The following is a 113629-nucleotide window of genomic DNA, read 5'->3' as shown; positions in this document are numbered from 1 at the left end:
AATTCGATGCGGTACAGCAGTGCGTCGACATCGACCGAACCCGGCTCGCGAATGTCCATGCGCCACTGGCCGTCCTGCTCGGCGAGTCGGGCGCGCAACGCGTCGTGGTGGTCGACGACCGCGGTGACGGTGGCGACGAGTTGTTCGCGGCCGATGCCCTGGGGCAGTTCCAGCACCGCGGTCTGCGCGAATCTGCGGTGGTCGCCGCCGCGTTCGAGCATCCATCGCACGATCGGGGTGAGCGGCAGTTCGCCGACCCCGCCGCCGGGCAGTTCCTCGAGCACGACGCTGTCGCCGCCGGCGGCCGCGAGCGCGGCCAGTGCGGCGACGGTGCGGTGTTCGAAGATCTGCAGCGGGGTGATCTCGATGCCGCGCATCTTGGCGCGCGACACCAGTTGGATGGCGAGGATGCTGTCGCCGCCGAGCGCGAAGAACGAGTCGTGCACGCCGACCCGGTCGCGGCCGAGCAGTTCGGCCACGATCTCGGCGAGGGTGATCTCCAGATCACCACGGGGAGCGCGGTATTCGGTCTCGGCCTCGAAGACCGGCGCGGGCAGTGCACGGCGGTCGAGCTTGCCGACGGCGTTGAGCGGGATGGCGTCGAGCACCACGAACGCCGAGGGCACCATGTAGCCGGGCAGCCGGTCGGCGGCGTGGGCGCGCAGTTCGGCGAGGTCGATCTGCCGTCCGGGTTCGGGCAGCAGGTAGGCGGCGAGCGCGGTGGCCCCGCCGGGTCCGGGTACGCCGAGGGTGACCGCGAATTCGACGCCGTCGCCGGCGGCCAGCGCGGCGTCGATCTCGCCGAGTTCGATGCGTTGTCCGCGCACCTTGACCTGGAAGTCGGTGCGCCCCAGGTATTCCAGCATCGGTTCGTCGAGGTAGCCGGTCCAGCGCACCAGGTCGCCGGTGCGGTAGAGGCGTCCGCCGGGCCGCCCGTAGGGGTCGGCGACGAAGCGGTTGGCGGTGAGGCCCGGGCGGTTGTGGTAGCCGCGCGCCAGGGCCCCTCCGGCCAGGTACAGCTCGCCGGCCACGCCCATCGGGACCGGTCGCAGCCGGTCGTCGAGGACCAGGGCGCCCGCGCCGCGGATCGGTGCGCCGATGGTGACCGGTTGCCCGGCGACCAGTGGCTCGGAAGCCGTTGCCCAGATGGTGAATTCGGTGGGTCCGTACAGGTTGATCAGGGTGCGCCCGGTCGCCCAGCGCGCCACCAGGTCGGGTCCGATGGCCTCGCCCGCCACGGCCAGCACGCGCACGCCGGCCACGGCGTCGGGGTCGAGGGTGGCCAGCGCCGACGGCGTGATCACCAGGTGGGTGACGCCTTGGGTCGTGATGAGTTCGGTCAGGGCCTCCCCGCCGAACACGTCGGGCGGGGCGACCACGGCGGTGCCGCCGGATCCGAAGGCCATGAGCGCCTCGAAGGCCGAGGCGTCGAAACTCGGTGAGGCGACCTGCAATACGCGGCAGTGTTCGCCGAGCGAGAGCAGCTCCCGCTGGGCTCGCACCAGATCGGCGATTCCGCGGTGCGACACCGACACCCCTTTGGGTGTCCCGGTGGATCCGGAGGTGTAGATGAGCCAGGCGGGCTGGTCCGGGTAGCTGCGCATGGCGCGAACTCGCCCGCCCCCGAGAGTGATTCGCACGCTCGACGCGGCCGGATCGTCGAGGACCAGCCAGCCGATGCTGTCGGGCAGATTCGGCCGGTGCGCACCGGTGGTGAGGCCGAGGATCGCGCCGGAGTCGGTGAGCATGTGGTCGATGCGGTCGAGCGGATGGCGGGGATCGATGGGCAGAAACGCCGCCCCCGCCTTGGCGCACGCCCAGATCGCGGTGAGCAGCTCCGCGCCCCGGGACAGTGCCAGCGCCACAACGGTTTCCGATCCGGCGCCGGCGGCCGAGAGCTGCATGGCCAGGCGCTGCGAAGCGGTGTCGAGTTCGCGATAGGACACCGCACGCCCGTCGGCGATGACGGCCGGGCACAGCCGGTGTGCGGTGGCGGCGGCCCGGAAAACCTGGGCGAGGGTGGTGAATCCGCTGTGCCCGGGGCCGCGCACGGGGATCAGTGCGGCGCGTTCGGCCAGGTCGAGCAGTTCGATGTCGGACAGCCGGATGCCGGGGTCGGCGGTGACGGCGGTGAGGACGCGCCGCCACCGGGTGACCAGCCGGGCGGCGGTGGTCTCGTCGAACAGGTCGGTGGCGAAGGTGAGGGTGCCCTCGAGCCCGGCTTCGTCGTCGAGGCCGGGCAGCGGTGCGCGCAGATCGAAGGTCAGGTCGAACTGTGAGGCGTCGCGGACGATGGGTTCGACCTCGACCCGCAGCCCCGGGAATTCCACCGTGGGCGGTTCGAAGTTCTGCAGCGACAGCGACACCTGGAACAGCGGATGCTGCGCGGTGGAGCGTGGCGGATCCAGGACCTGCACCAGTCGTTCGAACGGGACTTCGGCGTGGGCGAAGCCGTCCAGGTCGGTGGCCCGGACCTGCGCCAGGAAGTCCCGGAACCCGAGGGCGGGGTCGACCGGGGTGCGCAGGGCGAGGGTGTTGACGAACATGCCCACCAGATCGTCGAGGGCCGCTTCGCCGCGCCCGGCGACCGCGGTGCCGATCAGGATGTCGGGTGTCCCGGCCAGCCGGGACAGCAGCACCGCCAGTGCGGCGTGCAGCACCATGAACAGGCTGGTGTCGGTGGCGGCCGCCAATTCGGTGAGCGCGCTGTGCAATCCGGCGTCGACCCGGAATTCGAGGTCCTTGCTGTGCAGGCTCTGCACCGCCGGGCGCGGCCGGTCGGTGGGCAGTTCGAGCACGTCGGGCGCGGCCGCGAGCCGTTCCTTCCAGTACCGGACCTGGTGTGCCGCACGGGATTCGGTGTCGTTCTCGTCGCCGAGCAGTTCGCGCTGCCAGATCGAGTAGTCGGCGTACTGCACCGGCAACGGCGGCCGTTCGATCTCCACGCCGGTGGTGCGCGCGAGATACGCGGTGACGAGGTCGGTGGCGAGCGGCGCCATCGAGGACCCGTCCGCGCTGATGTGGTGCACCACCAACACCACCACGTGTTCGGGCTCGGTGCCGCCGACGGCCCGCGGGGTGAGGCGCAGCACGTGGACGCGCAGCGGGGCCTCGCGGGTGAGATCGAAGCCCGTCCCGGTGGTTTCGGCGATGGCGGCGTGCAGGTCGGGGCCGTCGTCGGTGTCGGCGAAGCTGATTTCCGGGGCCGTGGCCTCGGCGGTGAGCACCACTTGGCGGGGGCCGTCGGCATCGGCGGGGTAGATGGTGCGCAGTGATTCGTGGCGGGTCACCACGTCGGCGACCGCCCGGCGCAGCGCCGCGACATCGAGGGCGCCGGTCAGGCGTAGTGCCGCGGTGATGTTGTAGGCGGCCGAGTTCGGGTCCAGCCGGTTGAGCACCCACATGCGCTGCTGGGCCGGGGACAGCGGGATGCGGTCCGGGCGGATGCGCGGGGCCAGGGCCGGCAGGCCGGGAATCTCGGTGCCGGGCAGGATGCGGGCGGACAGTTGTGCGACGGTGGGTGCGTCGAACAGGTCGCGCAGGGCGATGGTCGCGCCGAGGGCGGCGTTCACCCGGGCCACGACCCGGGTCGCGGTCAGCGAGTTGCCGCCCAGGTCGAAGAAGGATCGGTCGATGCTGATCTCGTGGGTGTCGAGCACGTCGGCGAACACCTTGGCCACCGCGGTCTCGATGCCGGTGCGCGGGGCCAGGTAGCGCTGGTCGAGGGTCGCGAAATCCGGTGCGGGCAAGGCGTTCCGGTCCAGCTTGCCGACCGGCGTCAAGGGCACGTCGTCGAGTTCGATGAGGTAGCTGGGCACCATGTAGCCGGGCAGTGCGGCGGCGATGCGGGTGCGCAGCAGTTCGGTGTCGAGCCGCTGTCCCGCCGCGGCGACCACATAGGAGACCAGCACGGTCTGACCGCCGGGTCCCGGGCAGCCGAGGGTGGCGGCGTAGTCGACCTGGTCGTCGGCGGCCAGTACCGCGTCGATCTCGCCCAGTTCGATGCGCAGCCCGCGGATCTTGACCTGGAAGTCGCTGCGCCCCAGGTATTCCAGCTCCAGTTGCGATCCGTCGGTGGTCTTGACTTCGACCCAGCGCACCATGTCGCCGGTGCGGTACATGCGCGCGCCGGGCGCGGTGAACGGGTTGGCGACGAATCGCGCCGCGGTGAGCCCGAAGCGGTTGAAGTAGCCGCGGGCCAGTGCGGGCCCGGCCAGATACAGCTCGCCGGTCACCCCCAGGGGCACCGGCCGCAGCCAGCTGTCGAGGACGAGCGTGAGCGCCCCACGCACCGGCGCGCCGATGGTGATCGGCTCGCCCGGCCGCAGTTCGCCGGGCCCGGTCGCCCACACGCTGAATTCGGTGGGGCCGTACAGGTTCACCATGCGCCGTCCGGCCGACCACTCGGTCACCAGTTCGGGACCGGCCGCTTCGCCGGCCACCGACAGGCAGGTCAGGTCATCGAGCCCGTCGGGGTTCATGGTGGCCAGCACCGACGGGGTGATGACCGCGTGCGTGACGCCCTCGGTGCGCAGCAGTTCCTCGAGCGCGCCGCCGCCGTACACGTCCGGCGGTGAGATGACCAGCCGCCCGCCCGCGCCGTGCGCCATGAGCAGCTCGTGCACCGAGGCGTCGAAGCTGGGCGAGGCGACCTGCAGGGTGCTGGAGGTTTCGTCGAGGTCGAGCAGACTCTGCTGGGAGGCCACCAGATTCGCGAGTCCGCGGTGGCTGAGCAGCACGGCCTTCGGCTTGCCGGTCGACCCGGAGGTGTAGATGAGATACGCCGTCTGCGCGAGGTTGATCGGCCCGCCGCGTTCGTCGTCGGTGATGTGCGCGTCGGAGACGGTCATGACGCGTCGAATGGTGTTGAGGTCGTCGAGCAGCAGCCAGTCGATGCTGCCGGGCAGGGTCTCGCCGACCGAGCACACCGTCACCCCGATCGGGGCGCGGGAGTCGGTGAGGATGTGCTCGATGCGTTCGACCGGATAGTTGGGGTCCAGCGGCAGGAACGCCGCCCCGGTCTTGGCCAGCGCCCACACCGCGACCACCGATTCCACCGACCGGGTCAGCGCCAGCACCACGAAGGTCTCGCGGCCGACGCCGCGCCCCAACAGGATGCGCGCGAACCGGTTGGACCAGGCGTCGAGGTCGCGGTAGGTCATGGACACGGTGCCCGAACTGATCGCGATGCCGTCGGGATTGGCGCGTGCGCCGGCGGCGAGGATGTCGGGCAGCGTGCGCAGGGGAGTGGGCGCGCCGCCGCGGACCGGTGCCAGCCGCGCCCGTTCCAGCGGATCGCAGTGCTGCAGTTGGGCGATGCGCCGGTCGGGGTGCTCGGCGATCTGGTTCAGCAGCAGCATGAACCGGTCGAGCAGTCTGCGCGCGGCCGCTTCGGGCAGTTCGTCGGCCATGAATTTGACGGTGATGCACAGGCTTTCGCTGCCGTCGGCGGCGCGCTGCGGAATCACCATCAGGTTGAGCGGGTACGGGGTGGCGTCGGTGCCGGACACGTCCAGGATCCGCATGCCCGCGATATCCAATGCCCGCGAGAGGGTTTCGCGGTCGATGGGATAGGACTCGAACACGGTGAGGGTGTCGAACAGCTCCGGCAGCCCGACCGCCCGGTGGATGGCGGCCAGCCCGACATGCTGATGATCCAGCAGCCGCGTCTGCTCGTCCTGCACCCGCGCCAGCAGATCGCCCACCCGCTCACCCGGATCCAGCCGCACCCGCACCGGCAGGGTGTTGATGAACAACCCCACCATCTCCTCGACCCCGGACAGCTGCGGCGGCCGCCCGGACACGGTGCCGCCGAACACCACGTCGGTGCGCCCGGTGAGCATGGCCAGCAGCAGCGCCCACCCGGCCTGCACCGCCGTGTTCACCGTGGCCCCGGCGGTGCGCACGGTCTCGGTCAGTTGCGCCAGTTGCGTGGTCGTGAATTCGGCCGACACCATGCCGGATTCGGCCGAGGTGATGCCCGCCAGCGTCGGGATCGCGCGGGTCGGGGAGTCGACCCCGGCCAGCGCCTCGGTCCAGGCGGCCAGGGAGGCGTCGTCGTCCTGTTCGTCCAGCCAGGTCAGGAATTCGCGATAGGAGTGCGCGGGCGGCTGCGGGATCTCGTGCCCGGTGACCGCGGCCAAATACCCGGCCAGCAGCTCGCGCACCACCAGCGGCGTCGACCAGCCGTCCAGGGCCAGATGGTGATTGGTCATCAGCAGCGTGTACGCCTCGGCCTCGGTGCGAATCAGGCTGAACCGCAGCAGCGGCGGCCGGGCCAGGTCGAAGCGGGTGCCGGCGTCGACGGCGATCAGCCGGGCCAGTTCCCGCTGCCGTTCGGCCGGCTCGGTGATGGTGGTGAGATCGATTTCCTGCCAGGGGATCTCGGCATGCCCGAGCACCAGCTGGCGCGGGCCGTCGGCGGTCTCGACGAAAGCGACCCGCAGCACCTCGTGCCGATCCAGTAGCGCGGCCGCCGCGGTACGCAGCCGTCCGGCGTCGACCCGCCCGGCCAGCGTGAGCTGGGTCTGGACGGTGTAGCCGTCGGCGGTGTCGCTGTCGTAGCGGGCATGGAACAACAGTCCGTACTGCAACGGCGAGAGCGGCCACACCTCGGTGAGGCCGGGGTACTCGCGTTCCCAGTCGTCGATCTGCTCCTGGTCCACGGCGACGAGCGGGAAGTCCGAGGGCGTGTGCCCGCCCGCCCCCGCGTGGCGGGCGTGGGCGACGAGCGCGGTGACCGCCAGTCCCCACAGTCGCGCGAAGTCGCTCACCTGCTCGGCCGACAGCAGCCGCGCCGCGTAGGCCCACGTCACCTCGAGGCCGGCGGCGGTGTGGAAGGCGTTGATGTCGATGACGGCCGCCAGCGGTGCGGCATCGTCCTGGGTGGCGGCGAATCGGACCGGCACCCACGGGGTTTCCGCGCCGCCGGGATGTTCGACGCCCGCGCCGGTGCGGCCCAGATAGTTGAAGCTGAGCTGCGGTGCCGGAGCACTCTCGAACTCGGCCGCGGTCGCGGCGTCGAGGTAGCGCAGCATGCCGAAGCCCACGCCCTTGTCGGGGATGGCCCGCAACTGCTCCTTGACCGCCTTGAGCGCCGCGCCCGCCGCCGGTCCGCCGTGGAAGGCGTCGTCGAGATCGAGGTCGCCGAGGTCGAGCGCGACGGGGAAGACGCTGGTGAACCAGCCGATGGTGCGGGAGATGTCCGCGCCCGGCAGCACCGCTTCCTCGCGCCCGTGGCCCTCGACGGTGAGCAGTGTCCGCCGGGTGTCCCGGAACCGCGCCGAGGCCAGGGCCAAGGCCGTGAGCAGGGCGTCGTCGAGGCCGCAGTGGAAGCGCGCGGGAATGAATTCCTGTGCGGCCGTGGCGGTGTCGGGGTCGACAACGGTGCGCACCTGACCCATCGAGGCCACGGTGTCGAGGGCGGGATCCAGCGCCCTCGTGCCCAGGTACGGGTCGGGTGCGGTGAGGATCTCGCGCCACCCCAGGATCTCGCCCGCACGGGCCGGGGTCTGTTCGATCTGGCCGTGCGCCCAGCGGCGGAAGGAGGTGCCGACCGGTGCGAGGGTCCCGCCCGCCCAGGCGGTGGCCAGGTCCGGCAGCAGGATGCGCCAGGAGACGCCGTCGGTGACCAGGTGGTGCAGCACCACCCACAGCAGCGGCAGCGCCGCGCCGCGGTCGATGAACACGAAGCGGGCCACCACGCCGGCGGAGGGATCCAAAAGGTCGGCGGCGCGCTGCAACTCGTCCTCGCCGTCGCTGTCGGGTGCGGCGGTCACCAGGTCGATGAGGGCTCCGGCCTCCACGGTCCCGGGCTCGCTGACCCGCCACACCCAGGGGCGGCCGTCGTCGGAGGGTTCGTGGGTGAGGCTGCTGCGCAGCAGGTCGTGGCGGTCCAGCACGGCCTGCACGGCCCCGGGGAGCCGGGACCGGTCGATGTCGTGGGGCAGTGGAATCAGCACGGCCTGGGCGAAGCGGGGCCACGTCTCGCCCTGGTCGAGCATGGCGTGCACGATCGGGGTGAGCGGTACCGGGCCGACCGCGCCGCCGGGCAGTTCCTCGATCACCGGTGCGGCCGCCGCGGTGGCGACCACGGCCAGTCCGGCGACGGTCTTGTGCTCGAACACATCTCGCGCGCGCAGTCCGAGCCCGGCCGCCTTGGCGCGCGCCACCAGCTGGATGGCCACGATGCTGTCGCCGCCGAGGGCGAAGAAATTGTCGTCCGCCGCAACCGATTCCACGCCCAGCACGGCTTCGAACACCGCGGCCAGGGCGCGTTCGTTGTCGGTGGCGGGTGCGCGCCCGGTGCGCGGCCCCGAGCCGAAGTCGGGGGCGGGCAGGGCGCGGCGGTCCACCTTGCCCGCGGGGGTGAGCGGCAGTGTGTGCAGCACCATCACCACCGAGGGCACCATGTGCGCCGGAAGCTGCTGGGCGACGGTCGTTTTCACGTCCTCGGGCGCGACCACCGAATCGGCGGCCAGCACGTAGGACACCAGCGCGGTGGCCCCGCCCGGCGTGGTCGCGCCCACCGTGACCGCCATCTCGACGCCCGGATGCCGGGCCACCGCGGCGTCCACCTCGCCGAGTTCGATGCGGAAGCCGCGCACCTTCACCTGGGTGTCGCCGCGGCCCAGGTACTCCAGTTCCCAGCGGCCCGCGCGCCGCCGCCAGCGCACCAGGTCACCGGTGCGGTAGATCCGCGCGCCCGGCTCGACGGGGCTGGCCACGAAACGTCCCGCGCTCAGGCCGATGCGCTGGTGGTAGCCGCGCGCCAGGCCCGCACCGCTCAGGTACAGCTCGCCGACCACGCCCGGCGGCACCGGCCGCAGCCAGGGATCGAGCACGATCGCGCCGACCCCGCGGGTCGGCGCGCCGATCGTGATGGGCTCGCCGGGTCTCAGCGGTGTACTGAGCGTCGCGGTGACGGTGGCCTCGGTCGGGCCGTAGCCGTTGATGACGCAGCGCCCGGCCCAGCGGACCGGCAGCTCGGGCGGGCAGGAGTCGCCGCCCACCACCACCGTCCGCAGCCGCGGCAGCGTCTCCGGTTCCAGCGAACCCGCCACGGCCGGAGTGACATTCAGGTGGGTGACCTCCAGGGTGCGCAGCACCCGGGCCAGGTCGTCGCCGGCGTAGGCGTCCGGTGGCACCACGGCCACCGTCGCGCCCACCGCGAACGCGACCAGCAGTTCCTCCACCGAGATGTCGAAACTGGGCGAGACGGCGTGCGCCACCACGGCGTCCGAGCCCACGCCGAACACCGAACCCGACCCGGTGACCAGGTTGGTGAGGCCGCGATGGGTGACCGCGACACCCTTGGGCAGGCCGGTCGAGCCGGAGGTGTAGATCAGGTAGGCGACCTGGTCCAGGTGCACGGGCGCGCGCCGGTCGGCGTCGGTGATCGGCCCGGAATCGCTTGCGGTGATGGTCTGTTCGGTCTCGGGGTCGTCGAGCACCAGCCACCGCACGCGATCGGGCAGCGCGGCCCGCGAGCCGGCTACCGTCACACCCGCGACCACGCCGCTGTCGGTGAGCATGTGCTCGATGCGGTCGATCGGATACCCGGGGTCGACGGGAACGAATGCCGCGCCGGTCGCGGCGACGGCGCACATGGCCAGCACCGACTCGGCCGAACGGGGAATCGAGATCGCCACGGCGCGTTCGGGTCCCGCGCCCGCGGCGATCAGCACCCGGGCCAGCCGGTTGGCGTACTCGGTGACTTCGCGGTAGGTGAAGGCGCTGCCGCCCACCCGCAGGGCGATGGCCGAGGGGGCGCGCTCGGCCCCGGCGGACAGGATCTCGGGCAGGGTGTGCGGGCGGGCGCCATCCCGGCCGCGGGCCGGCGCGAGCACGGCACGCTCCTGATCGGAGACCGCGCTCAGCGCGGTCAGCGGCTGGTCGGCGCCGCCGGCCAGGAAGCGGTGCAGGAACTCCAGGAACCGGGCGTGCAGGGCCGCCAGCTCGGGTTCGTCGTAGCGGTTGGGGTTGGCCTGGAAGTCGATGTGGGTGGGTTCCCCGCCGGTGCCCGGGTAGACGTTGACGAACAGGTCGTCGATCATTCCCGAGGTCAGCACGTGCAGCTGCCCGGTCACCCCACCCAGACGGATGCGGGTGTCGGCCAACATCAGATTGACCGTAGGCCCGAAGCCCGCGACCTCGTCCATGGCCCAGCCCAGGTCCCGGAAGATGTCCTCCTGCCGGTACCGCTGGCGGCGCAGGGCGGCGGTCAGCTCACCCTGGGTGGCGCCCAGTAGGTCGCCGACGGTGGCGGTGGGGGACAGGCGCAGCCGCAGCGGCACCACATTGGCGACCATGCCGCCCGAACGGCGCAGGGTGGCGGTGGTGCGGCCGGACACCGGCAGGCTGAGCACGATCTCGCCCGCCCCGGTCATCGCGCCCACGTAGGCGGCGAAGGCGGCCACCACGACCGGCGCCGGACTGGTGGATCGAGCCGCGGTCAGCGAATCCAGCAGGGCCGCCGTGGATTCCGGCAGCGCGCCGCTGAGCAGCCGCGGGTGAGCGTCCACCGCGCCGGTGCGGCGGCCCAGGTTCGCCGGTTCGGGCAGACCGGTCAGGTGTTCGCGCCAGTAGTCGCGATCGGCTTGCAGCTTGTCCGAATTCCGGTACGCGGCATCGGCTTCCACGATGCGCTGCAACGGCTCGGCCTTGCCCGGCGGGACCTCCTGCCCGGTGACGGTGGCGTTGTAGATCTCGGAGGTGCGCTGCAGCATGGTGAGCGCGCCGACGCCGTCGAGCAGGATGTGATGAAAGCGCGAGTACCAGTACCAGCGGTCCGGGCCCAGGCGCAGCATGGCCATCGTGCACAGGCGGTCGCGGGTCAGGTCCAGGGGTGCGGTGTACTCGGCGCGCATCCAGGTCTGCGCGGCGGCCTCGGGGTCGGGCGCGCCGCTCAGGTCGACGGTCCGGGTCCGGTCGTCGAGGCTGGTGTCGACCAGCTGCCAGGGCAGCTCGTCGATCTCGATCAGGCGTAGATAGCCGGTGCCGAACTCGCGACCGGCGCGGCGGGCCGCGTCGGCCAGCAGGTCCGCGTCGATCGGGCCGGTCAGCTCGACATATTGGGCGATGGAGACGGGGGTGTCGCCGGCCAGCTGCTGGGCGAACCAGATGCCGCGCTGGGCGGCGGAAAGGGCGAATGCCGCCGAATTGTCAGGGGTGGAGGGCAGGGGACTGCTGAAACCCATACTGCTGAGACCTTCTCCAGGACTGCGGCGGCAGCGGAGAGGTCAGGAGGCCTTCCGCGCCAGGTTCAGTTCGGCCTCGCTGAGCGGGGCGTCCGAGCCGGTGAGATATTGCACCAGCGTGTCTCGATCATCGAGCACCAGCCAGCGGCTCGGGTCGGTGACCAGCTCCCGCCCGGCCTTGGTGGTGATGCCGAAATCGGCACGGGCCACACTGGTTTCGGTGGTGAGCGGCACCGGCATCGCGCCGGTCTTTTCAATGGCCAGACGGGAGACCATGGCCTCCAGTCGAGGGGTCTCCGCGATCACGATCCGCGCCCCGGGGTGGGCTCCGAGCCGCAGCAGCATGCGCGCCACTCGATTGCTCCAGCGATCCAGCTCGGTGGGGTTCAGTTCGCAGTCGGCATCGGTCACCGCGATGGCCTGGGGCGATTCGGCAACGGTGGGCGATTCGACCGTCGTGCACATGAACATCATCCTCTCGGAGGGGGCGCTTGGGGTGGCGTTCGGTATGTATCCACTCTCGCCCCCGCACGCCTCCGCCGGTAGCGACCACAGTGCTGCTGGAATCCGCTCCGAGGGTGCACGTTGTCCCACCCTGGGGTGGGTGGAAGATCAGCCGTCCAGGGTGGCCATGGTCTCCGAGATCATGGCGATCGAGTCGCGCGGGCTCAGCGCCATGGCCCGGAGCTGGTCGAACATCACCCCGTAGCGGCGCACCTCGGAATGGCCCTCGATCAACTCGTCGCTGGCGATGCCCTCCACGTAGACCAGTTCCGGGTCGGCGGGGTCGGGGAAGTCGAGCAGGGTGAAGGAGCCCAGCATGCCCGGGTGCGCGCCGGCGTCGAAGGGCAGGATCTGCAGGATCACGTTCCGCTTGTTGGTGTGGTCGAGCAGCTGACTGAACTGTTGGTTCATCACCTCCGGGCCGCCGACCATGCGCCGGATGACGGCCTCGTCGAGCACCACCCACAGCTCCAGCGGATTGTCCTTGGTGAGCACCTTCGAGCGCTCCTGGCGCGCCCGGATCCGTTGCTCGATAACCTGATCCGACACCTTGGGCATGGTGGTCTGGTAGACCGCGCTGGCGTACGCCTCGGTCTGCAGCAGGCCCGGGACGAAGGTGGACTGGAAGAAGCGCGCGGACAGCGCCTCGGCCTCGAAGTTGATGTAGGCGCCGTACACCTCGGACACGGCATCCTCGAAAGACCTTGCCATGCCGGGTCGTAACGCGTCGACCAGCAACTGCAAGGCGTCTGAACGTTGTGGCTCGCCGATGCCGTAGAGGTCCAGCATGGCCGTCAGGGTGCGGCGCTGCGGCCGGGCCTGAGCGGTCTCGATCCGGTACAGCGTGGTGACGTTGATGCCGGTCTTGGCGCTGACCACTTCTTTGCTGAGCTGGGCGCTCTCCCGCATCTCGTGGAGCATCGCGGCCAGCCTCCGCAAACGGACGGTGAGCACGGTGCGCTTGCCTGCCATGACAACCCTTTCGCTTGGCGCACTTGCTAGAACGCAGTATTGCGTTCTTGCATTTGTAAGAGCATGATCCAGCTAGCCTATTCGTGAACAACCGTTCCGATGACCGGTATAGCTGAATCCGGAGACCAATCATGTTGGTGCGATTAGTGATGCAGTCGGGTGCGTATAGGGAGTCGCGATGACCATGTCGATAGCCGGCGTTCTGCCGACCGCTCCGCAATTGCTCTGCGCTTTCCAGGGGAGACGATTTCAAGATCGAGTATTGCTGCGGTCGGCGCACGCGCTGGCCGAACTGCACGAACGGCGTGCCGAGGTAAGGGATCCCATGATGGTCAGCGAGATCGATTGCCGCCGCGGCGAACTCGTTGACGATATCAACGATTGGGTGGAACAGGAACTGCCACAGCACCGCAACGGCGCCACCATGCACACCGAGAGCCTGGGCGCGGTCGTGGACCGCATGGCCCGGAGCTGGGTCGAAGCCAATCAGGTGATCGATCACGAGGGCGCTTCCAGTGATAACACCCATAAACACTGGTACCATCTGGCCGAACTGGTGGACGGCTACACTGATCTCGTATTCGACGTGGCCGGTGGCCGTCGCCGTTTACCAGAACAATGATTCCAAATGCATTGACACAATTGATGTCTTGTCACCGAATCGTTGATCATCAGTGGTGACGTCAGCCGAGTCCTGCTATCGGACCAATAGCTCGCTCGAACCGTAAGACGTCGCCCGCCGAGACGGCGGGCGCAACGGGGCGCCCCGCCCGGCGTGCCGCGTGGTCGACTGGCGCGGCACGCTCGCCCTGAATTCATTGACGGAGCGCCTAGAACCAACCGACCAGTGTTTAATTCGCGTCGTATTTCGTTCACACGACCGCCGATTCACAACACCGCGGATGTAATACGGCGTTTCACAATGATAAGGGGAGGGAGTTCGTCATGAACCCGGGCGAGGGCACCGCCACCGATCTCTACCGCCAGGCCGCCGCCGGCGCCTTCCGCCTGGACGTCGCCACCGCGCGCACCTGCGCCGCGACCTTCCTGCGATTCGCAGCCGCACTGGACCCGCAAATCGCCCGCAGCCACCGTGCCCGAACCCTCACCGGCTTCGGCGATTTCGACTCCGCCCACCAACTCCGCGCGGGCTTCGAACGCAAGGGCCGCGACCTCACCGCGGCCCTCACCACCCTCCAGCGTTCCGCCCTCGACATGGCCGCCGCCTACCTGCTGGCCGCCGGACTGATCCAGACCACCGACGACGCGACCTCGCGTGCTCTGCTGACGGCCGCCGCGCACATCTGATCCCCGCTCGCCTCACCCCGAAAGGGGTTGGCTCAGCGGGGTTTCCAGTAGTTGTCCGGGCCCACCAGTTGCAGCAGGGTCCGGGAGGGGGCGTCGAGGTTGGGGGCCAGCGAGGTGTCCACCGCGAGGCTGATGTAGAGGGAGTACGCCTCGTAGAGGTAGCGGTACTGCTGACGGCCCCAGCTGGAATAGGTGGCGGCCCACAGGGTATCGAGGTTGGACTGGCAGACGCTGGCTCCCACGCCCTGGGTGGGGCACCAGACGTCCCAGGTCTGGTTCTGGCCCTTGAGGCCGTTGTAGATGGCTTCGGCCTCGGTGTTGGAGGGGAAGGCGAACACCTCCAGGGAGGTCAGGATCTTGTCCGACTGGTCGATGTAGGTGCCGGTCACCATCTGCTGACACTTGTTGGTCTGCAGCGCCGTCTTCACGTTCTGGGACATGTTGGCGGCGACGCAGTCCTTCACGCCGGTGGAGCGGCGGGTGAACACGACGCCCTTGCTGTCGGTGAAGCTCTGCGGGAGCATCGCGTCCGCGGTGAACGGGGTCTTGTCGGTGGCCTGCTGGTTGAGCGTCGACTTGTCGAACGCCACCGTGGTCGAGGTGGGCGGGGCGGTGGTGGTGGTCGTCGCCGTGGTGGTGGTCGTCGTGGTTCCGGCGGCCTTGCTCTTGCCGTCGTTCTTGTCGGAGAGCACGACGACGCCGACTCCGATGGCGATCACCAGCACCACCAGCAGGACGCCGAGGATCACCTTCAACGCGGTGTTGGACGAATCAGGTTGTGGTGCGGGCTGATACGACACCAGCGGCTGCGGACCGGACCATCCGGCCGGCGCGGCGGCGCCGTAGACCACCCGCAGGACATCGCCCCACTCCGCCGCGGAAGGCCGTGCGTCCGGCCCGAATCCGCCGTTGCCGAAGGCCCGATCGAACAGCGCCCGCACCCGCGGATCCAGGGAAGCGGGCGCTACGCCGGCTTCCCAGGGCACGCCGGGCGGGCCCGCGGTGTCGGGGAGCAGGGTCCGGTACACCAGCGTCGCAAGGTCGTACCGATCCTTGTATCGGTCGCGGACCCGGTCGGCGGGGGCCAGTCCGGCGGTGTCGATGACGTAGGCCAGCGGCGCGGCCGCCTGCAACAGCACGTTCTTGGGGGTGAGGTCACCGTGGACGAGCTGCCGGTCCTCGAGTGCCCGGATGATGTCGCACAGCCGAATGGCCACTCCCGCACGGAAATACGGGGCGGTCTGCCCGGGCGCGGCCCACAGCTGATCCAGGGTGCGCGGCCGCCCGTCGGGCTGCAGATAGTCGACGGGGATCAGCGGCAGCACCGTGCCGATCAGGCTCGAGTCGTGCTGGATGAGGTCGATCGGCCAATTCACCGCCTCGGCGGCGGCCCCGGTGGAGCCGCCCGCGGCATCGGCGGCCGCCATGGTCTGCCGGCCGAAAAGCATGGCCTGCCTGGCCCATTCGATCGCGTCGGGTGCGGTGACCGGCGTCCGGTAGAGCTTGTAGAGCCGCTGCTGCCCGCGCGGATCCCGGCACAGGTATTGCACGGAGCGGCTGCCCGCGGCATAGAAGGGTTCGCCGTCGACGTCGTAGGACTCGCCGGACAGACCAGTGACGACCACCATCGAACAATCCCCCGCCCGATCAATGACATTCGTCGCGAGTTTACCGGTCGACTGTCCGCCACGCCCGGGCCTCGACGCAAGACACCGCTGACCATCCCCTCATGACCTGGTCAGCGGTGTGGTGCGGCCGCCTCGCCTCAGCGGAGTGCCGCACGTCCTTTCAAGCGGCCCAGGATGATCAGGGCGATGAGGGTGACGAGCACGAGCAGGGTGGTGCTGGCGGCGGCGTCGAACACCGCGCCGCGGTCGGTGGTGGCGAAGATGGTCACCGGGAGGGTCTTCCAGGTGGCCGGGTACACCATGATGGTCGCCCCGAGTTCACCCATCGACAGTGCGATGGCCAGTCCGGCGGCAGCGCCGAGGGCGGGCAGCAGCAGCGGCAGCGTGATCCGCAGCAGCACCCGGACCGGTCCCGCGCCGAGGGATTCGGCGGCCTGCCGGTAGCCGGGGTCGAGGCGGTCCAGCGCCGCGGAGACGCCGCTGAACGCGTACGCCAGCACCAGCACCGTGTGGGCCAGGATCACGATCCATTTGGTGCCGCCCAGCAGCAGCGGCCGCTCATTGAAGGTGATCAGCACCCCGAGCCCGATCGCCACCGACGGCACCGCGACCGGCAGGTGGAACACCGCGTCGGTGACCCGCCGCACCCACGCCGGGGCCGCCGCCGAGGCCAGGGCCGCCCAGGTGCCGAGGATCAGCGAGAACAGTCCAGCCAGCAGCGCGGTCTGCAGGCTCACCGACAGGCTCGCGGCCGCTTCCCCCGACAGCGCCCGATCGAAGTTGGCGAAGCCGAGGTCCGAGGGCAGCGGCCCGGTCCAGTGTCCGGCCAGCGCCGCGGCCACCACGGTCGCGATGGGCGCGACGAACACCACGGCGACGACGATCCCGAAGACCGCGAGCACCACGGCCCGCCCGCGGCGCGTCCACACCAGCATGGTTCAGCTCTCCTTGCGCGCGCCGGTGAGGCGCGCGAACAACAGTCGGTATCCGAGGTACAGGCTCAGCGACAGCAGCACCTGCACCGATGCCAGCACCGCGGCCCCCGGCAGATCGAAGGTGACGATGCCGCGCGTGTAGATCAGCGCGGGCAGCGTGATCACCCCCTTGGCGCCGGTGAACAGCACGATCCCGAACTCGTTGAGCGTCAGCAGCAGTACCAGGCTGCCGCCCGCCGCCAGCGCCGGCCACGCCTCGGGCAGCACCACCTGCCGCAGCACCCGCCACGGCGAGGCCCCGAGACTGGACGCCACATCCAGCTGCTCCCTGGGCAATTGCGCGAACGCCGCCAGCAGCGGCCGCACCACGAACGGCGTGAAGAAGGTGACCTCGGCCAGGATCACACCCCACGGCGTGCTCAGAAAGTCCAGCATCGGCCTTGTCCCCCCGGTGATCCGATTGATCAACGCGTTCACCGCCCCCGCCGTCCCGTACAGGAACGTGAACGCCAGTGTCACCAGGAACGACGGCAACGTCAGCACCGAGTCGATGAGCCGCCCCACCAGCTGCGCCCCCGGAAACGGCACGAACGCCAGCACGATCGCCAGAAACGTCCCGAGCACCACACACCCGACGGTGGAACTCACCGCGATAGTGACGGTGCGCCACAACGCATTCCGAAACGACTCCTCCTCCAGCACCCCCGCCCAAGTCCCGACCCCTCGCCCGGACTTGGTCTTCGTCGACTCCAGCAGCACCCGCACGATCGGATACACCGCGATCAACACCACCACCAGCACCGGCGGCAGCGCCCACACCACCGGCCGCCACGACCAGCCGGTCCGGCGCTCTCCGGGAGCCTCCGCCGCGGAAGGAGTTTCGAGCAGTGCTGTCATGACGCCCTCCGGTCACGGGCCGCCGCCACACCGGCGAAGAGCTGCGACCACAGGTCGGTGGCCATCGCTCGCCGCCGGAAGGAGACTCGTCGTTCCCTGCTCAACGGTGTGGATGCCACTGGGGTGTAGGCAAATTCGCCGGGTGTGCGGTAGGGAAGCGGTGTGGCGGTCATGCGCGCACCTCGGGGCTATCCGCCGCGGCCGCGGTGCCGATGCCCGGGGGGATGAGGACGCCGGCCGGGTCGGCGAAGCGGACGCCGACGTGGTCGCCGGGGGTGATGTCGGTGTGGCCGAGGACGTCGGCGGTGAGTTCCGCGGGGAGGCCGGTGACGTCGAGGTGGAGGCGGGTGGAGGCGCCCTTCCAGACGCTGGTGATCACGGTGGCGCGCAGCGCGTCTCGCTCGGTGAGCGGGACGATGCGGACGGTGTGGGGGCGGACGCAGAGCTGGGCTTCGGCGTTCGGGACCCAGTCGGGGCGGCCGATGCCCGGGGCGGGCGCGTCGGCGCGCAGGGTGTGGTCGCCGGCGGTGACCAGGGCGGCCGTGCCGGAGACGTGTTTGACCTGGCAGGGGAGCAGGTTCGCGCCGCCGAGGAAGGAGGCGGTGAACTCGGTCGCGGGCCGCTGCCACAGGTTGTGGGCGGTGTCGATGTCGACCAGCCGGGCGTCTCGCATCACCGCGATGCGGTCGGCCAGGGCCAGCGCCTCGGACTGGTCGTGGGTGACGTAGAGCATCGCCGTGTCCGGCAAGGCTTTTCGCAGCTGCTGGAGCTCGCCCAGCATGTTCTGGCGCAGCTGCGCGTCGAGGGCGGCGAGCGGCTCGTCGAGCAGCAGCACCTTGGGCCGGATGGCCAGCGCCCGCGCGATCGCGACCCGCTGCTGCTGTCCGCCGGACAGCTCGCGCGGCAGTCGTTCGGCGTAGCCGCCCATGCCGACCATCTCCAGGGCTTCGGTGACGCGCCCCCCGATCTCGTTGCGCGCCACCCGATGTGCCTTCAGCCCGAAGGCCACATTGTCGCGCACCCGCATGTGCGGGAACAGCGCGTAGGACTGCACCACCACCCCGATCCCGCGTTTGGCGGGGGACAGGTCGGTGACGTCGCGGCCGGCCAGCCGCACCGCGCCCGAGGTCGGCCGGATGAACCCGGCCAGCGCCTTGAGCGCGGTGGACTTGCCGGAACCGCTGGGCCCGAGCAGCGCAACCGTTTCCCCCGCGGCGACGCGCAGGTTGAAATCGGCCAGTGCGACAGTCGATTTGCGGCCGCGGCCGTAGGTGACCCCGACCCGGTCGAACACGATGGCCGGTTCGGCGGTGGTGTCGGTGACCGCCGTGGATGTCGTCAACGCGGAGGACATGGCTGCTGCTCCTGTGGGGTGATTTAGCTACCGGTGGCCTTGGTGTAGGCCGCCACGTCGGCGTCGAGCTCGTCGAGCACCTTGGTCCAGTCGGGGTGCACGATCTCGACGTTCTTGACCACCTGCGCCGGCGACACGGCGCCGGCCGCGGACGGCGCGGCGTCCTTCAGGTCCGTCCGGGCCGGCACCGCGTAGGCGTCGGGCAGCGACTTCTGCGCGTCGGCCGACAGCAGGAAGGTCATCAGCTTCTTGCCCGCGTCGGAGTGCGGCGCGCCCTTGGCCAGACCCATCAGGTACGGCAGCGCCACGGTGGACTGCTTGCCGTCGGCGGAGGCGGGGAAGAAGACGTTGAACTTCGAGCCCTTCTCCTTGACGGTGGCCAGGTTCATCTGCACGTCACCGTTGGCGACCACGATCTCGCCCTTGTCGACCTTGGCCTGCAGCTTGCCGGTGGAGGAGGACGGGCCGACATTGTTGGCCTGCAGCTTGCCCAGGTAGTCCAGCGCGCCCTGCTTGCCCATCAGCTGCTGCAGCAGGATCAGCACGGCGGTGCCGTCACCGGCCTGGCCGGGGGTGGAGTACTGCAGCTTGCCCTTGTACTCCGGTTTCAGCAGGTCGTCCCAGGTCAGCTTGGTCGCATCGACCGAGGGGTTGGCGATGAAGCACAGGTAGTTGCCCGCCAGCGTCACCCACTTGCCGTTCGCGTCCTTGTCGGCGGCCGCGACGGCGGCGGTGTCGACGCCGCTGGTCTGCAGCAGACCCGACTTGTCGGCCTTCTGCATGAACGGCGGCAGCGTGACGACCACGTCGGCCTGCGGGTTGGACTGCTCCTTGTCGACGCGGCTGACCACCTCGGCGGACCCGGCCTCGACCAGGTTGACCGCGATGCCGGTCTGGTCCTTGAACTTCGCGAACTGGGTCTTGTACCAGTCGCCGACACCGTCGGCGGAGTAGACGGTGACCGTCTTGCCGTCGCCGGAGTCGCTGGTGCCGGTGCCGCCGCAGGCGGTGAGGCTGAAGGCGACCGCGGTGGCGGAGGTCAGGATCAGGGCGGTCCGGGCGATGGTGCGTGCGAGGCGGTTGTTCGGATTACGCACGGTGACTGCAACTTTCAGTTCAGGGGAGGGTCGGATCGTAGGAACAGGGGGTGGATCCGCGGCCCCGGCGAGGCGCGCCGGGGCCGCGGAATTCTCTAGCCGCGCTCGGCGAGCAGCAGCTGCGCGAACTCGGTGACCGAGGCCAGCACGTGGGTCGCGCCCGCGGCCCGCAACTGCTCCTCGGTGTGCGCGCCGGTCAGCGTGCCCGCGACGATGCGCGCGCCCGCGGCCAGCCCGGTGGCGATGTCGCTGGACGTATCGCCCAGGACCGCAACCCGATCCACGGCGTCGACCTCGAGCCGCAGCAGGGCGGTGAGCACCATGTCCGGATAGGGGCGCCCGCGCCCGGCGTCGGCGGGGACCAGCGCCAGGTCGGCGATGTCGTTCCAGTCCAGCGCGTCGAGCAGCTTGTCCTGGGTCTCGCGGCTGAATCCGGTGGTCAGCGCCACCTTGATCCCGGCGGCCCGCAGCGCCGAAATGGCTTCGACGGCACCGGGAATCGGGCGCACCCCGGCCGCCTCGGCGAGCTCGGTGTAGGCGGCCTCGAAGGCGCGGTTGGCCTGCTGGGCGCGGTCCTCGTCGCCGAGCAGCGTGCGGAAGCACCAGATCTTGGACTGCCCCATGGTGTCCTGGACGAAGGCCCGGGCCGCGTCGCGCTCGGGTCCCTCGGCGGGCACGCCGGCGGCGGTGATCGCCACCTCGAACGCCTGCTCGACCAGTCCGTCGTCGGCCACGGTGGTGCCCGCCATGTCGAGGACGGCGAGTTCGATCTGCTTGTCGCTCACGATGTTTCCTTCGCGGTGTCGGACGGTCAGAGATTGAGGAGGTCGGCGGTCTCTTCGCCGAGCGCGGGGCCGAGGGTCATGCCGCGCCCGCCCGGTCCGGTCACCACCCAGACATTGGTGTCGGCCTGCGCGCGGGTGACGATGGTGCCCGGATCGATGGACTGGCTGTACACGCCCGCCCAGCGCCGCACGATCGGCGGCAACTTGCGGCCCAGCAGTTCCTCCATCACGCCGGTGAGGTGCTCGTAGGGCGCTTCGTCCACGTCGAAGGTGAACGGTTCGTCGTATTCGTGGGTGTCGCCGATGGTGAGCCCGCCGTGCAGGCGTTGCACGGCCAGCAGCTGCATCTTGTGCTGGGCGGCCGTGAACGGCTGCGCCTCTTCACGATTGAGCCGATCCAGTTCCGGTCCGGCGAAGGCCGGGTAGTAGCGGAAGCTGTCGCCGTCGGCGATGGCGGTGGTGAGCGGTTCGCCCAGGGGGGCGGTCTGCATCATCTGCAACCGCACCCGGCGCACCGGGATGTCGCCGACCAGTTCGCGGGTGAGGCCGGTGTGCGCGGCGCCCGGGCAGACCAGCACCAGGTCGGCTTCGTGGCGGCGGCCGCGGTCGTCGACGACGGTGGTGCCGGTGACGGCGCGCGCCTCGGTCCCGGCGAAGAAGCTGTAGCGCCCGGTGGCCTCCATGTAGCGCCGCAATGCGGGCAGCGCCTGTCGGGATTCGACGGCGGCGTCGGTCGAACAGTGCAGTCCGGCCAGGAATTTGCCGCGCAGCGCCGGGTTGAGGGCGCGCACCCGTTCGGGGTCGAGCAGTTCGAAGCCGCGTTCGGCGGCCGACGGCTGGGCCACGGCGGCCTCGGCCACGGCGAGTTCGTTGGCGGAGCGGATCAGGGTGATGGATCCGGCGGGCCGGAAGCCCACGCCGGGCACCTTGCCGCCGATCTCCTCCCACAACTGCCGCGAGCGCAGGGTGAGCTCCAGTTCGCTGCCGCTGCGTCCCGAGACCCACACCAGGCCGAAATTGCGGACGGTAGCGCCGCGCGCCTCGGCCTCGCGTTCCAGCTGCACGACGTCGTGGCCGCGCCCGATCGCGGCGAGGGCGTGGGCGGTGCCGAGGATCCCTCCGCCGATGATGACCAATCGCATGGAAGTCATCGTGGGCAATGGTCTAGACCTACGGGTGTTTCGTGTGGAAACGGTAGGTTAATAATTGGTATAGACCAATCGTGTGTACGCTGGGGGCATGGAGACGAGGGAGGCCGCCGGGGTGGAAGACCAGGCGGGGCCGGGCCGTCCGGCGCCCGGAACAGCCGGTGCGGGAACCGATTCCGCGCCCGCCGGACGCATGCCCAAGTCGTATCGCGTGCGCGCGGAACTGGAAGCGCTGCTGAGCGAACTCTCCGAGGGCGACCCGGTCCCCTCCGAACGCGAACTCGCGCTGCGTTGCGGCGTCGCCCGCGAGACCGTGCGGCAGGCCGTGCGGGAACTGCTGGTGGAGGGGCGGATTCGCCGCCAGGGCCGCGGCACCGTGGTCTCGCGCCCGAAGATGGTGCAGCCCTTGTCCTTACGCTCCTACACCGAGGGCGCGATCAAGTTCGGCCGCAAGCCGGGCCGGCTGCTGGTCGACTGGTCCGACGTCCCCGCCGACCCCGACACCGCCCACGCCCTGGCCGTGAAACCCGGCACCCCGGTCATGCACCTGGAACGCATCCTGCTCGCCGACGGGGAGCGCATCGGCCTGGAGAGCACCTGGATGCCGTTGCACCGCTTCGCCGTACTGCGCGAGTTCTACGACCCGCAGACCTCGCTGTACGTCGCCACCCGCGGCATGGGCGTGGTCTACGCCGTCGCCACCGAGCGCATCGAGACCGTGCTGGCCTCCCCGCGAGAGGCCGCCCTGCTGGAATGCACGACGGCCCTGCCGATGCTCCTGCTGCACCGCCGCAGCGTGGACGGGGAAGGCGTGCCGATCGAACGCGTGCGCTCGCTCTACCGCGGCGACCGGATCGCCTTCCAGGCCAAGCTCACCGACTACTGAATCCGCGATCAGCCCAGCTGCGGAGCCACTTTCGCGCCGAGCAGCTCGATGCTGTGCAGCACCTGCTCGTGCGGCAGCGTGCCGACGCTGGTGTGCAGCATGAACCGATCCAGTCCGAGCGTGTCACGCACGTCGGCGATCTTCTCCGCCACGTAGTCGGGCGTGCCGACGAACAGTGAACCGCTCTGCGAGCGCAGCGCGTCGAACTGCTGGCGGGTCATCGGACCCCAGCCGCGCTCGCGTCCGATTCCGGACATGGCTCGCGCGTAGGAGTCGTAGAAGTCCTCGACCGCCTGCTTGTCGGTGTCGGCGATGTAGCCGTGCGCGTGCACCGCGATCGGCTGCGGTTCGTGCCCGCCCTCGGCGAGGGCCCGGTGGTAGAGGTCCACCAGCGGCTTGAACCGCGCCGGCTGTCCGCCGATGATGGCGATGGCCAGCGGCAGGCCCAGAAGTCCCGCGCGCACAACGGATTCGGGGCTGCCGCCGACGGCGATCCACACCGGCAGCGGCCGATTTTCGGTGCGCGGATAGACGATGGCGTTGTCGAGAGGCGCGCGGAACTTGCCGGACCAGGTGACCGGCTCCTCCTCGCGGATCTTCAGCAGTAGCGCCAGTTTCTCCTCGAAGAGCTCGTCGTAATCGTTGAGGTCGTAGCCGAACAGCGGGAACGACTCGATGAACGATCCGCGCCCGGCCATCAGCTCGGCGCGGCCGTTGGAGAGTCCGTCGAGGGTGGCGAAGTCCTGATACGCCCGCACCGGATCGGCGGAGCTCAGTACGGTGACCGCGCTGGTGAGCTGGATCCGTTCGGTCCGTGAGGCGATGGCGGCCAGCACGACGGCGGGGGAGGAGGCGGCGAAATCCTTGCGGTGGTGCTCGCCGACCCCGTAGACGTCCAGCCCGGCCGCCTCGGTGGCCACGGCCTCCTCGACCACCTGCCGCAGCCGCTCGCCCGCGGTCGGTACCGGCCCGTTGCCGCCGACGGGATGTGTTTCGGCGAATGTCGTGAGTCCCAGTTCCACGGCCGATGCCCCTCTCGAGTCTTGTTGCCAAGTCAACTGTCAGGATAAACGGACCACGGTCCGGAAGAATTCCCGCAGGCATGGACCTGGGAATCCCACCATTCGGACCGGCAGATAGTCTGGTACCCATGTCTGTGCGCACCCGCAAGCCCCTCCAACCCGGCACGCAGTCGCCGATCCGCGAGGTCCCCAAGAACATCGAGCGCCCCGAGTACGTCTGGAAGAAGACCGCCAACGAAGGCCACGAACCCTGGGTGCAGACCGCCGAGACCATCGACAAGATGCGGATCGCGGGCAAGATCGCCGCACAGGCACTGGAAGAAGCCGGCAAGGCCGTCGCGCCCGGCGTCACCACCGACGAACTCGACCGGATCGCCCACGAGTACATGCTCGACCACGGCGCGTACCCGTCGACCCTGGGCTACAAGGGATTTCCCAAATCCTGCTGCACCTCGCTGAACGAGGTCATCTGCCACGGCATCCCCGACTCGACCGTGATCGAGGACGGTGACATCGTCAATATCGACGTCACCGCCTACATCCACGGCGTGCACGGCGACACCAACAAGACCTTCCTCGCCGGTGACGTGGACGAGGAGGTGCGCCTGCTGGTCGAGCGCACCGAGGAAGCCACCAAGCGGGCCATCAAGGCCGTCAAGCCCGGTCGCGCCCTCAATGTCATCGGCCGCGTCATCGAGGCTTACGCCAACCGCTTCGGCTACGGCGTGGTCCGCGACTTCACCGGCCACGGCGTCGGCCCCACCTTCCACTCCGGCCTGGTCATCCTGCACTACGACCAGCCCGCCGTGGAGTCGGTCATCGAACCGGGCATGACCTTCACCATCGAGCCGATGATCAACCTGGGCGGCATCGACTACGAGATCTGGGACGACGGCTGGACCGTGGTCACCAAGGACCGCAAGTGGACCGCCCAGTTCGAGCACACCCTCGTCGTCACCGACGACGGCGCAGAGATCCTGACGCTGCCGTGAAGATCGCCATGCCCCAGCGGGGCGTCACCACGCGCGGCATCGGCTCCCGCGGCCCGCGCCGCAAACCTTCCCGGGTCCTGCCCCCGAACCCCCGCGACGAGGGCCTGGGCGTCATGCGCGCCACCATGCGCCGCCACGTCGAGCTCTCCGCCGGCCGTCCGGTGGAGGACGCCGAGAAGCCGGACGGCGCCGCCGCCGACGGCCGCGACGCGTACGTCAACCGCGACGCGTACACGAGCAGCGGCCGCGACCACTACGTCTACCGCCCCCGAGCGGAGTACAGCACGCGGTGAAAGGTGCGCTGCTGGTTGCCGGCACCACCTCCGATGCGGGTAAGAGCGTCGTCGTAGCGGGCCTGTGCCGCATGCTGGCGCGGCGCGGGGTGCGGGTGGCGCCGTTCAAGGCGCAGAACATGTCCAACAACTCCGTCGTCACCCTCGACGGCGGGGAGATCGGGCGCGCGCAGGCGTTGCAGGCGCGGGCCTGCGGGCTGGAGCCCAGCGTCCGGTTCAATCCGGTGCTGCTCAAGCCCGGCAGTGACCGGCGTTCGCAGCTGGTGGTGCGGGGCAAGGCCGTCGACACGGTCGGGGCCAAGGACTATTTCCGGCATCGGCAGCAGCTGCGGTCCATCGTCGCCGAGGAATTGGCTTCGCTGCGGGCCGAATTCGATGTGGTGATCTGTGAGGGCGCCGGATCGCCGGCCGAAATCAATTTGCGGGCAACCGATCTCGCGAACATGGGTTTGGCGCGGGCGGCCGAGCTGCCGGTCGTGGTGGTCGGCGACATCGATCGCGGGGGCGTGCTGGCCCACCTGTTCGGCACCGTCGCGATTCTGGAGCCCGAAGACCAGCAGCTGATTTCGGGGTTCATCATCAACAAGTTCCGGGGCGACGTGGACCTGCTGCGGCCAGGTCTGGATCAGCTCACCGAGCTGACCGGCCGACCGACGCTCGGCGTCATCCCGTTCGCCGAGGACCTCTGGATCGACGCCGAGGACTCCCTCGGCACTGTCGCCGACGCCCCCGTGGGTCGTTCCCGCCCGCCGCTGGGCGCCGACTGGCTGACCGTCGCCGCCGTCCGCCTGCCGCGCATCTCCAACTCCACCGATGTCGAGGCGCTGGCCTGTGAGCCCGGCGTCTCGGTCCGCTGGGTCAGTGACCCCTCCCGCCTCGCGGGCGCCGACCTGGTGGTGATCCCCGGCAGCAAATCCACCGTCAGCGACCTGGAATGGTTGCGCCGCACCGGAATCGCCGACGCCCTCACCGCCCGTGCGGCCGCCGGCGGACCCATCCTCGGCATCTGCGGCGGCTACCAGATGCTGGCCCGCACCATCGTCGACCGGGTCGAATCCGATGCGGGCACGGTCCCCGGCCTGGGCCTGCTCGACCTCGACATCGAGTTCGCCGACCCCAAGGTGCTGCGCCGCTCCACCGGCCGTGTCCGCGATCATGGCGCGCCCGCCGGTGACGGTGATCTCCCCGTGCACGGCTATGAGATCCACCACGGCCGGGTCACCCGCACCGCGGACCGCCCCTGGTTCGATCTCGACGGCGTGCCGGAAGGCAGTGTGCGCGAATCGATCTGGGGTACACACCTGCACGGGGCATTGGAGTCGGACGAGTTTCGCCGCGCTTGGCTGGGGCAGGTCGCCGCCCGGTCGGGCCGCACCGGTTTCGTTGTCGCCGAGGATGTTTCGGTCGATCAGGTGCGTGTATCGCAGCTCGATCTGCTGGCCGATCTGATGGAGAAGCACCTCGACCAGGCCGCTCTGGAGCGTCTGATCGAGGCGGGCGCCGCCGCTGATCTCCCGACCCTCACCGTCGGAAAGTGACCCCGGTCACAACAATCCGACCGACACGCGTTCGACCCGAACACCGCTGCTGTAGCGTTATCGACCATGGAATCTCGGCGGATCACGGTCGGTGACCGCGAGTGGGCGGTGCGAGTCGGCGGGCCCGACACGCGGCACCATGTCCTGCTGCTACCCGATGCGGGTGACCCGGCCGATGTTTACGACCAGGTCTGCGAACGGTTGCAGACCTCGGACCTGCACACCATCGCCATCGAATCGATCGACGGCCTCGACGCCGCGACGGTGTTCGCCATCCTCGACGAGCTGAAGGTCCCGTGGGCCAACCTGGTCGGCAGCGGTGCGGGCGCCGACCTGGCGTGGGAACTGGCCGCCCGCGGCTTCGGGCGGTTCATGAGCCTCATCGCCGCGGGCGGCGGTCACCCGGCCGCCCCGGCCGCCGACGGCACCGTCCGCGATGCCGCCTGCCCGCCGGTGGAGATCCCCACCACCCTGCTGGCCACCAAGCGGTACCCGCGGGAGGTGGCCGAGGGTTCCAGCCGGTTCGTCTACGGCGAATTCCGGCTGGTCCCCATGGATGTCACCGATGTGGCCGCCGAAGCGGGCCACGAACTGGCCACCGAAGTGGTGCTACGCACCAGCTTCTGGTGATTCGGCCAGCCACTTCAGCCACGAGTCCAATTCCCGCAGGGCCGCGGTGCGCGGCGTCTCCGACGACAGGAACACGTCGTGCCGCGCACCCTCGATCGGCACGATATTGGTGCGCGTACCCAGGCAGCCCGACCAGCGCTGGATCTGCCGCACGTCGAGCACCACGTCCGACACGTCGGCGGCGGGCCCGTACTTGCGCATGAACTTGGTGACCTTCGACCGCAGGATCAACGCGGGCACCCCGATGTCGAGGCCCTTGTGCAGCCGTAGGTGCCCGCGCCGGACGGCGCGCAGCCAGCCCGCGTGAACGGGGAAGCCGCTCAACGGTTTCCAGTCCAGGTTGTAGTCCCACTCACCGGCCACGGTGTGGTGCAGGCTGTCGCCGTAGCTGGTGGACACCCCCAGCGGCAGCTTGGCGAAGGCCCGCAACCGGCCCAGGCCCTCCAGGATCGGCGTTCCCACCGATCGGTAGTAGCCGGGGCCCTGCAGGTCGAACCACGGGCTGTTGAGCATCAGCCCGGTGATGCCCTGCGCGCGCACGCCGCCGGACGCCTCCAGCCGGTTCAGCCACAGCGAGGTCACCAGGCCGCCGGTGGAGTGCGCCATGATCACCACCGGCAGGTCGGTCTCGGTGCGGACGACCTCGAGGGAGCGGTTCAGCTCCTCGTCGTAGAGCTCCAGGTCGCTGACGTAGTGCGGGGTCTGCCCGGCCCGCCGGGAACGCCCGCACTTGCGCAGGTCCAGCGCATAGAAGGCGAACCCCTGCGCGGCCAGGTGCTGGGCCAGGTGTTCCTGGAAGAAGTAATCGGTGAAACCGTGCACGTACAGCACCGCGCGGGTGGCGGCCGGGACGTCGGCGGGGGAGTAGCGGACCAGGGTGGCGACGGCGTCGCCCTCGCCGTCGGGATCGGGGCCCAAGGGGAGGGTGAGCTGCTGGTAGTCGGCGCCCAGGACGTCGGGCTGCCAGGTGGTGGTCGAAGACGTGGTGGATGACGTTTCGCGGGTCACCCGCTCAACATAGACCGCGGTGCGTAGATGTCTATTTGGGAGGGATCTCTCACATTCGGGGATTTCGAAGCGGGATTCGGGAATGGTCAGGGGCAGAATTGAGTCCAAGTGAACGACGGGTAACCTAACCCCCACCTGGTGACCCAAAAAAGACAAGGAAGTCGATCCCCGCCGTGTCGAACGCTGCCACGATTGAAAAGACCGATGTAGTACTCATCGGTGCCGGCATCATGAGTGCCACCCTCGGTGCCCTCCTTCGTCAGGTGCAGCCGGATTGGTCGATCACCATTTTCGAGCGCCTGGAGGCCGCGGCCGCCGAGAGCAGCGACCCGTGGAACAACGCCGGCACGGGCCACTCGGCCCTGTGCGAGCTGAACTACACGCCGCAGAACGCCGACGGCTCGGTGGAGATCGCCAAGGCCATCGACATCAACGAGCGTTTCCAGGTCTCGCGGCAGTTCTGGTCCTACGCGGTCGAGAACGGCGTGCTGGCCAACCCGTCGAACTTCATCAACCCGATCCCGCACGTGAGCTTCACGCACGGCCAGGACGGCGTCGAGTACCTGCGCAAGCGCCACGAGGCGCTGTCGCGGCACCCGCTGTTCGAGGGGATGGAATTCATCGACGACGCCGCCGAATTCGCGCGGCGACTACCGCTGATGGCCAAAGGCCGCGACTTCTCCGACCCGGTCGCCCTGAACTGGACCGACTCCGGTACCGACATCGATTTCGGTGAGCTCACCAAGGAACTGCTGGCCTTCCTGGGCGCGTCCGGCGCGGACATCGCGTTCGGCCACGAGGTGGTCAACCTGTCGAAGCAGTCCGACGGCTCCTGGCTGGTCAAGGTGCGCAACCTGCGCAGCAACAAGGCGCGCGTGATCAACGCCAAGTTCGTGTTCGTCGGCGCGGGCGGCGGCGCGCTGCCGCTGCTGCAGAAGTCGGGCATCAAGGAGATCAGCGGTTTCGGCGGCTTCCCGGTGTCGGGTCTGTTCCTGCGCTGCACCAACCCGGATCTGGTCGCTCAGCACGAGGCCAAGGTGTACGGCCAGGCCTCGGTCGGTGCGCCGCCGATGTCGGTGCCGCACTTGGACACTCGCGTCATCAACGGTGAGAAGGGCCTGCTGTTCGGCCCGTACGCCGGCTGGACGCCGAAGTTCCTCAAGGACGGCAAGCTGACCGACCTGATCAAGTCGGTGAAGCCGAACAACCTGTTCTCCATGCTGGGTGTCGGCGTGACCGAGATGGGCCTGGTCAACTACCTGGTCGGTGAGCTGCTCAAGTCGCAGACCGGTCGGGTCGGCGTCATGGAGGAGTTCATTCCGCGCGCCGACGGCGACGACTGGGAGCTGATCGTCGCCGGTCAGCGCGTGCAGGTCATCCGCCGCAAGGGCGCGGGCGGCGTGCTGGAGCTGGGCACCGCGGTCGTCGCGGCCGAGGACGGCACCATCGCCGGCCTGCTCGGCGCCTCCCCGGGCGCGTCCACCTGTGTGAGCGCCATGCTCGACGTGATGAAGAAGTGCTTCCCGCGCGAATTCTCCACGTGGGAGCCGAAACTGAAGGAAATGGTGCCGTCGCTGGGCACCAAGCTCTCGGAGAACCAGGCCCTGTACCGCGAGGTGTGGGACTGGTCCACCAAGGCCCTGCAGCTGGACGCCGACAACACGCCCATGCACGCAGGTATCGCTTCTCACGCGTAGATGTGATAGCAAGACGCGATGATGTCAACGGTTGCTCTCAAAAGGTCGTGGTCCCAAGACCTGGACACCACGACGCTGTACAAGCTGTTGAAACTTCGCGTAGAGGTTTTCGTCGTCGAGCAGAAGTGCGCCTACCCGGAACTGGACGGTTTCGACCTGTTGCCGGAGACCCGCCACTTCTGGCTCGATGACGAGGGCGAGACGATCTGCACGCTCCGCCTGATGGAGGAGCACGAGGACGGCGTCAAGTCCTTCCGGATCGGCCGCCTCTGTACCACCCCCGAGGCCCGCGGCCACGGCTACACCACTCGTCTCCTGCAGGCCGCCCTGGCCGAAGCGGGTTCGGCGACGGTCCGCCTGAACGCCCAGACCTACCTGCTCGACATGTACACCAAGCACGGCTTCAAGGTCGACGGCCCGGAGTACATCGAAGACGGCATCCCCCACATCCCGATGCGCCGCGGCTGACCCCGCACCCCTTGGAACACACCCCGCGCCCGCTGTGAAACCCACAGCGGGCGCGGCTGTTTCAGCGGCCCGGTCTGATGAGGGGCTGGGTGGGCCGGTCGGGTGCGATGGGGTCGTGGGGGTGGGGGTTGGGGGCGCGCATAGAGTTGGGGCGTGTCTGTTCCTGTGGCTTACTCCGAGAGTGTTCGTACGGCCGGTGATGAGGCCGGGTTTCCGTTCTCCGCGGTGGTGGGGCAGGAGCGGCTGCAGCTGGCGTTGATCTTGTGCGCGGTGCATCCGGGGATCGGTGGGGTGCTGGTGCGCGGGGAGAAGGGGACCGCGAAGTCGACGGTGGTGCGGGCGCTCGCGCAGCTGCTGCCGCCGGTGGTCGACGAGGCGGGGGCGCGGCCCGCGCGGCTGGTCGAGTTGCCGGTGGGCGCGACCGAGGATCGGGTGGTCGGGTCGCTGGATCTGGAGCGGGTGCTGCGCGACGGGGAACAGGCGTTCAAGCCCGGGCTGCTGGCCGCCGCCCATCACGGCGTGCTCTACGTCGACGAAGTGAATCTGCTGCACGACCACCTGGTCGATGTGCTGCTGGACGCGGCCGCCATGGGGCGGGTGCACATCGAACGCGATGGCGTCTCGCACACGCACCCGGCCCGATTCGTGTTGGTGGGCACCATGAATCCCGAGGAAGGCGAGCTGCGGCCGCAGCTGCTGGACCGCTTCGGGCTGACCGTGGACGTCGTCGCCTCGCGCGACGTGGACGTGCGCATGGCGGTGGTGCGCCGCCGCCTGGACTACGAGGCGGATCCCGGCGCGTTCGCCGACCGCTACTCGGCCGCCGATCGTGAAGTGGCCGAACGCATTCTGACCGCGCGCGACCGGCTCGCCGGGGTCGGCCTCGACAATGTGGAGCTGCGCCGCATCGCCGCCCTGTGCGCGACCTTCGACGTCGACGGCATGCGCGCCGACCTCGTCGTGGCCCGCACCGCCACCGCGCACGCCGCGTGGCGTGGCGCGACCGCGGTCACCGAAGCCGATGTCCGCATCGCCGCCGAACTGGCCCTGCCGCACCGGCGTCGCCGCGACCCGTTCGACGAACCCGGCATCAGCGAGGAACAACTCGACGACGCCATGCGCCAGGCCGCCGACGAAGCCGCCCGCGCCGACCGCGACGGAGCTGACAGCCTGGGAAAAGGTGAAGCGGTCCCGCCGAACGACGGCGCGGGACCGCAGGATCCGGCGGACGACGCCGATTCACCTGCCGGGGAACTGAATTCGCGGGACGACGAGTCGTCAGTGGATGGCGGCCAAGGCAATCGCGATGGCGGCCCGGATGCCCTGGACGGCGATCCGAGCCCGCACGACGGCGATCCGGGCTCTCCTGACGCGGATCCGAGGTTCGCTCCGGATTCCCCTGCGGGAAGCCAGAACCCGGGCGACCCACGGCCGGACCGTAACCCTTCCGCCGACCGCCCCTCCGCCGAGGGCCGCATCGCCGCCCCCACCGCCACCCTCCCCAAGCCTCCGCGCTGGGAGGTCCCCGGTGTCGGCGAGGGCGCTCCCGGCCGCCGCTCCCGTGCCCGCACCCGTCAGGGCCGCATCGTCCGCGCCACCGACGACACCTCCACCGGCCTGCACCTGCTGGGCACCATCTTCGCCGCGGCCCCCCACCAGTTCGAGCGTGGCCGCCTGGCGGGCCCGCTGGCTTTCGCCGCCGACGACCTGCGCGGCGCGTATCGGGAAGGCCGCGAAGGCAATCTGGTCGTCTTCGTGGTGGACACCTCCGGCTCGATGGCGGCCCGCGACCGCCTCTCGGCCGTCACCAATGCCGTCGTGGCCCTGCTGCGCGACGCCTACCAGCGTCGCGACAAGGTCGCCGTCATCACCATGCGCGGCGCGGACGCGGAACTGGTCCTGCCCCCGACTTCCTCGGTGGACATCGCGGTCCGCCGTCTGGCCGACCTCCGCACCGGCGGCAAAACCCCACTGGCCCAGGGCCTCCTGAAGGCCCGCGACCTGATCCGCCGCGAACGCACCCGCGACCCCCACCGCCGCCCCCTGCTCGTCCTGCTCACCGACGGCCGAGCCACCGGCGGCGTCGACCCGGTCCTTCGCGCCCGCGCCGCTGCCCGCATGCTCGCCGCCGACTCCGTCACCGCGATGGTCGTCGACTGCGAACGCGGCATGATCCGCCTCGGCCTGGCCCGCGACTTCGCGGCCGAACTGCGCGGCGGCTACCTGCAATTGGGCGACCTCACCGGTGACGCGGTCGCGGGCGTCGTCCGAGCCACCCGCGCCGCGTAGCCTCGCGACCGCCGGAGCGATGACCGGCCGGCGGACGGGCGACCGAGGAGACCGGCACCAACGGGACCCGCACCAACGGGACCCGCACCAATGGGACCGGCACCAAGGGGATCGGCGACCAGTCGCCCACGAGACACTCGAATCCGGCCGCTCGGTCACGGGTGCGGTATCGGCTGGAGCCCGCCGCATTCCGAGGCCTGGTGCATCGGCTCGGCAGCGATTCCGGCCGGGCCGCAGCGACTCCGCCGGGCCGCTGTGCGGCGCGGTGATCGCGGTATGGCACCGTGAACGTCGAGAGCGGTGTGCCTGGCCGCAGCGAAAGGAGCCTCGACCGATGCCGAAGGGTGTTCCCCTCCCGGAATCCATTCCCGACGACGGGTTGACCACCCGGCAGCGGCGCAACCAGCCCGTGCTGGCGGTCCACACCGGACCTGGCAAGGGGAAGTCGACGGCCGCGTTCGGGATGGCGCTGCGGGCGTGGAATCAGGGCTTCGATATCGCGGTGTTCCAGTTCGTGAAGAGCGCGAAGTGGAAGGTGGGGGAGGAAGCGGCCTTCCGGACGCTCGGGCAGCTGCACAACGACACCGGCGCGGGTGGCGCGGTGGAGTGGCACAAGATGGGCGAGGGCTGGTCCTGGACCCGCAAGCAGGGCTCGGACGACGATCACGCCGAGGCGGCCGCCGCCGGTTGGCAGGAGATCAAGCGGCGACTCGAGACCGAACAGCACCGTTTCTATGTGCTGGACGAGTTCACCTACCCGCTCAAGTGGGGCTGGGTCGACGTGGACGAGGTCGTCGAGACCCTGCGCAACCGCCCGGGCAACCAGCACGTGGTGATCACCGGCCGGGACGCCCCGCAGGCTTTGATCGACGCCGCGGACCTGGTCACCGAGATGACGAAGGTGAAGCATCCGATGGACGCCGGCCGCAAGGGCCAACGCGGCATCGAATGGTGAGCACCCCCGCCGTCGTCATCGCCGCGCCCGCGTCGGGCAGCGGAAAGACCACTGTCGCCACCGGATTGATCGGCGCTCTGCGCCGCGCCGGGCACCGGGTCGCGCCGTTCAAGGTGGGCCCGGACTACATCGACCCCGGCTATCACGGCCTGGCCGCCGGTCGCCCCGGCCGGAATCTGGACCCGGTGCTGGTCGGCCCCGAGCGGGTGGCCCCGCTGTACCTGCACGGCAGCCGGGACTGTGACCTCGCGGTGGTCGAGGGCGTCATGGGCTTGTTCGACGGCCGCATCGACGAGAACAACACCGACCCCATCGCGGAGGGCTCGACCGCGCAGATCGCGGCCATGCTCGGCGCACCGGTGATCCTGGTCGTCGACGCCCGCGGGCACAGCCAGAGCCTGGCGGCGCTGCTGCACGGATTCGCGACCTACGACAGCGGTATCCGGCTCGGCGGCGTGATCCTCAACCGGGTGGGCAGCGAGCGCCACGAGCAGGTGCTGCGCGCCGCGTGCGCCCGGGTGGGACTGCCGGTCCTGGGCGCATTGCCGCGCCTGGCCGAATTGGCCGTCCCGTCACGGCATCTCGGGTTGATCCCGGCCGTCGAGCACGGGAACGCGGCGCAGGCGGCCGTGGACGCGATGACGGATCTGGTGACCGCGCACATCGATCTGGGCGCGGTGGCGGCGTTGGCCGGATCGAATGTGCAAGGGCGGGCGTGGGATCCCGCCGAGGAAGTGGCGACGCAGGAATCGGGGCCGGTGGTGGCCATCGCCGGGGGACCGGCTTTCACCTTCGGGTATGCGGAACACCGCGAGCTGCTGGCGGCGGCGGGCGCGGAGGTCCGCGTCTTCGATCCGCTTCGGGACGAATTGCCCACTGGTACAGCTGGATTGGTCATTCCGGGCGGATTCCCGGAGGAGCACGCCGCCGAGCTCGCCGCGAATACGGGACTGCTCGCGACGATCGCCGATCGGGCTCGTCGTGGCATGCCGATTCACGCCGAATGCGCCGGGCTGCTCTACCTGACTCGGACGCTCGACGGTCATCGCATGGCGGGTGTGCTCGACGCCGACGCCGAGTTCGGTCCGCGTTTGACGCTCGGGTATCGAGATGCGGTGGCGCTCACCGATTCTCCGCTCTGGAGTGCGGGCGAACGGGTGCGCGGTCATGAATTCCATCGCACTCGGTTGACCAACGTGGGTTCGGCCGCGCCGGCCTGGGCATGGCGTTCTCCCGCCGGTGAGACTGTTCGGGAGGGTGCGGCTCTGGACCGGGTGCACGCGTCCTACCTGCATACGCATCCGGCTGGGAACCCGGCGGCTGTCGGCCGGTTCGTGTCCGCGGCAGCCGATTTCGCTCGGATCGATGTCGCCGTGTGAGTTGGCGGTCGGTGTCGGGTTGCGGCCCGGAACCGCCGCCGACCTTATTGTCGCGGCCATGCGGGAGGCGCTGGGGGACAGGGTGATCCGTCGATTGGCCACGATCGATCGGCGGGTCGGGGAACCCGGGTTCGTCGAGGCGGCGGCGCGGTTGGGTGCGGAAGCTGTCGGGTTCTCGGCTGTGGAATTGGGGGCTGTGTCGGTTCCCAATCCGTCGGGTCGGGTTTCGGAGGCTTTGGGGGTGGGGAGTGTTGCCGAGGCTGCGGCGGTATTGGCCAGTGGGGGTGGGGATTTGGCTTTCGAGAAGACGGTTGTGTTCGGAATCGTTATTGCGGCTGCCGAACTAGATTTCTAGTTTCGAATTGTGAAAAGGGTTGCGATACTGGACATTTCGGGTTCCCAGGGTGATCGCATGGGCGTAGAATTAGCACATGGATTCGAATGGGGTGACACTCGACGACTGCGGTATCGCTGAACTGGCGGCCGCGGTCTCGACCCTGACTGAATCCGTTCAGAACTCGGCGATGGCCCAGTTCTCCGATGAGGATGTCGTGGCGTTGATGCAGCAGCTCGAAGCCTGCAAAAGGCAGCTCGCGGCGCTGGATACGCGGCTGATCATCGAAGCCGGGGAGCGTTCGCTGCACGCGCGTTCCGGGGCCGGGAAGATGGTGCCGTTCCTGCGGCACACCCTCGGACTTTCGCGGTACGACGCGGCCCTGCGGGTGAAGGTGACCCATCACTGCGGAGAGTTCTTTGAACCGTCGGGGCATTTGCGTCCCGCAGTGCTTCCCGTGATGGCCGAAGCGTTTGCCGCTGGGGAGATTTCGCGGGATCACGTGCGCAACATCATGGACGTGATGGACCACCTTCCCACCGACATTCCCACTGAATCCCGTGCAGAGGCTGAGGAGATCCTCGTCGGCCACTCGCGTGACGGATGGCCGGATGATCTGCCCAAGATCGGGCGCGACATCCTCGCCCGCCTGGATCCCGACGGGAAGGTTGTGTCCGATGCCGACCGTCGGCGTCGCCGCGGGATCACCCTGTGCCGTCCCGGCGTGGATGGCATGTCCCGCATTGAAGGCTGGATCACTCCCGAGCTGCGGGCGTGCTTGGATGCGGTGTTCGCCAAGCTCGCCCGGCCGGGCATGTGCAACGTCGAGGACCCGGAAAGCCCCACCGCGAGTGGTGGGTTCATCGCTGACAGTGTTCTCGATGCTGCCGCGCGCCGGGATCGGCGTGATGCGGGGCAGCGGACCCACGACGCGCTGATGGCTCTCGTGCAGCCGGGCGTGAACATGCGCGCGCTCGGGATGCACCGGGGTCTGCCGGTCGAGGTCGTGCTCACCATGAGCCTCACCGACTTGGCGAACGGGACCGGGGTGGCCACCACCAACACCGGTACCCAGATCTCGATCAACGAGGCGCTGAAGATGGCTGAGGGAACTCACCCGGTGATCGCGGTCCTCGACGGGGACGGGATGCCGCTGTACCTGCAGCGGTCGCGCCGCACCGCCAACCGGGCCCAACGCCTCGCACTCATCGCCCGCGACAGGGGATGCACCCGCCCGGGTTGTGAACAACCCGCCTCGATGTGCGCCGCCCACCACGTCATCGATTGGGCCAAAGGTGGACCCACCGACATCAACAACCTGACCTTGGCGTGCGATCACTGCCACGCGTTGATCAACGATGGCCCGGATGGGTGGAAAACCGTTGTCATGGACAAGGACTCACCTCATCGCGGGCGAACGGGGTGGATTGCGCCGAAGAGTGTTGATCCCACCGGCACGCCACGAGTCAACGATCGCCATCACGTGGGGCAGTCGATCGCGGCTGCGATCGATTCGAGTTGCCGAAAGTGGCGATCACGGGCTGCATGAAACCGAGCTGCTCATGTCCTGCTGGCGTGCGCGAAACTACATAGAGTGTGGTCGCCTCGCGTGCCCTACCGGACCTGGGCTGACGCCGAGTTGAGAGCCGTCAGCCGCCGATCCCGGCTCACGGACTGCACGGATCACCTTCTCGAGACAAAGACCCAAAGACCAAAGACCCGAGACGACCTCGAACCTTCTTCTCTCTCCCCCGTACCTTCACGGTGCTTGTACCTCGACAACTTCAGAGTGCTTGTACCCCCACACCGGGACGATCCACGGCCGAGCCGCAATGAGGCTGGAAGGTGAGCGAGCCTCCCGACCCAGCCAGCCTCTCTCCCTTCTCCAGGCATCTTTTATCTTTTGCGTCTTTAGAAAGCCCTCAGGTCTTTGGTCCAAAGCACTTTGTTCTCTATCTTCTGCCATGTGGCCGACCCCACCCCCACCCCCGACCGCTGGCACACCTTCCTGACCTGGTGGCGCTTCTGGGGCACCCTAGGCTTCTGCGGCTCAGCCTTCCTGACCTTCCTGATCATCAGCGACATGGACGGCATCCCCGCCTACTGCGGCTGGCGCCACCCCTGCCCACCCTGGATCACCCTGACCATCGGCGCCTTCCCGATGTACGTCTGGGCAGCAGGAGGACTAGCCACCTGGCAGCTGGGAAGAATGGCCCGCCGCCGAGGCCGGCGCCCATCCCTCGGAATCCCGATCGGCGCCCTGATCTTCTTCCCCGGCCTGACCCTGAGCCTCTACCTCGTCTACCACTACTGGTGGCCGAACGCCTGAAAACGCCACAGCCCCCGCCGGCTGGTTGGGTACCGGCGAGGGCTGCGACTTCACCCGATCAGGGCGCGACAGACCCCCAATCGGCGAACCCGGTCGGATCGTGCCGACCCAGGCTTCCGTGCTCGAACAACCCCCACCCTTCATCGCCGCCACACCGCGCCTTGCCGACGTGGTCGATGACGCCGAACGGAATCCGCCCGGCCACAGCCGGATCGGTCAGGTCGTAGAGCTTGCTCTCGGACCAGTTGCGTCCCTTCCACTGGCCGTGCAGCCAGTCGGGGTCGCCGCCGTAGCCGCAGCCGGCGTTGAGCGCGATGAAGGTCCCGGCCTCGACCTCGACCTCGAGCGGCTTGCCGTCGGGCGTGGTGAGTTCCAGACGCAGCGCGGTCGGGATGCGGGTGCCCGACTTGTAGGTGAGATGCACTCGCGGCCAACCCAACTGCTCGACGCGCCCGTCGTTCCAGACGCGGGTGGCGTCGTTGAGGGTGCGGTAGCCGTTGGGCTCCTCCTGCACGATCACGATGATCGAGTAGTCGTCGAACTTCAGCGGCACGTACAGCCACCAGAAGCCTTCGGACGGCTCGTCGGCCACGCGTCCGGCCGGGTCGGCTTCGCCGACGGGGCGGATGCCCCAGGACCGGTCCCGGGTGCCGCACCAGACGGACGGGTCGATGCTGAAGTCATCGCCGTCGACATTCAGTGTGCCCGACCAGGTTCCGACCTGGGCGAAGCGCTGAGCGTCGATGATGGGCCGGTGCAGTTTGGTGATGATGGTGTGCGGCTGCTCGGCGACCGCGGGGTGGGCGCCTTCCCAGGTCAGGTCGAACGACAGGTCGTCGTGCTCGCAGATGACGCGCAGCTTCTGCAGCGGCTCGATCACCTCGATGCGGTAGCCGCCGACGGCCAGGTCCAGGCCGCGCTGCTCGAGCGCGTCGGAGAAGCGCACCGCGCGCTGGGTGTCGCCGCGGCGCACGGTGGCGAAGGCGTCGGTCACACCGAGGTTCGGGTACACGCCGAACCCGGTGATGAGCATGGTGTCGCCGCCGGTCTCGATGGCGTTGTAGTAGCTGCGGTCGTAGAAGTTCCGATCGCTGCTCACCACCCGCGCCATGGGAAGCGGGCTCTGATGAATGGGGTATTCGTCCAGCGGACCGATCATGTCGTCGTCTCTCAATCCCAGTCGTACGTGCCGTCGAGCAGTGCTTCGATCAGATCCGCGTGCATGACGAATTCGTCGCGGTTCTCGGGTTCGGTGGTTTCGCCGAAGTGGATCATGCGTCGCCAGATGCGGGCCATCACGACGCCGTGCCGCAGCGCGGCGTAGGTGAGGTACCAGTCCAGGTCCTGCAGGGTGTGGCCGGTGGCCTCGGTGTAGAGCTTCTCGACGTCGGAGCGGCGCATGTAGTCCGGGACGCCGGGCTGGCCGTACTTGGTGGCCATGTCCTGGAAGAAGCGGTGGATGAGCAGCGTCCAGGCGACGTCGAGTTCACGCGGGCCGATGGCCGCCATCTCCCAGTCGAGGACGGCGTTGGGGGTGAGGCCCTCGAACATGATGTTGCCGGGGCGGGCGTCACCCCAGCTGAGCACGTCGGCGGTCGGGTGCTCGGGGAAGTTGTCCTCGAGCCACTGGAAGGCCCGGTCCAGGATCGGGATGTTGTAGCCGTCGTCGGTGAGAGCCCAAGCGTACCAACGCTTCTGGGCGTCGAGGTGGCGGCGCAGCGCGGGGCCTTCGCCGTCCAGGTGCGGGAGGCGCTCGGCCGGGTTCTCGATGGCGTGGATGCGCGCGATCACGTCGACGGTGTTGCGGGTGATCTCGAGCCGCTGTTCGGGGGTGGCGTCGTAGAGCCAGCCGGTGAACACGTACGGCGGATTGTCGGAGGGAGCCTGTCCGCCGACGCGGCGCATCACCAGGAACGGGGAGCCGAGCACGCTGTCGTCGGCCTCGAACCAGCACAGCGGCGGGATCGGCAGGTCGGTGGCCTCGGTGACGGCCGCCATGATGGCGAACTGGCCGCCCAGGTCGTACTTCTCGAAGACCGGGAAGGAGTCGGCTTCCGGTGCGAGCCGGGCGACGAAGGATCCGCCCGCGGGCTGCCCGTTCTCGGTCCACTCGGCGTCGAACAGCAGTGTGGCGCTGGACATGCCGCCGGCCTGCGGGTGGGTGAGCGAGGTGACTCGGGGCGGGGTATCCGACTCGACCTTGCCGGCCAGCCATTGGGTCAGTCTCGTCGCGAGCTCGTCGTCATCGCGGTCGGAGACCGTCAATTCCCATTTCTCATTGAGGTCGTCGGCGGACATTGCCGTCCCTTCTGGCGCACCAGCATCATCAGCGATGTGGTCTGAGTAACACGTGCCAGAAATGTAACGCGTTCTAGATGGGCCTGGGAAGCGATGTTCGTAAATCGTGTAAGCAGTACCGCTGACCGGGATGGTCGTTGGTTGCGGCCCGGGACTCGTGCTGTCCCGTAATCCCTTGGGAGGACTTCCGATTAGGCATATTCCGGGTCGGCTCAGGGTCTTCACCGAGGCGCCGGGCAGGCCCGGCGATCTAGCGTCGAAGTTCCGGATCGATGACGAGGGGACGTGGGATGAGCCTGCTGACAGCCGACAGCGACAGCGATCTGGACGGGAGACCACCCGAGCGGGCCACCGGATGGCGACCCGCCACCCGCATTCTCTTTCGATTCGCCTTTCTGTATTTCGGACTGTTCTGCGTTTTCTATCCGCAGCCGGTCTTCGCATTTCTCGGCGTGATCCAGGAATGGCTGCCCGACAATTCGGTGATCACGGTCGTGAACTCGTACAGCGCACCCGTGGAATGGGTCGGCCGTACAGTTTTCGGAGCCCACGTCGCCTTGAACCTGAACTCGGGCAGTGGTGATCAGGCGTATCTGTGGGTGCTGGTCTTCTGCGTCCTCGTAGTCGCCGTCGCGGGCACCGTCGTCTGGAGTGTCCTGGACCGCCGCCGCACCGAGTACCGCCGCCTCGCCGGCTGGTTCCTGCTGTTCATCCGGCTGTGCCTGGCCGGGCAGATGCTGGGTTACGGCTTCGCCAAACTGGTTCCGACCCAAATGCCGGTCCCGCCGTTGGACGCGTTGATTCAGCCGCTGGGAAATCTCACCCACTCCTCCATGCTGTGGCTGCAGGTGGGCACCTCGCCGGTCTACGAAATGATGCTCGGCGCCGCCGAGGTGCTGGGTGGAATTCTGTTGCTGCTGCCACGCACGACCCTGGCGGGCGTGCTGCTCAGCCTGGTGAGCATGGCGCAGGTGTGGGTGTTGAACATGACCTTCGACATCCCGGTGAAGCTGCTGTCGTTCCATCTGATGCTGCTGTGCCTGGTGCTGCTGGCTCCCGAGGCGCGGCGGTTGACGGCGGTGCTGACGGGTGGCGCGGCCGGGCCGGCGGAGACGCCCGAGCCGGTATCCGGACCCCGGGGCCGCAAGGTCGTCGCGATCGGGCAGGTGGCGATGCTCGTCTGGTTCCTGATCGCGCAGGTGGTGACGAGTGTCCGGGCCTACAACGAATACGGCCCGGGCCGGGAGCGGTCGGAGCTGTACGGCATCTGGACCGTCACCGAGTTCACCCGCGACGGGCAGTCGGTGCCGCCGCTGCTCACCGATGAAACCCGGTGGCGGCGATTGGTGTTCGACAGTCCCGACGCGGCCGCCTTCCAGGGCATGGACGACACGCTGACCCCCGTCGGCGCGAAGATCGACCCGACCGCGCACACCCTGGCGCTGCTGTCTCCCGGCGGGGAGGGTGCCGAGGGTCCGCAACCGTTGGCCACCTTCACCTTCGATCGCCCGGACGCCGATCGGATGACGCTGACCGGTGACATGTCCGGGCATCCGGTGATCGTGAGCTTGCACCGCGTCGACGAGAGCGGCATCAAGTTGCGGCAGGGCGGGATTCACCTCGTCCAGGACATCCCGCGCTTCAGCTGACCGCGGTCACGTCACTGCACTGGTTGTCCCACAGTGGATTCGGCGCGAGGAACTCGCCGCTGCCACGAAGGAACGCCTGCTGGGCCCTCGTGTCGCCCAGCAGGCGGGCGGCCAGCCAGGCGGTGGGGTAGCCGAGGTAGCCCTGCACGCCGGTCGCGCACGGCCAGGCGGCGCCGGTGCAGTCCGGTTGGCCTTGCACGTCATTGTGATTCGGGGTGACCAGGGTGCCCCACGCCTTCGGGATGCCGGCGGGTACCGCGTCGTAGTAGGCGCGCATCGACTCCAGGCCGGAGAGCTGCGGCGGCAGCAGCTGATTCGACGGCGCGACGACGGTGTCGGCGGCGCCGTTGACGAAGAACACCGAGCCGCCCGCCAGGGCGCGGATATCCGGGCACATCGGGCCGAACAGGCACATCAGCTGGATCGGCAGTTCGATCGGCACCGCGGTCTTGATCCGGCCGCCGGAATGCGCCATAGCGTTGAGGGCGCCGGTCGCGCCCTGCGAATGTCCCACCGCCCCGATCGCTTCCGGGTCGAGTTTGCCGTGGAACACGCCGGCCGGGTCCGCCGCCAGGGTCAGGAGTTTGTCGACCGCGCCCGCGATGTCGACGCCGGAGCCGGTGGCGGCGTTCTCGGTGGCGATGACCACGAACCCCCAGGAGGCGAAATGGCGCAGCAGGTAGGCGTATTGGTTCGGGTGGGCGTTGGTGCCGTCGCCCCAGGTGATGATGGGATGCCGGAATCCGTTGGCGCCCAGGTCGGTCGGATACCAGATGTCGTAGGCCGCCCCGGTGGAATCGCAGCAGGTGAAGGCCCGTTGTTCGGTGACCTGCCACGGTCCCGGCTGCGAATATGCCGTCTCCACCGGCGGATCCGCGTGGCCGACCCCCGTGGTGATGCCGAGCGCCAGCAGCGTGGCGAGTAGGAAAGTGCGAAAGACAACGATGACCCCGCGCGTCATAGCTATCAAGCATAAGAACCATCGGGCCGGTTCCGTCGCATGTTGCGGGTTCCAGCGCGCGCCGGGTGCGTGCGCTGTGAACTTCCTATCGATTGCCACACGGACGCCGGGCGATTGTCGTGTGCGGCCGTGCACGCCGTACCCTGAATCCTTGTGCAGAACCCCGTAGCCACCCCCGATGACCAGCCGGTTCCCGACTCCCGGGCCGAGACCGGAGACCCGAACTACCTGGTCGGCCTCGATCTGAACGGCCGCCGCGTGGTCGTCGTCGGCGGCGGCACGGTCGCGCAGCGGCGGCTCGGACTGCTCATCGCCTCCGGCGCCGCGGTGCACGTGATCAGCCGTGAGGTGACCCCGGCGGTCGAGGGTATGGCGAGCATGGGGCAGCTGACCATCGAGCTGCGCGCCTACGCCGACGGCGATCTGGACGGCGCCTGGTACGTCATGGCCTGCACCGACGAGCCCGCCACCAACGCGGCCGTCGTCGAGGAGGCCACCCGCCGCCGCATCTTCTGCGTGCGCGCCGACACCGCCCGCCTCGGCACCGCCGTCACCCCCGCGACCGCCCGCCACGACGGCATGACCCTGGGCGTGCTGGCCGGCGGTCAGCACCGCCGCTCGGCCGCCGTCCGTAACGCGCTGCTCGAGGCCCTGCAATCTGGTGTGGTGACCGATGATTCGGCCCCCGTCACCCCCGGTGTGGCGCTGGTCGGCGGCGGACCCGGCGATCCGGACCTGATCACCGTGCGCGGCCGCCGGCTGCTGGCCCGCGCGAATCTCGTTGTCGCCGACCGGCTCGCGCCGCCGGAGCTGCTCGCCGAGCTCGGCCCGGACGTGGAGGTCATCGACGCGGCCAAGATCCCGTACGGCCGCGCCATGGCCCAGGAGCACATCAATGCCGCGCTCATCGAGGGCGCGAAGGCCGGCAAGTTCGTGGTCCGCCTCAAGGGCGGCGACAACTATGTCTTCGGCCGCGGCTACGAGGAACTCGAGGCCTGCGTGGACGCCGGCATCCCGGTCACCGTGGTGCCCGGCGTCACCAGCGCGATCTCGGTGCCCGCGCTGGCCGGTATTCCGGTCACCCACCGCGGCGTGACCCACGAATTCGTGGTCGTCAGCGGGCATGTGGCCCCCGACCACCCGGACTCGCTGGTCGACTGGCCCGCGCTGGCCCGCCTGCGCGGCACCATCGTGCTGCTGATGGCGGTCGAGCGTATCGAGAAGTTCGCCGACGCCCTGATTTCCGGTGGCCGCGCCACCGATACCCCGGTCACGGTGATCCAGGAGGGCAGTCTGCGCACCCAGCGCATCCTGCGCGCCGACCTGGCCACGGTCGCCGAACGGGTCCGCGCCGAGGGCATCCGGCCGCCCGCGATCATCGTCATCGGCCCGACCGCCGGCTTCACCGCGGGAGCGCCGGACCTGGCCCAGTCCTGACTCGCGCAATGAGGCCGGTTGCCCCGGTCACCGCATCCTCTATTGTGGGCGGGTGCTCGATAACCCCGCTGCGACGATGCAGTATCCGGTGACCAAGCGGGCGTTCGGGCTCGCGATACTCGTCCTCAGCGGGCTACAGCTGATGGTCGTGCTGGACGGCACGGTCATGATCCTGGCGCTGCCCCGACTACAGGAGCAGTTGGGCCTGTCCAACGCGGGCAGTGCGTGGACGGTGACCGCCTACGGTCTGCCGTTCGCCGGACTGATGCTGCTGGGCGGACGGCTCGGTGACTCGTTCGGCCGCAAGCGCATGCTGATCCTGGGCGTCGGATTGTTCACGGTCGCTTCGGCGTTGTGCGGTACCGCGCAGAACGAGGCCTGGCTGATCGCGGCCCGCGCCCTGCAAGGCACAGGTGCGGCGATCGCCGCACCGACCGCGTTCGCCTTGGTGGCGAGCACCTATGCGCCCGGTCCCGCCCGCAATCAGGCGGTGGCGATCTTCGGTTCCATGGTCGGCGTCGGCTCGGTCGGCGGTCTGGTCATCGGCGGTGCGCTGACCCAGGTGGACTGGCGCTGGATCTTCTGGATCAATGTGCCGATCGGCCTGCTCATCGTGTGGGGCGCGGTCACCCAGCTGCGGGACACCGTGCACCAGCGCATGTCCATGGATGTGCGCGGCGCGGTGCTGGGCACGGTGGCGTGTGTGGCGATCGTGTTCGGCGCGACCGAGGGGCCCGAACTGGGCTGGACCAGCCCGGCGATCCTGGGTTCGGTGATCGGCGGCCTGGTGCTGCTGGTGGTGTTCGTGCTGGCCGAGCGCGATGTCGAGAATCCGCTGCTGCCGTGGTCGCTGTTCGACAGCCGCGATCGCGTGATCACCTTCGTCGCCATATTCCTGACCTCCGGGGTGCTCGGCGCGACCACCTTCTTCGTGGCGCAGTTCCTGCAGAACGTGTTGCGCTACAGCCCTTTGCACGCCGGTCTGGCCAGCATCCCGTTCACGCTGGGCGCGGGTGTCGGCACCGCGGTCGCGTCGAAGGCGTGCATGTACGTGAAGGCGCGCTGGCTGCTGCTGGTGGCGGCTGTGGTGCTGTCGGGCGCGCTGTATTTCGGTTCCACCCTGGACAGTTCGGCCGACTACTTCCCGACGCTGCTGGTGATGATGTCGGTCGTCGGCTTCTGTGTCGGCACCGCCATCGTGATCCTGCCGCTGTGTGTGCTGGTCGGCGTGGACATGGCCCATATCGGTCCGCTGTCGGCGGTCGGGCAGATGTTCATGAACATGGGCACCCCGTTCGCGGTCGGCATCCTGAGCCCGGTCGCCCTGTCCCGTACGTTGTCGCTGGACAAGAGCGCGACGGGCAAGGTGAGCGAGATGTCGCAGCATCAGATCTCGGCGCTCGGCAGCGGCTACACCCTGGTGCTGCTGGTGTGCGCGATCGGCACCGCGGTCATGGGCCTGCTGGCGCTGACCCTGCGGTACACCCCGGCGCAGCTGGCCCAGGCCCAGCACGCGCAGGACGAGGCGCAGAAGAACTGACGGCGACCGGGGCCGCTTGGGTGTCAACAGTTGTTGGCCTACACTTGTGGGCATGACTGTGGAGACGGGTCCGCGGCGCTCGGACGCCACCCGCGCGGCGATTCTGGAGGCGGCGCGCCGGCGCTTCGCCGAGGACGGCTACCGGAAGGCGACCATCCGGGCGATCGCCGCCGACGCGGGCATCGATCCCTCGATGGTGATGCGGTACTACGGCAACAAGGACGGATTGTTCGACGCCGCACTCGATGTCGACCTGGCGTTGCCGGATCTCGGTGCGGCCGACCCGGATTCGGTGGGCGGCCTGCTCGCGGCGCGCTTCCTGGAGTTGTGGGAACAGCCGCCGACCAGTGACATCCTGCTCACCCTGATGCGTTCGGCGCTCACCGACGAGGCCGTGGCCGAACGCACCCGCCGCATCTTCGCCCAGCAGCTGATGCCCGCCGTGCTCCGTTTCGGCGACCCGGCCGACGCCCCGCACCGGGCGGGCCTGATCGCCTCCCAGATCCTCGGACTCGCGTTGTGCCGCTACGTCTTGCGGCTGCCACCGGTGGTGGCGCTCACCCAGGAGCAGATCGTGGCCGAGGTCGGCCCGACCGTGCAGCGCTACCTGACCCTCGGCGCGGCCTGAGTGGTGAAAGCCACCGCACTCGAGGGGTTTTCTCCGCGCCGAAGTTTCGGCACACTGCCCGGATGGGGATGAGCCTGGACGCGGAACTGCTGGACCGCTGGACGACATTGGCCGGGCCGCACGCCCACGCGGTGGGGGAGGACCTGGTCCGCCGCTACCGCGAGCCGCACCGCCGCTATCACACCGTCGAACACCTGGCCGCCATGCTCGCGGTCATCGACGATCTCGCCGCCGACGCCACCGACCTGGACGCGGTCCGCTACGCCGCCTTCTTCCACGACGCGGTCTACGCCATGGACGGCACCGACAACGAGGAGGCCAGCGCCCGCCTGGCCGAATCCACCCTGCCCGCACTGGGACTCGACGCCGCCACCGTGGCCGAGGTGGCGCGCCTGGTCCGGCTGACCGGCGGCCACCACCCGGACCCGGCGGACCGCAACGGCGCGGTGCTCTGCGACGCCGACCTCGCGATTCTGGCGGCCGACGAATCCGGTTACGCCGCCTACACCGCGGCCGTCCGCGCCGAATACGCGCATGTGCCCGACGACTTGTTCCGCTCGGGCCGCGCCGCGGTCCTCGCCGCCCTCGCCGAGGGCCCCGCGCTGTTCCGCACCCCGACCGCCCGGGCGCGTTTCGAAGCGCCCGCGCGTGCGAACCTGGCCGCCGAAATCGCCTCGCTCACAGGTGAATAGGCGACAGCCTCAGCGCGTGCCCCACTTGTAGGTCTGCTTGCGGAGTTTCAGGTAGACCATGATCTCCGCGTGCCGCACGCCCGCCAGCGCGCGAATGCGGTTCGACACCAGATCGAGCAGGGCTTCGTCGTCGGGGCAGACCGCTTCGCAGAGGATGTCGTAGCGGCCGGCGCAGATCACCACGTAGTTGATCTCGTCGATGAGGGCCAGCGCGTCGGCGACCGGCTGGACCGAGCCGTCGACGGTGATGGCGAGCATGGCCTGCCGGAACAGTCCGACCTGCAGCGGATCGGTGACGGCGACGATCTGGATGACGCCGGCGTCGGCGAGCTTCTGGACGCGCTGGCGCACGGCCGCCTCGGACAGGCCGACCACCTTGCCGATGGTCGCGTAGGCGCGGCGGCCGTCCTCCTGGAGTTCGGTGATGATCCGTTTGGAGATGTCGTCCAGGTGCGGGGCGCCGCGTCCGGTGGTCTGGTCCGTCACGTGTGATCATCCTTTCCCGAGGGGCGGTGAAATCCAGATACGCGGTACGTTGGAGAGCACGCCTGGTCCGGCGGCATTCGGTCCGACAAGGATGATCTCCCGTGAAGTACGTTCCCCGCGCGGTTCTGTTCCTCTGCGTGCCCGCGCTGCTGTTCCTGCTCCCGTGGTGGCTGCTGGTCTACACCACCCTGTCCGGTCCCGCCTTCTGGCTTGGCACCGCGGTGTTCGCGCTCGGCTACCTGGCGCTGCCCGCGGGCATGCTGCTCGGTCACGGCCCCCGGCAATCGGATGCGGCCGCCCTGGTGGGTGACACGCTGCTCGGGGTGATGTGGGTGGTGTTCACCTGGTCGGCGATCGGCGCGGTGGCCCGCGGCGTCCTTGCGGTCGCCGGGGTCGACGATCCGGGCCGGTCGCGGCTGGTGGCCGCCGCGGTGCTCGCCGTCGCCGTAGTCCTGACCGCGTACGCGATCTACAGCGCCCGCCGGGTGCCGCGGGTGCGGACGGTCGAGGTCGAAATCCCCGGGCTCGGAGCCGGATTGGACGGCCTGCGCATGGCCGTGGTCACCGACACCCACTTCGCCGTCACCGACCGGTTGCGCTGGTCGGAGAAGGTGGTCGCCGAGGTCAACGCGCTGCGCCCCGATATCGCCTGCCACGCGGGTGATCTCGCGGACGGTTCGGTGGCCAAGCGTGCGGCGCAGGTGGATCCGCTGGGCAAGGTCGAGGCCGAGTTCGGCCGGTTCTACATCACCGGCAATCACGAATACTTTGGTGACGCCCCGGGCTGGATCGAGCACATGGCCGGTCTGGGCTGGCGGCCGATGCGCAACGAGCACGAGGTCATCACCCGTAACGGCGACAGCCTGGTGCTGGCCGGCATCGACGACCCCACCGGCACCGGCCTGCCCGGCCACGGTCCCGACCTGACCGCGGCCCTCACCGGCGCGGACCCGGCGCTGCCGGTCGTGCTGCTGGCGCATCAGCCCAGGCAGGTCGCCGACGCGGTGGCTTCCGGTGTGGCGCTGCAGATCTCGGGTCACACCCACGGCGGCCAGATCTGGCCGTTCCACTACCTGGTCCGGCTGGAGCAGCCGGTGGTCGCGGGCCTGAGCCGGCACGGCGATCACACCCAGCTCTACACCAGTCGCGGCACCGGGTTCTGGGGTCCGCAGCTGCGCCTGTTCGCCCCCAGCGAGATCACCCTGCTGGTCCTGCGCTCGCCCCGCTGACCGATCCCGGGCCGCCCGGCCCTACCGATTCCCAGCCGCCAGCTCGCGAATGGTCGCGGCGTAGGCGGCCGGGTGGGTCAGGTTGCCGTTGTGGCCGCCGGGGAATTCGGTGACCTCGACGCCCGTCAGCTGCGACAGTTCGAAGGCGCACAGCCGGTCGAAGACCTGCGCGGGCGTCCGCTGTCCGATGGCGGGCAGGATGCGGGTGGTGGTCCGCGCGAGCCGGGCGACGTCGAGCCGATCCTCGCGGATGGCCGTGAAGTCCTGCTCGATGAAATAGGTGAAATTGCCGGCCCTTTCGGGTGTGATCGGCGGCAGCTGCACGCCTTCCTCGATCTCCTGGTCGGCGGGGTTGATGCCGAGCGTGCGGGCCATCGGGGCCAGCGCGGCCCGCCACCCCTGCGCCCGGCACACCTCCTGGCATTCCTCGAGTTCGCGCTGGTGGTGTGCGCGCTGGGTGGCCGCGAGCAGCCAGGGTGAGACGGGCTCGTGCGCGATCAGGGTGTGCACCTGCTCGGGATGTGTTGCGGCCAGGTGCAATCCGAGCGAGGCCCCCAGGCTGCAGCCCAGCATGAGCACGGGCTGATCGGTCACCGCGGCCAGTAGCCGGTGCACGTCGTCGGCGTGGGCGGCGACGCTGGGCCGGGCGTTCTCGTCGTGAATCCGGCTGCGCGACAGGCCCCGTCGGTCGTAGGTGACGACGGTGAATTCGTTCTCGAGGTTGCGCACCAGGGCTTCGCTGCGTCGCGCGTCCCCCTCGCCGCTCTGGGAGATGAGCAGCATCGGTCCAGTGCCGCGGATCTCGTAGTACAGCTCGGCGCCGGCGACGGGGAGGGTGGCGGTTTCGATCGTGGTCATGACAGCCACTGTAATCCATCATTTCTGATGTATCAAGAGTGATGTATCAGGCTTGATGTATTGTCGCGGTATGAACGGAGTCGAACTGTTCCTGCTGGGCCGCGCCCTGATGAAGATCGGCGAACAAGCCCTGCCCGACACCGGGGCGCACGGCGGCAACCGGGCGGTACTGGTCGTCCTCAGTGACGTCCTCGCGCACTCGGGCACCACTATCAGCGAGGTCGCCGCCCGCACCGGCCTGCCGCAGAGCGCGGTCTCGGGCGCGGTGGCCCGGCTGCGGGAGACCGGTTCGGTGGTGGCCGAGACCGATCCGCACGACCGCCGCCGCTCCCTGCTCGAAGCGGCCCGCGACATCTCCGGGCGGGTGGCCGAGGTCCGGGCGACCACCATCGACGACGCGGTCGCGACGGCCCTCGGCGGCGGCGACGACGGCATCGACGAGGTGATCGCGGCCCTCGATCTGCTGTCGCGTCGCCTGCACATCCGCCCCGACAGCCCGGCCGATCAGCTGTCGAAGCCCAAGCCCGTGTAGTCCAAGGTCTTCAACCACAGGTTGCGTCGCCCCTGACGTGCATCGGCGCGCGCCAGCGACCAGCGGGTGAGGTGAATTCCCGCGGAGCGCAACGGTTCCGGCGGCAACGGCAGCGGCCGGGAGCGGACCATGCGCAGCCGGGTGCGTTCGGTGTCCAGGCCCCACAGCCGGTCGAGCATGACCTCCGCCCCGAACCGGGTCGCGCCGACGCCGAGTCCGGTGTATCCGGCCGCGTAGGCCAGTCGTCCCTTGTAGGCCGAGCCGAAGAAGGCGCAGAACCGGCCGCAGGTGTCGATGACGCCGCCCCAGCGATGGGTGAAGCGCAGGCCGTCGAGCTGCGGGAAGGTCTCGAAGAAGTGCCGGGCCAGGGTCTCGAAGGTGGCCTCGTGGTATTCCAGGGCGGGCGCGATGCGATTGCCGTAGTGGTAGATGGCGTCGTAGCCGCCGAACAGGATGCGGTTGTCGCTGGTCAGCCGGTAGTAGTGGAAGCGGTAGGAGGCATCGCCGAGACCCATCCGGCTGCCCCAGCCGATGCTGTCGAGCTGCTGGTCGGTGAGCGGTTCGGTCATCAGCGCGTAGTCGTAGACCGGCACCACATGCCGCGACACCTTGGGTAGTGGTCCCGCGAAAGCGCTGGTGCACAAGGCGACCCGGGGCGCGCGGACCTCACCGTGCGGGGTGTGCAGGGTCAGCGTGCCGTTGTGCGATTTCGAAAGGCGTTGCACGGGAGTGCCTTCGAAGATGCGCACCCCCGATTCCAGGCAGGCGCGCCGCAATCCCCAGGCCAGCCGGGCCGGGTCCAGCATGGCGACGCCGTCGCGATCCCACCAGCCGCCCAGGTAGGTGGGGGAGTGCACGATGCCGCGTACTTGGTCGGTGTCGAGCAGTTCGGTGCGGTAGCCCAGGGCCGCGGCGGCCTCGTGGCTCTCGCGTAGCCATTCCACTTCGTGGGGCGCGGTGGCGACCTCCATTTCGCCGGTGCGCTGGAAGTCGCAGTCGATGCCGTAGTGCAGGACCGCCTTCTCGATGTCGTCGAGGTTGTCGCGGCCGAGGCGTTCCAGTTGGGCGATCTCGTCGGGGAAGCGTTCCAGCCCGTTGGCCAGGCCGTGGGTGAGGCTGGCCGAGCAGAAGCCGCCGTTGCGGCCCGAGGCCGCGTGCCCGCAGAGGCCGGATTCCACGAGCGCCACCTCGGTGGCGGGATTGCGTTGTTTGGCCAGCAGCGCGGTCCACAGTCCGCTGTATCCGCCGCCGATGACGGCCAGGTCGGCCTCGGTGGCGGTGGTGAGCGGGTCGGTGGGGGCCGGCCGTTCGGGCCGGTCGGTCCAGTACGGCGTCGGTGCTGCGTCACGCAGGGCCGACGCCCACAGTTTGCTTCCTTTGGCCAACATGGCCGATCAACTCCCTCTCCCTCATGCCGGAAATGGCGAATTGCCGCGGGTCACCGAGCTCGGGGTACGAAAAAGCCGCCGAGGGTCCCGGACGGGACCAGTCGGCGGCTCTCGGGAAAGTCAGCTGGTGGCGGCGCGATCCTCGGAGCGGCGGGGCATGCGCACGGTGGACCGTAAAACCTGCGTCGGATGCCGGTCCATTTCCGCCTCCTCCTGATGCTCTGAGGATAGCCCAGAAAACCTATTCGGCGCGGAAGACCACGTCATGCCACGGTTTGTGCGCCACGGCGGTGATATCGCTCATGACGTGTTTGATATTCGTGTATTCCTCGAATGAGTAGGCGGACATGTCTTTTCCGAATCCGGACGCCTGGTACCCGCCGTGCGGCATTTCGCTGACGATCGGAATGTGGTCGTTGATCCACACGCAGCCGGCCCGGATCTCGCGTGCGGCCCGCTGGGTCCGGAAAACACTGCGTGACCAGGCCGAGGCGGCCAGCCCGTAGGCGGTGTCATTGGCCAGCGCGATGCCCTCGTCGTCGGTGTCGAAGGGCAGCGCCACCAGTACCGGGCCGAAGATCTCCCGCTGCACGATCGCCGAGTCCTGGGCGGCGCCGGTGATGAGCGTCGGCTCGTAGTAGGAGCCCGCCGCGGGGGTGTGGTCCGGAATTCGGCCGCCGCGAACGATTTTCGCCCCGGCGCCCCGGGCTTGCTCGACCATGGCGCTGACTTTGTCGCGGTGATCGCGGGAAATCAGCGGCCCCATATCGGTTTCCGCATCCTCCACGGGCCCGAGGGTCACCCGGTCCATGAGATCGGCCACGCGGCCGACGAATTCCTCGAACAGCGGGCGCTGCACGTAGGCGCGGGTGGCGGCGGTGCAGTCCTGGCCCGCGTTGATCAGCGCGCCCGCGACCGCGCCGCGCGCGGCGGCCTCCAGGTCGGCGTCGTCGAACACCACGAACGGGGCTTTGCCGCCGAGTTCGAGGTGGACCCGCTTCACCGCGCCGGCGGCGGTGGCGGCCACCTGCCGGCCGACGGCGGTGGAGCCGGTGAACGACACCATGGCGACCGCGGGGTGCGCCACCAGCGGCTGCCCGGCCTCGACGCCGGTGCCGGTGAGCACATTGATCACCCCCTGCGGCAGTCCCGCCTCGACGGCCGCCTCCGCGAACAGCAGCGACGACAGCGGCGTCAGCTCGGAAGGCTTGAGCACCACCGTGTTTCCGGCGGCGACGGCGGGCAGGATCTTCCAGCCCGCCATCTGCATCGGATAGTTCCACGGCGCGATCGATCCGATCACCCCGAGCGGTTCGCGGCGGATCGCGGAGGTGTGGTCGGCGGAGTACTCGGCCGCCGCCTTGCCTTCCAGCTGCCGGGCGGCCCCGGCGAAGAAGGCGACATTGTCGATGGTGCCGGGCACGTCGAAGCCGGTGGCGAGGCGAATCGGCTTGCCCGCGTTGACGCTTTCGATCGCCGCGAACTCCGCGGCGCGGGCGCGCAGCACCCGTGCCCACTCGTGCATGAGGTCCGAGCGTGCGCCGGGGGTGAGTCCGGCCCAGCCCGGGAAGGCGTCCCGGGCTGCGGCCACGGCGGCTTCGACGTCGGTGGCGTCCGCTCCCGCACCGGTGGCGATCACGGCGCCGGTCGCGGGGGCGATGATCGACAGCGGCGCACCCGATCCGGATCGCCGTGCGCCGCCGATGAATTGCAGGTCCTGCTGAGTCACTGCGCTCCTGAAAGGTCGAGTCTGGATCAGAATCCGCGGTCTCGGATCACACAGTATGGCCGTCGGCCACGGTCAGCGCCTGGTCGAGAATCGCGAGGCCCTCCTTGAACTCGCCCTCGCCGATGGTGCAGGGCGGGACCACGTGCACGCGGTTGTAGTTCACGAACAGCAGCAGCCCCGCGGCCTTGGCGGCGGCGACGGTCTCGGTCATGGCCGGGCTGGTGCCACCATAGGGGGCCAGCGGTTCCCGGGTGGCGCGGTCGCGCACCAGCTCGACCGCCCAGAACACGCCGAGACCGCGGACCTCGCCGACACTGGGGTGCCGGTCGGCCAGTTCGCGCAGGCCGGGCCCGATCACCCGTTCGCCCATGTCGGCGGCGTTCTCGACGATGCGCTCGTCGGTCATTGCGTTGATGGTCGCCACCGCCGCCGCGGTCGCCAGGGGGTGCCCGGAATAGGTGAGCCCGCCCGGATAGGCGCGGTCGTCGAAGGTGGCGGCGATGTGCGGTGCGATGGCGACGCCACCGAGCGGCACATAGCCGGAGTTGACGCCCTTGGCGAAGGTCAGCAGATCCGGAACCACGTCGAAATGATCGATGGCGAACCACTTTCCGGTGCGCCCGAATCCCGCCATCACCTCGTCGGCGATGAACACGATCCCGTACTTGTCGCACAGTGCGCGCACCCCGGCCAGGTAGCCCGGCGGCGGCACCATGATTCCGGCGGTGCCCGGCACCGATTCCAGGATGACGGCCGCGATGGTGCTCGGCCCCTCCAGCGCGATGGTCTGCTCGAGGTGCTGCAGCGCCCGCTCGGTCTCCTCGGCCTCGGTGGTGGCGTGGAACTGCGTGCGGTACAGGAACGGTCCGAAGAAGTGCACGACCCCGGCATTGCCGTGGTCGTTGGGCCAGCGTCGCGGGTCGCCGGTCAGATTGACGGCGGTCTCGGTGCCGCCGTGATAGGACCGGTAGGTCGCGAGCACCTTGTAGCGCCCGGTGTGCAGCCGCGCCATGCGCACCGCGTGCTCGACCGCGTCCGCGCCGCCATTGGTGAAGAAGATCCGGTCCAGGTCACCGGGCGTGCGTTCGGCGATCAGCCGCGCGGCCTCCGAGCGGGCGTCGTTCACATACGCCGGGCCGACGGTGCACAGCGTGGCCGCCTGCTCCTGGATGGCGGCCACCACCTTCGGATGCTGGTGTCCGATATTGGTGTTCACCATCTGCGAGGAGAAGTCCAGCAGCCGGTTGCCGTCGCCGTCCCACACGTAGCAGCCCTGGGCGGCGGTGATCACCATCGGGTGCAGCGACTTCTGTGCCGACCAGGAGTGGAAGACGTGCTTGCGGTCGAGTTCGTAGGCGCGGGCGGCGGTGTCCCGCGCCGCTTCCGGGGTCAAACCATTGGGCAGGGTCATCGCATGTGTCCGTTCAGTGGTTCTGCGGGAAGCCGAGGTTCAAGCCGCCGTGGCTGGGATCGAGCCAGCGGGTGGTGACGGCCTTGGTGCGGGTGAAGAAGTGCACGCCGTCGGTGCCGTGCGCGTGGGAATCGCCGAACAGGGAGTTCTTCCAGCCGCCGAAACTGTAATAGGCCATGGGGACCGGGATGGGGACGTTGATGCCGACCATGCCGACCTCGACCTCGTTGTGGAAGCGCCGGGCCGCGCCGCCGTCATTGGTGAACAGGGCGGTGCCGTTACCGTAGGGGCTGGCGTTGATCAGGGCCAGCGCCTCGTCGTAGCTGTCGACGCGCAGCACCGAGAGCACCGGGCCGAAGATCTCGTCGGTGTAGACGGTCATGTCGGGGGTGACATGGTCGAGCACGGTGGGGCCGAGCCAGAATCCGGCGGCGTCGCCGTCGGCGGTGACGGTCCGGCCGTCGAGCGCCACACTGGCTCCGGCGGATTCGCCCGCGTCGATGTAGGCCGCCACCTTGTCGCGGTGCGCCTGGGTCACCAGCGGACCCATATCGGTGCCGCGGGTGCCGTCGCCGGTGCGAATCGTGCCGGCGCGCTCGGTGATCCGGGCGACCAGGTCATCGGCGATGGGTCCGACCGCCACCAGCGCGCTGATGGCCATACAGCGTTCCCCGGCCGACCCGAAGCCGGCGTTCACCGCCGCGTCGGCGGCCAGGTCCAGATCGGCGTCGGGCAGCACCACCATGTGGTTCTTGGCCCCGCCCAGCGCCTGCACCCGCTTGCCCGCGGCGGTGCCGTGCTCGTAGACGTACCGGGCGATCGGGGTCGAACCGACGAACGAAACCGCCTTGATCGCAGGGTTTTCCAGCAGCTCGTCCACCGCGACCTTGTCGCCCTGGACCACGTTGAACACTCCGTCGGGCAGCCCGGCCTCCTGCCACAGCTCGGCCAGCCACAGCGACGCGGAGGGGTCCTTCTCGCTCGGCTTGAGCACCACCGTGTTCCCGGCGGCGATGGCGACGGGGAAGAACCACATGGGCACCATGGCCGGGAAGTTGAACGGCGAGATGATCGCCACCGGCCCCAGCGGCTGGCGCACCGAGAAGATGTCGACCTTGGTCGACGCGTTCTCGGTGTAGCCGCCCTTGAGTAGATGCGGTATGCCGCAGGCGAATTCGACGACCTCCAGCCCGCGGGTCACCTCACCCAGGGCGTCGGCGAGCACCTTGCCGTGCTCGGCGGTGATGAGCGCGGCCAGCTCCTCCTTGCGCTCGTTGAGCAGCTCCCGGAACCGGAACAGCACCTGGGTGCGCCGGGCCAGGGAGGCGTCGCGCCAGCCCGGGAAGGCGGCCGCGGCGGACTCGATCACCGTGCGCGCATCGGCCGCCGAGGCGAGCGCGACCTGCCCGGTCACCACCCCGGTCGCGGGATTGGTCACCGGCGCGGTCGCGGTGCTGGAACCGGTGAAGGTCTTACCGTCGAGCCAGTGTGCGATGGTCTGCATGTCTCCTCGATTCCGTGGTTGTCCGTCCCTACTCTGCGCCATTACCCGCCGGTTGGCTCCCGACATTTTGTACGCGATTCGCGAGTTCGTATTACGCTTCGTCGGTGCTCCTGCGCGTTGCTGACATCCTGGCCATGCCGGTGGTGCGCGCCGGTCAGCCCGAGGTCGTCGGCGGCGGCGCGCTGGACCGGCCGGTGCGCTGGGTCCATGTGAGCGAGCTGGCCGACGTGGCCACCTTGCTGGTCGGGCGCGAACTGATTCTCACCACCGGGCACGCGCTGGCCGGTAGCGACGCGGCCACCGTCGCCTATCTGGAATCCCTCGCGGCGGCCGGGGTTTCCGGACTGGTCGTCGAACTGGGCACCTACGTGCGGGAACTGCCGTCGATCGTGGCCGAGACCGCGGACCGGCTCGGGTTGCCGGTGGTGGCGCTGCACCGGGTGGTGCGGTTCGTGGAGGTCACCGAGGCGGTGCACCGGGTGATCGTGGCCGACCAGTACGAGGAGCTGGAATTCGCGCGGACCGTGCACGAGACCTTCACCGCGCTCAGTGTGCGGCGGGCGTCGCTGGCCGAGATCGTCAAGACCGCCGCCGGGATGCTGGACGCCTCGGTGGTGCTCGAGGATCTCGCGCATCGGGTGCTCGCCCTGACCGCCCGCCACACCGGCACGTCGGCGGTGCTCGAGCACTGGGAGGCCACCTCCCGCCTGCTGTCCGACCGCGATCCGACCGTCGTTCCGGTGGGTCCGCACACGCAGCGCTGGGGGCGGCTGATCCTGCGGTCGAGCCGGGTGCCCACCGCGCGCGCCCGCATGGTGCTCGAACGCGCCGCCCAGACCCTCACGCTGCACCGGATGATCGAGCGGGACCGGTTCGGGCTGCACCGGCAGGCGCAGACCGGGCTCATCGACGACATGGTCAACGGCCGGCTCTCCGACGAACGCGACGCCGTGGCGCTGGCGGCCGCGCTCGGGCTGGCCCGCCGCGCCCGCTACGTCCCGGTGGCGGTGGACGTGGCGGCGGCGGTGGAAGCGGATCCGGTGGCGCAGCAAAGGCGTACGGCGGCCTTGCTGGACGCGGCCCTGCACGGGGTGGCGTTGACCAAGGCGACCGCGCTGGCCGCGCCCGACCACGGCAATCGGGTCACCATGGTGCTGGCGGTGGCGCGCGGCGGGGACCTCGACACCGTGCTCGGCGCGGTCTGCGCGGCCATGCTGGCCGAGATCCGCCGGGTGCCGGGCGTGCAGCGCGCGGTCATCGGCGTGGGCGGGGAATCGGATTCGCTGCTGGACACCGCCCGCGAACTCGCCCAGGCCGCGCACGTCGCCGAAGTCGCACTGTCGCTGGATTCTTCGACGCCGCGCCCCTTCTACCGCAGCGGCGATGTCCGCCTGCGCGGCCTGCTGTCGCTGATCCGCGACGAGCCCGGTGTGCAGCGCTTCGCCGAGACCGAGCTCAGCGCCCTGCTGCGGCACGACATCCGCAATGCCACCGACCTCACCCGCACCCTGCGCCAATTCCTGGACCTGGCCGGCAACAAGACCGAACTGGCCCGCCGCCTCACCATCAGCCGCCCCACCCTCTACGACCGCCTGGCCCGCATCGAACGCATCCTCGACGTCGACCTCGACGACGGCGAGACCCGCACCTCGCTGCACGCCGCCCTGCTCATCCGGGATCTGGTGGTCACCACCGAAACTCGCTGAGGCGCACCGGATCCGTGGTGGCGGCCGTTCGAACGACTTGCGTGCCATACGATCCGTAAAGCGCTCGGCGCAATTTCCGTTCGACCGTAAGGAAAGTGACCCGCGTCATACCTCCGGTTTCTTCCGGTAACTCCGTTTCATATCCGGGCAACATTCCCATCCGCACAATTCCTCGCAGGTCAGTTGACCGAGAATGAGGAGTTGCACCATGGAACCGAGTTCACCAACCGTCCTTTCGGGGGGATCAGGCACATCCGAACCGGCGGTCGCCCGGCTGAAACCCAATGTGGTGGGTCTGGTCGGGGTGGTGTTCATGGCCGTCGCCACGGCCGCGCCGATCACCGCCATGACCGGCAACGTGCCCTTCATGATGTCGGCGGGCAGTGGAATCGGCACGCCCGCGGCGTTTCTGATCGCCATGGTGGTGCTGGCCGTGTTCAGTGTCGGCTACACCACGATGGCCAAGCACATCACCACGACCGGCGCGTTCTACGGCTTCATCTCCTACGGCCTGGGCCGCACCGCGGGCCTGTCGGCGGGACTGCTGGCCACCTTCGCCTACATGGTCTTCGAGCCGTCGCTGATCGGCATCTTCTCCAGCTTCGCGCACAACACCGTCGCCGACCAGGTGGGCGTGAACATTCCGTGGTGGGTGTTCGCGATCCTCATGCTGGTGATCAACGGACTGGGCACCTGGTTCGGTGTCGCGGTGGCCGAACGGCTGCTCGTCGTCCTGCTGGCCACCGAGGTCACGGTGCTGACCGTGATGGGCGTGTCGGTGCTGCTGCACGGCGGCGGGCCCGACGGCCTGTCGCTGGCTCCGATCAACCCGGTCAACGCCTTCCACGGCGCGTCCGCGGGACTGGGCCTGTTCTTCGCCTTCTGGTCCTGGGTGGGCTTCGAATCCACCGCGATCTACGGTGAGGAATCCAAGGATCCCAAGCGAATCATCCCGCGCGCCACCATGATCGCCGTCCTCGGTGTCGGCGCGTTCTACCTGTTCATCTCCTGGATGACCATCTCCGGCAACGGCCAGGACAAGGCCATGGAGCTGGCGGGCTCCGACAACCCGATGAACCTGTTCTTCGCGCCCACCGAACGCTATGTCGGGCACTGGGCCGTGGACACCATGCAGTGGCTCATGGTCACCGGATCACTGGCCTGCGGGATGGCCTTCCACAACTGCGCCTCCCGCTATCTCTACGCGCTCGGCCGCGAGGACGTGGTGCCCGCGCTGCAGCGCACCATCGGAAAGACGCACCCGCAGAACGGATCCCCCTACCTCGCGGGTCTGGCGCAGACCGTCTTCTCGGCCCTGGTAGTGCTGGCCTTCGGCCTGGCCGGCAAGGATCCCTACGCCGGTCTCTACACCCTGATGGCGGTCCTGGGCACCATGGCGATCCTGATCGTGCAAGCGGTGTGCTCGTTCTCGGTGATCGCCTACTTCCGTGCCAACCACCCCGAAACCCGGCACTGGTTCCGGACTCTGGTCGCCCCGCTCGCCGGCGGCGCGGCCATGATCGGCGTGGTCCTGCTGCTGGTCCTCAATATGGACACCGCCGCCGGAAGCGAGGCCGGATCGATGATCCTGAAGGCGACGCCGTACCTGGTGGCCGCCGTGGCCCTCGCCGGCATCGGCTTCGCCCTCTACCTGAAACGCACCGACCCCGACCGCTACGCACTGCTGGGCCGGACCGTGCTCGAGGAGTCCCACGAGCGCTGAGGGCGGAAACCGCTGCCCGGCACCGGGATTCTCGGGGAGGGTGTCGGGGGTGTCCCGGATGCGCCCCCGCACCCGCGGATGGCAGGCTCGGGACATGACCATCGCCGTGTACACCACCTGGATCTGGCTGGCCCTCGAAATCGGCCTGCGGCTGCGGGATCGCGTCCGCGGCACCGGATCCACCGCGGGCGACGGCGGCACCCGGCTGGCGATCATGCTGCTGGTGGCGGCCGCCATGACCGTCGCCAGCTTCACCGGGATCCTGCTGCCGCTGGACAGTCCGCTGCGGTTCCCCGGACCCGCGGTGGCCTGGCAGGTGGTGGGCATCGCACTGATGTGGCTCGGCCTGGCGGTGCGCGGATGGGCGATCACGGTGCTGGGCAAGCACTTCCGGACCACGGTCGAGGTGGACGTCGATCAGCCGGTGATCAGTCACGGGCCGTACCGGTGGGTGCGGCACCCGTCCTACACCGGCGTTCTGCTCATCACCGTCGGCTTCGGGCTGGCGTCGGGCAACTACCTCGGCCTGCTGCTGACCAGCGTGGTCCCCGTCTACGCGTTCCTGCGCCGCATCCGGCTGGAGGAGCGCACGCTGGTCGAAACCCTCGGCGCCCCTTACGAGAACTACCGGCTGACCACCAGGAAGCTGGTCCCCGGCGTCTGGTGAGTCAGGCCGGATCGGCGCCCATCGGGTTCGGGTAGGGGACCTCGCCGCTGCGGACCACGGCGCGGGCGGCGGGGGTGAGGACCGCGAGGGTTTCCACCATGCCCGGGACGTCGCGGTAGGCGGTCATGGCGAGGGCGTCGGTGCGGGCCTCGATGTGGTCGCGCAGGGCGCGGCCGGCCGCGGTGATGCCGTCGGCGCCGAGCAGGCCGCGGGCGGTGAGCCGTTCGTGCGCTGCCTGCCAATCGTTTTCGGTCCAGCCGCGGTTCTCGCGCCAGATCTGGATGGGAACGCCGTTGGCGGCCGAGAACAGCACGTGCGCCTCGCAGCCGTCGATGCCCTCGCTCAGCAGGCACGCCACATGGCCGTCGCCGCGGTGTTCGCGCAGGGCGGTGACCGCCTGCCAGAGCGCGTGCACCGCGTCACCGGGGGTGGGCAGGTCGCGGTTGGCGGCGAAGAGCGCGCGGCCCGCGGCGGGGGCGGCCTCGATGGCCCGCTGTAAGTGCGGGACGGTGCGGGCGGCCACGGTCGCGATATCGGGCACGACGGTCCGCAGCACGGCCGCGGCCGCGATGGTGCGGGTCGCGATGACCGCCTCGGGGGTGGCGTAGGTCCAGGCGTCGGGGATGGCCCGCCGGACCATGGCCGGATGGAAGCCGTAGAAGGTCGCCTCCACCACCGACGGACCGACCGCGCCGAACGGGGCGGAGCGGGCCGCGAAGTAACCCATCCAATAGCCGCGCAGGCCGACGGCCTTGTTGGCGGCCCGGCAGTCGGCGGCGAAATAGGTGATGGCGTGCAGCGGTTCGAGCACCCGCCACAGGTCGCGGGCGAAGGCGTTGTCCATGACCTCACCCTAGCGGCTGAGTTCAGCGAACTGAAGTCAGGATATTGGTTCGCGTCGGTAACGTCGATTCATCTCGGGGCAACAATCCGGGCCGCACAATTCTGGCAGGTCGGTATACCGATCTCGATCGACCGAACGAGTGGCAGGTGAGAGCAATGACGGACACCGAGGCCCGGCCGGCCTACGGCGATCGCGTGATCGCCGTGGAACCCGGTGGTGACGAGCGCATCCCCGAGGACGCCCGGCACGGTACGCCGCGAGAACTGTTGTGGACGTGGATGTCTCCGAATATGGAGTTCGCCACCGTCTTCGTGGGCGTTCTCGCCGTCACGGCGTACGGCATGAACTTCTGGCAGGCGGGCCTGGGCCTGGCCCTGGGCACCGCCCTGGGCGCGGCGGCCCACTATCTGCTGTCGGCTCGCGGCCCGCTGCACGGGGTGCCGCAAATGGTGCTGGGCCGCTTGGCTTTCGGCCATCGCGGCAATATCCTGCCGGCGACCTTCATGTCGGTGATGTGCGGCGTCGGGTGGTTCGCCACCAACTCCGTCAGCGGCGCGTTCGCGCTCAACACCCTGACCGGACTACCGAAACCGGCCGCACTGCTGGTGATCGTGGTGGCGCAGACCGTCTTCGCGGTCGTCGGGCACAACCTGGTGCAGGCCGTGGAACGCTTCGCCTTCCCGGTACTGGCCATCGTGTTCCTCATCGTCACCGTGGTGATCCTGAGTAAGGCTCACCTCGGCGCGCCCGCACCGGCCGGGGGCCTGGGCGGCGCGGGTGGATTCCTGCTCACCGTGGGCACCGCGTTCGGCTACGCGGCGGGCTGGAATCCCTACGCGGCGGACTACTCCCGCTACCTGCCCGCCACGGCGGCGCGGGCCGCGGTCGGCGGGTACGCGGCGCTGGGCCTGTTCCTGTCCTGCTGCTGGCTGGAGCTGTTGGGCGCGGCTTCCGCGACGGTGACGACCACCGCGCAGGGCAGTCCCACCGACGTCTTCACCGCCGAGCTGCCCACCCCGCTGGCGGACCTGACGCTGCTGGCCATCGCGGTCGGCGCGGTGGCCGCCAACGCGCTCAATATCTATTCGGGGGCAATGGCTTTCGTCACCATGGGCTTCAGGTTCTCGGTGCGTATGCAACGCGCGCTGGTGTCGGTGGTCTTCGGGGTGGTCGGCTTCCTGGTCGCCTGGTGGGCGCTGCCGGACGCGGCCGCCGACTACGAGGGCTTCCTGCTGATCGTGGCCTATTGGATCGGACCGTGGCTCGGGGTGGTGTTCGTCGACGAGTATCTGCGCCGCGGGCGGCGCATCGATCACCTGCTCTACGACCGCGGCTACTCGAATTGGGGTGGGGTGGCTGCCTTCCTGATCGGACTGATCGCGTCCGTGCTGCTGTTCTCCAATCAGCAGAAGTTCGTCGGCGCCGTCGCGAAGGCCTTCCCGCAGCTGGGTGACATCACCTTCTTCATCGGCTTCCTGCTCTCCGGCGCGGCCTACGCCCTCTTCGCGCGCTCCCGGATCTCGCGCGCGGCGGTGGCAGCATGATCGGCATGATCAATGCTGAGCAACTGCTGGCCACCGCCTACGACGAGGCGCAACTCGGCCTGCGGGAGGGCGGGATTCCGATCGGGGCGGCCCTGTTCGACAGCGCCGGAAACCTGCTCGGGCGCGGCCACAACCGCCGCGTGCAGCACGACGACCCCAGCGTGCACGCCGAGACCGACGCCTTCCGCGCCGCGGGCCGCCGCCGCGACTACCGCGACACCATCATGGTCACCACGCTGTCCCCGTGCTGGTACTGCAGCGGCCTGGTGCGCCAGTTCGGCATCGGCGCGGTCATCGTGGGGGAGTCGCGCACCTTCACCGGCGGGCACGATTGGCTTGCCGAACACGGGGTTTCGGTCACCGTGCTCGACGATCCGGCCTGCGTCGACATGATGACCCGCTTCATCGCCGAACGGCCCGAACTCTGGAACGAGGACATAGGAGTGGCGGAATGACCCCCATCGCGACGATCGACCTCGACCGCTGGCGCGAGGGCGGCGAATCCGCGGCGGGCGTGCTGCGCGACGTGGATGCGGGCCTGCAGCGCGCCGGGTTCCTGCTGGTGCGCGGACACGGCGTGCCGCACGGACTTCCGGATCGGCTGCGGGCCGCGGCCCGCAGCTTCTTCGCGCTACCCCCGGAGGTGAAGCAGCGCTACGCGGTGTCGGTCGGCGGCCGCGGCTGGATCGGTCCCGGGATGGAGGCCAACGGCTATGCGGAGGGCACCGTGACGCCGCCGGATCTGAAGGAGACCTTCGCCGTCGGCGCCGACACCCGCACCGGCGACCCGCTCGTGGATCGGGTCTGGTTCCTCGACAATGTCTGGCCCGACGAGGTGGGCGAACTGCGCGAGCTGTTCGTGGCCTACACCGACGCCGTCCGCGTCCTGTCCGACGAGCTGCTCGCCCTGTTCGCAGCGGCGCTCGAGCTGCCGCGCAACCCTTTCGAGCATCTCGCGAGCCGCCCCACCTGGACCTGCAACATCAACCGCTACCCGCCGCTGACCGAGATCGGCCCGCCCGAACCCGGGCAGTTCCGCATCGGCCCGCACACCGACTTCGGCACCGTCACGGTCCTGGACCGCCAGCCCGGGGCGGGCGGGTTGCAGGTCTACACCGACGACGGCGGCTGGGCCGACGCGCCCTACGACCCGGCGGCCGTCACCGTGAACATCGGTGACCTGCTGTCGTATTGGAGCGGCCACCGCTGGCCCGCGGGCCGGCACCGGGTGCTGCCGCCGCAGACCGCCGCGCCCGACGAGGATCTGGTGTCGTTGATCTACTTCTACGAACTCGACCACGACGCCCGGGTGATACCCCTGGACCCGCCGATCGGCCGGGTCGCAGGCCTGGAACCGGTGATCTCCGCCGAGTTCCTGCGCACCAGACTGGACGCCATCACTTTGGGCTGACGACCGACCGGCGGGTTCCCGCGGGCGTCGAGGCTGTGGGAACAACCCCGGCCGGGCCCGCGTTGGGTGCGGTCATGACGACGCTTGGATTGATCGGTAGCGGCAATATCGGCGGCACCCTGGCCCGGCTGGCCGTGGCCGCGGGGATCGATGTGGTGCTGAGCAATTCGCGAGGGCCGGAGACGCTGGCCGAACTGGTCGCGGAACTGGGGGAGCGCGCCCGCGCCGCCACCCCGGCCGAGGCGGCCGCCGCGGGGGACGTCGTGGTCGTGACGGTCCCGCTGAAGGCCTACCGGCAGGTTCCGGCCGAGCAGCTGGTCGGCAAGGTGGTCATCGACACCAACAACTACTACCCCGAGCGCGACGGCGAGATCGCCGACCTGGACGCGGGGGTTGCGACCAGTTCGGAACTGCTGCAGCGGCATCTGCCGCGTGCACGAGTCGTGAAGGCGTTCAACAACATCTACTTCAAGCACCTCGCGGTCCTGGCTCGTCCCGCCGGTGACGAGCGCACCGTCCTCCCGATTGCCGGGGACGACGGTGAGGCGAAAACCACTGTGGCGGAACTGATCGGCGCGCTCGGCTACGACACCCTCGACATCGGCGCGCTCGCCGAGAGCTGGCGCACCCAGCCGGGAACTCCGGTCTACGGCACGCCGTATGCGGCCGGTGAACCGTTCTGGGAGCATGGGGCGGCGCAGGCCGATGCCGACACCGTGCGCAAGGCGGTCGACGCCGCCGAGCGCTGAGGCGTCGTCAGGGCGTCAGCGGTTCTCTTCGGCCGGCGCCCAGCGGTTGGCGGTCAGCGCGTAGCCGGGCAGCTCGCCGGTGAGCATCTTGGACTCGTAGATGCGCTGGTAGCCGGTGGTGGCGATGCGCCACACGCCGTCCTCGCGGCGGTAGGTGTCGTGGTAGTAGGCCGCGCCGCGAATGAGCAGCCCGTAGTCGGCGGCGATCACCGTGTCCTCGAGGCACCAGCTGCCCGAGGCGGTGTCGCCGTCGACGGTGATCTCGGGGTGGTTGGCGACGTGCACGGTGATGATGTTGCCGCCCAGTGCCCCTCGCATGTAGTCCACGATCTGGTCGCGGCTGGTGAACTGCGCGGGCAGTCCGCCCGAGGGGGAGCCGTAGGAGCCGACGATGTCGTGGCACAGCGTGTCCGCGAAGTCGTCCCACTGCTTCAGGTCCAGGGTGCGCAGGTAGCGGTACTTGAGTGCGCGAATCGATTCGAGTGCTGCGAAATCCATACCGCAATGTAGCCGAATCGGACACCGACCTAGCAAGCGTTTGCTACGTTTCGGGACATGATTTCCACCCTGGTCTGGGGCACGGGCAATGTCGGTCGTGCGGCCATCCGGGCCGTCGCGGCGCACCCCGAACTGGAGCTGACCGGCGTCCTGGTCCACAACCCGGCCAAGGTGGGCCGCGACGCGGGCGCACTCGCCGGGCTGGACACCGAACTGGGCATCGCGGCCACCGACGACATCGAGGCCGCGCTCGCCGCCGGACCCCGCGCCGTCGTCTACGCCGCCTCCGGCGACATCCGCCCCGACGACGCGCTCGCCGACATCGAGCGCGCCCTGCGCACCGGAGCCGTCGTGGTCACCCCAGCGCTGTACGCGCTCTACGACCACCGCAGCGCCCCCGCCGAACTGCGCGACCGCGTCACCGCCGCCACCACCGAGGGCGGCGGCACCCTGTTCGTCTCCGGCATCGACCCCGGCTGGGGCAACGACGTCCTGCCGCTGCTGATGAGCGGCCTCGGCAGCACCGTGGACGTGCTGCGCTGCCAGGAGATCTTCGACTACACCACCTACGACCAGCCCGACTCGGTGCGCTACCTGGTCGGCATGGGCCAGCCCATGGACTACCAGCCACCCATGCTCGCGCCCACCATCCCGACCATGGTGTGGGGCGGCCAGATCCGGCTCATCGCGCGCGGACTCGGCGTGGCGCTCACCGACATTCGCGAGGTGGTGGAACGCCGCGCGCTCGAGGAGACCGTCGAGACCGAGCTGATGGGCAAGTTCGACGCCGGCACCCAGGGCGCGGTGCGCTTCGAGGTGCAGGGCATCGTCGACGGCAGCCCGCGCATCGTCATCGAACACGTCACCCGCATTCACGCGAGCTGCGCGCCCGACTGGCCGCAGCCGCACAGCGGCGCGGGCGCGCACCGCGTCATCATCGAGGGCCGCCCCCGCATCGAGATCACCGTGCAGGCCACCGACGAGGACGGCAATCACTCCGCGGGCGGAAACGCCACGGCCGTCGGCAGATTGGTGAACGCCCTGCCCTGGCTGGCGACCGCGGAACCCGGTTTGTACGACGCGCTCGACGTTCCCCTGCCGTTCGGCACCCTGGGCGCGCAGCCCTTCGGAAGCCAGTGACACTTCAAAGGAGCACCGCATGATCATCGACATCCCCGAGGGCAAGGACCCCATCGGCTACGTGTGGGGCGAAATGGTGCCCGGTATCGGTGTCGCCGCCTCCAACTTCTCCCTCGCCGTGTACTCGCACAGCACCCTGGGCCTGCGCGAATTCGAGGCCGCGCGACTGCGGATCGCCCAGATCAACGGCTGCCTGTTCTGCCTGGACTGGCGCACCGATCGCAATGGCGAGAAGGTCGAGGAGTCCTTCGCCGACGACGTCACCAACTGGCGCACCACCGAGAACTTCGACGACCGGGTCCGGCTGGCCGCCGAATACGCCGAGGTGTACACCCTCGACCACCACGCCCTCGACGACGAGTTCTTCGAGCGCATGAAGAAGCAGTACACCGACGCCGAGATCGTCGAACTGTCCATGTGCCTGGGTTCGTGGCTGGCCTTCGGCCGCCTCAACCACGTGCTGGGCCTCGACGCGGTCTGCGTACTGCCGGGTCACTCCGCCCAGTAGTCACAGGCTCCACCCCGCCGAAGCGGCCAGTTTGCGCAGGATGTTCCACTGTTCGAAATCGGCCACGGCGGCTGGGGAGCACGACCCCGGTTTGATCGGCGGGACATTCCATTGCGGCGCATCGAGATTCGGTGCGCCGGTGAAGTCGAGCACCTCGGCGATATTGCGGGCGGCGGCGTCGCGGGGCGTCAGAGACGGTAAACCCCACCGCCATTCGATGGCCTTCAGCACCGAGGTGTGGTCGTACACCTGATGTGCCACATGCCCGCGGCGCGCCCGCGGCGAGATCACCAGGCACGGTACCCGGAAGCCGCGCAGTCCCCAGTCCGGATTGGCGTCGGGTGCGACCTGGGGCGGCACATGGTCGAAGAACCCGCCCCACTCGTCGTAGTTGATGATCAGCAGCGTGCGCGACCACGCCGGGCCCTTGGTGACCGCCTGATACACCTGGTTCAGAAAGGCCTGCCCCGCACGGATGTCGGCGTGCGGATGGTCGTCGGTCGAGGTCCCGGAGTCCTCGCCGAGGAACCCGGGGTCGACGAAGGACACCGCCGGGAGCGTGCCCGCCGCGCAGTCGGTCAGGAAGCTGCCGAAGCGGCGGCTGATGGACAGGTACTTGGCGCCCCACAGCCCGATGAACGGAACGTCGGAGAAGTAGTAGCGACCCGGGATTCCGGCCGCGGCCAGCCGATCCCAGATGGTCGGCAGCGTCGACACGGTCATCGAATTGTGGATCCGGTCGGTTTGCGCGGCATGCTGATAGACACGATTGGGCGTGGTCTCGGCCATGATCGCGGCGAAATAGTTGTCGCACACCGTCCAGGCGGGCGCCGCGTTGCCGTAGAACGCGAGATCGTTCTGCTCGTAATAGCCGATCGGGAACTCGTCATTGTCCCCGGCCCGCAGCCAGCCGTCGCACGCGCCGTTGTTGAGCGCCACGCGCCCGCCCTCGAACGAGTGGTCGGGATCGTTGTACTGGCAGCCCTGGGTGGTGGACAGGTGAAAGGTGCTGCGCGCCTTCCCGTTCCGATCGGTAAAGGTCAGACCGCCCTGCTTGCCGTTCGCACCCGGCAACCAGCCCAGGTAGTGGTCGAACGAACGGTTCTCCATCATCAACACGATGATGTGGTCGATCCCGCACTCCGCGGGGACCGGCAGTCCACCGGCCTGCGCGGCTGGTGTCTCACGGCAGCCCGTCGCCCCGACGGCAGTGCCGAGCGCGAGCGCCCCGACCCCGGCGAGGACGGTCCGGCGGCTGGCGGTGCGGCGGTGGGAAGCTCTCACGAAATAACTATCGCGCCAGCGATTTCCGACCAATAACAAGTCGGCGGAATTCGACGAAGGATTGTGCCGCGTCCGAGTTGGTGTGAGGTACCGAGCTACTGCGTCCCGGTCGAGGCTTCTCGCTCCCTGCGCGCGGTTTCCTCGTAGGCCGCGGTCAGTTCCGCGAGGACCCCGTCGGTCGGCGTCGGCGCGCCGTCCAGGTGAACGGCGCGAAGTTCGGCCATGAATCGCTCCCACAGCGGAGGCCCGCCCGCGGCCAGCAGTTCGGCTCGGATGGTCAGTTCCGGGGTGGTGTTCAGCCAGCGGGCTCCCCACGCTCCGAGATTGGCCAGGACCGGTACGAGCTGGATCGCCGCCTCGGTGAGGTGGTATTCGACCTTCTGCCGATGGCTCGGATCGTCGTCGCGGGTGAGTAGACCGGCGTCCACCAGTTTCGCCAGGCGTGCCGCGAGCATATTGGAGGCGATGCCTTCGATCGATCCGGTGAGCAGCTCACGGAAGTGGGTCGCGCCGCTGAACATGATGTCGCGCAACACGATCAAGCTCCACCGATCTCCGAGCAGCTCGACGGTCATGTTGATCGGACAGCCCGACTTGCCCGGCGGGGTAGTCAACTTGCCCGGTGCAACTGGTTGCGTCACGAGATCAGTCTAGATACTGTCGAAACCGATTGCAGATTGCAACCAGAAGGGGCATTCCATGGCGCAGATGGTCCGGGTTCACAACTTCAACGTCTCCAGCGACGGCTATGGCGCGGGCGAGGGGCAGAGTCTGGAGCGTCCGTTCGGGGACGCCGACGCGACCGCGTTGTTCTCCTGGTCCGGCGCCACCGCGCACGGTCCTACTCGCACCGAGCCGGGCGGTAGCTACGGACTCGACGACTACTGCACCCGTGAGTGGCACCGAAATGTCGGCGCGGAAATCATGGGCCGCAACAAATTCGGCCCCCAGCGTGGACCGTGGGAGAACCTCGAATGGGAGGGTTGGTGGGGTGCGGAGCCGCCCTTCCGCACTCCCGTCTTCGTGCTCACCCACCATGTCCGGCCCTCGATCACCCGGGGCGCCACCACATTCCACTTCCTGAACACCTCGCCCAAGGAGGCGCTGGCGCAGGCGCTGGACGCCGCAGACGGCAAGGACGTCCGGATCGGCGGCGGCGTCGCCACGGTCCGGGCCTTCCTCGAGGCGGACCTCATCGACCAGATGCACGTTGCGGTCGCCCCGGTGGAACTCGGCCGCGGCGAACAACTCTGGACCAGCCCGGACACCCTCACCGACCGCTTCCACCTGGAGCGTATCCCCAGCCCCAGCGGCGTCACCCACCACTTCTTCTGGCGGAAGTGACGGGCGTCAGATGCGGCCGCGCAGGGTGGGCAGGCCCGCGCCGGTGAGTTCGTCGCAGTAGGTTGTCCGGCCCGCCATCGCCATGGTCAAGGCGATCGTCGGGCCGGTCACCACGGGACCGTCTCCGATGGCGAAGGGGCCGTCGGTCGCTTCCAGTCGCAGGCCTTGGATCGATTTGTGGCTGGGGACGGTGAAGTCGCGGCTCGCGAAGAATCGCGCCACCTCGGTGACGGCCTCGATCGACGGCTTGCGCGGCAGACCCAACGGGTGCCGAATGTCCTGGCCGTGCACGATCACCTCACCGAGCCAGGCCGCAGTGTGTCCGGACGGTGCGACCGTGCTGTCGACGACCGCCCGGAATCGCTCCAACGTCTCCTGCGGGGTGGTCGCGCGGTGCGCGGCCAGCTGCCGGTCATTGTGTTTGCCGAAGTCGAAGTGATTGCTCAGCACGCTGAACATCCAGCGGAGCCGCCCGGTACTCGCTCCCGCGGTGAGGTGTGCGACCACCTCTTCCACCGACCAGTCCCCGCACAGCGACCGTTGCGCCCACTGCGCGGCGCTCAGCCCGGCGAGATCATCGGTCAGCGCGGCGCGTTCGGCGTGCACCAGCCCCCACAGCTCGTCACGAGAAACAGTGTTCGACACTCGGGATACCTCCCAGCTCGGTTCGGATTTCCCCTCTGCTGACGATGCCGCCCGCCCGAACTCATCGGTGTCAGGCCCGATACCAGGAAACGGGCGGGTCGCCGGCCGCGTTCTCGGAGCCGAAAGCCTTGCCGACCTCGTACCAGAACGCGAAGAGCAGGGCCAGGAAGAGGAGCAGGCCGATCAGCACGCCGAGCGCCACCGCCGCGACGTCACCCGCCCTCGAAGGCGCATCGCCCTCGTCGTCCTCCCCGAGTGGTTCGCCGTACTGTCCGAAATCAGTTCTACCGCTTCGTACCACCGGATCGACACTATCGGCAGAGTGCGCCGGATCTCGACATAATTGCGCGGAGATGTCGCGTCGTTCCGGCGCCCGGACCGTTCGACCTCAGGCGTCGAACAACGCCAGATACTTTGTCTGGCCGAACATTTCGGCGGCGTCGCGGGCCGACGGGCTGCCCGCGTTCGGGTCGGCGCCGGCGGCGAGCAACGCGCGCACGATCTCGTCGGAGCCCTTGAAAACCGCTCCCGACAACGGGGTTTGGCCCTTGTCGTTGCCGAAGTTGGGGTCGGCCTTGCGGTCCAGGAGGGCGGTCACCGCCTCCGGGTGGGAGTAGTAGGCGGCGAGCATGAGCAGGGTGTCGCCATTGTCGTTGGTGAGGTTCACCGGGACGCCGGCGTCGAGATAGGCGGCCAGGGTGGCGGCGTCGCCGGTGCGTGCGAGGTCGAAGATCTTGCCGGCGAGTTCGAGGACCTCGGGGGACAGCTCGTTGGGTTCCACCCCGCCACTGTATCGAGGTCAGTCGGTGATGATGAGCAGCTCGGTCGGAGACGCGATCTCGGTGCGCAGACCGGCCTTCTCGGAGACGCGGGCCAGCGCGTCGATGGTCGAGGGCTCGGTGCGGGTCAGGACCAGCGCGCGGGCCAGCAGACCCTTGTGGTGTTTGTTGAAGTGGCTCACCACGGTTCGCTTGCCGTCGGGACGCTCGGTGAGCACGGTCGCGGTGATCGCGCCCGGGATGCGGCCCAGGTTCTGATAGGTGCCCGAACGCAGATCCACGACCAGCTGCCCGGCCGCCTCGGCACGCAACGCCTCCGGCAGCACCGACTTCCACAGCGACTGCAGGGTCGGCAGACCCGGCAGTTTGGAACCGCCCGAGAGCCGGTAGGCCGGAATCGAGTCGCCCGCGCGCACCACACCGAACAGCGCCGAACCGATCCCGAGCCGGGCCTCGGCCTTGCCGCGCTGCGCCTTCGTGAAGCCCGCGGCATCCAGGGCGTCGTACAGCACGCCGGTGTACCGATCCAGCGCCGGGCGGGTGGCGGAGGTGCGCAGGGCGGCGTTGCGCGCGATCTCCGCGTCAGCCCCCTTGCCCAGCCCGAGCGCGGCCCGCGAGGCGTCCGCGTCGGCGGCCAACTCGATCAGCTCGGTGACCAGTTTGTCGCGCACCGCCGTGAGCTGCGGCATCGCGAGGGAATCCAGGTCCAGGGGACCGCCCGAACCACCGTCGGACTTGGTTTCTGAGGGAGGCAGCAGCACCAGCACGAGCCAACACGGTAATGCCTTGGGAAGTGTTCGCTAGCAGCGGCTACTGTGTTCATCCGTGATCACCCGCCTCTCCCACCTGTTCCTGCGCACCCTGCGCGACGATCCCGCCGACGCCGAGGTGCCCAGCCACAAGCTGCTGGTGCGTGCCGGATACGTGCGTCGCATCGCGCCCGGCGTCTACTCGTGGCTGCCGCTCGGCCTGCGCACGCTGCGCAAGGTCGAGGACGTGGTCCGGGCGGAGATGAACGCCATCGGCGCGCAGGAGATCTCGCTGCCGGCCCTGCTGCCGCGCGAACCCTACGAGACCACCAACCGCTGGACCGAGTACGGCGACGGCCTGTTCCGGTTGAAGGACCGCAAGGGCCAGGACTACCTGCTCGGCCCCACCCACGAGGAGCTGTTCGCGCTCACCGTGAAGGGTGAGTACAACTCGTACAAGGATCTGCCGGTCACGCTGTACCAGATCCAGACCAAGTACCGCGACGAAGGCCGCCCCCGCGCGGGCATCCTGCGCGGCCGCGAATTCGTCATGAAGGACTCCTACTCCTTCGACCTCGACGAGGACGGGCTCAAGAACAGCTACAACGCCCACCGCGAGGCCTACCAGAAGATCTTCGACCGCCTCGGCGTGAAGTACGTGATCGTGGCCGCCACCTCCGGCGCCATGGGCGGTTCGGCCTCCGAGGAGTTCCTGGCCGACAGCCCCGTCGGCGAGGACACCTACGTCATCTGCCGCGAGTCCGGGTACGCCGCGAACGTGGAGGCCGTGGTCACCGCCGCGCCGCCCGCCATCGCCATCGAGGGCCAGGCCGACGCCGTCGTCCACGACACCCCGGACACCCCCACCATCGCCACCCTGGTGGACTGGGCCAACGGCGCGGGCATCGACAAGGTGCTGGGCCGCGAGGTCACCGCTGCCGACACCCTCAAGAACGTCATGGTCAAGCTGGTCTACCCCGACGGCAAGACCGAACTGCTCGGCATCGGCATCCCCGGTGACCGTGAGGTCGACGAGAAGCGCCTCGAGGCGTCCGTCGAGCCCGCCTCCGTCGAACTGCTCGACGAGGCCGACTTCAAGGCCAACCCCTTCCTGGTGAAGGGCTACATCGGCCCGAAGGCGCTGCTCGCCAACGGCGTCCGCTACCTGGTCGACCCGCGCGTGGTGTCCGGCACCGCCTGGATCACCGGCGCCGACGAGCCCGGCAAGCACTACGTCGGCCTGGTCGCCGGCCGCGACTTCACCGCCGACGGCACCATCGAGGCCGCCGAGGTCCGCAACGGCGACCCCTCGCCCGACGGCCGTGGCGTCCTGGAGGCCGCCCGCGGCATCGAGATCGGCCACATCTTCCAGCTCGGCCAGAAGTACACCGACGCCTTCCAGGTCGACGTGCTGGGCGAGAACGGCAAGCCGGTCCGCCTCACCATGGGCTCCTACGGTGTCGGCGTGTCCCGCATGGTCGCGGTCCTCGCCGAGCAGAAGCACGACGAGAAGGGCCTGCGCTGGCCCCGCGAGGTCGCTCCCTTCGACGTCCACGTCGTCATCGCCAACAAGGACGAGGGCGCCCGCGCCGGCGCCGAACAGGTTGCCGCCGAACTCGATTCCCTCGGCTTCGAGGTCCTCCTCGACGACCGCACCGCCTCCCCGGGCGTCAAGTTCAAGGACGCCGAACTCCTCGGCATGCCCTACATCGTCGTCGTCGGCCGCGGCTGGGCCGAAGGCAAGATCGAACTCCGCGACCGCTTCGCCGGCACCGCCGAAGAACTCCCCGCCGACACCGCCGTCGCCACCGTGGCAGCCAAGATCCGCGGCTGACCACCAACCCGGCCAGTGGCGCACCACCTCCGAGTGGTGCGCCACTTTCGTTTCCCGGCACCGTCGCGTCGGCACGCCCGAATCGGCGCGCAGCGGACAGAATGGGCCTACCGAACCGAGGCGCGCGTCATGCCTGTCGTTGAGGAGGGAATCCGATGTTGCCCGTGATCTATTCGATGAGTGTGTCGCTGGACGGGTTCATCGCAGGCCCCACCGGTGAGATCGGGTGGAGCGCGCCGTTCCCGGAGCAGATGCGCTTCCATCTCGAGCAGACCCGGCACATCGCCGCGTATGTGTGCGGGAGCGGGCTGTACCAGGAGATGCTGGTGTGGGAGAACGCCGAGGAGACCATGGCCGGGGAGGTCGAGGTGGAGTTCGCGCGGGTCTGGCGGGCCCTTCCGAAGGTGGTGTTCTCGCGCACCTTGGAGACGGTGACGGGCAATGCTCGCCTCGCCACCGCCGACCTGGCCACCGAGATCGGCCGACTGCGTGACCGGTTCGACGCGGGAGTGATCGCGGTCGGCGGTGCGGGCCTGGCCGCGACCGCCATCGACGAGAACCTGATCGACGAATACCGCCAGTTCGTCTGCCCGATCATCCTCGGCGAGGGCACCCCGTACTTCCCGCCACTGGCCGCACCCGTCGACCTGCGTCTCCTCGAATCCCAGACCCTGAACTCCCGCACCGTCTACCTGCGCTACGAGCGCACCCGCTGAGCCACGCCCGCGCCGACGTCGGACCGATTCTCGACTCGGACGCGAAGGCGGACAAGGAATTACATTCGGGGTAGTCCGACAGCGAAAGGGGAAATCATGCGGCGGAAGCTCGGCGACGCGGTGTGGGTTCTGCTCGGCGTCGTGATCGGCTGTCTGATCATGTTCATCGCCATCGTGCTGTTCCTGATCGGCCTGACCGACAACGCGGCCGATGTGAACGGGATGACAATGTTCCCCGGCCGGGTGCCGGCGGCCGACGCCGCAATGGCAGGCTGGACCGTAGACAGGGGCAGATGACGAGGAGACAGTCGATGAGTGGACGGACCCCCAGCCAGTGGGAGGAACTCACCGCTGCCGACCCCGCACATTCCACCTGGTACGTGGAACGTTTCCGGACTTTGGCCGCCGAGGGCGCCGACATCGTCGGCGAGGCGCGCATGATCGACGCGATGCTCGCCCGCGGCAGCCGCGTCCTGGACGCGGGCTGCGGACCCGGCCGCGTGGGCGGCTACCTGCACCGAGCCGGGCACACGGTGGTGGGCGTCGACGTCGATCCCGTCCTGATCGCCGCGGCCGAACAGGACCACCCCGGACCCACCTGGCTGGTCGGCGACCTCGCCGAACTGGACCTCCCGTCGCGCGGCGTCGAGGCCGGCTTCGACGTCATCGTCTGCGCGGGCAACGTGGTGACCTTCCTGGCGCCCACCACCCGCGCGGCGGTACTCGCTGGTTTCGCCCGCCACCTGGCCGAGTCCGGTCGCCTGGTCGTGGGATTCGGCGCCGACCGCGGCTACGAATTCTCCGAGTTCCTCGCCGACGCCCAGCGCGCCGGACTCGTCGCGGATGCGCAATTCTCGACCTGGGACCTGCGCCCCTTCACCGGCGAGTCCGACTTCCTGGTGGCGGTGTTCTCCCGTGCGGAGTGACGCAGTCCCGCTGAGCGAATGAATGCCTGTGTGGCCGACGGTCTCTGGCTAGCTTCATGATCATGAGAGCCTCACTCGCCGTCCTCGCCGCTGCTCTGACGGTCGGTCTCGCGGTCCGAGCCCCGGTCGCCCTGGCCGACACCGGTTCCTCCGCCTCGGGTTCCGCCAGTGGTTCGGCGTCCGGATCGAGTGACCTGTGGCCCGTCCCCACCGCCTCCGCCGACCAGTTCACCTTCCTGCTGGCCTACAGCTTCGGCAACCGCATTCCCGCTGGCGCCGACCCCGCCCGCACCGAGGGCGACCCCGGACCGGTGAACGAAGCCCTCGCCGCCGCCGTGGTGGCAGCCCGCGGCACCCGCACCATCCCCGTCTACGCCCAAACCGTCATCGCCGACGTCCTGCGCACCCGCTACGGCATGACCGACGTCATCCCGATCGAGGCGGAGCGCCAACCCGACGGCACCCTGACCTACCTGTCCACCGACGGCGCCGCGAAAAAGGTTGCCGCACTGCGCGGCCCGTCCCGCGACACCGACACCGCCGGCGTCATCGCCTTCCAGGACCACCTGTGGCGCGCCACCTACACCTCCCGCGCCAACGGCTTCCACGCCTACGCCCCGGCCGGCATCACCATGCCCAGCCAATACGACCCCCAGTCCAGCCAACCCTGGACCACCTCCGCCCCCGTCTACCTCCCCGTCGACCTGGCCGGCCGAATCCCACTGCTACTGAACGGCACCGGCAGCAGCCACTGACCCACCACGGTTTTCCGGTCAGGAATTCCGGCGCACACCCCTTGACCTGTACGAACGGCCCGCGAAGCACCCGCACGGCTGATCTTTCAATCCTCCCTCGCTACCGTCGCCCCCGTGACGAACAACCCAGCCGCCACCGAAGCCACGACGCGCCGCGGCCTGCGCTGAACGCGGGTAGGGGAGGGCATCCGGTGGAGGGGACGCGGTTCGGCCGGTACCGGCTGCAGGAGCTGCTCGGTGAGGGCGGCATGGGGCAGGTGTACCGGGCCCACGACGATCAGACGGATCGGACGGTCGCGGTCAAGGTATTGCACTCGCACATGGCGGCCGATCCGGTGTTCCGGGAACGGTTCCAGCGGGAGGCGCGAGCCGCGGCGGGGCTCGGGCATCCGCATGTGGTGCCGATCTTCGACTACGGCGAGATCGAGGACCGGCTGTTCATCTGCATGCAGTTCGTCACCGGCGCCGGAGTGGATTCGCTACTGGCCGAGTCGGGGCCGATGCCGGTGGCGCGGGCGGTCGCGGTGGTGGCGCAGGCGGGTGAGGCGCTCGATGCCGCGCATGCGGTGGGGCTGGTGCATCGGGATGTGAAGCCCTCGAACTTGCTGATCACGGCAGGCGATTTCGTGTACCTGATCGATTTCGGGATCGCCCGGGCGGTGGGGGAGACCGGGCTGACCAGCACCGGTGCGACGATCGGCACCTTCGCCTACATGGCGCCGGAACGGTTCACCACGGGCACCGCCGACGCCCGCAGCGACGTGTACGCGCTGGCCTGCGTGCTGTACCAGTGCCTGACCGGCCGAACTCCTTACCCGGCAACCGCTCTGGAGCAGCAGATCGCCGCGCATCTGACCCAGCCGCCGCCCCGGCCGAGCGTGCTGCGCCCGCAGATCGGAACCGTCCTGGACGACGTCATCACGACCGGCATGGCCAAGGACCCCGACCAGCGCTACCAGACCGCGGGGGAACTGGCCGCAGCCTGCGTCGCGGCCGCCACGGCCGCGACGCCACCGGCCGAGACCGTGATCAATGCGGGGCAGGCGGTCGCGGACCTGCGGCGGAGGATTCCTAAGCCGGCACGGGTAGGAGTGATTGTCGCCGCCATGGTTCTGCTCGGCGCGGCCATCGCGGTCGGTGCGGTGTTCCTGAACGACCAATCCGGAAGCGACACAGCTCTTTCGACGTCCACGACGACACCGAATTCGACGACGGCAACCTCGAGCCCGGTCGCGCAGACCACCACAACCACGACGACCACAACGACGACGACGCAGCAGCCGATTCTGCCCGGCCCTGGAACGCATTGCGGCTCAGTGAATACCACGACCGGTATGGCCATCGATACCATGATCGACGCCGGAACCATTTCCTGCGCGACCGTGAAATCTGTTCTGTCCCAGTACTATCTGGATGTCAAGCTAGGCATGGCCGAGGGCAGTGGCGCGGCTGTCGGCGGAATTCCCGACGCCGGCGGAAGGTGGGACTGCATTTCCGAAACTGCCGCCAAGGGCGGAATGGCGCACTGCAGGCTCGGCTCGATCGAGATCTCCACCACCCGTTGACCGATCGCGGCGGATACGAAAGCGAGCGGGGCGGTGCGGACAGCTCGGCTTCCCGGACGGTGAACGGGCCGAGTACAGTCGCGCCTGGTCTGCTGCGGCGGCCGAGATCGCTGTTGTGAACGTTGTACGGGGTGCGTGTGCGGAAGAACTTGATCGGCTTGATCGTTGCTGGTCTGGCGGTTGGCCTGGTCGGTGGCTGTTCGGGGTCGGAGAGCAAGCCGGCGGGGATGTTCGATCCGTGTCAGGAGTTTTCGAAGAGTGCGCTTCGGAGTGCCGGGTATGACCCGGAGACTCGGAAGGATGTTCCGACCATCGGCGATTATTCGGTGAAGTGTCAGTTCACCTCGTTCAGTGGTCATGAGACTTTGTCGCTGGAGCATCCCAGTGTGGTGGCCCCGGTCCGGAGTTATGAGGCTTATCTGGCCGCGGCTCAGTCGGCTGTCGATCGTCCGGGCGGGCAGGCGCCGACTGTCACCAAAATCAATGGCCGGGACGCCTATGTCGGTCCGGAGACCATTCTGGGTTGTACGGTCAGCCTCCGGACCGCGACCGGGGTGATGACCGTCGAGGTCGCCTACGCCAATGGGAACACCTGCGTCGGCGCGCAAAACGCCGCGACCATTCTCGAACCGGGCATCGGCGCCCGCTGACCGCGACTAGGATTTCCCCAGTTCGTTTCGCCGAGTGAGACCGGAGCCGCACCGACCAGCCGCGAAGGACGATCACGCATGAGCAAACGCATCTTGAACGTCGTCACCAACGTCGGCCACTACGACGACCCGTCCCACCCGACCGGCCTGTGGCTGTCCGAACTCACCCACGCCTGGCACGTCTTCGAACGGCACGGATTCGAGCAGACCCTGGTCAGCCCGGCGGGTGGCCCCGTCCCCCTGGAGCCGCGGTCGCTGAAGTTCCCCAACTACGACCGGACCGCGAAAGCGTGGCGCGCCGACCCGGCCCGGATGGCGCTGCTCGACACCACCGCCGCCCCCGACCGGATCGATTCGGCCGACTACGACGCCATCTACTTCACCGGTGGCCACGCGGTGATGTACGACTTCCCCGACAGCGCGGGCCTGCAGCGCATCACGCGCGAGATCTTCGAACGCGGCGGCATCGTCGCCTCGGTCTGCCACGGCTACTGCGGCCTGCTCAACACCGAACTCTCCGACGGCTCCTACCTGGTCGCGGGCCGCAAACTCACCGGATTCGCCTGGCAGGAGGAAGTTCTCGCCCGCGTCGACGAGCTGGTGCCCTACAACGCCGAGGCGGAGATGAAGAAGCGTGGCGCGCTCTACGAGAAGGCGATGCTCCCGTTCGTCTCCTACGTCGTGGTCGACGGCAACCTGGTGACCGGCCAGAACCCCGGATCGGCCAAGGCGACCGCCCAGAAGATCGCCGCCCTGCTCTGACATCGGGCCCGTGGGTTCAGCCGGCCGTCCAGGGGCGCAGTTTCTCCGGGTTCCGGATCACCCAGATGCGGGTGATCCGGCCGTCGGCGATGTCGAAGGCGTAGACCGAGACGACGGCGCCGTCCACCTCCGCGACCAGGCCGGGCTGGCCGTTGACCGTGCGCTCGATGAGGGTCGTGGGCCCGCCGCGGGCGGCGATCTCCATCCAGGCGTCCGCGATCCGGTCGCGGCCGACGATCGGGTCGAGGAACGCGAGCACCAGACCGCCGCCGTCGGCGGTCGCGATCGCGCGCGGATCGAGCAGCCCGATCAACGCCTCGATATCCTTTGTCTCCCACGCTCGTTTGAAGTCCCGGACGATATCGGCGCGCTCGGTGCTCGACGGTGCCCGCGAGGTGTCGATGCGGCGGCGGGCACTGGAGGCGAGCTGGCGGCACGCCGCGGGGGTGCGCCCGACGATGTCGGCGACCTCGGCGAAGGAATACCGGAACACGTCGTGCAGGACGAACGCCACCCGCTCGGCGGGCGTCATGGAGTCCAGCACGACGAGGAAAGCCATGCTGATCGACTCGTCGAGGGTGACTCGGTCGGCGGGATCCGCGGACACCGGGCCCTCCAGCCAGTCGCCGCGGCCGGGCACCGGCTCCGGAATCCATTCGCCCACATAGCGTTCCCGCCGGGCGCGCGCCGAACCGAGCAGATCCAGGCAGATCCGGCTCGCGACGGTGGTCAGCCATGCGCCCGGCGCCGCGATCTCCTGCCGCTGCCGCTCCGACAGCGCGTACCAGCGCGCGTAGGTCTCCTGCACCACGTCCTCCGCCTCGGCCAGCGACCCCAGCAGCCGGTAGGCGAGGTTGATCAGCTGACGGCGTTCGTTCATCACCGCGGGCAGCTGCGGGTCGGTCATGGTCAGCTCCTTCGGTCTGCGTGCCACTCACCGATATCGACGAATCATCGACACAGAATGTGAGCGACGCGAAGCGTCTCGATCAGGGGTGGTGGTGGGGCGACGGGTGGGCGGAGGCGACCTGACATTCCGGACGGCTGCGTCGTCGGTGCATCCGAGACAGTTCCGGCCAACCAGGAGATCGTGACATGACCAGAATCGGCATCATCCTCGGCAGCACCCGGCCCAACCGCAACGGCGCCCAGGTCGCCCGCTGGGTCCTGGATGCGGCGTCGGCGCGCGGCGACGCCGACTACGAGTTGATCGACCTGCGCGACCACCCGCTCCCGCACTTCGACGAGTCCGTGCCTCCGATGTTCGGCCCCTCGGCGAATGCGCACACCCGCGCCTGGGCGGCCCGCGTCGCCCCCTTCGACGGCTTCGTGATCGTGACCCCGGAGTACAACGGCGGCTACCCGGGCGTCCTGAAGAACGCCCTCGACCACGTCTTCGCCGAATGGAACGACAAGGCGGTCGGATTCGTCTCCTACGGCGTGAACGGCGGCGCGCGGGCGGTCGTGCAGCTGCGCGCGGTCTGCAGCACCCTCGGCCTGGCCGATGTCGGCTACCAGGTCGGGATCTCGGTGCTCACCGATTTCGACAACAACACCTTCACCCCGACCCCGCCGCACACCGCGGCGCTGGGCAAGACCCTCGACCAGGTCCTCGCCTGGAGCGCCGCGCTCGCCCCGTTGCGCGCCGCGAACACCGCTCTCGTCAACTCCTAGGAGCCGATCATGAACGCATTCAACGACCTTCGGCCCACCACCGACCACGCCGCGGCCGAGGAAGCGGCGATCCGCCGACAGCTCGACGCCGTGATCGAGGCTCTGCGCACCGAAGACCTCGAGTCCCTGGGCCGCCTGTACACCACCGACGTCGTGTCCTTCGACGTCGAACCCCCGCTCCAACACGTCGGAACCGCAGCCAAACTCGCGAACTGGACAAAAGTGTTCCAGTTCTTCGAAACCGTGAACTACGAAATCCGCGACCTGACCCTGACCATCGGCGCCGATGTCGCCTACGGCCACGCCTTCGCCCGCCTCTCCGGCACCGCGAGATCCGGCGTCCCCGTCCCCGGCATGTGGGTCCGCGTCACCTACGGCCTGCGCAAACTCGGCGACACCTGGCTGATCGCCCACGACCAGGTCTCGGTCCCCCTCGACATCGCGACCGGCAAGGGCGTGGTCGACCTCCACCCCGACGAACACGCCCGCTGAGCATCGATGAATTCCGACCCCGTAGGCGGTCTACTCGACTATGAGGAAACTGATCTACGGGTTCGGCGTAACCCTGGACGGCTACATCAACGACCGCGACGGCAACATCGACTGGACCGACCCGGACGAGGAACTGCACCAGTTCCACAACGACAGATACCGCGACATCGACATCTCCCTACACGGCCGCCGCCTCTACGAACTGATGGCCGACTACTGGCCGCACGTCCCCGAAGACGCATCCCCCATCCTCCGCGAATTCGGCGCCCTGTGGACGGCCAAACCCAAGTTCGTCTTCTCCCGCACCCTCACCGAAGTCCAGTGGAACAGCACCCTGGTCAGCGCGAACGCAGTCGAGGAGGTCCGCAGACTCAAAACCGAAGGCGACGGCGTAATGGAAGTCGGCGGCGCCAACCTCGCAGCATCCCTGATCCCCCACGGCCTCATCGACGAGTACCAAATGTTCGTCTCACCGGTGGTCCTCGGCGGCGGCACCCCGATGTTCCCTTTGCTGGACAAGCGCATCCACCTCCGACTGGCAGAAACGAGGCACTTCGACACCGCAGTAATGCACCGCTACGTCACCATCTGAGCGTCGGTAGGTCAGGGAGTCGCCTGACTACAGTTGTCGTAAGCGTGTAGGGGGTTGAGGGTGGGGCGGCGGACTCATCGGCGAGGGGACTTCGCGGAGACGGTTGTTGTCTTGGCCGTGATGATGGTTGGGCTACTGGCGGGGGTTTGGATCGGTAAGGCGGTGCAGGCGGGGCACTGGGGGTTGGTCATTCCGCTGGGGGTGGTGGTGCTGGGGTGTGCCTGGGTTGTCGTGCCGCGCGTGCTCGCTGAGGTGTTAGGCAATCTCGCTCTCGCGCTGATGGTATTGACCGTGCCGGCGTTGCTGTTTCGCCGTGGGCGGCGGTGGTGGACACGGACGTGGAACCCGGTTCTGCAGCCTGTTGTCGAGGAAGTTCTGACAGGTGACCGCAGTCGAAAGCGACCTGATCGTGGCCCGAAAGGTGAACGGCCGAGGGCTATTCCGAGCGACCGGCGACGTTCGCTCCTGTCGGATCCCGAGGGTATGGGCCTGATCGTGCGCAGATCCGAGGCTGCCGGAAGGTCCGTGGCTGCCGACGAGTAGCTTTCGCCAATCGTTGGATAATCGCGCGTTCGGCCCCCTGTCCGGAAATCCGGACAGGGGGCCGAAAGTCGTCAGGTCAGTACCGGCTGAGCCCGCCGACCCCCGCCGGATTCCTGGGCTTCGCGGCGCCCTGTTGTCAGGCGCCGCACGCCTGGTGGCTGCTTCTCACACGAGTCTGCCGCCGCCGTCGACGTGCAGGGTGGTTCCGGTGAGGAACGGATTCGTCAGGGCCAGCAGGGCCGCGGCGGAAATGTCGGCGGCGGTCCCGACGCGGCGCGCGGGATTGCGGTCGGCGACGCTTCGGAAGAACGCCGCCTTGCCGGGACCGTCCCACACGCCCGAATCGACGATGCCTGGGGAGATCGCGTTGACGCGCAAGGGGGCCAGTTCTACCGCGAGGGCCTCGGCCAGGGTGGCGGCGGCCGCGTTGGTGGTGGCCATGACCACGCGCCCGGGCGTCGGTCGCCAGGCCGCGACGCCGGAGAACAGCAGCATCGCGCCGCCGGCGCGGAACCGGGGAGCGAAATGCTTGGCGAGCAGGATCGGTCCGATCACCTTGGCGTCGAAGGCGCGGTGCACGGCGTCGCGGTCCAGCTCGGTGATCGGGCCGTTGGCGTGGTCGGCGGCCAGCGATACCAGGAAGTCCAGCTCACCGACCCGCTCGGCCAGCGCCCGCACGGTGTCCTCGTCGGTCAGATCCAGCTCGGGGCGTCCGGCCGAAATCACTTGGGCGCCCTGGGCTGTCGCGTCCTCGGCGATTCGTCGGCCGATGCCGGATCCGGCGCCGATGATGACCATTGTCTTGTCCTGAAGTGTCGTCATGTCTGATTCAGCACCATGCGGGAAGCAGATCATCCCTTCGCTGAATGAATGTTTTCTATCTCTGCCATAGAATTCACGAATGTCTACCTTGCGCGCCCTGGAATGTCTGATCGCAGTCCTGGACGCGGGGTCGATCACCGAAGCCGCCGCGCTGCTGCACATGTCGCAACCGGCCCTGTCGCATCAGCTCGCCGCCCTCGAACGCGAGATCGGCGCACCGGTCGTCGAACGACTGCCGCGCGGGGTGCGCGCCACCGCCATCGGCCGCGCCGTCGAGGCCGACGCCCGCATGGCGTTGACCGCCGCCGCCCGGGTTGTCGACAGCGGTAAGGCGGTGGTCAGGGGAGAAGGCGGCGTATTGCGGCTGGCCTGCGCCGAAAGCCTCACCGCGAGCCTGCTGGCGCCCGTCCTGCGCACCTGGATTCGCCGCCACCCCGAGGTGCGCATTCAGCTCACCGAGACCACCAGCGCCGACGACCTCGTCCACCACCTCGAATCCGGCACCGCCGACCTCGCCCTCGGCCCCCGCCCGACCCGCTGGACCGGCGCATCGGAGCTCATCGGCCCCGAGGAAATCGTCGCCGTCCTCCCCGCCGGCCACCCCCTGTCCCACCGTGATCGCCTCAGCTTCAACGACTTACACGATCAACCCGTAGTCCACTATCACCCCGACAACGGCCTCGCCGGCTGGCTCGACACCGAAGCCGCCCGCCACGGCGTCCCCCTCGAGCCCGTCGTGCGCACCCGGCAAGCAAATACCGCAGCCCAACTCGCCGCATCCGGCCTCGGCATCGCCCTGGTCCCGACCACGGCTCTCGGCCCCGCCCTCCCCGCAACCCTGAAACACCTGCACCCGCCCTTGTCCCGCGACCTGTTCTGCCTGATCAGCACCCCCACCGACCCCCTGCTCCGCCGCTTCGTCTCCGACATCGTCGACCGCGGAGTCCCCCTCACCGCCTCGGTTCGAACAAAACTCGGCTGAACGACGAAGCCCCGCCTCGATGTCGAGGCGGGGCTTCGCGTTGTCGCGTCAGTTGTAGGACTTGGCGACGCCGTCGAGGAGGTGTTCGAGGGTGTCGTAGTCGGGTGGGGTGACCTGGTTGACGAGGTTGGCGTCGACCGGGATCTGGTGGGCGGTGGTGTTGTTGGTGAAGAGGGTGACGTCGGTGGGACGGAAGCCGTGGTCGGCGGCGAGGCGCTGGAGGTCGGGGTCGGTGGTGAGGAGTTTGCCCAGGCGGTCGCCCTTGTCGGTGAGGGGGACAACGGTGTGCTGGGACATGATGGTCGGCTTGGGATACATCAGGACGGTGTCGGGCTTGAGCTGGTTGTGGGCGGCGGCGTCGACGTATTGGGCTTCGTAGATCCAGGCCATGGGGACGGTGCCCATGCCGTTGGCGAGGTAGTCCTTGAAGGGGCCGTCGCTGCTGGATTCGGTGAAGCCCTGCCGGGTGAACAGGCGGGAGACCCGCGATACCGCGTAGTCCTCGGCTTTGGCGCCGCGCACGATGGTGTTGTCATTGGCGACGTAGGCGGTGACCGCCAGGTACATGGCCGCGGAGTTGGAGGTGCGCGGGTCGGTCGTGGAGACCAGGACGTTCTTGGGGACCGGGTAGGTCGAGTTGCCGTCCAGTTGATTCCACTGGACGCCCTTCTCCGCCAGCGACAGGTACTTCTCGACGTCGAAAGTCGTTGTCGCGCCGGGCTGTACGATGCCCGCCTGGGTCAGCAGGTCGGCGATCGGCTTGAAGGTGGCGATCGCCATGGGGGAGGAGAACGGCACATATTTGCCGCTCACGCCGCGCTGCCGCTGGATCCGCTCCGCCGCGGCCGCGCTGGACGGGAACGCGAAGTCGTACTTGCCCAGATCCACCGAGGTGGCGATCTGCCGCGAACCGGCGGGCTCCACCTCCACCCGCAAACCGTGCTTGCGCAGCGCGTCGGCCACCTTCGGATCGTCGAAGAACGCCGACTTCTCCGACCCCACCACCCCGTGCACCGTGGTCAGCGTGGGCGCGGCGGTGCCGCCACCGGACGGCGAATCCGATTGCTGCGCGGCCATCACCACGGCCAGCGCCGTCACCGCGACCACGCCCGCCGCCGCCACGCCCAGCACCCGCTTGTGCTCGACCAGCCGCGCCGGCACGAACCGTCCCGCCACCGCCGCGAACACACTCGAGGTGTCCGCCGGATGACCATCGGGCGAATTCGAGGTGCCGCTCTCGGCGACCGGCCCGGATTTCGCCGGATCGAGCTGCGCCGCACCATTCTTGGACCGCTTCGGATCCAATTCCCGACGCGCAATCCGTTCGACGAGAATCGGAACGAAATCTCGCACCGAATGCCCCTCGAACCGCTTGCGCACCGCACCCACCACAGCCTCGACCCGCTCCGCGGGATGCGCCTCGCCATAGTCGTCGACCAGGCGATTCGTCACCTCGCGTAGCGCCTTCTCCTCCCGCGCAGCCTTTTCTTCCCGCGCAGCACTGACCGCCACAGCATCTCCTGTCGACCTCGCACCGAATTTCGTTGCACGGCAGGAAAAATGCGAAAGGAGCCGCGCCGCACAGACCCTATCGATCCAGGGTTGTGTCCCGTGATCGAGAACGCGAACGGAAAGTGCGGACCCGGCGAATTCCCGGTAACCCTGCGGACCGGTTTCCCGGTATCGGTCAGGCCTGACCAGGGAAGGCGACCGTCACCGGGGCCGCGCCCAGGATGGACTGCCAAGTGGCAAGGCGCACAGCGCATTCGGTGAGCGCGTCGATCCCGGTGCGCCGCAGCCCCGGGTCGCCGGCGCGTTCCACGACCGCGCGCCAGCAGGCCGCGGTATCGGATTCGACGGTCACCGCGAGCTTGGCCGCGGGGATCGGATCGTTCACCGGGAACGGTGCGGTGTAGGCGGCCGCCGGTTCGGGAACCGTTGCGCCGCTTGCCTTCAGCGCGTCGATGGTGGCGTCGCGGCGGGCCCGGTGGGCGGCGGTGAATTCGGCCACCACCTTGTCCCGGTCGTGGTTGGCGTAGGCGGCGATGACGCCGTAGGCGTAGACAGCGGAGTATTCGGCGCTCAGGGCATCGATGAGCGCCTGCTGGTCGGCGGTGGTCATGCGAGAAGGACTCCTGCGTGGGTGGCACAGCAGGCGCTGATCGAGGCGAGCAGGCCGGCGCGGTATCCGGAAAGGGTGGCCGACAGGTCGGCGGACGAGCGCTGCGCCGCGCCGAGCTGGGTGCGCAGCGCAGCCACCGTCACCGGGGTGGTGACCGCGATCGCGGTGGGCGGCGGGGTGCGGCGGCTCGGGGTGGTGCCGTCGCCGTAAACGCCGATGGCGCGGTCGATTTCGGTGCGCAGCGCCTGGGCATGGGCGGTCCGCTGATCGGCGATGGTCTGCAGGACTCCGGCCCGGTCCGGCGCGGTGGCGATGGCCGCTTTCGCGGCGGCCGCGTCGGTCAGGGCGGAGGTCTCCTGGGCCAGCAGCGGGTCCGGCGCGGCCGGGGCTTCGTTCTTGGTGCACGCGGCGGTCGCGCCCACCGCGGCCACCGCCAGTGCGCCCCCACCGGCGAGCCGCAGCGCCGAACGCCGGTTCACCGGGCGGGAAATCCGGGTGGCGGAGGACCCGGTTCGGTCCGGCGGGACCGTGAGACCGACGACATCGGCCGGCTGGCCGCTCTGACTGCTGTGCACGGCATACATGGTGCCAGCCGTCGCGGACAGCTTGCTGCGCCAGGGCCGTCCGATAGGCTGTGAGCAGCAACGACGGGCAACCGTCATGGGCGCGTCGCTTTGGACACGCCGTGAGTGCCGCAGCGCCGACCATGCCGAACTTGGGCGGGTCGGCTGGTCCTTTACACTCTTTTCGCGCGTTACGCTAGATCTTCGGCACGGTAATTCGCCGAAACGACAACTCAACCAGTCACAACTGAACCAGGAGCCGCCCCATATGCCGATGCCGACCGAGGAAAGGGTGAGCCAGCTAGTTGCTGAGCTCGTCGAACGCCGAGGATTCGACCTCGAAGGCGTTGCGATTTCGGCTGCCGGTCCAGCGAGCAAGGTCAAGGTGACCGTCGACAGCGACGGATCCCCCGACCTGGACGCCGTGGCGGAGTTGAGCACCGAGATCTCGCAGACCCTCGATGACGCCGGTGACTTCGGCGAGACCCCGTATCTGCTCGAGATCACCACCCCCGGCATCGACCGGCCCCTCACCACCCTGCGGCACTGGCAGCGCGCGCAGGGTCGCAAGGTGAAGATCACCCTGAACCCCGGCGCCGAATCACCGGAGGAGAAGGGCAAGTCCACGTTCGAGGCCCGCGTCGGCGTCAGTACCGATACCGATGTCGCGCTGGTTCTCGGTGGCAAGCGGAAGCCACACCGGGTGACGGTGCCGCTGGCCGACATCCAATCGGCCGTCGTGCAAGTGGAATTCAGTCCACCGGGCGCGGCCGAGCTGGAGCTCGCGGGGGGAGTAGCGCCGGGCCGTCCCCAGCCCGGTGCCCAGGAGGACACCGACCTCGAAACAACAGAATCCGATTCACCGACCGAAGGGATCGTGGAATGAACATCGAAATCGAAGCCCTGCGCGCGATTGTCGCCGACAAGGGGATCTCGATGGAGACCGTGATCTCCGCGATCGAGTCCGCGCTGCTCACCGCCTACCGGCACACCGAGGGCCACCAGCCCACCGCCCGCATCGACATCAACCAGAAGACCGGTGTGGTGCGCGTGATGGCCCGCGAGGTCGACGCCGACGGCAATGTCATCTCCGAATGGGACGACACCCCCGAAGGTTTCGGCCGCATCGCCGCCACCACCGCCCGCCAGGTCGTGCTGCAGCGGCTGCGCGACGCCGAGAACGAGAAGTCCTTCGGCGAGTTCTCCACGCACGAGGGCGACATCGTCGGCGGTGTGGTGCAGCGCGATGCCCGCATGAACGCCCGCGGCACCATCGTGGTCCGCATCGGCTCCGAGGCGCACGGCGCGGAGGGTGTCATCCCGCCCGCCGAGCAGGTGCCGGGCGAGACCTACGAGCACGGCGACCGCATCAAGTGCTACGTGGTCGGCGTCTCCCGCGGCCCGCGCGGCCCGCAGATCACCCTCTCGCGCACCCACCCGAACCTGGTGCGCCGCCTGTTCGCGCTGGAGGTCCCCGAGATCGCCGACGGCTCGGTCGAGATCGTGGCCGTGGCGCGCGAGGCCGGGCACCGTTCCAAGATCGCGGTCCGGTCCACCGTCCCGGGCGTGAACGCCAAGGGCGCGTGCATCGGCCCGATGGGTCAGCGTGTGCGCAATGTCATGAGCGAGCTGGCCGGCGAGAAGATCGACATCATCGACTACGCCGAGGACCCGGCCGCCTTCGTCGGGAATGCGCTGTCCCCGTCGAAGGTTGTCTCGGTCACCATCGTGGACCCGGACGCGCGTGCCGCACGCGTGGTGGTTCCGGACTTCCAGCTCTCCCTGGCCATCGGCAAGGAGGGCCAGAATGCCCGCCTGGCGGCCCGGCTCACCGGTTGGCGGATCGATATTCGTTCCGACGCCGCGGCCGACACGCAGGGCGGCGCACGTCCCGCGGCGGCGGCCGGCGGTTCCGACTCACACCGGAGCTGACGCCGTCGGCAGCCGGGCTGATCTTGCTCGATCGGTCCGGCCCGGTCGGCCGATGAATTTGTGAAACAGACCCCCGGGATGACAGCTTGGTAACTTCCAAGGGGTACGGATGCGGAGATCGGGACGTGAGAGCGGTAGAGTGGACGCAGGCTCAGCGCGAGTCTTCGACTTCTCCGCGCGCCGAGCGGGTGTCAGCAAGATCGGCACCCGTCCGGACCTGCATCGGATGTCGCAGACGCGAGCTGGCTGTCGATCTGATGCGGGTCGTGGCGCAAGGGTCTGCCGAGAGTGGGCAAACCTTTGCGGTCGTTCCGGATCCGCGGCGCAGACTTCCCGGAAGGGGTGCTTGGTTGCACCCCTCTTCGGTTTGTCTGAGTCAAGCAGTTCGGCGCCGAGCGATCGGCAGAGCACTACGAGTGTCCGGACATCTGGATATCTCAGCCCTGGAGCATTACGTAGAGAACAGGCACGAGCACTCATGAGCACACCGTGAAGTCCCAGAAATGATCGGCCTTCGAAATTAGTCGAGGTCGCGCGGACGCCCCGCTGTAATGCGGGCTGTCACGCTCGGCCTCTGAGTGAGGAGAGCAGTGGCAGGCAAGGCCCGCGTGCACGAGTTGGCTAAAGAACTCGGTGTCACGAGCAAAGAACTACTCGCACGGCTCAAGGAGCAGGGCGAGTTCGTGAAGTCGGCGAGCTCGACGGTGGAAGCACCCGTCGCGCGCCGACTGCGGGAGTCGCTCGCACCCAAGAGCGCCCCCGCCGGTGGATCCGCCAAGCCGGCGGCCCCCAAGCCCAGTGGTGACAGCACCCCGCGTCCGGCTGCCAAGCCGGCGACTCCGGGTGCCGGTCCCCGTCCCGGCCCGCGTCCGACCCCGGCGGCTCCGGCCCCCGCGGCTCCGGCGCCGGCCCCCGCCCCGGCTCCGCAGGTGGCTCCGGCCGCCCGCGCCGAGTCTCCGGCCGCCGCGGCCACCCCGGCCGCTCCTGCAGCGCGTCCGGCCCCGGCTCCGGGTCCCAAGCCCGCCGTTCGTGAAACCCCTGCTCCCGCAGCGGCTTCCGCGCCGGCGACCCCGTCCGCTCCGGCTCCGCAGGCCCCGCGTCAGGATGCTCCGCGTCCGGCGCAGGCGCAGGGTGGCGCTCCGGCGCAGGGCAGTGCCCCGCGTCCGGGTGGCCCGAAGCCGGGTCCGAAGCCGCCGCGCGTCGGTAACAACCCCTTCTCTTCGGCACCGGAACGTCCGGCGCCGCGTCCGGCCCCGCGTCCGGGTCAGGGCGGCCAGGGTCAGGGCGGTCCGCGCCCCGGCCAGGGTGGCCCGCGTCCGGGTCAGCCGCAGGGCGGCCCGCGTCCGGGTCCGGGTCAGGGCGGTCCCCGTCCGGCTCCGGGTCAGGGCGGTCCGCGTCCGGGTCCCGGTCAGGGTGGTCCGCGTCCGGCTGCTGCCGGTCAGGGCGGTCCCCGTCCCGGTGGTCCGCGTCCCAGCCCCGGTTCGATGCCGCCTCGGCCGAACCCGGGTGCCATGCCCGCGCGCGCTCAGCGTCCGGCCGGTCCGGGTGGCGCAGGCCGTCCGGCGCGTCCGGGTGGTCCGGGCGGTGCCGGCGGCGGTCGCCCCGGTGGCGGTGGCGGCGGTTACCGCGGTGGCGGCGCTCCCGGTGCGGGTGGCGGCGCTGGTGCGGGTGCCGGTGCCGGTAACACGGGTGCTCCCGGTGGTTTCCGGGGTCGTCCCGGTGGTGGCGGCGGTGGCCGTCCCGGTTCCGGTGGCGGTCGCGGCGGTGCCGCGGGTGCGTTCGGACGTCCGGGTGGCGCTCCGCGTCGTGGCCGTAAGTCGAAGCGGGCGAAGCGCGCCGAGTACGAGAACCAGCAGGCTCCGATCGCCGGTGGCGTGCGGCTGCCCCGCGGCAACGGCGAGATCGTTCGCCTCGCCCGCGGCGCCTCGCTGTCGGACTTCGCCGAGAAGATCGGCGCCAACCCGGCTTCGCTGGTGCAGGCGTTGTTCAACCTCGGTGAGATGGTCACCGCGACCCAGTCGGTGAACGAGGAGACCCTCGAGCTGCTGGGTTCGGAGATGAACTACGTCGTGCACGTGGTCTCCCCGGAGGACGAGGACCGCGAGCTGCTCGCCAACTTCGACCTCACCTACGGCGAGGACGACGGCGACGAGGAAGACCTGCAGGTCCGTCCGCCGGTCGTGACCGTCATGGGTCACGTCGACCACGGTAAGACCCGACTGCTGGACACCATCCGTAAGGCCAACGTCCGTGAGGGCGAGGCCGGCGGTATCACCCAGCACATCGGCGCCTACCAGGTCGAGGCCGAGGTCAACGGCGAAGAGCGCACCATCACCTTCATCGACACCCCCGGTCACGAGGCGTTCACCGCCATGCGTGCCCGTGGTGCGAAGGCCACCGATATCGCGATCCTCGTGGTCGCGGCCGACGACGGCGTCATGCCGCAGACGGTGGAGGCCATCAACCACGCGCAGGCCGCGGATGTGCCGATCGTGGTGGCGGTCAACAAGATCGATAAGGAAGGCGCGAATCCGCAGAAGATTCGCCAGCAGCTGACCGAATACGGTCTGGTGGCCGAGGAATACGGTGGCGACACCATGTTCGTCGACATCTCCGCCAAGCAGGGCACCAACATCGAGTCGCTGCTCGAGGCCGTGGTCCTGACCGCGGACGCCTCGCTGGATCTGCGGGCGAACCCGGACATGGACGCGCAGGGTGTGGCCATCGAGGCCCACCTCGACCGCGGCCGTGGCCCGGTGGCGACCGTGCTCATCCAGCGCGGCACGCTGCGGGTCGGCGACTCGATCGTGGCGGGTGACGCCTACGGTCGTGTCCGCCGCATGGTCGACGAGCACGGCGACGACGTCGTGGCGGCCATGCCGTCGCGGCCCGTCCAGGTCATCGGTTTCACCTCGGTGCCCGGCGCCGGCGACAACCTGCTCGTGGTCGAGGAAGACCGCATCGCGCGTCAGATCGCCGACCGCCGCAACGCTCGCAAGCGCAACGCTCTGGCCGCGCGCAGCCGCAAGCGGATCTCCCTGGAAGATCTGGATGCCGCTCTGAAGGAGACTTCGGAGCTGAACCTGATCCTCAAGGGCGACAACTCCGGTACCGTCGAGGCCCTCGAAGAGGCGCTGCTCGGTATCGATGTCGGCGACGAGGTGCGTCTGCGCGTCATCGACCGCGGTGTCGGTGGCGTCACCGAGACCAACGTCAACCTGGCGTCGGCCTCCAACGCGATCATCATCGGCTTCAACGTCCGTGCCGAGGGCAAGGCGACCGAGCTGGCGAACCGCGAAGGCGTGGACATCCGCTACTACTCGGTCATCTACCAGGCGATCGACGAGATCGAGAAGGCCCTCAAGGGTCTGCTCAAGCCGATCTACGAGGAGCACGAGCTGGGCCGCGCGGAGATCCGCCAGGTCTTCCGTTCCTCCAAGTTCGGCAACATCGCGGGTTGCTGGGTGCTGTCGGGTTCGGTCAAGCGCAACGCCAAGGCGCGCCTGATCCGCGACAACGTGGTGATCACCGAGACCACCATCCAGTCGCTGCGTCGCGAGAAGGATGACGTGACCGAGGTCCGCGAAGGCTACGAATGTGGTCTGACCGTCGGGTACAACGACATCAAGGAAGGCGACATCGTCGAGGCCTACGAGCTGCGGGAGAAGCCGCGCGACTAGGCAGTAGCAGTACGCGATCCCGCCGGGCCTTCGGGTCCGGCGGGGTTGTGCCCGTGTTTTATGTTATGACCCAGCCTTTCCGGGTAACTGTGCGCGCATTCCCCGGGGCGCGTTCATATGACTGAAAAGATGTTTTTCGGAGCGCTCGAGTTCGATATCTTGCTCGGTGATGTGCATTCACTGAAAGAGAAGCGCTCTGTCATCCGCCCGATCCTCGCGGACCTGAAACGGTTCGACGTGAGTGTGACCGAGGGCGGAGATCATGACCGTTATCGACGGACCTTGCTCGGTGTGGCAATGGCCAGCTACGGCATGAACCACCTGACCGAGGTGCTGGACAAATGTGAACGGCACGTCGCCAACCGTCCGGAGTTAGAGTTGCTGTCGGTACGCCGGCGCATCTTCGGACCCGAAGACTGAAGAAGTGAGGAGCGCTCGTCATGGCTGATCAAGCCCGAGCACGCCGACTCGCGAAGCGCATCTCGTCCATCGTCGCAACGGCGATCGAGTACGAGATCAAGGATCCGCGACTGCGGTTCGTCACCATCACCGACGCCAAGGTGACCGGTGACCTACGCGAGGCGACTGTTTTTTATACCGTCATGGGTGAAACCCTCGACGCCGAACCCGATTACGCGGAGGCCGCGGCCGGTCTGAAGGCCGCCGCCGGCATCCTGCGTTCCAAGGTCGGCGCGGGCACCGGGGTGAAGTTCACCCCCACGCTGGCCTTCAAGCTCGACACCGTGCCCGAGGCGGCGCGGGAGATGGACGAGCTGCTGTCCAAGGCTCGCGCCGTGGACGCCCGGGTGGCCCAGGTAGCCGTCGGCGCCAGCTACGCCGGCGACGAGGACCCGTACAAGAGCGACGAGGACGAAGACGACGACGAAGCCTGACCCGCGGTGACCCCCGTCGATGTCACTCCGGCCGTCGAGATTCTCGACGCCGCGAAATCGGTGACCATCCTGTGCCACATCCAGCCCGATGCCGATACCGTCGGCAGCGGGCTGGCGTTGGCGCAGGTGCTGCGTCGGCGCGGGGTTCCCGTCGTCGTCTGCTTCGCCGAGCCGGACCGCTTGCCGGTCTCCATGCGTTCGCTGCCCGGCACCGAGCTGCTGGTGTCGCCGGATCAGGTTCCGGCCGAGGTGGACGTGCTGGTCACGGTGGACTGCGGCAGCGCCGATCGCCTCGGCGTGCTGCGTGACCGATTGGCCGGGGCCGGGACCACATTGGTGATCGACCATCACCGTTCGAACACTCGCTTCGGCGCGGTGAACGTCGTCGACGAGGCGGCCGAGTCGACCGCGGGTGTCATCGCCCGCATTCTGGATGCCTGGTCCGAGCCGCTCGACCGGAACATCGCGCATTGCCTCTACGCCGGATTGGTCACCGACACAGGCTCTTTCAAATGGGTGCGCCCCGGTTCGCACACCCTCGCCGAGCGTCTGCTGGCCACCGGAATCGACGGTGCGGCCATCACCCGCACCCTGATGGACACGCATCCCTTCGCGTGGCTGCCCATGTTGTCGCGGGTGCTGGGGTCGGCGCAGCTGCTGCCCGACGCCGCCGGCGGCGCGGGCCTGGTCTACGCGGTGGTCCGGCGCGAGGACACCGAGGCCGTCCGGTCCGAGGAGGTGGAGAGTGTCATCGATCTGATCCGCACCGCCGCCGAGGCTCAGGTGGCGGCTGTCTTCAAGGAGTCTCGCACCGAGCCGGGCCGCTGGACGGTGTCGCTGCGTTCGCATGCCAATGCCGACGGCAGCCCCGGTGTCGATGTCGCTCGTGTGGCGGTCGGCCTGGGTGGCGGCGGGCATCGCTATGCGGCCGGGTACAGCGCGATCGGTGATCAGGACGATCTGGTCGAGACGCTGAAAGCGCGTTTGGGTGACTGAGGTCACCGTTCTGGTAACCCGTGAATCGTCGCACCGGCGGCCTCGCCGGGTGCGGTAACCGCGGGCCGCGGATTGCGTTGTGCCCCTGGCTTGTTCGGCTCCTCGCGGGGCTCGGGCCAGCGATCATCGCGGTTTGCTATCAATTTGCGGGGTTGGCAGACTCCGGGGACCACGTCGTCCTCGGTGAATCCCCGGGGAGCAATCCACCCCCGGGAGTCACCCAGTCATGGTTCGAGCCACCCGCCTCGCCCTGGCGCTGGCGGTCACCACCGCGATCGCCGCCTCCACCGCCGCAACCGCCGTCGCCGCCGAACCGGCCGTGCCGAGCGGATCTGCCGGCATCGTCGCGCCCGCCGAAACCGGTGCCGCGCGCGCCCTCACCCCGGCCGAGCACGCCGAACTGGTCGCCCTGTCCGACCCCTCCACCGTCACCGACCTGCACGACGGTCAGCGCCGCATGGAGCGTGTCGCCGAGATCCTGTCCGGCACGCAGGACCGCCGGGGTATCTTCGCGATCTTCTACCGCGATATCCTGCGCGACGCGAACCCCGTTCTGGACCAGGGCGACTTCGACGACCCGGAGTGGGCCCGCGCGGTCAGCGCCGAGTTCTTCCGCATCTACCTGGTGAACCTGCACGCCCACCTGACCGGCGGCACCGTGTCTCCGGAATGGACGCGCTACTACGACCTGGCCGCCGACCCGTCCCGCTCGGCCGGCCGCGTTGCCGCCGCTGCTCTCGACGCGCACCTGCACATCGACTTCCCGGAGGCCATCGCCGCCACCGGCACTCGCGCCGACCACGCCCGCGACTTCTTCGCCCTCGGCGACTCGCTGATCGCGACCACCAACAACATCACCGCCGACCTGGACGCCGTGTACGGCGCGAAGCTGGCCGATTTCTTCCACGCCTACTGCGTGGGCCCGGCCGTCGACTCGGTGCTGGGGGAGAACACCACCAGCTATGTCATGTTCCAGAGCATGCGCGGCATCTCCTTCGCCAATGGCCTGGCGCTCGGTACCCCGGCCCTGCGTGACGCGGCCGCGGTGGAAATAGGCGTCATGTACGACACGGCCGAGACGGTATTCGACGGTCTCGAGGCCGCGAACCTGATCTGACCACGGGCCGTTCCGGATGATGCACGGGCGCAATCGCATTGAGTGATTGCGCCCGTGGTGCGTGATCACCCTGCCGTATACGCAGGTCTGTGGTAACAGTAGATACGACATCAATCCCCCGCCGACGGCGTGCCGGGGGAACCGTCCGGGGGCTCCGCGCGAATACGCTTGATGACAAGGACGTTTCAGCATTCTCGACGTGGGCGAAGGCATGCGCGACCGCGTTCGCGGGACTCCCGATACCCGTGAGGAATTCCCATGGCGTCCACAGTTCTGCCCCGCGTCGCCCGCCGTCTCGGCACCTATCGCTGGGTCATGCACGGATCCGGCACCATTCTCGCGTCCGACCGCCTGGTCCGCCGCGCCACCCGGGGCCGCCACGGCGTCCTCGATATCGCCGGCCTGCCGTCCCTCGAACTGACCGTGGTCGGCCGCAAGACCGGCCTGCCGCGCACCACCTCCCTGCTCTACGTCCCGAACGACGACAGCATCCTGCTGATCGGATCCAATTGGGGCAGTACCGAACACCCGTCCTGGTCGGCGAACCTGCGCTCGGCCGCCACCGCCGTCGTCCACGTCGGCGGCCAGCGTTTCCCGGTCACCGTCACCCAGATCACCGGCGTGGAACGAAAACGCGCCTGGGACACCGCCGTCGAATTCTGGCCCGGCTACGAAATGGAACACGACCTCTCCGGCGGCCGCACCTTCCGCGTCTTCGAACTCCACCCCGTCCACCCGACCCCACCCCGCATGGCCGCCATCCGCGGCACCACCCCATCCCGCCCTCGCTCCCCATACGCTCGTCCCGCGCTCGCGGCAGCCGCCGTCACCGTTGCGGCCTTGTGGTGGCGTTCCCGCCGCGATTGAAACCGCAGCCTCCCCGCCATGTTCCGGGGACCCGCAGCCTGCGGCCTGAGGGGGAGTCCGGCCTCCGGCGGGCGTTGCCACACACGCGACTTCGCGGTGGTGCGCCCGCGAACGACCGGGCACTCGAGTCCTCAGGGCCACGCTGGCGGGCCGTGTCAGTGATTGACCGACGGTCCAGTCCGCATGCTCAAATGCGGACATGCGCATCTAACGTTGGCCACCGGCGCGTCGGCACGCTGTTCGAGGCGCCGCACGTGAGCAAACACCGCCGGGACCAGGGCGTGAGCGGATAGCCGGCGGTTCGCTCGTTGCAGTCGAGCCGACAGTCGATGGGCTCGCGATTCGAACCATATATTTGCCGCTCAGAGCCCTCGGTGGCCGGTTCGGCCACATCCCATATGGGATGGTGGGCGCATGAGCGGTGCGGAGGTCGTGGCAGACGGCGGGGAGGATCCGGGATCTCGGGCAGCGTCGCGAGGGGCGTCGGCGGCGAGCGAGCAAGCGGCCAGGAGTGCGCGGGCTCTGGCGCGGGGTGCGGAGGCGGCGGGTGCGGGGCCGCGGCGGATTCTCGGGATTGCGGTGCCGACGCTGGGGGTGTTGGTCGCCGAGCCGATCTACCTGCTGTTCGACATGGCGGTGGTGGGGCGGTTGGGGGCGTTGGCGCTGGCCGGGCTGGCGGTGGGCGGTTTGATTCTGGCGCAGGTCAGTTCGCAGTTGACGTTTCTGAGTTATGGGACGACGGCGCGGGCGGCGCGGCGGCACGGGGCGGGGGATGAGCGCGGGGCCGTGGTGGAGGGGGTGCAGGCCAGTTGGATCGCGGTGGGGGTGGGGCTGGCGATCGTGGTGGTGGTGCAGGTGTTCGCGGGGCCGATTACTCGGGCCATCGCGGGCGGGTCCGATATTGCCGACAAGGCGGAGTCGTGGGTGCGGATCGCGTTGTTCGGGGTGCCGTTGATCTTGCTGTCGATGGCGGGCAATGGGTGGATGCGCGGGGTGCAGCAGACGCGGCGGCCGTTGCTGTATGTGATTGCGGGGCTGGTGGTTTCGGGAGTGCTGTGCCCGACGCTGGTGCACGGGCTGCTGGGCGCGCCGCGGCTGGAGCTGGAAGGGTCGGCGGTCGCCAACCTGGCGGGGCAGTCGGTGTCGGGCGTGTTGTTCGTGCGGGCGCTGTGGAAGGCGCATGTGCCGGTCGCGCCGCATTTCGAGATCATGAAGGCGCAGCTGGTGCTGGGCCGGGATCTGATCGTGCGCAGCTTGGCGTTCCAGGCGTCGTTCGTGTCGGCGGCGGCGGTGGCCGCGCGGTTCGGGGCGGCGTCGGTGGCGGCGCATCAGCTGGTGCTGCAACTGTGGAACTTTTTGTCCCTGACGCTGGATTCGCTGGCCATTGCCGCGCAGACGCTGGTCGGGGCGGCGCTCGGGGCCGGGAATGCGCGCGGGGCACAGGGGTTGGCGCGCCGGCTCACGGCGTGGTCGACGGTGTTCGCGATGGTGCTGGCCGTGTTCTTCGCGGCCGGTCACTCGGTGATCCCGCGCCTGTTCACCGACGACCCCGCCGTGCTGGATCGCACCAATGTGGTGTGGTGGTTCTTCGTCGCGATCATCCCGATCGGCGGTGTGGTCTTCGCTCTCGATGGCGTTCTGCTGGGCGCGGGTGACGCCGCCTTCCTGCGCAATGCCACCCTCGGCTCGGCCCTGCTGGGCTTCCTCCCGATGATCTGGCTGTCCCTCGAATTCGATTGGGGCATCGGCGGAATCTGGACCGGCCTGGTCGCCTTCCTGATCCTGCGCCTGATCGCGGTGTCGTGGCGGGCGCTGTCCGGCCGCTGGGCCCGAGTCGGGGCCGACGTGCCGGGGCGGATGTCGTAATCCGCCCCGGCCCGGGGTTATTCGGCGCCGTTCGCCTGTGCGGCGGCCTGCTTTTCGAGGTTGCCCGCGACTTCGGCCTGCCAGTTCTCGTTGGCGTGGGTGGTGTCGACTTCGTATTCGAAGCGGCCCGTCATCTCCGGCGTGATATCGGCGACGTCCACATAGAACTGCTCGTACCAGCGGCGATGCTGGTAGACCGGCCCGTCCTCCTGGGTGAGCAGCGGATTGTCGATGCGGGTCTTGTGTTTCCAGATCTCGACGTCCTGCAGGAAGCCGACGCCGAAGCTCTTGCCGAAGGATTTGGCGAGTTTCTCGGATTTCTCCGGCGGCAGGCCCTCGATGCGCTGCACGCTCACGCCCCACTGCAGCATGAAGGAGTTGTGGGTGACGGGGTAGTGGCAGTTGATGAGCGCCACCTCGACGGTGTTGTCGCCGAAGTCGTTGTGCAGGTAGTTGATCATGTAGGACGGCCCGAAATAGGAGGCCTCCGAACGCAGCAGCGACATTTCCTGCGAGTAGTTGGACTTGGCGTTGATGTCCTGACGGCTCTTGGAGTGCAGGAACTGGGTCGCCACATGCCCTTCGAACACATTCTTGAAGTACACCGGGTACGCGAAGTGAATGTAGAAGAAGTGCGCCATGTCGACGTTGTTGTCGATGATCTCGCGGCAATGCGAGCCCTCGATGAGCACCGAATTCCAGTCCCAGTCGCTCCACCGGTCGGTGTCGATGCCCTCGATGTGCGGAATGGCGACTTCGGGCGGCGGGGGATTGCCCTCCGGGTCGTTCCACACGAAGAACTGCCCGTTCTCCTCGCAGGTGATCCAGGATCTGGTGCGGGCCAACGGCGGAACGCGCCGCGCGTAGGGAATGGCGGCGCATTTGCCGTCGCCGCGCCACCTCCAATCGTGGAAGGGGCAGGCGATATTGTCGTCCTTGACGCTGCCGTAGGCGAGGTCCGCGCCCATGTGCCGGCAGTAGCCGTCGAGTGCGTGCAATTCGCCCTTGCTGTCGGACCAGATCACCAGTTTGGTGCCGAAGGCGTTGATCGAGTGTGGTTGTCCGTCCCGGAAGTTTTCGGCGAGCCCGAGGCAATGCCACCCTCGGGCGAACCGTGTCATCGGTTCGCCGACATCGATGCTGCGATACTGCTGCTTCATTTGCGTCCTCCGCGATTGATTATCGGCGCCATCACGTCGGGCAGCAGTCGATTGAGCCCGATGATGATCCGGTTGTAGGCCGGAAAGCTGATGTACTGCTTGTTCTTTGCCACGCCGTGCAGGATCGCGTCGGCGGCGTCGAGGGGTGTCACCTTGGCGAAGGGCAGCTTGTCGATGCCGGCGCGGTAGCTGTAGCCGGGCAGGTTCACGGCATTGTCGAAGATGCCGGTGTCGACCACGCCGGGCAGTACGACGCTGACTTTGATCCCGTGTTCGGCGGCTTCGGCGCGCAGCGAGGTGCTCAGGCCGACCACCGCGTGTTTGGTGGCGGCGTAGGCGGTGGAGCGGGCGACCGGCATGACGCCGGCGCTGCTGGCGGTATTGACGATGTGCCCGCCGCCCTGTTCGAGCATGCGCGCGTAGGCGAGGTGGGTGCCGTGGACGACGCCCCAGAAGTTGATGTCGACGATCTTGCGCCAGGTCGCGTCGGTCATGTTCGCGAAGTCCCCGCCGACCACGATGCCCGCGTTGTTGAACATGTAGTCGAGTCGCCCGTGGTCGGCGATGACGCGCTCCACCACCTCGGCGAGGGACTCGCGCGCGGTGACGTCGACGACCAGGGTGGTGAGCTCCCCGGAACTGCTCGCGGCCAGTGCGTCCAGGCCCGCCGCATCGCGATCGACGGCGTAGACGCGCGCCCCGTGGCCGAGCAGCCTGGTCACGAGCGCGCGCCCGATGCCCGAGGCGGCGCCCGTGACGATCGCGGTGGCCGTGAAATAGGTCATGGACCCGACGTTAAGCGACTTCGCTTAATGGAACAAGTGTCAGTTTTGCTCCGGAATCAGAGCTTGCGATACCGCCGCACAACGACTTTCGCGGGCCGGATCGAGCGATCGCCTATGGTCAGGCCCGGCTGGATGACCGACTCCACCGTCTTGTCCGCCTCCGGGTCGTCGGTCCCGGCGACTTCGGCGGCCTCCATGGTCTCCGGATCGAACGCCGTGCCCCGGAACGGCGTCACCAGCTCGCCGCCGCGTTCGGCCAGCATGCGCTCGACCCGGCGGTTGATGGCCTCGAAGCCTTGCCGGTCCGGCTCGGAATTCGAAGTGGAGACGAAGGTCTGGGCCAAGCCGTGCAGCGCGAACAGGTCGCGGAGCAGGGGTGCGTCGGCCTCGGCGCGCTCCTCGCGGTCCTTGAGTTTGGCCGCGTCGGCTAGTCGCTCGATGGTGGCGGCCTGCCGGGCGATGACGCGGGCGAGGTCGTCGATGCGTTCGGTGATGCGGTCGAGCGGGGTCGCGGGGTCCACCTGGGGAATCGTGGCCGCCGGGGCTGGATCGGTCATGGTGGAACGATAGACCCAGGTGTCGGCGGTGACTGCTACCATCGCCGCCATGGGGGTCTATGGAATCGATCTGGGCACAACGAATTCGGCAATTGCGGCAATTGACGCCGATGGCCGGCCCCAGGTGTTGATCGGTCTCAAGGGTGAACCGACCGTCCCGTCCGTGGTGCTGTTCGCCTCCGCCACCGACCACGTGGTCGGCGAGGGCGCCCGCCGCCAGGCCCGCCTGGATCCCGACAATGTCTGCACCCTGGTGAAACGCCGTATGGGTGACGCGGAATGGCGGTTCGGCGCGCACGGGCAGCTGTGGTCCGCGCCCGCGGTCTCGGCGCTCATCCTGAAAAGCCTTGCCGCCGACGCCGAGTTCTCCGGTGGCGAACCGGTGCGCCGGGCGGTGATCACGGTGCCCGCCTACTTCGGTGACGAGGAGCGCCGCGCCACCATCCAGGCCGGAACCTACGCCGGATTCGACGTGGCGGGCGTGCTCTCGGAGCCGATCGCCGCGGCGCTGTCCTACGGTTTCGGGCGGCTCGACGGCGGCATCGAACTCGACAAGGGTCCCGCGCGCGAAACCGTGCTGGTCTACGACCTCGGCGGCGGCACCTTCGACGCCACCGTCATCGAACTGGCCGACCGCCGCATCTCGGTGCTCGCAGTGGAGGGCGACCATCAGCTCGGCGGCGCGGACTGGGACGAGCGGCTGGCCCTGTACCTGTCCCAGCAGTTCTGCACGGCCAACCCCGATGCCGAAGACCCGCTGGACGATTCGGTCGGCTCCCAGCTGCTGGTGCTGGCCGCCGAACAGGCCAAACAGGAACTCACCGCGGCCGAGACCACCGAGGTGGTGATCGCGCACGACGGCGCGCGAGCGGTGATCGAACTGACCCGGACCGACCTCGAGGCCCTGACCGCCTCGCTCATGCGCCGCACCCTGGACCTGACCAAGGCGGTGCTGGCCGCGGCCGAGCAGCGCGGGGTGCGGCGGGTGGACCGGCTGCTGCTGGTCGGCGGCTCCTCGCGGATGCCGATGGTGGCCGAGCAGCTACAGAAGGAATTCGGGCTCACCGGCGAATTGCGCGACCCGGATCTGTCGGTGGCGCGCGGCGCCGCCCTCTACGGCGAGAAGCTGGAGATGGAGCGCCTCGTCGCCGCGGATCTGGTGACCCGGGGCCGGCTGCGCGACGGCGCCGCGCTCGGCGCCGCCGATCCGGGGGATCTGGAGTCCTCGCTGGCGCGGGTGGCCGAATCCTTCGGGCAGCCGGTGAGTCTGGTGCGGCGCATGATCGAGATCCAGGTGGACACCGTGGTGTCGCGCGGGTTCGGGGTGCTGGCGCTGGATCCGTTCAACGGGCTGGCGGCGAGCTGGCTGGTGCATCGCAATCAGACGCTGCCGATCAAGGTGCGGCGCTCCTACGGCACGGTGCGCGCGGATCAGGAACAGATCGAGCTGACCATCGTCGAGCAGCAGGGCCAGGCGGCGTCGACCCGGCCCGAGGATACGAAAGTGCTGGTGGAGGGGAGGATTCGCGATATTCCGCCGGGATATCCGGAGGGTAGTGAAGTCCGGGTCACCTTCGAGATGGGATTCGACGGTGTGCTGCACGTGACGGCCTACCATGTGGACGCCGATCTGCCGCTGACCCTGTCGGTGCAGACCGGGGCCACCCTGTCGCAGGCGGATGTGGAGCGCGAGCTGGATCAGCTGCAGCGCACCCGCCGCCGTAACTCCTGACCGGTACGCTGTCCGACGAAAAGCCATGCACGCCTTCGATCCCAATGACTATCGCAAACGCGTCCTCGCCGCCGTCGAACGCCGCGGCGGGCTCGCCGAATCCGATGCCTTCGAGCTGTACGACATTCCGCTCGCCGACGCGCCCCGCCTGAGTGACGACGAGGTGGCCGCGCGGGTCGCGGAGGTCTGGGCGTTCTGGCAGAAGCTGCGCGATCACCCCAAGTTCCGGGTGCTCGCGGGGCTGCTGGTGGACGCGCACTCCGACCTGTCGGGTCCGTTGCTGCACACCGGTTCCCGGCTGCACGAGGCCGACCGGGTGCGGCAGTTGCGCGACCGCCGCGACGCCGAACGCTTCGAGATGCTCGATGCCGCCATCGGGCGGCTGGTGCAGCGGCACAACGGGATTCCGGCGGGCAAGATCCCCGGCCTGGAGGACATCGGCCGCCTGGGTGGCCTGACGGTGGCCGAGGTCGCCGAGCGGGTCCGCCGCCACCGCATCATCGACGACGCTCCGGCCCCGCCACCGCCGCCCGCCGCGCCCGCCCTGAGTTCGGATCTGCGCCGCCAGATCCGTTCCCTGCTAGCCGAATTCGAGCGCCTGCGCGACAGCGACCCGGTCCCCACCCTGCTGTCCCTGCTCGACATGGATTTCTCCGCGGCCCACCGCACCACCGAGATCCGCCTGCGCGCCGAGGCCCTGCGCGCCCGTGCCCGAGAACTCCCGCCCGGCCGCATCCGCGTGGTCCTCGACGAGCTCCTGATCCACATCGGCGACCTTCTCGAACCCGGCGGCCCGATGGTCGACGCCTACCTGCTCACCATCACCGAATCGGTCACCGACCAGCTCCGCCCCCAGGTCCGCGCCGCGGTCCTCGTCGAAGACCTCCTGGTAGCACCGGATTTCGACTACCTCCTCGGCGTCGCCATCGCCGGCGGCCTGGACCGAGCCGCCGCCGAACGCATCCTCATCGCCCTCGCCGACGAACTCGGCACCACGGTCGAGGGCCGCGAACACTTGGCGGCCCCGCCCCGCCCGACCGGTTCCGCGCAAACAGGCACTGCCACAACATCGTCGACTTACTCGACCAACCCGCCGCGCACCGGTGCGGCCGGTGGATCTGCGGACCGGGCACGGGGTGGTCATGGTGCGGCGGGAAGTCCTGGACCGCAGCATGATCAGGGCACCGGTGCGGCGGCGGGTCATGCCGCCGCGGCGGGCAGCGCGGCCGCTGGATCGGACTCGGCCGGTGGATCCGGGTCCGGCGCATCTGATGCCCAGAGTCCCGCGAGCGCCCGTGGGCATGACGGTTCCGCGCGCATCGATTTCACCAGACCCTCCCGGTCTGGGGCGGGGACGGGAGGTCCCGGCTCACAGAACGATTCGAGTGCCTCGCGTGAGACGCGGTCCGATGGCGGTTGGGCGGGCGGCCCGGACCGGTCGCGGGCGCCGGAGCCGGAGCAGTGGCAGCGGACGCCGTATGACGCTGGGACGCAGTCGGGTCGGCCGTGGGAGGCCGCGTTGCGGGCGGCGCGGGCGTCGTTGCGGGCTGGGCGACCCAAGGAGGCGGCGGGGTTCGTCGTGGACGCACGCCGGTTGGTGGGGGATGACGCGGTGGCGGCGCGGTCGGTGCGCGCGGTGGGGGAGGACATCGACCGGGTGCTGGCCGAGGCGGTCGTGCATTGGCGCGGTGCCGTGTCCTGTTGTGCGGGGCGGCGGTTCGTGGAGGCGCTGTCACAGCATCTGGATTTCCTGGATCGGCGGGCGGCCGATGTGGCCAACCCGGATCCGCGTGGCGCGAGCCGGGAGTTGCTGATCGGGCGGGCGCGGGCGGCGGTGATCGAGGCGGGGCGTTTGTTCGAGGCGCTGCCCGCGGATCCGGCGCTGCGCATGCAGGCCGTGCTGGCCGTCCTGGACGTGTGCGCCGACCATGCCGAGGCGCGCGCGGCACTGGCCGAATTGCGGGTCGGCGCGCCCGGCCGGGTGACGGCCGCCCGCAAACCGGACGGCACGGTGGTGATCTCCTGGACCTCATCGGCGACCGAACAGGTCGAGTACCGGGTCACCCGGCTACTGGCGGACGGCTCATGGCGGGTGGTGGGCCGCACCCGCGGCACAGCCTTGGAGGACGGTGGCGCGCCTGCCGGACCGATGCCGGTGTATGGCGTGGTGGCGTCGATCTCGGGCAGGGCTTCCGAGGTGACCCGCTCGGACCAGCCATCCACGCCAGGCCAACCCGACGGGACGCCTGCGGCAACCGGAGCCGACGGAACCCCTGGCGCACACGGATCCCGCAGCGCTCCCGCTGCGAACGGACCCGGCAGGACTCCCGGTGCAGACGGCCGCGGTGGGACTCCCACTGCGAACGGACCCGACGGGTTCCCGTCGAATGGCCCCGGCGGGACTCCCGCGGCCGCTGACCTCGAACCCAGTGGTCTGCCGACCGTGCGGGCCTTGTCCGAGCGTGACGGCCTGCTGGTCTTCGACTGGCCGACCGGTATCACCGAGGTGATGGTGGTGGCCCGTCCCGACGCGCCGCCCGTCGACCCGGAGGATCCGCGGGCGCAGCGCTGGAAGGTCACCAATATGCGCTACGAGATCGAGGGCGGGGTGCGGATTCCCGCCGAGATCCCGCGTCCGTGTCATGTGGCGGTGGCGTCGTGTCGTCGTGAGCCGTCCGGAACCCTCACCGTCGCGGCCGGTTTCGGCGCTGCGGCCCGGATTCGCTGGGTGCGGTGAGGGCGGCTCGTCCCCCGCATGGGTAGCGGCTGGCCTCGCATGGGAATCTGGTGGAGGCCGGGATGGTTGCTGCCAGGACGGTCGTGAACAGAGAGGCGGAACCGGGTGACTCCGAAGTTGATGGCGGTGAGCGACATCCATGTCGGTCATCAGGGCAACAAGCCGGTGGTCGAGGCGATCCACGCGGATTCCCCGGAGGACTGGCTGATCCTGGCCGGTGACGTCGGCGAGAAGACCGATGACATCCGCTGGGCCCTGCAGACCCTGCGCGGCCGCTTCGCCAAGGTCATCTGGGTGCCCGGTAATCACGAATTGTGGACCACGGCAAAGGATCCCGTGCAGATGCACGGCGCGGCCCGCTACGACTACCTGGTGTCGCTGTGCCGTGACCTGGATGTCGTCACCCCCGAGGACCCGTTCCCGGTGTGGGAGGGCGCGGGCGCGGAGGAGTTCGGCGGCGCGGTCACCTTGGCCCCGCTGTTCATGCTCTACGACTACTCGTGGCTGCCCGAGGGCGCGAAGACCAAGGCCGAGGGCCTGGCGATCGCCCGCGAACGCAATGTGGTGGCCACCGACGAGTTCCTGCTCTCGGCCGAGCCGTACCTGACCCGCGACGCCTGGTGTCATGCCCGCGTCCAGTACACCCAGCGCCGCCTCGACGCCCTGCCCGCCGAGACCCCGTTGGTCCTGATCAACCACTTCCCGCTGCTGCGCAAGCCGGTCGACATGATGTGGTACCCGGAGTTCGCGCTGTGGTGCGGCACCGACCTCACCGCCGACTGGCACACCAGCTACAACGTGGTCTGCGCGGTCTACGGCCACCTCCACATCCCCCGCACCACCTGGTACGACGGCGTCCGCTTCGAGGAAGTCTCCCTCGGCTACCCCCGCGAATGGCAGCGCCGCGGCCTCCCCGACAAGCTGCTGCGCCAGATCCTGCCGGTCCCCGACTACGGCGACACCCTCAACGAGTGGGGCGGCCACTTCAAGATCACCCCGGAGATGCAGGCCGCCGCCCTGAAGATGAAGGAGCAGGCCGAACGCCGCCGCGGTCTGGTCTGAGGCGACCCGCAGGCCGTGCGCGGCAGCTTCGGCTGCCCGCGCGGTGGTCAACGGTGGCGTCCGCGCTCGCGCCTCCGCTCCGGCCAACCCGATAGCGAGGCGTCGGTGCGGTCCGCCCGGCACGGCGTAGGTTCCGCCAGGCAGACTGGTCGCGAGTCGTCCGCACAGCTGTTGCGCGGTTCTCGGCGAGCGGGCGTTGTCCCGCGGGGAGGTCCGCACCTCGGCTGCCCGGTAGGCTCGATTCGGCAGTTGGTGGTAGCGATCAGGAGGCGGGTCATCGAGGAGCGGGCAGTCGCGGCGACGGAGTCGGCGCGCATTCTCGGCAGGATTCTCCCGAACGGGGTCGCGGCGGCGGAGCTGACGGCCTACCCGGAGGATCTGAAACCGCATCCCGGCGAGGAGCATCTGATCGCCCGTGCCGTGGAGAAGCGGCGGCGTGATTTCATCGGCGCGCGCTATTGCGCCCGGCAGGCGCTGACCCAGCTCGGCGAGCCCGCGGTCGCGATCGGCAAGGGTGGCACCGGCGAGCCGGTGTTCCCGCGCGGCATCGTCGGCAGCCTCACCCACTGCGACGGCTACCGCGCCGCGGCACTGGGCCACAAACTGCGTTTCCGCTCGATCGGCATCGATGCCGAACCGCACGGTCAGCTCCCCGATGGTGTACTGGGTTCGGTGAGCCTCGAGCCCGAACGCGAGTGGCTTTCCGCCGTGCTCCCCGGCACCAGCCTGCACCTGGATCGACTCCTGTTCTGCGCCAAGGAGGCCACCTACAAGGCGTGGTTCCCCCTGACCGGCTTGTGGCTCGGCTTCGAGGACGCGCACATCACTTTCACCGTGGACGAGGAGTCCGCCGCCGGCGGCGCGGGCACCTTCCACTCCGACCTGCTGATCCCCGGCCCCGTCACCGACGGCGGCACCCCGTTGACCTCGTTCGACGGCCGCTGGGTGATCAGTGACGGTCTCATTCTCACCGCGATCGTGGAGGCCTGATGGGTCAGGAATCGACGGCGGTGCAGGCTGGGGTGCCCGCGGAATCCGGTACCGGGATAGCGTCATCCGGCTCGGCGGCGTCCGGCACGGTGGCGAGCGGCGTCGGCTCGGAGGCAGCGGGATCCGAGGCGGCAGGGACCGCTGAGGGAACGGCGGCGCGCGGCGGGAAGCGCCGTGGTCAGCCCGGCCCGAAGCGCGAGAAGCTGCCGCCGCTGGTCGATGCCTTCGGCGGTCTGCTGATCGTCGACAAGGAGGGCGGCTGGACCAGTCACGACGTGGTCGCCAAGAGCCGAAGGCTGTTGCGCACCAAGAAGGTCGGCCACGCCGGCACTCTCGACCCGATGGCGACCGGCGTGCTGGTGCTGGGCGTGGAGCGCGCCACCAAACTGCTGGGCCAGCTCATCCTGACCACCAAGTCGTACACGGCGACCATCCGTTTGGGGCAGTCCACCATCACCGATGACGCCGAGGGCGAGGTCACCGCGACCACCGCTGCGGGCCACCTCGCCGATGCCGACATCGCCGCGCGGGTAGCCGAATTGACCGGCGACATCCAGCAGGTCCCCGCCACCGTCAGCGCCATCAAGGTCAACGGCGAGCGCGCCTACGCCCGCGCCCGCGCCGGTGAGGAAGTGGAGCTCGCCGCCCGTCCGGTGACGGTCAGCCGCTTCGACATCCTGGCCCGCCGCGACATCGACACCGGCGACACCCATTTCGTCGACCTCGACGTGGCGGTGGACTGCTCCTCGGGCACCTACATCCGCGCCCTGGCCCGTGACCTCGGTGAAAAGCTGGGCGTCGGAGGCCATCTCACCGCCCTGCGCCGAACCGCGGTCGGCCCCTTCACTCTCGATCACGCCCGCACCCTCGACCAGGTGGAGGCGGCGGCCGCGGCCGGTGAACCGGTGCTCAACCTGGACATCGACGCGGCCGTCCGCACCGCCTTCGCGGTCCGCGACATCACCGAGACGCAGGCGAACGATCTCCGGAACGGCCGCTGGCTCGAACCGGTCGGTCTCCCCGGCGTTTACGCGGCCCTGGACCCGTCCGGCCACGCCATCGCCCTGCTCCAGGAGTCCGGCAAACGCGCCTCGTCCGTCATGGTCGTCCGACCGGCGAACCTCTGACACTGCCCATCCTCTGAACTGTTGCCGCCCAATCGCTTACCGGCGTGAGCGATCGGGCGGCACCATGGAATGGTCGTGCGGCCGTGCAGAGGAGGCGATCATGCCCACCGACCTCTCCCTCGATTCCATGAAGCAGTTCGTCGCGGACCATTTCGAGGAGTTCGTGAACCGGCGCAATGCCGCCGTCATCCACCGCAATATGACCCCCGATTTCCTCGACCACGACGGGCCCGGGGGTGAACCCACCGACCTGATCGGTGACGAAAAGATGATGCTCGGCCTGTACGAGGCGCTGCCAGGACTGCATGTCACGGTGGTGGAGATGCTCGCCGAGGGCGACAAGGTCATGTGCCGCAACATCTGGCGCTGGACCGACCGGGTGACAGGGCAGCCGATGACGTTCCAGGGTTTCGTGCTGTGGCGTTTCCAAGGTCGCCGGATCGCCGAGCGCTGGGCCACCGTCACCCAGCCCGCACCGCATCCGGGCTGGGCCTAGTTCGTTCCGGCGGTCGAGATGCCGCTCGCCCTGGGTGGAGCGTGCCCCACGGGACTCGGGTGAACGTGTAGCCCCGTTTCGACATCGGCCGTCCGGCGGCCAGGGGTCCGTTCACGGCCCGGCTATCAGGTTGTCCCCGCGACGCTTTCGCCGCCTACAGTTCAGGGGTGGAGTTGCGGCAATTGCGGTATTTCGTGGCGGTGGCCGAAGAGCTGCATTTCCGGCGGGCGGCGGAGCGGTTGTTCATCTCCACTCCGACGCTGAGCCAGCAGATCCGCGCCATCGAGCGCGAGGTGGGCGGGCCGCTGTTGATCCGCGGCAACCACGGGGTCGAGTTGACCGCGGCGGGCGAGGTGCTGTTGAAGACGGCGCGAAATGTGTTGGAGGCCGCCGAGATCGCGCTGCGGGAGACGCGGGCGGTCGCCCAGCCAGGTAACGCGGTGTTCCGGCTCGGCATCGTGAACGGCGCTCCCGCCTGGCTGCCCGGCCGGATCGAGGCGCTGGTGAAGGCGCGGCAGCCGGGTGTGCGGGTCACGCTGACCACCGGCACCAGTGGCGATCAGGCGCGGCTGCTCGATCGGGACGACGTGGATCTGGCAGTCCTGCGGTTGCCGGTCCGCCTGGCCGATCACCTCACCTGCACCCCGATCGCCGACGAGGAGCTCGGCATCGTGATGTCGCGCCAGAACCCGCTGGCCGCAGCGGTTTCGGTGGAGCCGGGTCGCATCGGCGACCAGGAACTCATCATGTTCGCCCGTGACGCCGCCCCGGAGGTGCACGACTCGGTCCTCGCGCAGCTCCGCGAACGCGGCGCATCGGTGGTCTTGAGCGACAGCGCCATGAGCCACGCCCAGATGCTCCAATTTCTGCCCCTGCGCCCCGAGGCGATCGGCGTCGGTTCCGCCCGCACCGCCTCGGTGCCCGGCCTGGTGTGGCGTCCCCTCCGCCCGCGCCCCCTGGTCATCACCTACGCCGCGGCCTGGCGCACCGTCACCCGAAACCCCCTGCTGCACACCATGGCTGACGCCCTAGCCGGCGGTCTGCGCCTGACTTCGGATCGATCGGCTTTCCCGCCGGGAGAGTGACCGTCAGCCGCGGATCGGTGCGCGGCTGCCGAGGGTACTGGAATCGCGGGGATCGGTTCGCGGATTGCTGGCGTACTGGAATCGCGGACATCGGTTCGCAGGTTCCGGGCGGTACTCGATTCGCTGGGACCGGTTCGCCGCTGCCGGCGGCACCTGAACCGCCGTCGATCGGCTCGCACCCCCTGGTCGGTCGGCTGATCCCGTTCCCTTGACTTTTCACGTGATCCGGCTCACACTCCTAACTGTGTTAGGCGAAACTACGCGCGATAGGAAAGCCGAACGCCGTGAGGCGACTCGGCGGGAGATTCTCGACGTCGCGTGGGCGGTGGCCCGCGAGCACGGCCTGGCCCAGCTCACGCTGCGGGAGGTGGCCGATCGGGTCGGGATGCGAGCGCCCTCGCTGTACACGCACTTCGCGTCCAAGAACGCGATCTACGACGCCATGTTCGGCGCGGCCTGGGAGGAGTGCGAGCGGGTCGCCGCGCAGGCGCAGCAGGCGCTGCCGGACACGCCGCGGGCCCGGCTCCGGGCCATGACGCGGACCTTCTTCGAGTTCTCGGTGGCGGACCTGGCGCGCTACCAGTTGATGAATCAGCGCACGATTCCCGGCTTCACTCCGTCGGAGGAGGCGTTCGCGCCCTCGGTGCGGTCGGTGCAGTCGGCGGTCGATCTGCTGGGTGCGGCCGGGGTGACCGACCGCGACGATGTCGAGATCCTCTTCGCCCTGATCGCCGGCCTGGTGGATCAGCAGCTGGCCAATGATCCCGGCGGCGACACTCGCCGCCGCCTGCTGGATCGGGCCGTGGAGATGTGGGCCGACGGCGTGGGCCTGCCGCCGGACCCCGCAATATCGGGGCCCGAACCGCATTAGGGGAAGCCATGCGTGACAACCAGACCACAGAGCGCGGCGCCGTCCAGTCGCCGCTGCAGCCCGGCATCGCCCGCCCGGACGCCATGCGGCTGGCGGCGGACGAGTACGCCCGCGTCGCCGATGCCGTCGCCGCTCTCGCGCCGGGCGACTGGGATCGACCCACCGAATGCACGGAATGGACAGTGCACCAATTGGTCTCGCATGTGGTGGGCATGGCCAGGATGGCCTCCTCGCCCCTCGAGAGCCGCCGCCAGATGCGCATCGCGGCCACGCGGCCCGGAGGGGAGGCCGAGATGGTCGACGCGCTCACCGCCTTGCAGGTCCGCGAATTCAGCAGGTACACACCGGCCGAACTGGTCGTCAAGGTCGCCGATATCGGCCCGAAGGCCGCCAAGGGCCGTCGCCGCACGCCCGGATTCCTGCGCCGCCGCCCGATGGGCGATCAGCAAGTGATCAACGGCGTCGCCGAGACGTGGGCCCTCGGCTTCCTCATCGACGTCATCCTGACCCGCGACCCCTGGATGCACCGCATCGACCTGAGTCGCGCCACCGGCCGCCCCCTGGCCCTGACCGCCGACCACGACGGCCGCATCGTCGACGACGTGGTCCGCGAATGGGCTGCCCGCCACGGCAAGCCGTACCGCCTCACCCTCACCGGCCCCGCCGGCGGCACCTGGGCCACCCCGGGCGGCGACGGCGAAGCCTTCGAACTCGACGCCATCGAGTTCTGCCGCGCCGTCTCGGGACGAGGAACCACCCCCGCCCCGTTCGACACCCAGGTCCCGTTCTGACGGTGCGGCAGTGGGATTCAGCCTCGCCAGATTCCGCTGTCGAGGAAGCGATCCCACTGTTCGCCGGAGAACACCAGGGCCGGGCCGGCCGGATCCTTCGAGTCGCGGACGCCGACCGCGCCGGCGGAGAGATGCGCGATCTCGACGCACGTGTCGGCGTTCGGGCTCTTGGTGGATTTGAACCATCGTGCGGTGGATAGATCGATCACGCCCGGTACTCCTCTGCGATCCTCGAAAACAGTTGCCTGGTATCGCTTTCGCTCAACGCTACCTGCTCGATTCCAGCGATCGCCCGCCGATGCCGGTCGATGACGTCGGCGTGCTCCAGGTACAGGGCACCTTCGTATCCTTCGACGTAGACGACCGGTGGCTCGGTCAGGTTGCGACTCGACAAAGGTGGAAATTCGAGCAGCGTGAACGACTGGACCACCAGCCCCGGGTGATCGTCGGCGTCCAGGGGCACAAGCTGTAGACAGATGTTGGGCCGGGTGGACAGGTCGGCAAGGTAGCGGGCCTGCTCGGCCATGACCTTCCGGCCGCCCGGCTTGTGTCCCAGAACCGCCTCCGACAGTAGGCATTTCATCCTGAGCGCGTCCGCCCGATCGGCGATCATTGTCTGCCTGCGGGCAGCCAGTTCCAGTCGTCGTTCGACATCGACGGCAGATAATGCCGGATCGGCGATCCGGATCATCGCGCGCCGATATTCGGGATGCTGCAACAGCCCGGGGATCAGGGCCAGCTGGAAGATGGTGATGCTGCGGGCGGTGGCCTCCAGCGATAGGTACTGGTCGAAGTGGTACGCGTACTGGTCGGAATAGGCCCGCCACCAACCCGCCGACGTCCCGTTTCGCTTGGCGGCCCGGACTTCCTGTTTGACCTCGTCCCACAAGCCGAGCACTTCGGATCGCTCCGCGCTCGGATTGTCGATTCCATAAAAGTCGAGCAGTGAACCAATCTGGACGGTTGAGATCTTTATTTTCTGACCATCCTCCATTCGTCCGAGGGTCTGCGGAGATATCTCGATGTGCAGACCGGCGGCCAATTGGCTCTTGCCCGAGCCCATTCGGTGCCCCCGCAGCAGCCGTCCGAGTGCTCTGAGCGGGAGAGTTGATCCAGCCATTTCGTTAGCCTCGCTATCCGGGACGCTCCAAACTGATTGCTCCATACTGGGTTACCGATCGAATTAGTCGAATTACTAGTTTCGACGTGCCAATTCTATTGCCGCAGGTGTCTACTGAAGTCTCGAAAGCGAAAAGCCGAGGGGAGCAATCAATGTACACCGATCTGCCGTCGAAGGATCTGCTCCTGGATGCCTGTGCGGGCACTGTCGCCGTGCCGCATCCGCTGTTGCAGGCCGCCTACGAACTGGCCAGTCTTCACGAAGCGCGCCATGTCGCCGACCAGGGGGAGCGGCCCGGAATCGATTGCGCCCGTGTGCGATTGATCCACGATATCGACCGCTGGACCGCGCACGCCCTGCCGCGCCCCTTCGCCGCCGCCTCCCTGCACACCGAAACCCTCGGCATGGTGGTGGACCGGATGGCCGAATTCTCGGTGGCCGCCCGCTCCGCACTGGCTGCCACCGACCCCGAATGCCTGCTGCACCACGCCTGGACCCGCCTGGCCGACCTCTCCCTCGCCTACGCCGACCTCTCCCACGACCTCGCCGCCCGCACCCGCCGCATCCCCGACTCCATCACCCCGCACCCGGGAGACCCGCGATGACCACCCTGTGGCTTGTCTTCCTCCTCGGCTCGACCGCCGGCAGCGCCCTGACCTGGCTGGTCTCCCGTGCTCCCCGTCGCACCCATCGTACTCAGGAACGCTGGACGGTAGCGGCGATCACCGCCCGAATCGAGCACGAACGCACCCAGTTCGGCTCTCCACCATCGATTCTGGCGATTCACAATGCCCGCTGATGAATTGCCTCTGAATAGCTGTTTCAGTTCTGACCAGTTGGTCTCTACCGTTTCCGATGCGAGTGACTCCCCAACTCCGCTCGCATTGCCTCTACTCCGGAGAGGCAATCCGGGTGCCGCCGGTCGCGCGGGCCCGACCCCCGTGGTCGGCGGTACCCATCCCTTCGATGTCCTCCACTGCCGCAAGCTGAATGAGCTCGGCGCGGACACCGGCAGTGAGGCAACCGATCGGCCAGCACCCCAACCGGTTCTGGCCGATCCCACCTCGAGGCCGACACCATTGGGCCGCCGCCGATCTCACCGCCGGCCCCTCGCACTGGCCGGTTCGGTCAGCGCGGTATGCGGCAGTAGCGTGCGTTCAGAGAGCTCGAAGTCATTCCAGCGGGGGA

General features: G+C 69.0%; 104 protein-coding genes (1 of these 104 cut by a window edge). 65 read left to right on the top strand and 39 right to left on the bottom strand.

What is annotated here, in order from left to right; translation table 11 throughout:
• From ACYVKL_RS26115 to ACYVKL_RS26105, 3 genes are all read right to left on the bottom strand, one after another.
• On the bottom strand, positions 1–11198 hold the 5' portion of the coding sequence (locus ACYVKL_RS26115; RefSeq protein WP_379171676.1) for an amino acid adenylation domain-containing protein. It extends 2023 nt beyond the left edge of the window; only the first 11198 of its 13221 coding nucleotides appear in the window; it begins with the start codon at positions 11196–11198; its stop codon lies beyond the left edge, outside the window.
• A gap of 42 nt (positions 11199–11240) precedes the next feature.
• Positions 11241–11663 carry an AMP-binding protein gene (locus ACYVKL_RS26110; RefSeq protein WP_357193815.1) on the bottom strand — a complete coding sequence of 141 codons (423 nt, stop codon included), beginning with the start codon at positions 11661–11663 and terminating at the stop codon, positions 11241–11243.
• Between the two features lie 147 nt (positions 11664–11810).
• A complete protein-coding gene (locus ACYVKL_RS26105) occupies positions 11811–12674 on the bottom strand; it encodes a helix-turn-helix domain-containing protein (RefSeq protein WP_357193818.1) in 864 nt (287 codons plus the stop codon).
• A 262-nt stretch (positions 12675–12936) separates the two neighbouring features.
• On the opposite strand from ACYVKL_RS26105, the gene ACYVKL_RS26100 reads away from it, so the two are divergent.
• Positions 12937–13296 (top strand): DUF4254 domain-containing protein, encoded by a 360-nt coding sequence (locus ACYVKL_RS26100; protein WP_379172059.1) that lies wholly within the window; start codon positions 12937–12939, stop codon positions 13294–13296.
• Between the two features lie 323 nt (positions 13297–13619).
• Positions 13620–13982 (top strand): hypothetical protein, encoded by a 363-nt coding sequence (locus ACYVKL_RS26095; protein WP_379171672.1) that lies wholly within the window; start codon positions 13620–13622, stop codon positions 13980–13982.
• Between the two features lie 32 nt (positions 13983–14014).
• Here ACYVKL_RS26095 and ACYVKL_RS26090 read toward each other — a convergent pair whose 3' ends face one another.
• The 7 genes from ACYVKL_RS26090 to ACYVKL_RS26060 all read right to left on the bottom strand — a co-directional run bounded on the left by ACYVKL_RS26090 (position 14015) and on the right by ACYVKL_RS26060 (position 21820).
• The gene (locus tag ACYVKL_RS26090) at positions 14015–15610 is read right to left on the bottom strand and encodes a hypothetical protein (RefSeq protein ID WP_379171670.1); all 1596 of its coding nucleotides are present in this window, start codon (positions 15608–15610) and stop codon (positions 14015–14017) included.
• 137 nt (positions 15611–15747) lie between these two features.
• Positions 15748–16545: an ABC transporter permease gene (locus ACYVKL_RS26085; RefSeq protein ID WP_379171668.1), complete on the bottom strand. Its 798-nt coding sequence runs from the start codon at positions 16543–16545 to the stop codon at positions 15748–15750.
• Between the two features lie 3 nt (positions 16546–16548).
• Entirely contained in the window at positions 16549–17442 is an 894-nt protein-coding gene (locus tag ACYVKL_RS26080; RefSeq protein ID WP_379171666.1) for a 2-aminoethylphosphonate ABC transporter permease subunit, read from the bottom strand.
• 169 nt (positions 17443–17611) lie between these two features.
• Complete coding sequence (locus tag ACYVKL_RS26075) at positions 17612–18796, bottom strand: ABC transporter ATP-binding protein (RefSeq protein ID WP_379171664.1); 1185 nt, start codon at positions 18794–18796, stop codon at positions 17612–17614.
• Positions 18797–18819: 23 nt separating this feature from the next.
• Entirely contained in the window at positions 18820–19893 is a 1074-nt protein-coding gene (locus tag ACYVKL_RS26070; RefSeq protein WP_379171662.1) for a 2-aminoethylphosphonate ABC transporter substrate-binding protein, read from the bottom strand.
• Positions 19894–19988: 95 nt separating this feature from the next.
• Positions 19989–20642, bottom strand: coding sequence for a phosphonatase-like hydrolase (locus tag ACYVKL_RS26065; protein WP_379172057.1), 654 nt, complete (start codon positions 20640–20642; stop codon positions 19989–19991).
• A 62-nt stretch (positions 20643–20704) separates the two neighbouring features.
• Positions 20705–21820: a TIGR03364 family FAD-dependent oxidoreductase gene (locus ACYVKL_RS26060; RefSeq protein ID WP_379172055.1), complete on the bottom strand. Its 1116-nt coding sequence runs from the start codon at positions 21818–21820 to the stop codon at positions 20705–20707.
• Between the two features lie 199 nt (positions 21821–22019).
• Between ACYVKL_RS26060 and ACYVKL_RS26055 the strand changes: the two genes are divergently transcribed.
• Positions 22020–22712, top strand: coding sequence for a GntR family transcriptional regulator (locus tag ACYVKL_RS26055; protein WP_213561351.1), 693 nt, complete (start codon positions 22020–22022; stop codon positions 22710–22712).
• Between the two features lie 8 nt (positions 22713–22720).
• On the opposite strand, the gene ACYVKL_RS26050 is transcribed toward ACYVKL_RS26055, so the two are convergent.
• Entirely contained in the window at positions 22721–23734 is a 1014-nt protein-coding gene (locus ACYVKL_RS26050; protein WP_379171660.1) for an LLM class flavin-dependent oxidoreductase, read from the bottom strand.
• Between the two features lie 128 nt (positions 23735–23862).
• On the opposite strand from ACYVKL_RS26050, the gene map reads away from it, so the two are divergent.
• From map to ACYVKL_RS26030, 4 genes are all read left to right on the top strand, one after another.
• A complete protein-coding gene (gene map, locus ACYVKL_RS26045) occupies positions 23863–24726 on the top strand; it encodes a type I methionyl aminopeptidase (protein ID WP_357193842.1) in 864 nt (287 codons plus the stop codon).
• Positions 24723–25019, top strand: coding sequence for a hypothetical protein (locus ACYVKL_RS26040; protein WP_379171658.1), 297 nt, complete (start codon positions 24723–24725; stop codon positions 25017–25019). The genes map and ACYVKL_RS26040 overlap by 4 nt, the downstream gene beginning before the upstream one ends.
• Positions 25016–26557, top strand: coding sequence for a cobyric acid synthase (locus tag ACYVKL_RS26035; protein ID WP_379171656.1), 1542 nt, complete (start codon positions 25016–25018; stop codon positions 26555–26557). The genes ACYVKL_RS26040 and ACYVKL_RS26035 overlap by 4 nt, the downstream gene beginning before the upstream one ends.
• A gap of 66 nt (positions 26558–26623) precedes the next feature.
• Positions 26624–27187 (top strand): alpha/beta fold hydrolase, encoded by a 564-nt coding sequence (locus ACYVKL_RS26030; RefSeq protein ID WP_213556938.1) that lies wholly within the window; start codon positions 26624–26626, stop codon positions 27185–27187.
• On the opposite strand, the gene ACYVKL_RS26025 is transcribed toward ACYVKL_RS26030, so the two are convergent.
• Positions 27167–28195, bottom strand: a complete 1029-nt coding sequence (locus ACYVKL_RS26025) for an alpha/beta hydrolase (RefSeq protein ID WP_379171654.1) — start codon at positions 28193–28195, stop codon at positions 27167–27169. The two genes, ACYVKL_RS26030 and ACYVKL_RS26025, sit on opposite strands and share 21 nt — an antisense overlap.
• 173 nt (positions 28196–28368) lie before the next feature.
• Between ACYVKL_RS26025 and mqo the strand changes: the two genes are divergently transcribed.
• The 8 genes from mqo to ACYVKL_RS25985 all read left to right on the top strand — a co-directional run bounded on the left by mqo (position 28369) and on the right by ACYVKL_RS25985 (position 37646).
• The gene (gene mqo, locus ACYVKL_RS26020; protein ID WP_379171652.1) at positions 28369–29892 is read left to right on the top strand and encodes a malate dehydrogenase (quinone); all 1524 of its coding nucleotides are present in this window, start codon (positions 28369–28371) and stop codon (positions 29890–29892) included.
• An 18-nt stretch (positions 29893–29910) separates the two neighbouring features.
• Entirely contained in the window at positions 29911–30360 is a 450-nt protein-coding gene (locus ACYVKL_RS26015; RefSeq protein ID WP_213556935.1) for a GNAT family N-acetyltransferase, read from the top strand.
• Between the two features lie 153 nt (positions 30361–30513).
• Complete coding sequence (locus ACYVKL_RS26010) at positions 30514–32649, top strand: magnesium chelatase subunit D family protein (RefSeq protein ID WP_379171650.1); 2136 nt, start codon at positions 30514–30516, stop codon at positions 32647–32649.
• Positions 32650–32983: 334 nt separating this feature from the next.
• Positions 32984–33604: a cob(I)yrinic acid a,c-diamide adenosyltransferase gene (gene cobO, locus ACYVKL_RS26005; RefSeq protein WP_379171648.1), complete on the top strand. Its 621-nt coding sequence runs from the start codon at positions 32984–32986 to the stop codon at positions 33602–33604.
• The gene (locus ACYVKL_RS26000) at positions 33598–34983 is read left to right on the top strand and encodes a cobyrinic acid a,c-diamide synthase CobB (RefSeq protein WP_379171646.1); all 1386 of its coding nucleotides are present in this window, start codon (positions 33598–33600) and stop codon (positions 34981–34983) included. The genes cobO and ACYVKL_RS26000 overlap by 7 nt, the downstream gene beginning before the upstream one ends.
• Positions 34970–35338 (top strand): cobalamin biosynthesis protein, encoded by a 369-nt coding sequence (locus tag ACYVKL_RS25995; protein WP_379171644.1) that lies wholly within the window; start codon positions 34970–34972, stop codon positions 35336–35338. Before ACYVKL_RS26000 ends, ACYVKL_RS25995 begins: the two co-directional genes overlap by 14 nt.
• A 91-nt stretch (positions 35339–35429) precedes the next feature.
• Positions 35430–36866, top strand: a complete 1437-nt coding sequence (locus ACYVKL_RS25990; protein ID WP_379171641.1) for an HNH endonuclease signature motif containing protein — start codon at positions 35430–35432, stop codon at positions 36864–36866.
• 417 nt (positions 36867–37283) lie between these two features.
• The gene (locus ACYVKL_RS25985; RefSeq protein ID WP_379171638.1) at positions 37284–37646 is read left to right on the top strand and encodes a hypothetical protein; all 363 of its coding nucleotides are present in this window, start codon (positions 37284–37286) and stop codon (positions 37644–37646) included.
• Positions 37647–37704: 58 nt separating this feature from the next.
• On the opposite strand, the gene ACYVKL_RS25980 is transcribed toward ACYVKL_RS25985, so the two are convergent.
• Positions 37705–38805 carry an Rv3169 family protein gene (locus tag ACYVKL_RS25980; protein WP_379171636.1) on the bottom strand — a complete coding sequence of 367 codons (1101 nt, stop codon included), beginning with the start codon at positions 38803–38805 and terminating at the stop codon, positions 37705–37707.
• 11 nt (positions 38806–38816) lie between these two features.
• A complete protein-coding gene (locus ACYVKL_RS25975) occupies positions 38817–39944 on the bottom strand; it encodes a phosphotransferase family protein (RefSeq protein WP_379171634.1) in 1128 nt (375 codons plus the stop codon).
• A gap of 290 nt (positions 39945–40234) precedes the next feature.
• Here ACYVKL_RS25975 and ACYVKL_RS25970 point away from each other — a divergent pair, with 290 nt between their 5' ends.
• Positions 40235–41593, top strand: coding sequence for a DoxX family protein (locus tag ACYVKL_RS25970; protein WP_379171632.1), 1359 nt, complete (start codon positions 40235–40237; stop codon positions 41591–41593).
• Here ACYVKL_RS25970 and ACYVKL_RS25965 read toward each other — a convergent pair.
• Entirely contained in the window at positions 41586–42554 is a 969-nt protein-coding gene (locus ACYVKL_RS25965) for a poly(ethylene terephthalate) hydrolase family protein (RefSeq protein WP_379171630.1), read from the bottom strand. The genes ACYVKL_RS25970 and ACYVKL_RS25965 overlap by 8 nt on opposite strands.
• 228 nt (positions 42555–42782) lie before the next feature.
• On the opposite strand from ACYVKL_RS25965, the gene cobA reads away from it, so the two are divergent.
• From cobA to ACYVKL_RS25945, 4 genes are all read left to right on the top strand, one after another.
• Positions 42783–43991, top strand: a complete 1209-nt coding sequence (gene cobA, locus ACYVKL_RS25960) for a uroporphyrinogen-III C-methyltransferase (protein WP_379172053.1) — start codon at positions 42783–42785, stop codon at positions 43989–43991.
• Positions 43992–44067: 76 nt separating this feature from the next.
• Complete coding sequence (locus ACYVKL_RS25955) at positions 44068–45531, top strand: MFS transporter (RefSeq protein WP_379172051.1); 1464 nt, start codon at positions 44068–44070, stop codon at positions 45529–45531.
• Between the two features lie 52 nt (positions 45532–45583).
• On the top strand, positions 45584–46159 hold the full coding sequence (locus ACYVKL_RS25950) for a TetR/AcrR family transcriptional regulator (protein WP_379171628.1): 576 nt from the start codon (positions 45584–45586) through the stop codon (positions 46157–46159).
• A 62-nt stretch (positions 46160–46221) separates the two neighbouring features.
• Complete coding sequence (locus tag ACYVKL_RS25945) at positions 46222–46851, top strand: HD domain-containing protein (protein ID WP_379171626.1); 630 nt, start codon at positions 46222–46224, stop codon at positions 46849–46851.
• Positions 46852–46860: 9 nt separating this feature from the next.
• Here ACYVKL_RS25945 and ACYVKL_RS25940 read toward each other — a convergent pair whose 3' ends face one another.
• Entirely contained in the window at positions 46861–47337 is a 477-nt protein-coding gene (locus ACYVKL_RS25940; RefSeq protein ID WP_379171624.1) for an Lrp/AsnC family transcriptional regulator, read from the bottom strand.
• Between the two features lie 101 nt (positions 47338–47438).
• Here ACYVKL_RS25940 and ACYVKL_RS25935 point away from each other — a divergent pair, with 101 nt between their 5' ends.
• Positions 47439–48566, top strand: a complete 1128-nt coding sequence (locus ACYVKL_RS25935) for a metallophosphoesterase (RefSeq protein ID WP_379171622.1) — start codon at positions 47439–47441, stop codon at positions 48564–48566.
• Between the two features lie 21 nt (positions 48567–48587).
• Here ACYVKL_RS25935 and ACYVKL_RS25930 read toward each other — a convergent pair whose 3' ends face one another.
• A complete protein-coding gene (locus ACYVKL_RS25930) occupies positions 48588–49424 on the bottom strand; it encodes an alpha/beta fold hydrolase (RefSeq protein ID WP_379171620.1) in 837 nt (278 codons plus the stop codon).
• A 70-nt stretch (positions 49425–49494) separates the two neighbouring features.
• On the opposite strand from ACYVKL_RS25930, the gene ACYVKL_RS25925 reads away from it, so the two are divergent.
• Positions 49495–49956: a MarR family winged helix-turn-helix transcriptional regulator gene (locus ACYVKL_RS25925; RefSeq protein ID WP_379171619.1), complete on the top strand. Its 462-nt coding sequence runs from the start codon at positions 49495–49497 to the stop codon at positions 49954–49956.
• Here ACYVKL_RS25925 and ACYVKL_RS25920 read toward each other — a convergent pair.
• The 4 genes from ACYVKL_RS25920 to ACYVKL_RS25905 form a co-directional block, all read right to left on the bottom strand.
• The gene (locus ACYVKL_RS25920; protein ID WP_379171617.1) at positions 49929–51344 is read right to left on the bottom strand and encodes an NAD(P)/FAD-dependent oxidoreductase; all 1416 of its coding nucleotides are present in this window, start codon (positions 51342–51344) and stop codon (positions 49929–49931) included. The two genes, ACYVKL_RS25925 and ACYVKL_RS25920, sit on opposite strands and share 28 nt — an antisense overlap.
• Before the next feature lie 241 nt (positions 51345–51585).
• Positions 51586–53073, bottom strand: coding sequence for a gamma-aminobutyraldehyde dehydrogenase (locus ACYVKL_RS25915; RefSeq protein WP_379171614.1), 1488 nt, complete (start codon positions 53071–53073; stop codon positions 51586–51588).
• A gap of 46 nt (positions 53074–53119) precedes the next feature.
• Positions 53120–54484 carry an aspartate aminotransferase family protein gene (locus ACYVKL_RS25910; protein WP_379171612.1) on the bottom strand — a complete coding sequence of 455 codons (1365 nt, stop codon included), beginning with the start codon at positions 54482–54484 and terminating at the stop codon, positions 53120–53122.
• Positions 54485–54497: 13 nt separating this feature from the next.
• Positions 54498–55988, bottom strand: coding sequence for a CoA-acylating methylmalonate-semialdehyde dehydrogenase (locus tag ACYVKL_RS25905; protein ID WP_379171610.1), 1491 nt, complete (start codon positions 55986–55988; stop codon positions 54498–54500).
• Positions 55989–56092: 104 nt separating this feature from the next.
• Here ACYVKL_RS25905 and ACYVKL_RS25900 point away from each other — a divergent pair, with 104 nt between their 5' ends.
• The 3 genes from ACYVKL_RS25900 to ACYVKL_RS25890 all read left to right on the top strand — a co-directional run bounded on the left by ACYVKL_RS25900 (position 56093) and on the right by ACYVKL_RS25890 (position 60084).
• The gene (locus tag ACYVKL_RS25900) at positions 56093–57694 is read left to right on the top strand and encodes a PucR family transcriptional regulator (RefSeq protein WP_460773083.1); all 1602 of its coding nucleotides are present in this window, start codon (positions 56093–56095) and stop codon (positions 57692–57694) included.
• 208 nt (positions 57695–57902) lie between these two features.
• The gene (locus tag ACYVKL_RS25895) at positions 57903–59417 is read left to right on the top strand and encodes an APC family permease (RefSeq protein ID WP_379171608.1); all 1515 of its coding nucleotides are present in this window, start codon (positions 57903–57905) and stop codon (positions 59415–59417) included.
• A gap of 94 nt (positions 59418–59511) precedes the next feature.
• The gene (locus tag ACYVKL_RS25890) at positions 59512–60084 is read left to right on the top strand and encodes a methyltransferase family protein (RefSeq protein WP_379171606.1); all 573 of its coding nucleotides are present in this window, start codon (positions 59512–59514) and stop codon (positions 60082–60084) included.
• 1 nt (position 60085) lies between these two features.
• Here the strand turns inward: ACYVKL_RS25890 and ACYVKL_RS25885 are convergent, their stop codons facing one another.
• Positions 60086–60928, bottom strand: coding sequence for an SCO6745 family protein (locus ACYVKL_RS25885; RefSeq protein WP_379171604.1), 843 nt, complete (start codon positions 60926–60928; stop codon positions 60086–60088).
• Between the two features lie 155 nt (positions 60929–61083).
• Between ACYVKL_RS25885 and ACYVKL_RS25880 the strand changes: the two genes are divergently transcribed.
• From ACYVKL_RS25880 to ACYVKL_RS25865, 4 genes are all read left to right on the top strand, one after another.
• Positions 61084–62472, top strand: coding sequence for a purine-cytosine permease family protein (locus tag ACYVKL_RS25880; RefSeq protein ID WP_379171602.1), 1389 nt, complete (start codon positions 61084–61086; stop codon positions 62470–62472).
• Positions 62473–62477: 5 nt separating this feature from the next.
• Positions 62478–62927, top strand: a complete 450-nt coding sequence (locus ACYVKL_RS25875) for a nucleoside deaminase (RefSeq protein WP_379171600.1) — start codon at positions 62478–62480, stop codon at positions 62925–62927.
• Positions 62924–63883: an isopenicillin N synthase family dioxygenase gene (locus ACYVKL_RS25870; protein WP_379171598.1), complete on the top strand. Its 960-nt coding sequence runs from the start codon at positions 62924–62926 to the stop codon at positions 63881–63883. Before ACYVKL_RS25875 ends, ACYVKL_RS25870 begins: the two co-directional genes overlap by 4 nt.
• 74 nt (positions 63884–63957) lie before the next feature.
• The gene (locus ACYVKL_RS25865; RefSeq protein ID WP_379171596.1) at positions 63958–64632 is read left to right on the top strand and encodes an NADPH-dependent F420 reductase; all 675 of its coding nucleotides are present in this window, start codon (positions 63958–63960) and stop codon (positions 64630–64632) included.
• A 15-nt stretch (positions 64633–64647) separates the two neighbouring features.
• On the opposite strand, the gene ACYVKL_RS25860 is transcribed toward ACYVKL_RS25865, so the two are convergent.
• Positions 64648–65130, bottom strand: a complete 483-nt coding sequence (locus tag ACYVKL_RS25860) for a nuclear transport factor 2 family protein (protein WP_213556910.1) — start codon at positions 65128–65130, stop codon at positions 64648–64650.
• A gap of 57 nt (positions 65131–65187) precedes the next feature.
• On the opposite strand from ACYVKL_RS25860, the gene ACYVKL_RS25855 reads away from it, so the two are divergent.
• Together ACYVKL_RS25855 and ACYVKL_RS25850 are read left to right on the top strand one after the other, a co-directional pair.
• Positions 65188–66270 (top strand): NAD(P)H-dependent amine dehydrogenase family protein, encoded by a 1083-nt coding sequence (locus ACYVKL_RS25855; protein ID WP_379171594.1) that lies wholly within the window; start codon positions 65188–65190, stop codon positions 66268–66270.
• 19 nt (positions 66271–66289) lie between these two features.
• Positions 66290–66778 carry a carboxymuconolactone decarboxylase family protein gene (locus ACYVKL_RS25850; protein WP_213556908.1) on the top strand — a complete coding sequence of 163 codons (489 nt, stop codon included), beginning with the start codon at positions 66290–66292 and terminating at the stop codon, positions 66776–66778.
• Here the strand turns inward: ACYVKL_RS25850 and ACYVKL_RS25845 are convergent, their stop codons facing one another.
• Together ACYVKL_RS25845 and ACYVKL_RS25840 are read right to left on the bottom strand one after the other, a co-directional pair.
• Positions 66779–68062, bottom strand: coding sequence for an alkaline phosphatase family protein (locus ACYVKL_RS25845; protein WP_379171592.1), 1284 nt, complete (start codon positions 68060–68062; stop codon positions 66779–66781).
• Positions 68063–68157: 95 nt separating this feature from the next.
• Positions 68158–68703 (bottom strand): winged helix-turn-helix transcriptional regulator, encoded by a 546-nt coding sequence (locus tag ACYVKL_RS25840; RefSeq protein ID WP_379171590.1) that lies wholly within the window; start codon positions 68701–68703, stop codon positions 68158–68160.
• Positions 68704–68761: 58 nt separating this feature from the next.
• On the opposite strand from ACYVKL_RS25840, the gene ACYVKL_RS25835 reads away from it, so the two are divergent.
• On the top strand, positions 68762–69406 hold the full coding sequence (locus tag ACYVKL_RS25835) for a dihydrofolate reductase family protein (RefSeq protein ID WP_379171588.1): 645 nt from the start codon (positions 68762–68764) through the stop codon (positions 69404–69406).
• 6 nt (positions 69407–69412) lie between these two features.
• Here the strand turns inward: ACYVKL_RS25835 and ACYVKL_RS25830 are convergent, their stop codons facing one another.
• The 4 genes from ACYVKL_RS25830 to yaaA form a co-directional block, all read right to left on the bottom strand.
• Entirely contained in the window at positions 69413–70051 is a 639-nt protein-coding gene (locus tag ACYVKL_RS25830) for a maleylpyruvate isomerase family mycothiol-dependent enzyme (protein WP_379171586.1), read from the bottom strand.
• Between the two features lie 70 nt (positions 70052–70121).
• A complete protein-coding gene (locus ACYVKL_RS25825) occupies positions 70122–70352 on the bottom strand; it encodes a hypothetical protein (protein ID WP_379171584.1) in 231 nt (76 codons plus the stop codon).
• Between the two features lie 87 nt (positions 70353–70439).
• Positions 70440–70832, bottom strand: a complete 393-nt coding sequence (locus ACYVKL_RS25820; protein WP_246597982.1) for an ankyrin repeat domain-containing protein — start codon at positions 70830–70832, stop codon at positions 70440–70442.
• 18 nt (positions 70833–70850) lie between these two features.
• On the bottom strand, positions 70851–71597 hold the full coding sequence (gene yaaA, locus ACYVKL_RS25815; protein ID WP_379171582.1) for a peroxide stress protein YaaA: 747 nt from the start codon (positions 71595–71597) through the stop codon (positions 70851–70853).
• A 58-nt stretch (positions 71598–71655) separates the two neighbouring features.
• On the opposite strand from yaaA, the gene ACYVKL_RS25810 reads away from it, so the two are divergent.
• From ACYVKL_RS25810 to ACYVKL_RS25775, 8 genes are all read left to right on the top strand, one after another.
• Positions 71656–73413, top strand: a complete 1758-nt coding sequence (locus tag ACYVKL_RS25810; protein WP_379171580.1) for a proline--tRNA ligase — start codon at positions 71656–71658, stop codon at positions 73411–73413.
• A 155-nt stretch (positions 73414–73568) separates the two neighbouring features.
• On the top strand, positions 73569–74129 hold the full coding sequence (locus ACYVKL_RS25805; RefSeq protein WP_379171578.1) for a dihydrofolate reductase family protein: 561 nt from the start codon (positions 73569–73571) through the stop codon (positions 74127–74129).
• A 96-nt stretch (positions 74130–74225) separates the two neighbouring features.
• Complete coding sequence (locus tag ACYVKL_RS25800) at positions 74226–74426, top strand: hypothetical protein (RefSeq protein ID WP_379171575.1); 201 nt, start codon at positions 74226–74228, stop codon at positions 74424–74426.
• A gap of 14 nt (positions 74427–74440) precedes the next feature.
• Positions 74441–75055: a class I SAM-dependent methyltransferase gene (locus tag ACYVKL_RS25795; protein ID WP_379171573.1), complete on the top strand. Its 615-nt coding sequence runs from the start codon at positions 74441–74443 to the stop codon at positions 75053–75055.
• Between the two features lie 62 nt (positions 75056–75117).
• Positions 75118–75810, top strand: coding sequence for a hypothetical protein (locus ACYVKL_RS25790; protein WP_379171570.1), 693 nt, complete (start codon positions 75118–75120; stop codon positions 75808–75810).
• A 191-nt stretch (positions 75811–76001) separates the two neighbouring features.
• Complete coding sequence (locus ACYVKL_RS25785; protein WP_379171568.1) at positions 76002–77375, top strand: serine/threonine-protein kinase; 1374 nt, start codon at positions 76002–76004, stop codon at positions 77373–77375.
• 137 nt (positions 77376–77512) lie between these two features.
• On the top strand, positions 77513–78025 hold the full coding sequence (locus ACYVKL_RS25780) for a hypothetical protein (RefSeq protein ID WP_379171566.1): 513 nt from the start codon (positions 77513–77515) through the stop codon (positions 78023–78025).
• A 78-nt stretch (positions 78026–78103) separates the two neighbouring features.
• Positions 78104–78787, top strand: coding sequence for a type 1 glutamine amidotransferase domain-containing protein (locus tag ACYVKL_RS25775; RefSeq protein ID WP_379171564.1), 684 nt, complete (start codon positions 78104–78106; stop codon positions 78785–78787).
• A gap of 16 nt (positions 78788–78803) precedes the next feature.
• Here the strand turns inward: ACYVKL_RS25775 and sigJ are convergent, their stop codons facing one another.
• Complete coding sequence (gene sigJ / locus ACYVKL_RS25770; protein WP_357193968.1) at positions 78804–79694, bottom strand: RNA polymerase sigma factor SigJ; 891 nt, start codon at positions 79692–79694, stop codon at positions 78804–78806.
• Positions 79695–79882: 188 nt separating this feature from the next.
• On the opposite strand from sigJ, the gene ACYVKL_RS25765 reads away from it, so the two are divergent.
• The 3 genes from ACYVKL_RS25765 to ACYVKL_RS25755 are packed head-to-tail and all read left to right on the top strand — an operon-like array spanning position 79883 to position 81545.
• Positions 79883–80461 (top strand): NADPH-dependent FMN reductase, encoded by a 579-nt coding sequence (locus ACYVKL_RS25765; RefSeq protein WP_379171562.1) that lies wholly within the window; start codon positions 79883–79885, stop codon positions 80459–80461.
• A gap of 9 nt (positions 80462–80470) precedes the next feature.
• Positions 80471–80953, top strand: a complete 483-nt coding sequence (locus ACYVKL_RS25760; protein ID WP_379171560.1) for a YybH family protein — start codon at positions 80471–80473, stop codon at positions 80951–80953.
• Between the two features lie 40 nt (positions 80954–80993).
• On the top strand, positions 80994–81545 hold the full coding sequence (locus tag ACYVKL_RS25755) for a dihydrofolate reductase family protein (RefSeq protein ID WP_379171558.1): 552 nt from the start codon (positions 80994–80996) through the stop codon (positions 81543–81545).
• Positions 81546–82253: 708 nt separating this feature from the next.
• On the opposite strand, the gene ACYVKL_RS25750 is transcribed toward ACYVKL_RS25755, so the two are convergent.
• Positions 82254–82910, bottom strand: coding sequence for an SDR family oxidoreductase (locus ACYVKL_RS25750; RefSeq protein ID WP_379171556.1), 657 nt, complete (start codon positions 82908–82910; stop codon positions 82254–82256).
• A gap of 79 nt (positions 82911–82989) precedes the next feature.
• On the opposite strand from ACYVKL_RS25750, the gene ACYVKL_RS25745 reads away from it, so the two are divergent.
• Positions 82990–83892 carry a LysR family transcriptional regulator gene (locus ACYVKL_RS25745; protein WP_379171554.1) on the top strand — a complete coding sequence of 301 codons (903 nt, stop codon included), beginning with the start codon at positions 82990–82992 and terminating at the stop codon, positions 83890–83892.
• A gap of 48 nt (positions 83893–83940) precedes the next feature.
• On the opposite strand, the gene ACYVKL_RS25740 is transcribed toward ACYVKL_RS25745, so the two are convergent.
• The 3 genes from ACYVKL_RS25740 to ACYVKL_RS25730 form a co-directional block, all read right to left on the bottom strand.
• Positions 83941–85404 (bottom strand): three-helix bundle dimerization domain-containing protein, encoded by a 1464-nt coding sequence (locus ACYVKL_RS25740; protein ID WP_379171551.1) that lies wholly within the window; start codon positions 85402–85404, stop codon positions 83941–83943.
• A gap of 175 nt (positions 85405–85579) precedes the next feature.
• A complete protein-coding gene (locus ACYVKL_RS25735; protein ID WP_379171549.1) occupies positions 85580–86014 on the bottom strand; it encodes a ferritin-like domain-containing protein in 435 nt (144 codons plus the stop codon).
• Positions 86011–86589, bottom strand: a complete 579-nt coding sequence (locus ACYVKL_RS25730) for a hypothetical protein (protein WP_379171547.1) — start codon at positions 86587–86589, stop codon at positions 86011–86013. The genes ACYVKL_RS25735 and ACYVKL_RS25730 overlap by 4 nt, the downstream gene beginning before the upstream one ends.
• A 7-nt stretch (positions 86590–86596) precedes the next feature.
• On the opposite strand from ACYVKL_RS25730, the gene rimP reads away from it, so the two are divergent.
• The 10 genes from rimP to ACYVKL_RS25680 all read left to right on the top strand — a co-directional run bounded on the left by rimP (position 86597) and on the right by ACYVKL_RS25680 (position 97928).
• On the top strand, positions 86597–87463 hold the full coding sequence (gene rimP, locus ACYVKL_RS25725) for a ribosome maturation factor RimP (protein ID WP_379171544.1): 867 nt from the start codon (positions 86597–86599) through the stop codon (positions 87461–87463).
• Complete coding sequence (nusA, locus tag ACYVKL_RS25720; protein WP_213556886.1) at positions 87460–88509, top strand: transcription termination factor NusA; 1050 nt, start codon at positions 87460–87462, stop codon at positions 88507–88509. Before rimP ends, nusA begins: the two co-directional genes overlap by 4 nt.
• A 188-nt stretch (positions 88510–88697) precedes the next feature.
• Positions 88698–88991, top strand: a complete 294-nt coding sequence (locus tag ACYVKL_RS25715) for a YlxR family protein (RefSeq protein WP_357195869.1) — start codon at positions 88698–88700, stop codon at positions 88989–88991.
• A 108-nt stretch (positions 88992–89099) separates the two neighbouring features.
• On the top strand, positions 89100–92189 hold the full coding sequence (gene infB, locus ACYVKL_RS25710) for a translation initiation factor IF-2 (RefSeq protein WP_379171542.1): 3090 nt from the start codon (positions 89100–89102) through the stop codon (positions 92187–92189).
• A gap of 129 nt (positions 92190–92318) precedes the next feature.
• Positions 92319–92609, top strand: coding sequence for a DUF503 domain-containing protein (locus tag ACYVKL_RS25705; RefSeq protein ID WP_213561342.1), 291 nt, complete (start codon positions 92319–92321; stop codon positions 92607–92609).
• A gap of 20 nt (positions 92610–92629) precedes the next feature.
• Positions 92630–93082, top strand: coding sequence for a 30S ribosome-binding factor RbfA (rbfA, locus tag ACYVKL_RS25700; RefSeq protein WP_379171540.1), 453 nt, complete (start codon positions 92630–92632; stop codon positions 93080–93082).
• Between the two features lie 6 nt (positions 93083–93088).
• A complete protein-coding gene (locus ACYVKL_RS25695) occupies positions 93089–94078 on the top strand; it encodes a DHH family phosphoesterase (protein ID WP_379171537.1) in 990 nt (329 codons plus the stop codon).
• A 226-nt stretch (positions 94079–94304) separates the two neighbouring features.
• On the top strand, positions 94305–95195 hold the full coding sequence (locus tag ACYVKL_RS25690; RefSeq protein ID WP_379171536.1) for a DUF5995 family protein: 891 nt from the start codon (positions 94305–94307) through the stop codon (positions 95193–95195).
• Between the two features lie 258 nt (positions 95196–95453).
• Positions 95454–96062 carry a nitroreductase family deazaflavin-dependent oxidoreductase gene (locus ACYVKL_RS25685; RefSeq protein WP_379171534.1) on the top strand — a complete coding sequence of 203 codons (609 nt, stop codon included), beginning with the start codon at positions 95454–95456 and terminating at the stop codon, positions 96060–96062.
• 414 nt (positions 96063–96476) lie between these two features.
• A complete protein-coding gene (locus ACYVKL_RS25680) occupies positions 96477–97928 on the top strand; it encodes an MATE family efflux transporter (RefSeq protein WP_379171532.1) in 1452 nt (483 codons plus the stop codon).
• 17 nt (positions 97929–97945) lie between these two features.
• Here ACYVKL_RS25680 and ACYVKL_RS25675 read toward each other — a convergent pair whose 3' ends face one another.
• The 3 genes from ACYVKL_RS25675 to ACYVKL_RS25665 are packed head-to-tail and all read right to left on the bottom strand — an operon-like array spanning position 97946 to position 100430.
• Positions 97946–99088 (bottom strand): 3-ketosteroid-9-alpha-monooxygenase, oxygenase component, encoded by a 1143-nt coding sequence (locus tag ACYVKL_RS25675; protein WP_379171530.1) that lies wholly within the window; start codon positions 99086–99088, stop codon positions 97946–97948.
• Positions 99085–99873, bottom strand: a complete 789-nt coding sequence (locus tag ACYVKL_RS25670) for an SDR family NAD(P)-dependent oxidoreductase (protein ID WP_379171528.1) — start codon at positions 99871–99873, stop codon at positions 99085–99087. The genes ACYVKL_RS25675 and ACYVKL_RS25670 overlap by 4 nt, the downstream gene beginning before the upstream one ends.
• A 56-nt stretch (positions 99874–99929) precedes the next feature.
• Positions 99930–100430, bottom strand: a complete 501-nt coding sequence (locus tag ACYVKL_RS25665; RefSeq protein ID WP_379171526.1) for a nucleotide exchange factor GrpE — start codon at positions 100428–100430, stop codon at positions 99930–99932.
• Positions 100431–100479: 49 nt separating this feature from the next.
• On the opposite strand from ACYVKL_RS25665, the gene ACYVKL_RS25660 reads away from it, so the two are divergent.
• The 9 genes from ACYVKL_RS25660 to ACYVKL_RS25620 all read left to right on the top strand — a co-directional run bounded on the left by ACYVKL_RS25660 (position 100480) and on the right by ACYVKL_RS25620 (position 111321).
• Entirely contained in the window at positions 100480–102162 is a 1683-nt protein-coding gene (locus ACYVKL_RS25660; protein WP_357195872.1) for an Hsp70 family protein, read from the top strand.
• 25 nt (positions 102163–102187) lie between these two features.
• Entirely contained in the window at positions 102188–104899 is a 2712-nt protein-coding gene (locus ACYVKL_RS25655; RefSeq protein ID WP_379171524.1) for a SaeA-related protein, read from the top strand.
• Between the two features lie 105 nt (positions 104900–105004).
• Positions 105005–105961 carry a metallophosphoesterase family protein gene (locus tag ACYVKL_RS25650; protein ID WP_379171521.1) on the top strand — a complete coding sequence of 319 codons (957 nt, stop codon included), beginning with the start codon at positions 105005–105007 and terminating at the stop codon, positions 105959–105961.
• Between the two features lie 315 nt (positions 105962–106276).
• Positions 106277–106951: a 4'-phosphopantetheinyl transferase Npt gene (npt, locus tag ACYVKL_RS25645; protein ID WP_379172045.1), complete on the top strand. Its 675-nt coding sequence runs from the start codon at positions 106277–106279 to the stop codon at positions 106949–106951.
• A complete protein-coding gene (gene truB, locus ACYVKL_RS25640) occupies positions 106951–108078 on the top strand; it encodes a tRNA pseudouridine(55) synthase TruB (RefSeq protein WP_379171519.1) in 1128 nt (375 codons plus the stop codon). The genes npt and truB overlap by 1 nt, the downstream gene beginning before the upstream one ends.
• A gap of 100 nt (positions 108079–108178) precedes the next feature.
• A complete protein-coding gene (locus tag ACYVKL_RS25635; protein WP_357194046.1) occupies positions 108179–108574 on the top strand; it encodes an ester cyclase in 396 nt (131 codons plus the stop codon).
• 167 nt (positions 108575–108741) lie between these two features.
• On the top strand, positions 108742–109659 hold the full coding sequence (locus ACYVKL_RS25630) for a LysR family transcriptional regulator (protein WP_379171516.1): 918 nt from the start codon (positions 108742–108744) through the stop codon (positions 109657–109659).
• 244 nt (positions 109660–109903) lie between these two features.
• Positions 109904–110530: a TetR/AcrR family transcriptional regulator gene (locus ACYVKL_RS25625; RefSeq protein WP_379171514.1), complete on the top strand. Its 627-nt coding sequence runs from the start codon at positions 109904–109906 to the stop codon at positions 110528–110530.
• 8 nt (positions 110531–110538) lie between these two features.
• Positions 110539–111321, top strand: coding sequence for a maleylpyruvate isomerase family mycothiol-dependent enzyme (locus ACYVKL_RS25620; RefSeq protein WP_379171512.1), 783 nt, complete (start codon positions 110539–110541; stop codon positions 111319–111321).
• A 17-nt stretch (positions 111322–111338) separates the two neighbouring features.
• Here the strand turns inward: ACYVKL_RS25620 and ACYVKL_RS25615 are convergent, their stop codons facing one another.
• A complete protein-coding gene (locus tag ACYVKL_RS25615) occupies positions 111339–111530 on the bottom strand; it encodes a DUF397 domain-containing protein (protein ID WP_379171510.1) in 192 nt (63 codons plus the stop codon).
• Positions 111527–112441 (bottom strand): helix-turn-helix domain-containing protein, encoded by a 915-nt coding sequence (locus ACYVKL_RS25610; RefSeq protein ID WP_379171508.1) that lies wholly within the window; start codon positions 112439–112441, stop codon positions 111527–111529. The genes ACYVKL_RS25615 and ACYVKL_RS25610 overlap by 4 nt, the downstream gene beginning before the upstream one ends.
• 152 nt (positions 112442–112593) lie before the next feature.
• Here ACYVKL_RS25610 and ACYVKL_RS25605 point away from each other — a divergent pair, with 152 nt between their 5' ends.
• Complete coding sequence (locus tag ACYVKL_RS25605; RefSeq protein WP_379171507.1) at positions 112594–113046, top strand: DUF4254 domain-containing protein; 453 nt, start codon at positions 112594–112596, stop codon at positions 113044–113046.
• The gene (locus ACYVKL_RS25600; protein WP_379171505.1) at positions 113043–113240 is read left to right on the top strand and encodes a hypothetical protein; all 198 of its coding nucleotides are present in this window, start codon (positions 113043–113045) and stop codon (positions 113238–113240) included. Before ACYVKL_RS25605 ends, ACYVKL_RS25600 begins: the two co-directional genes overlap by 4 nt.
• The last annotated feature ends 389 nt before the right edge of the window (positions 113241–113629 follow it).

It is taken from the genome of Nocardia tengchongensis (assembly GCF_054781395.1).
This window is presented reverse-complemented; position numbering and strand designations above follow the sequence as displayed.

What these genes read in the sequence shown, in the direction of transcription:
- ACYVKL_RS26110 (WP_357193815.1), bottom strand. Translation starts at nt 11,663, where the DNA reads ATGTGCACGACGGTCGAATCGCCCACCGTTGCCGAATCGCCCCAGGCC.
- ACYVKL_RS26105 (WP_357193818.1), bottom strand. Translation starts at nt 12,674, where the DNA reads ATGGCAGGCAAGCGCACCGTGCTCACCGTCCGTTTGCGGAGGCTGGCC.
- ACYVKL_RS26095 (WP_379171672.1), top strand. Translation starts at nt 13,620, where the DNA reads ATGAACCCGGGCGAGGGCACCGCCACCGATCTCTACCGCCAGGCCGCC.
- ACYVKL_RS26090 (WP_379171670.1), bottom strand. Translation starts at nt 15,610, where the DNA reads ATGGTGGTCGTCACTGGTCTGTCCGGCGAGTCCTACGACGTCGACGGC.
- ACYVKL_RS26085 (WP_379171668.1), bottom strand. Translation starts at nt 16,545, where the DNA reads ATGCTGGTGTGGACGCGCCGCGGGCGGGCCGTGGTGCTCGCGGTCTTC.
- ACYVKL_RS26080 (WP_379171666.1), bottom strand. Translation starts at nt 17,442, where the DNA reads ATGACAGCACTGCTCGAAACTCCTTCCGCGGCGGAGGCTCCCGGAGAG.
- ACYVKL_RS26075 (WP_379171664.1), bottom strand. Translation starts at nt 18,796, where the DNA reads ATGTCCTCCGCGTTGACGACATCCACGGCGGTCACCGACACCACCGCC.
- ACYVKL_RS26065 (WP_379172057.1), bottom strand. Translation starts at nt 20,642, where the DNA reads ATGGCGGGCACCACCGTGGCCGACGACGGACTGGTCGAGCAGGCGTTC.
- ACYVKL_RS26060 (WP_379172055.1), bottom strand. Translation starts at nt 21,820, where the DNA reads ATGCGATTGGTCATCATCGGCGGAGGGATCCTCGGCACCGCCCACGCC.
- ACYVKL_RS26055 (WP_213561351.1), top strand. Translation starts at nt 22,020, where the DNA reads ATGCCCAAGTCGTATCGCGTGCGCGCGGAACTGGAAGCGCTGCTGAGC.
- map (WP_357193842.1), top strand. Translation starts at nt 23,863, where the DNA reads ATGTCTGTGCGCACCCGCAAGCCCCTCCAACCCGGCACGCAGTCGCCG.
- ACYVKL_RS26030 (WP_213556938.1), top strand. Translation starts at nt 26,624, where the DNA reads ATGGAATCTCGGCGGATCACGGTCGGTGACCGCGAGTGGGCGGTGCGA.
- ACYVKL_RS26015 (WP_213556935.1), top strand. Translation starts at nt 29,911, where the DNA reads ATGATGTCAACGGTTGCTCTCAAAAGGTCGTGGTCCCAAGACCTGGAC.
- cobO (WP_379171648.1), top strand. Translation starts at nt 32,984, where the DNA reads ATGCCGAAGGGTGTTCCCCTCCCGGAATCCATTCCCGACGACGGGTTG.
- ACYVKL_RS26000 (WP_379171646.1), top strand. Translation starts at nt 33,598, where the DNA reads ATGGTGAGCACCCCCGCCGTCGTCATCGCCGCGCCCGCGTCGGGCAGC.
- ACYVKL_RS25995 (WP_379171644.1), top strand. Translation starts at nt 34,970, where the DNA reads ATGTCGCCGTGTGAGTTGGCGGTCGGTGTCGGGTTGCGGCCCGGAACC.
- ACYVKL_RS25980 (WP_379171636.1), bottom strand. Translation starts at nt 38,805, where the DNA reads ATGATCGGTCCGCTGGACGAATACCCCATTCATCAGAGCCCGCTTCCC.
- ACYVKL_RS25975 (WP_379171634.1), bottom strand. Translation starts at nt 39,944, where the DNA reads ATGTCCGCCGACGACCTCAATGAGAAATGGGAATTGACGGTCTCCGAC.
- ACYVKL_RS25970 (WP_379171632.1), top strand. Translation starts at nt 40,235, where the DNA reads ATGAGCCTGCTGACAGCCGACAGCGACAGCGATCTGGACGGGAGACCA.
- ACYVKL_RS25965 (WP_379171630.1), bottom strand. Translation starts at nt 42,554, where the DNA reads ATGACGCGCGGGGTCATCGTTGTCTTTCGCACTTTCCTACTCGCCACG.
- ACYVKL_RS25955 (WP_379172051.1), top strand. Translation starts at nt 44,068, where the DNA reads ATGCAGTATCCGGTGACCAAGCGGGCGTTCGGGCTCGCGATACTCGTC.
- ACYVKL_RS25950 (WP_379171628.1), top strand. Translation starts at nt 45,584, where the DNA reads ATGACTGTGGAGACGGGTCCGCGGCGCTCGGACGCCACCCGCGCGGCG.
- ACYVKL_RS25945 (WP_379171626.1), top strand. Translation starts at nt 46,222, where the DNA reads ATGGGGATGAGCCTGGACGCGGAACTGCTGGACCGCTGGACGACATTG.
- ACYVKL_RS25930 (WP_379171620.1), bottom strand. Translation starts at nt 49,424, where the DNA reads ATGACCACGATCGAAACCGCCACCCTCCCCGTCGCCGGCGCCGAGCTG.
- ACYVKL_RS25925 (WP_379171619.1), top strand. Translation starts at nt 49,495, where the DNA reads ATGAACGGAGTCGAACTGTTCCTGCTGGGCCGCGCCCTGATGAAGATC.
- ACYVKL_RS25920 (WP_379171617.1), bottom strand. Translation starts at nt 51,344, where the DNA reads ATGTTGGCCAAAGGAAGCAAACTGTGGGCGTCGGCCCTGCGTGACGCA.
- ACYVKL_RS25910 (WP_379171612.1), bottom strand. Translation starts at nt 54,484, where the DNA reads ATGACCCTGCCCAATGGTTTGACCCCGGAAGCGGCGCGGGACACCGCC.
- ACYVKL_RS25905 (WP_379171610.1), bottom strand. Translation starts at nt 55,988, where the DNA reads ATGCAGACCATCGCACACTGGCTCGACGGTAAGACCTTCACCGGTTCC.
- ACYVKL_RS25895 (WP_379171608.1), top strand. Translation starts at nt 57,903, where the DNA reads ATGGAACCGAGTTCACCAACCGTCCTTTCGGGGGGATCAGGCACATCC.
- ACYVKL_RS25890 (WP_379171606.1), top strand. Translation starts at nt 59,512, where the DNA reads ATGACCATCGCCGTGTACACCACCTGGATCTGGCTGGCCCTCGAAATC.
- ACYVKL_RS25885 (WP_379171604.1), bottom strand. Translation starts at nt 60,928, where the DNA reads ATGGACAACGCCTTCGCCCGCGACCTGTGGCGGGTGCTCGAACCGCTG.
- ACYVKL_RS25880 (WP_379171602.1), top strand. Translation starts at nt 61,084, where the DNA reads ATGACGGACACCGAGGCCCGGCCGGCCTACGGCGATCGCGTGATCGCC.
- ACYVKL_RS25875 (WP_379171600.1), top strand. Translation starts at nt 62,478, where the DNA reads ATGATCAATGCTGAGCAACTGCTGGCCACCGCCTACGACGAGGCGCAA.
- ACYVKL_RS25870 (WP_379171598.1), top strand. Translation starts at nt 62,924, where the DNA reads ATGACCCCCATCGCGACGATCGACCTCGACCGCTGGCGCGAGGGCGGC.
- ACYVKL_RS25865 (WP_379171596.1), top strand. Translation starts at nt 63,958, where the DNA reads ATGACGACGCTTGGATTGATCGGTAGCGGCAATATCGGCGGCACCCTG.
- ACYVKL_RS25860 (WP_213556910.1), bottom strand. Translation starts at nt 65,130, where the DNA reads ATGGATTTCGCAGCACTCGAATCGATTCGCGCACTCAAGTACCGCTAC.
- ACYVKL_RS25855 (WP_379171594.1), top strand. Translation starts at nt 65,188, where the DNA reads ATGATTTCCACCCTGGTCTGGGGCACGGGCAATGTCGGTCGTGCGGCC.
- ACYVKL_RS25850 (WP_213556908.1), top strand. Translation starts at nt 66,290, where the DNA reads ATGATCATCGACATCCCCGAGGGCAAGGACCCCATCGGCTACGTGTGG.
- ACYVKL_RS25835 (WP_379171588.1), top strand. Translation starts at nt 68,762, where the DNA reads ATGGCGCAGATGGTCCGGGTTCACAACTTCAACGTCTCCAGCGACGGC.
- ACYVKL_RS25805 (WP_379171578.1), top strand. Translation starts at nt 73,569, where the DNA reads ATGTTGCCCGTGATCTATTCGATGAGTGTGTCGCTGGACGGGTTCATC.
- ACYVKL_RS25800 (WP_379171575.1), top strand. Translation starts at nt 74,226, where the DNA reads ATGCGGCGGAAGCTCGGCGACGCGGTGTGGGTTCTGCTCGGCGTCGTG.
- ACYVKL_RS25795 (WP_379171573.1), top strand. Translation starts at nt 74,441, where the DNA reads ATGAGTGGACGGACCCCCAGCCAGTGGGAGGAACTCACCGCTGCCGAC.
- ACYVKL_RS25790 (WP_379171570.1), top strand. Translation starts at nt 75,118, where the DNA reads ATGAGAGCCTCACTCGCCGTCCTCGCCGCTGCTCTGACGGTCGGTCTC.
- ACYVKL_RS25775 (WP_379171564.1), top strand. Translation starts at nt 78,104, where the DNA reads ATGAGCAAACGCATCTTGAACGTCGTCACCAACGTCGGCCACTACGAC.
- sigJ (WP_357193968.1), bottom strand. Translation starts at nt 79,694, where the DNA reads ATGACCGACCCGCAGCTGCCCGCGGTGATGAACGAACGCCGTCAGCTG.
- ACYVKL_RS25765 (WP_379171562.1), top strand. Translation starts at nt 79,883, where the DNA reads ATGACCAGAATCGGCATCATCCTCGGCAGCACCCGGCCCAACCGCAAC.
- ACYVKL_RS25760 (WP_379171560.1), top strand. Translation starts at nt 80,471, where the DNA reads ATGAACGCATTCAACGACCTTCGGCCCACCACCGACCACGCCGCGGCC.
- ACYVKL_RS25755 (WP_379171558.1), top strand. Translation starts at nt 80,994, where the DNA reads ATGAGGAAACTGATCTACGGGTTCGGCGTAACCCTGGACGGCTACATC.
- ACYVKL_RS25750 (WP_379171556.1), bottom strand. Translation starts at nt 82,910, where the DNA reads ATGACGACACTTCAGGACAAGACAATGGTCATCATCGGCGCCGGATCC.
- ACYVKL_RS25745 (WP_379171554.1), top strand. Translation starts at nt 82,990, where the DNA reads ATGTCTACCTTGCGCGCCCTGGAATGTCTGATCGCAGTCCTGGACGCG.
- ACYVKL_RS25735 (WP_379171549.1), bottom strand. Translation starts at nt 86,014, where the DNA reads ATGACCACCGCCGACCAGCAGGCGCTCATCGATGCCCTGAGCGCCGAA.
- rimP (WP_379171544.1), top strand. Translation starts at nt 86,597, where the DNA reads ATGGTGCCAGCCGTCGCGGACAGCTTGCTGCGCCAGGGCCGTCCGATA.
- nusA (WP_213556886.1), top strand. Translation starts at nt 87,460, where the DNA reads ATGAACATCGAAATCGAAGCCCTGCGCGCGATTGTCGCCGACAAGGGG.
- ACYVKL_RS25705 (WP_213561342.1), top strand. Translation starts at nt 92,319, where the DNA reads ATGTTTTTCGGAGCGCTCGAGTTCGATATCTTGCTCGGTGATGTGCAT.
- rbfA (WP_379171540.1), top strand. Translation starts at nt 92,630, where the DNA reads ATGGCTGATCAAGCCCGAGCACGCCGACTCGCGAAGCGCATCTCGTCC.
- ACYVKL_RS25690 (WP_379171536.1), top strand. Translation starts at nt 94,305, where the DNA reads ATGGTTCGAGCCACCCGCCTCGCCCTGGCGCTGGCGGTCACCACCGCG.
- ACYVKL_RS25685 (WP_379171534.1), top strand. Translation starts at nt 95,454, where the DNA reads ATGGCGTCCACAGTTCTGCCCCGCGTCGCCCGCCGTCTCGGCACCTAT.
- ACYVKL_RS25680 (WP_379171532.1), top strand. Translation starts at nt 96,477, where the DNA reads ATGAGCGGTGCGGAGGTCGTGGCAGACGGCGGGGAGGATCCGGGATCT.
- ACYVKL_RS25675 (WP_379171530.1), bottom strand. Translation starts at nt 99,088, where the DNA reads ATGAAGCAGCAGTATCGCAGCATCGATGTCGGCGAACCGATGACACGG.
- ACYVKL_RS25670 (WP_379171528.1), bottom strand. Translation starts at nt 99,873, where the DNA reads ATGACCTATTTCACGGCCACCGCGATCGTCACGGGCGCCGCCTCGGGC.
- ACYVKL_RS25665 (WP_379171526.1), bottom strand. Translation starts at nt 100,430, where the DNA reads ATGACCGATCCAGCCCCGGCGGCCACGATTCCCCAGGTGGACCCCGCG.
- ACYVKL_RS25660 (WP_357195872.1), top strand. Translation starts at nt 100,480, where the DNA reads ATGGGGGTCTATGGAATCGATCTGGGCACAACGAATTCGGCAATTGCG.
- ACYVKL_RS25655 (WP_379171524.1), top strand. Translation starts at nt 102,188, where the DNA reads ATGCACGCCTTCGATCCCAATGACTATCGCAAACGCGTCCTCGCCGCC.
- truB (WP_379171519.1), top strand. Translation starts at nt 106,951, where the DNA reads ATGGGTCAGGAATCGACGGCGGTGCAGGCTGGGGTGCCCGCGGAATCC.
- ACYVKL_RS25635 (WP_357194046.1), top strand. Translation starts at nt 108,179, where the DNA reads ATGCCCACCGACCTCTCCCTCGATTCCATGAAGCAGTTCGTCGCGGAC.
- ACYVKL_RS25620 (WP_379171512.1), top strand. Translation starts at nt 110,539, where the DNA reads ATGCGTGACAACCAGACCACAGAGCGCGGCGCCGTCCAGTCGCCGCTG.
- ACYVKL_RS25610 (WP_379171508.1), bottom strand. Translation starts at nt 112,441, where the DNA reads ATGGCTGGATCAACTCTCCCGCTCAGAGCACTCGGACGGCTGCTGCGG.
- ACYVKL_RS25605 (WP_379171507.1), top strand. Translation starts at nt 112,594, where the DNA reads ATGTACACCGATCTGCCGTCGAAGGATCTGCTCCTGGATGCCTGTGCG.
- ACYVKL_RS25600 (WP_379171505.1), top strand. Translation starts at nt 113,043, where the DNA reads ATGACCACCCTGTGGCTTGTCTTCCTCCTCGGCTCGACCGCCGGCAGC.